118 protein-coding genes and 1 pseudogene (2 of these 119 cut by a window edge) are annotated in these 110,063 nt (G+C 70.9%); 27 read left to right on the top strand and 92 right to left on the bottom strand.

Annotated features, from left to right (window positions below; translation table 11 throughout):
* Together IF28_RS0118385 and IF28_RS0118380 are read right to left on the bottom strand one after the other, a co-directional pair.
* Window positions 1-483 carry the 5' end (the start) of a hypothetical protein gene (locus IF28_RS0118385; RefSeq protein ID WP_030221243.1) on the bottom strand. It extends 798 nt beyond the left edge of the window, so only the first 483 of its 1,281 coding nucleotides appear in the window; its start codon is at window positions 481-483; its stop codon lies off the left edge, out of view.
* Window positions 484-648: 165 nt separating this feature from the next.
* A complete protein-coding gene (locus tag IF28_RS0118380) occupies window positions 649-1,443 on the bottom strand; it encodes a class II aldolase/adducin family protein (protein WP_030221239.1) in 795 nt (264 codons plus the stop codon).
* Window positions 1,444-1,617: 174 nt separating this feature from the next.
* Between IF28_RS0118380 and IF28_RS0118375 the strand changes: the two genes are divergently transcribed.
* Window positions 1,618-2,097 carry a pyridoxamine 5'-phosphate oxidase family protein gene (locus tag IF28_RS0118375; RefSeq protein ID WP_030221237.1) on the top strand — a complete coding sequence of 160 codons (480 nt, stop codon included), beginning with the start codon at window positions 1,618-1,620 and terminating at the stop codon, window positions 2,095-2,097.
* A gap of 10 nt (window positions 2,098-2,107) precedes the next feature.
* Here IF28_RS0118375 and guaA read toward each other — a convergent pair whose 3' ends face one another.
* Complete coding sequence (guaA, locus tag IF28_RS0118370) at window positions 2,108-3,688, bottom strand: glutamine-hydrolyzing GMP synthase (protein ID WP_030221235.1); 1,581 nt, start codon at window positions 3,686-3,688, stop codon at window positions 2,108-2,110.
* A 343-nt stretch (window positions 3,689-4,031) separates the two neighbouring features.
* On the opposite strand from guaA, the gene IF28_RS0118365 reads away from it, so the two are divergent.
* Window positions 4,032-4,319 carry a chorismate mutase gene (locus tag IF28_RS0118365; protein WP_030221233.1) on the top strand — a complete coding sequence of 96 codons (288 nt, stop codon included), beginning with the start codon at window positions 4,032-4,034 and terminating at the stop codon, window positions 4,317-4,319.
* Window positions 4,320-4,534: 215 nt separating this feature from the next.
* Here the strand turns inward: IF28_RS0118365 and IF28_RS0118360 are convergent, their stop codons facing one another.
* From IF28_RS0118360 to IF28_RS0118325, 8 genes are all read right to left on the bottom strand, one after another.
* Entirely contained in the window at window positions 4,535-5,818 is a 1,284-nt protein-coding gene (locus IF28_RS0118360; protein ID WP_234325244.1) for a hypothetical protein, read from the bottom strand.
* A 180-nt stretch (window positions 5,819-5,998) separates the two neighbouring features.
* Window positions 5,999-7,789 (bottom strand): GMC family oxidoreductase, encoded by a 1,791-nt coding sequence (locus IF28_RS0118355; RefSeq protein WP_030221222.1) that lies wholly within the window; start codon window positions 7,787-7,789, stop codon window positions 5,999-6,001.
* Window positions 7,790-7,887: 98 nt separating this feature from the next.
* The gene (locus IF28_RS0118350; protein WP_030221219.1) at window positions 7,888-9,501 is read right to left on the bottom strand and encodes a succinic semialdehyde dehydrogenase; all 1,614 of its coding nucleotides are present in this window, start codon (window positions 9,499-9,501) and stop codon (window positions 7,888-7,890) included.
* 129 nt (window positions 9,502-9,630) lie between these two features.
* Window positions 9,631-11,280: a serine/threonine-protein kinase gene (locus tag IF28_RS0118345; RefSeq protein ID WP_030221216.1), complete on the bottom strand. Its 1,650-nt coding sequence runs from the start codon at window positions 11,278-11,280 to the stop codon at window positions 9,631-9,633.
* Between the two features lie 80 nt (window positions 11,281-11,360).
* Window positions 11,361-12,533 (bottom strand): serine/threonine-protein kinase, encoded by a 1,173-nt coding sequence (locus IF28_RS0118340; RefSeq protein ID WP_037893517.1) that lies wholly within the window; start codon window positions 12,531-12,533, stop codon window positions 11,361-11,363.
* 81 nt (window positions 12,534-12,614) lie between these two features.
* On the bottom strand, window positions 12,615-14,231 hold the full coding sequence (locus tag IF28_RS0118335) for a serine/threonine-protein kinase (protein ID WP_030221211.1): 1,617 nt from the start codon (window positions 14,229-14,231) through the stop codon (window positions 12,615-12,617).
* A gap of 159 nt (window positions 14,232-14,390) precedes the next feature.
* Window positions 14,391-16,787 (bottom strand): protein kinase domain-containing protein, encoded by a 2,397-nt coding sequence (locus IF28_RS0118330; RefSeq protein WP_234325242.1) that lies wholly within the window; start codon window positions 16,785-16,787, stop codon window positions 14,391-14,393.
* Window positions 16,788-16,938: 151 nt separating this feature from the next.
* Window positions 16,939-18,927 (bottom strand): serine/threonine-protein kinase, encoded by a 1,989-nt coding sequence (locus IF28_RS0118325; protein WP_030221205.1) that lies wholly within the window; start codon window positions 18,925-18,927, stop codon window positions 16,939-16,941.
* A gap of 180 nt (window positions 18,928-19,107) precedes the next feature.
* Here IF28_RS0118325 and IF28_RS0118320 point away from each other — a divergent pair, with 180 nt between their 5' ends.
* Entirely contained in the window at window positions 19,108-20,187 is a 1,080-nt protein-coding gene (locus IF28_RS0118320; protein WP_051713783.1) for a serine hydrolase domain-containing protein, read from the top strand.
* Window positions 20,188-20,257: 70 nt separating this feature from the next.
* Here IF28_RS0118320 and IF28_RS0118315 read toward each other — a convergent pair whose 3' ends face one another.
* On the bottom strand, window positions 20,258-21,967 hold the full coding sequence (locus IF28_RS0118315) for a glycerol-3-phosphate dehydrogenase/oxidase (protein ID WP_030221200.1): 1,710 nt from the start codon (window positions 21,965-21,967) through the stop codon (window positions 20,258-20,260).
* 273 nt (window positions 21,968-22,240) lie between these two features.
* Here IF28_RS0118315 and IF28_RS0118310 point away from each other — a divergent pair, with 273 nt between their 5' ends.
* The gene (locus tag IF28_RS0118310) at window positions 22,241-23,449 is read left to right on the top strand and encodes a nucleotide sugar dehydrogenase (protein ID WP_030221197.1); all 1,209 of its coding nucleotides are present in this window, start codon (window positions 22,241-22,243) and stop codon (window positions 23,447-23,449) included.
* Window positions 23,450-23,811: 362 nt separating this feature from the next.
* On the opposite strand, the gene IF28_RS0118305 is transcribed toward IF28_RS0118310, so the two are convergent.
* The 4 genes from IF28_RS0118305 to IF28_RS0118290 form a co-directional block, all read right to left on the bottom strand.
* Complete coding sequence (locus tag IF28_RS0118305) at window positions 23,812-24,936, bottom strand: GuaB3 family IMP dehydrogenase-related protein (protein ID WP_030221193.1); 1,125 nt, start codon at window positions 24,934-24,936, stop codon at window positions 23,812-23,814.
* Between the two features lie 105 nt (window positions 24,937-25,041).
* Window positions 25,042-26,544, bottom strand: a complete 1,503-nt coding sequence (gene guaB / locus IF28_RS0118300; RefSeq protein ID WP_030221191.1) for an IMP dehydrogenase — start codon at window positions 26,542-26,544, stop codon at window positions 25,042-25,044.
* 145 nt (window positions 26,545-26,689) lie between these two features.
* Window positions 26,690-27,277, bottom strand: coding sequence for a sigma-70 family RNA polymerase sigma factor (locus IF28_RS0118295; RefSeq protein ID WP_030221188.1), 588 nt, complete (start codon window positions 27,275-27,277; stop codon window positions 26,690-26,692).
* Between the two features lie 665 nt (window positions 27,278-27,942).
* A complete protein-coding gene (locus IF28_RS0118290) occupies window positions 27,943-28,554 on the bottom strand; it encodes a response regulator transcription factor (RefSeq protein ID WP_003948568.1) in 612 nt (203 codons plus the stop codon).
* Between the two features lie 379 nt (window positions 28,555-28,933).
* Here IF28_RS0118290 and IF28_RS0118285 point away from each other — a divergent pair, with 379 nt between their 5' ends.
* Window positions 28,934-29,263 carry a WhiB family transcriptional regulator gene (locus tag IF28_RS0118285; RefSeq protein ID WP_030221185.1) on the top strand — a complete coding sequence of 110 codons (330 nt, stop codon included), beginning with the start codon at window positions 28,934-28,936 and terminating at the stop codon, window positions 29,261-29,263.
* 71 nt (window positions 29,264-29,334) lie between these two features.
* Here IF28_RS0118285 and IF28_RS0118280 read toward each other — a convergent pair whose 3' ends face one another.
* The gene (locus IF28_RS0118280; RefSeq protein WP_030221182.1) at window positions 29,335-30,231 is read right to left on the bottom strand and encodes a LysR family transcriptional regulator; all 897 of its coding nucleotides are present in this window, start codon (window positions 30,229-30,231) and stop codon (window positions 29,335-29,337) included.
* Window positions 30,232-30,311: 80 nt separating this feature from the next.
* Here IF28_RS0118280 and IF28_RS0118275 point away from each other — a divergent pair, with 80 nt between their 5' ends.
* From IF28_RS0118275 to IF28_RS0118265, 3 genes are all read left to right on the top strand, one after another.
* Complete coding sequence (locus tag IF28_RS0118275) at window positions 30,312-30,986, top strand: MOSC domain-containing protein (protein ID WP_030221179.1); 675 nt, start codon at window positions 30,312-30,314, stop codon at window positions 30,984-30,986.
* A 62-nt stretch (window positions 30,987-31,048) separates the two neighbouring features.
* Window positions 31,049-31,822, top strand: coding sequence for an SDR family NAD(P)-dependent oxidoreductase (locus IF28_RS0118270; RefSeq protein ID WP_030221175.1), 774 nt, complete (start codon window positions 31,049-31,051; stop codon window positions 31,820-31,822).
* Between the two features lie 107 nt (window positions 31,823-31,929).
* Entirely contained in the window at window positions 31,930-32,637 is a 708-nt protein-coding gene (locus tag IF28_RS0118265) for an ester cyclase (RefSeq protein WP_030221172.1), read from the top strand.
* A gap of 147 nt (window positions 32,638-32,784) precedes the next feature.
* Here IF28_RS0118265 and IF28_RS0118255 read toward each other — a convergent pair whose 3' ends face one another.
* Genes IF28_RS0118255 through IF28_RS0118245 form a run of 3 tightly spaced genes read right to left on the bottom strand, consistent with a single transcriptional unit; the run spans window position 32,785 to window position 37,013 of the window.
* Window positions 32,785-33,474 carry a response regulator transcription factor gene (locus tag IF28_RS0118255; RefSeq protein ID WP_030221169.1) on the bottom strand — a complete coding sequence of 230 codons (690 nt, stop codon included), beginning with the start codon at window positions 33,472-33,474 and terminating at the stop codon, window positions 32,785-32,787.
* Complete coding sequence (locus IF28_RS0118250) at window positions 33,471-34,712, bottom strand: sensor histidine kinase (protein WP_030221166.1); 1,242 nt, start codon at window positions 34,710-34,712, stop codon at window positions 33,471-33,473. Before IF28_RS0118250 ends, IF28_RS0118255 begins: the two co-directional genes overlap by 4 nt.
* A 6-nt stretch (window positions 34,713-34,718) precedes the next feature.
* Complete coding sequence (locus IF28_RS0118245) at window positions 34,719-37,013, bottom strand: MMPL family transporter (protein ID WP_030221164.1); 2,295 nt, start codon at window positions 37,011-37,013, stop codon at window positions 34,719-34,721.
* A 245-nt stretch (window positions 37,014-37,258) separates the two neighbouring features.
* Between IF28_RS0118245 and IF28_RS0118240 the strand changes: the two genes are divergently transcribed.
* The gene (locus IF28_RS0118240; protein WP_030221162.1) at window positions 37,259-37,633 is read left to right on the top strand and encodes a VOC family protein; all 375 of its coding nucleotides are present in this window, start codon (window positions 37,259-37,261) and stop codon (window positions 37,631-37,633) included.
* Between the two features lie 244 nt (window positions 37,634-37,877).
* On the opposite strand, the gene IF28_RS37865 is transcribed toward IF28_RS0118240, so the two are convergent.
* From IF28_RS37865 to IF28_RS0118220, 4 genes are all read right to left on the bottom strand, one after another.
* Window positions 37,878-38,063, bottom strand: coding sequence for a hypothetical protein (locus IF28_RS37865; protein WP_078621244.1), 186 nt, complete (start codon window positions 38,061-38,063; stop codon window positions 37,878-37,880).
* On the bottom strand, window positions 38,060-38,353 hold the full coding sequence (locus IF28_RS0118230; protein ID WP_030221160.1) for a hypothetical protein: 294 nt from the start codon (window positions 38,351-38,353) through the stop codon (window positions 38,060-38,062). The genes IF28_RS37865 and IF28_RS0118230 overlap by 4 nt, the downstream gene beginning before the upstream one ends.
* Before the next feature lie 412 nt (window positions 38,354-38,765).
* Window positions 38,766-38,972: a DUF397 domain-containing protein gene (locus tag IF28_RS0118225; protein ID WP_030221157.1), complete on the bottom strand. Its 207-nt coding sequence runs from the start codon at window positions 38,970-38,972 to the stop codon at window positions 38,766-38,768.
* Window positions 38,969-39,823 (bottom strand): helix-turn-helix domain-containing protein, encoded by an 855-nt coding sequence (locus IF28_RS0118220; protein ID WP_030221154.1) that lies wholly within the window; start codon window positions 39,821-39,823, stop codon window positions 38,969-38,971. Before IF28_RS0118220 ends, IF28_RS0118225 begins: the two co-directional genes overlap by 4 nt.
* Before the next feature lie 291 nt (window positions 39,824-40,114).
* On the opposite strand from IF28_RS0118220, the gene IF28_RS0118215 reads away from it, so the two are divergent.
* From IF28_RS0118215 to IF28_RS0118205, 3 genes are all read left to right on the top strand, one after another.
* Entirely contained in the window at window positions 40,115-40,678 is a 564-nt protein-coding gene (locus IF28_RS0118215) for a hypothetical protein (RefSeq protein ID WP_030221151.1), read from the top strand.
* The gene (locus IF28_RS0118210) at window positions 40,671-41,072 is read left to right on the top strand and encodes a hypothetical protein (RefSeq protein WP_030221149.1); all 402 of its coding nucleotides are present in this window, start codon (window positions 40,671-40,673) and stop codon (window positions 41,070-41,072) included. Before IF28_RS0118215 ends, IF28_RS0118210 begins: the two co-directional genes overlap by 8 nt.
* Window positions 41,073-41,344: 272 nt before the next feature.
* On the top strand, window positions 41,345-42,298 hold the full coding sequence (locus tag IF28_RS0118205) for a hypothetical protein (protein ID WP_051713789.1): 954 nt from the start codon (window positions 41,345-41,347) through the stop codon (window positions 42,296-42,298).
* 94 nt (window positions 42,299-42,392) lie between these two features.
* Here the strand turns inward: IF28_RS0118205 and IF28_RS0118200 are convergent, their stop codons facing one another.
* Both IF28_RS0118200 and IF28_RS0118195 read right to left on the bottom strand, forming a co-directional pair.
* A complete protein-coding gene (locus IF28_RS0118200) occupies window positions 42,393-42,845 on the bottom strand; it encodes a hypothetical protein (protein WP_030221143.1) in 453 nt (150 codons plus the stop codon).
* A 60-nt stretch (window positions 42,846-42,905) separates the two neighbouring features.
* Window positions 42,906-43,568, bottom strand: coding sequence for a hypothetical protein (locus IF28_RS0118195; RefSeq protein ID WP_158713697.1), 663 nt, complete (start codon window positions 43,566-43,568; stop codon window positions 42,906-42,908).
* 484 nt (window positions 43,569-44,052) lie between these two features.
* Here IF28_RS0118195 and IF28_RS0118190 point away from each other — a divergent pair, with 484 nt between their 5' ends.
* A complete protein-coding gene (locus IF28_RS0118190; RefSeq protein WP_051713781.1) occupies window positions 44,053-44,523 on the top strand; it encodes an ATP-binding protein in 471 nt (156 codons plus the stop codon).
* 104 nt (window positions 44,524-44,627) lie between these two features.
* Window positions 44,628-44,789: a hypothetical protein gene (locus IF28_RS39235; protein WP_158713696.1), complete on the top strand. Its 162-nt coding sequence runs from the start codon at window positions 44,628-44,630 to the stop codon at window positions 44,787-44,789.
* On the opposite strand, the gene IF28_RS39470 is transcribed toward IF28_RS39235, so the two are convergent.
* The 5 genes from IF28_RS39470 to IF28_RS0118155 form a co-directional block, all read right to left on the bottom strand.
* A complete protein-coding gene (locus IF28_RS39470) occupies window positions 44,786-45,832 on the bottom strand; it encodes a hypothetical protein (RefSeq protein WP_030221135.1) in 1,047 nt (348 codons plus the stop codon). The genes IF28_RS39235 and IF28_RS39470 overlap by 4 nt on opposite strands.
* Before the next feature lie 161 nt (window positions 45,833-45,993).
* Window positions 45,994-47,619, bottom strand: a complete 1,626-nt coding sequence (gene groL, locus IF28_RS0118170) for a chaperonin GroEL (RefSeq protein WP_030221131.1) — start codon at window positions 47,617-47,619, stop codon at window positions 45,994-45,996.
* A gap of 146 nt (window positions 47,620-47,765) precedes the next feature.
* Window positions 47,766-48,074: a co-chaperone GroES gene (gene groES, locus IF28_RS0118165; RefSeq protein WP_003998759.1), complete on the bottom strand. Its 309-nt coding sequence runs from the start codon at window positions 48,072-48,074 to the stop codon at window positions 47,766-47,768.
* Window positions 48,075-48,373: 299 nt separating this feature from the next.
* The gene (locus IF28_RS0118160; RefSeq protein ID WP_420713780.1) at window positions 48,374-49,216 is read right to left on the bottom strand and encodes a polysaccharide deacetylase family protein; all 843 of its coding nucleotides are present in this window, start codon (window positions 49,214-49,216) and stop codon (window positions 48,374-48,376) included.
* A complete protein-coding gene (locus IF28_RS0118155) occupies window positions 49,213-50,145 on the bottom strand; it encodes a polysaccharide deacetylase family protein (RefSeq protein ID WP_078621242.1) in 933 nt (310 codons plus the stop codon). The genes IF28_RS0118160 and IF28_RS0118155 overlap by 4 nt, the downstream gene beginning before the upstream one ends.
* Before the next feature lie 90 nt (window positions 50,146-50,235).
* Here IF28_RS0118155 and IF28_RS0118150 point away from each other — a divergent pair, with 90 nt between their 5' ends.
* Entirely contained in the window at window positions 50,236-51,423 is a 1,188-nt protein-coding gene (locus IF28_RS0118150) for a class I SAM-dependent methyltransferase (protein ID WP_030221120.1), read from the top strand.
* Window positions 51,424-51,442: 19 nt separating this feature from the next.
* Here the strand turns inward: IF28_RS0118150 and IF28_RS39230 are convergent, their stop codons facing one another.
* From IF28_RS39230 to tsaB, 7 genes are all read right to left on the bottom strand, one after another.
* Window positions 51,443-51,637, bottom strand: a complete 195-nt coding sequence (locus tag IF28_RS39230) for a hypothetical protein (RefSeq protein ID WP_234325237.1) — start codon at window positions 51,635-51,637, stop codon at window positions 51,443-51,445.
* Window positions 51,638-51,763: 126 nt separating this feature from the next.
* On the bottom strand, window positions 51,764-52,852 hold the full coding sequence (locus IF28_RS0118140) for an LCP family protein (protein ID WP_106982080.1): 1,089 nt from the start codon (window positions 52,850-52,852) through the stop codon (window positions 51,764-51,766).
* A 99-nt stretch (window positions 52,853-52,951) separates the two neighbouring features.
* Entirely contained in the window at window positions 52,952-54,004 is a 1,053-nt protein-coding gene (locus tag IF28_RS0118135; protein WP_030221113.1) for a LacI family DNA-binding transcriptional regulator, read from the bottom strand.
* Between the two features lie 157 nt (window positions 54,005-54,161).
* On the bottom strand, window positions 54,162-54,425 hold the full coding sequence (locus IF28_RS0118130; RefSeq protein WP_030221109.1) for a hypothetical protein: 264 nt from the start codon (window positions 54,423-54,425) through the stop codon (window positions 54,162-54,164).
* Window positions 54,422-55,507 carry a tRNA (adenosine(37)-N6)-threonylcarbamoyltransferase complex transferase subunit TsaD gene (tsaD, locus tag IF28_RS0118125; protein WP_030221106.1) on the bottom strand — a complete coding sequence of 362 codons (1,086 nt, stop codon included), beginning with the start codon at window positions 55,505-55,507 and terminating at the stop codon, window positions 54,422-54,424. The genes IF28_RS0118130 and tsaD overlap by 4 nt, the downstream gene beginning before the upstream one ends.
* Window positions 55,500-56,078, bottom strand: a complete 579-nt coding sequence (gene rimI, locus IF28_RS0118120; protein ID WP_030221102.1) for a ribosomal protein S18-alanine N-acetyltransferase — start codon at window positions 56,076-56,078, stop codon at window positions 55,500-55,502. The genes tsaD and rimI overlap by 8 nt, the downstream gene beginning before the upstream one ends.
* Complete coding sequence (gene tsaB / locus IF28_RS0118115; RefSeq protein WP_030221099.1) at window positions 56,075-56,728, bottom strand: tRNA (adenosine(37)-N6)-threonylcarbamoyltransferase complex dimerization subunit type 1 TsaB; 654 nt, start codon at window positions 56,726-56,728, stop codon at window positions 56,075-56,077. Before tsaB ends, rimI begins: the two co-directional genes overlap by 4 nt.
* A 119-nt stretch (window positions 56,729-56,847) precedes the next feature.
* Between tsaB and IF28_RS0118110 the strand changes: the two genes are divergently transcribed.
* Window positions 56,848-57,390 carry a hypothetical protein gene (locus IF28_RS0118110; RefSeq protein ID WP_030221096.1) on the top strand — a complete coding sequence of 181 codons (543 nt, stop codon included), beginning with the start codon at window positions 56,848-56,850 and terminating at the stop codon, window positions 57,388-57,390.
* Window positions 57,391-57,590: 200 nt separating this feature from the next.
* Window positions 57,591-57,773, top strand: coding sequence for a hypothetical protein (locus tag IF28_RS0118105; RefSeq protein ID WP_030221094.1), 183 nt, complete (start codon window positions 57,591-57,593; stop codon window positions 57,771-57,773).
* Window positions 57,774-57,785: 12 nt separating this feature from the next.
* On the opposite strand, the gene tsaE is transcribed toward IF28_RS0118105, so the two are convergent.
* The 4 genes from tsaE to IF28_RS0118085 form a co-directional block, all read right to left on the bottom strand.
* Window positions 57,786-58,310 (bottom strand): tRNA (adenosine(37)-N6)-threonylcarbamoyltransferase complex ATPase subunit type 1 TsaE, encoded by a 525-nt coding sequence (gene tsaE, locus IF28_RS0118100; protein ID WP_030221093.1) that lies wholly within the window; start codon window positions 58,308-58,310, stop codon window positions 57,786-57,788.
* Window positions 58,279-59,466, bottom strand: coding sequence for an alpha/beta fold hydrolase (locus tag IF28_RS0118095; RefSeq protein ID WP_030221092.1), 1,188 nt, complete (start codon window positions 59,464-59,466; stop codon window positions 58,279-58,281). The genes tsaE and IF28_RS0118095 overlap by 32 nt, the downstream gene beginning before the upstream one ends.
* The gene (alr, locus tag IF28_RS0118090) at window positions 59,463-60,644 is read right to left on the bottom strand and encodes an alanine racemase (protein WP_030221088.1); all 1,182 of its coding nucleotides are present in this window, start codon (window positions 60,642-60,644) and stop codon (window positions 59,463-59,465) included. Before alr ends, IF28_RS0118095 begins: the two co-directional genes overlap by 4 nt.
* Before the next feature lie 150 nt (window positions 60,645-60,794).
* Window positions 60,795-62,228, bottom strand: coding sequence for a bifunctional ADP-dependent NAD(P)H-hydrate dehydratase/NAD(P)H-hydrate epimerase (locus tag IF28_RS0118085; RefSeq protein WP_030221085.1), 1,434 nt, complete (start codon window positions 62,226-62,228; stop codon window positions 60,795-60,797).
* Between the two features lie 148 nt (window positions 62,229-62,376).
* On the opposite strand from IF28_RS0118085, the gene IF28_RS0118080 reads away from it, so the two are divergent.
* Window positions 62,377-63,564, top strand: a complete 1,188-nt coding sequence (locus IF28_RS0118080; RefSeq protein WP_030221082.1) for a hypothetical protein — start codon at window positions 62,377-62,379, stop codon at window positions 63,562-63,564.
* 59 nt (window positions 63,565-63,623) lie between these two features.
* Here IF28_RS0118080 and IF28_RS0118075 read toward each other — a convergent pair whose 3' ends face one another.
* From IF28_RS0118075 to IF28_RS0118060, 4 genes are all read right to left on the bottom strand, one after another.
* Window positions 63,624-64,460: an RNA polymerase sigma factor SigF gene (locus IF28_RS0118075; RefSeq protein ID WP_030221079.1), complete on the bottom strand. Its 837-nt coding sequence runs from the start codon at window positions 64,458-64,460 to the stop codon at window positions 63,624-63,626.
* A 110-nt stretch (window positions 64,461-64,570) separates the two neighbouring features.
* The gene (locus IF28_RS40195) at window positions 64,571-64,702 is read right to left on the bottom strand and encodes a hypothetical protein (protein ID WP_267883063.1); all 132 of its coding nucleotides are present in this window, start codon (window positions 64,700-64,702) and stop codon (window positions 64,571-64,573) included.
* Window positions 64,699-65,070 carry a holo-ACP synthase gene (locus IF28_RS0118065; protein WP_030221076.1) on the bottom strand — a complete coding sequence of 124 codons (372 nt, stop codon included), beginning with the start codon at window positions 65,068-65,070 and terminating at the stop codon, window positions 64,699-64,701. Before IF28_RS0118065 ends, IF28_RS40195 begins: the two co-directional genes overlap by 4 nt.
* 73 nt (window positions 65,071-65,143) lie before the next feature.
* A complete protein-coding gene (locus IF28_RS0118060; RefSeq protein WP_030221073.1) occupies window positions 65,144-65,545 on the bottom strand; it encodes a RidA family protein in 402 nt (133 codons plus the stop codon).
* 105 nt (window positions 65,546-65,650) lie between these two features.
* On the opposite strand from IF28_RS0118060, the gene IF28_RS0118055 reads away from it, so the two are divergent.
* Window positions 65,651-66,034 (top strand): winged helix-turn-helix transcriptional regulator, encoded by a 384-nt coding sequence (locus IF28_RS0118055; RefSeq protein ID WP_030221071.1) that lies wholly within the window; start codon window positions 65,651-65,653, stop codon window positions 66,032-66,034.
* A 4-nt stretch (window positions 66,035-66,038) separates the two neighbouring features.
* Here the strand turns inward: IF28_RS0118055 and glmS are convergent, their stop codons facing one another.
* The gene (glmS, locus tag IF28_RS0118050) at window positions 66,039-67,886 is read right to left on the bottom strand and encodes a glutamine--fructose-6-phosphate transaminase (isomerizing) (RefSeq protein ID WP_030221069.1); all 1,848 of its coding nucleotides are present in this window, start codon (window positions 67,884-67,886) and stop codon (window positions 66,039-66,041) included.
* Between the two features lie 127 nt (window positions 67,887-68,013).
* Window positions 68,014-68,802: a hypothetical protein gene (locus IF28_RS0118045; protein WP_030221066.1), complete on the bottom strand. Its 789-nt coding sequence runs from the start codon at window positions 68,800-68,802 to the stop codon at window positions 68,014-68,016.
* 223 nt (window positions 68,803-69,025) lie between these two features.
* Here IF28_RS0118045 and coaA point away from each other — a divergent pair, with 223 nt between their 5' ends.
* The 4 genes from coaA to IF28_RS0118015 all read left to right on the top strand — a co-directional run bounded on the left by coaA (window position 69,026) and on the right by IF28_RS0118015 (window position 77,666).
* Window positions 69,026-70,015 carry a type I pantothenate kinase gene (gene coaA / locus IF28_RS0118035; RefSeq protein ID WP_030221064.1) on the top strand — a complete coding sequence of 330 codons (990 nt, stop codon included), beginning with the start codon at window positions 69,026-69,028 and terminating at the stop codon, window positions 70,013-70,015.
* A gap of 16 nt (window positions 70,016-70,031) precedes the next feature.
* Window positions 70,032-70,979, top strand: coding sequence for a DUF389 domain-containing protein (locus IF28_RS0118030; protein ID WP_030221062.1), 948 nt, complete (start codon window positions 70,032-70,034; stop codon window positions 70,977-70,979).
* A 459-nt stretch (window positions 70,980-71,438) separates the two neighbouring features.
* A complete protein-coding gene (locus tag IF28_RS0118020; protein ID WP_030221061.1) occupies window positions 71,439-76,340 on the top strand; it encodes a ricin-type beta-trefoil lectin domain protein in 4,902 nt (1,633 codons plus the stop codon).
* A 21-nt stretch (window positions 76,341-76,361) separates the two neighbouring features.
* Window positions 76,362-77,666: a hypothetical protein gene (locus tag IF28_RS0118015; RefSeq protein ID WP_030221057.1), complete on the top strand. Its 1,305-nt coding sequence runs from the start codon at window positions 76,362-76,364 to the stop codon at window positions 77,664-77,666.
* 127 nt (window positions 77,667-77,793) lie between these two features.
* On the opposite strand, the gene glmM is transcribed toward IF28_RS0118015, so the two are convergent.
* The 4 genes from glmM to IF28_RS0117995 all read right to left on the bottom strand — a co-directional run bounded on the left by glmM (window position 77,794) and on the right by IF28_RS0117995 (window position 81,859).
* Window positions 77,794-79,152 (bottom strand): phosphoglucosamine mutase, encoded by a 1,359-nt coding sequence (gene glmM / locus IF28_RS0118010; protein WP_030221053.1) that lies wholly within the window; start codon window positions 79,150-79,152, stop codon window positions 77,794-77,796.
* Window positions 79,153-79,430: 278 nt separating this feature from the next.
* Entirely contained in the window at window positions 79,431-79,943 is a 513-nt protein-coding gene (gene rpsI, locus IF28_RS0118005) for a 30S ribosomal protein S9 (RefSeq protein WP_030221050.1), read from the bottom strand.
* Window positions 79,944-79,985: 42 nt separating this feature from the next.
* Complete coding sequence (rplM, locus tag IF28_RS0118000) at window positions 79,986-80,429, bottom strand: 50S ribosomal protein L13 (RefSeq protein WP_030221048.1); 444 nt, start codon at window positions 80,427-80,429, stop codon at window positions 79,986-79,988.
* A gap of 233 nt (window positions 80,430-80,662) precedes the next feature.
* Window positions 80,663-81,859, bottom strand: a complete 1,197-nt coding sequence (locus IF28_RS0117995; RefSeq protein ID WP_051713780.1) for a glycosyltransferase family 87 protein — start codon at window positions 81,857-81,859, stop codon at window positions 80,663-80,665.
* Between the two features lie 74 nt (window positions 81,860-81,933).
* Here IF28_RS0117995 and IF28_RS0117990 point away from each other — a divergent pair, with 74 nt between their 5' ends.
* Window positions 81,934-82,815, top strand: coding sequence for a hypothetical protein (locus IF28_RS0117990; RefSeq protein ID WP_030221040.1), 882 nt, complete (start codon window positions 81,934-81,936; stop codon window positions 82,813-82,815).
* Between the two features lie 10 nt (window positions 82,816-82,825).
* On the opposite strand, the gene truA is transcribed toward IF28_RS0117990, so the two are convergent.
* The 34 genes from truA to IF28_RS0117820 all read right to left on the bottom strand — a co-directional run bounded on the left by truA (window position 82,826) and on the right by IF28_RS0117820 (window position 102,665).
* On the bottom strand, window positions 82,826-83,683 hold the full coding sequence (truA, locus tag IF28_RS0117985; RefSeq protein ID WP_030221038.1) for a tRNA pseudouridine(38-40) synthase TruA: 858 nt from the start codon (window positions 83,681-83,683) through the stop codon (window positions 82,826-82,828).
* 184 nt (window positions 83,684-83,867) lie between these two features.
* The gene (gene rplQ, locus IF28_RS0117980; RefSeq protein WP_030221035.1) at window positions 83,868-84,368 is read right to left on the bottom strand and encodes a 50S ribosomal protein L17; all 501 of its coding nucleotides are present in this window, start codon (window positions 84,366-84,368) and stop codon (window positions 83,868-83,870) included.
* Window positions 84,369-84,541: 173 nt separating this feature from the next.
* The gene (locus IF28_RS0117975) at window positions 84,542-85,564 is read right to left on the bottom strand and encodes a DNA-directed RNA polymerase subunit alpha (RefSeq protein ID WP_003966937.1); all 1,023 of its coding nucleotides are present in this window, start codon (window positions 85,562-85,564) and stop codon (window positions 84,542-84,544) included.
* A gap of 134 nt (window positions 85,565-85,698) precedes the next feature.
* Window positions 85,699-86,103, bottom strand: a complete 405-nt coding sequence (gene rpsK / locus IF28_RS0117970; protein WP_003956432.1) for a 30S ribosomal protein S11 — start codon at window positions 86,101-86,103, stop codon at window positions 85,699-85,701.
* A 67-nt stretch (window positions 86,104-86,170) separates the two neighbouring features.
* The gene (rpsM, locus tag IF28_RS0117965) at window positions 86,171-86,551 is read right to left on the bottom strand and encodes a 30S ribosomal protein S13 (protein WP_030221030.1); all 381 of its coding nucleotides are present in this window, start codon (window positions 86,549-86,551) and stop codon (window positions 86,171-86,173) included.
* A 194-nt stretch (window positions 86,552-86,745) separates the two neighbouring features.
* Window positions 86,746-86,859 (bottom strand): 50S ribosomal protein L36, encoded by a 114-nt coding sequence (gene rpmJ, locus IF28_RS0117960; protein ID WP_003998809.1) that lies wholly within the window; start codon window positions 86,857-86,859, stop codon window positions 86,746-86,748.
* A 59-nt stretch (window positions 86,860-86,918) separates the two neighbouring features.
* On the bottom strand, window positions 86,919-87,140 hold the full coding sequence (infA, locus tag IF28_RS0117955; RefSeq protein WP_003948620.1) for a translation initiation factor IF-1: 222 nt from the start codon (window positions 87,138-87,140) through the stop codon (window positions 86,919-86,921).
* Window positions 87,141-87,497: 357 nt separating this feature from the next.
* Window positions 87,498-88,334: a type I methionyl aminopeptidase gene (map, locus tag IF28_RS0117950; protein WP_030221027.1), complete on the bottom strand. Its 837-nt coding sequence runs from the start codon at window positions 88,332-88,334 to the stop codon at window positions 87,498-87,500.
* Between the two features lie 428 nt (window positions 88,335-88,762).
* Window positions 88,763-89,413 (bottom strand): adenylate kinase, encoded by a 651-nt coding sequence (locus tag IF28_RS0117945; RefSeq protein ID WP_030221025.1) that lies wholly within the window; start codon window positions 89,411-89,413, stop codon window positions 88,763-88,765.
* On the bottom strand, window positions 89,413-90,726 hold the full coding sequence (secY, locus tag IF28_RS0117940) for a preprotein translocase subunit SecY (RefSeq protein WP_030221021.1): 1,314 nt from the start codon (window positions 90,724-90,726) through the stop codon (window positions 89,413-89,415). The genes IF28_RS0117945 and secY overlap by 1 nt, the downstream gene beginning before the upstream one ends.
* 243 nt (window positions 90,727-90,969) lie before the next feature.
* Entirely contained in the window at window positions 90,970-91,425 is a 456-nt protein-coding gene (gene rplO, locus IF28_RS0117935; RefSeq protein WP_030221018.1) for a 50S ribosomal protein L15, read from the bottom strand.
* A 2-nt stretch (window positions 91,426-91,427) separates the two neighbouring features.
* Entirely contained in the window at window positions 91,428-91,610 is a 183-nt protein-coding gene (gene rpmD, locus IF28_RS0117930) for a 50S ribosomal protein L30 (RefSeq protein WP_006140898.1), read from the bottom strand.
* A 2-nt stretch (window positions 91,611-91,612) separates the two neighbouring features.
* Window positions 91,613-92,218, bottom strand: a complete 606-nt coding sequence (rpsE, locus tag IF28_RS0117925) for a 30S ribosomal protein S5 (protein ID WP_030221015.1) — start codon at window positions 92,216-92,218, stop codon at window positions 91,613-91,615.
* Between the two features lie 64 nt (window positions 92,219-92,282).
* Window positions 92,283-92,666, bottom strand: a complete 384-nt coding sequence (rplR, locus tag IF28_RS0117920; RefSeq protein WP_030221013.1) for a 50S ribosomal protein L18 — start codon at window positions 92,664-92,666, stop codon at window positions 92,283-92,285.
* A 3-nt stretch (window positions 92,667-92,669) separates the two neighbouring features.
* Complete coding sequence (rplF, locus tag IF28_RS0117915; protein WP_030221012.1) at window positions 92,670-93,209, bottom strand: 50S ribosomal protein L6; 540 nt, start codon at window positions 93,207-93,209, stop codon at window positions 92,670-92,672.
* Window positions 93,210-93,233: 24 nt separating this feature from the next.
* Entirely contained in the window at window positions 93,234-93,632 is a 399-nt protein-coding gene (rpsH, locus tag IF28_RS0117910) for a 30S ribosomal protein S8 (RefSeq protein WP_030221010.1), read from the bottom strand.
* Between the two features lie 211 nt (window positions 93,633-93,843).
* Window positions 93,844-94,029, bottom strand: a complete 186-nt coding sequence (locus IF28_RS0117905; protein WP_003948630.1) for a type Z 30S ribosomal protein S14 — start codon at window positions 94,027-94,029, stop codon at window positions 93,844-93,846.
* A 5-nt stretch (window positions 94,030-94,034) separates the two neighbouring features.
* Window positions 94,035-94,592 carry a 50S ribosomal protein L5 gene (gene rplE, locus IF28_RS0117900; protein WP_006130773.1) on the bottom strand — a complete coding sequence of 186 codons (558 nt, stop codon included), beginning with the start codon at window positions 94,590-94,592 and terminating at the stop codon, window positions 94,035-94,037.
* Window positions 94,592-94,915: a 50S ribosomal protein L24 gene (gene rplX / locus IF28_RS0117895; RefSeq protein ID WP_030221007.1), complete on the bottom strand. Its 324-nt coding sequence runs from the start codon at window positions 94,913-94,915 to the stop codon at window positions 94,592-94,594. The genes rplE and rplX overlap by 1 nt, the downstream gene beginning before the upstream one ends.
* Before the next feature lie 2 nt (window positions 94,916-94,917).
* Window positions 94,918-95,286 carry a 50S ribosomal protein L14 gene (rplN, locus tag IF28_RS0117890; RefSeq protein ID WP_003992364.1) on the bottom strand — a complete coding sequence of 123 codons (369 nt, stop codon included), beginning with the start codon at window positions 95,284-95,286 and terminating at the stop codon, window positions 94,918-94,920.
* A 128-nt stretch (window positions 95,287-95,414) separates the two neighbouring features.
* The gene (gene rpsQ / locus IF28_RS0117885) at window positions 95,415-95,702 is read right to left on the bottom strand and encodes a 30S ribosomal protein S17 (RefSeq protein WP_030221003.1); all 288 of its coding nucleotides are present in this window, start codon (window positions 95,700-95,702) and stop codon (window positions 95,415-95,417) included.
* Window positions 95,702-95,926, bottom strand: coding sequence for a 50S ribosomal protein L29 (rpmC, locus tag IF28_RS0117880; RefSeq protein WP_030221001.1), 225 nt, complete (start codon window positions 95,924-95,926; stop codon window positions 95,702-95,704). Before rpmC ends, rpsQ begins: the two co-directional genes overlap by 1 nt.
* A complete protein-coding gene (gene rplP / locus IF28_RS0117875) occupies window positions 95,926-96,345 on the bottom strand; it encodes a 50S ribosomal protein L16 (RefSeq protein ID WP_004927269.1) in 420 nt (139 codons plus the stop codon). Before rplP ends, rpmC begins: the two co-directional genes overlap by 1 nt.
* 5 nt (window positions 96,346-96,350) lie before the next feature.
* The gene (gene rpsC, locus IF28_RS0117870) at window positions 96,351-97,178 is read right to left on the bottom strand and encodes a 30S ribosomal protein S3 (protein ID WP_030220998.1); all 828 of its coding nucleotides are present in this window, start codon (window positions 97,176-97,178) and stop codon (window positions 96,351-96,353) included.
* On the bottom strand, window positions 97,178-97,525 hold the full coding sequence (rplV, locus tag IF28_RS0117865) for a 50S ribosomal protein L22 (protein ID WP_003974262.1): 348 nt from the start codon (window positions 97,523-97,525) through the stop codon (window positions 97,178-97,180). Before rplV ends, rpsC begins: the two co-directional genes overlap by 1 nt.
* A gap of 44 nt (window positions 97,526-97,569) precedes the next feature.
* Window positions 97,570-97,851: a 30S ribosomal protein S19 gene (gene rpsS / locus IF28_RS0117860; protein WP_030220994.1), complete on the bottom strand. Its 282-nt coding sequence runs from the start codon at window positions 97,849-97,851 to the stop codon at window positions 97,570-97,572.
* A 12-nt stretch (window positions 97,852-97,863) separates the two neighbouring features.
* Entirely contained in the window at window positions 97,864-98,700 is an 837-nt protein-coding gene (rplB, locus tag IF28_RS0117855) for a 50S ribosomal protein L2 (RefSeq protein WP_030220992.1), read from the bottom strand.
* 38 nt (window positions 98,701-98,738) lie between these two features.
* Window positions 98,739-99,158, bottom strand: a complete 420-nt coding sequence (rplW, locus tag IF28_RS0117850) for a 50S ribosomal protein L23 (RefSeq protein ID WP_030220990.1) — start codon at window positions 99,156-99,158, stop codon at window positions 98,739-98,741.
* Window positions 99,158-99,817 (bottom strand): 50S ribosomal protein L4, encoded by a 660-nt coding sequence (gene rplD / locus IF28_RS0117845; RefSeq protein WP_030220988.1) that lies wholly within the window; start codon window positions 99,815-99,817, stop codon window positions 99,158-99,160. Before rplD ends, rplW begins: the two co-directional genes overlap by 1 nt.
* Before the next feature lie 8 nt (window positions 99,818-99,825).
* Window positions 99,826-100,470, bottom strand: coding sequence for a 50S ribosomal protein L3 (gene rplC, locus IF28_RS0117840; RefSeq protein WP_030220985.1), 645 nt, complete (start codon window positions 100,468-100,470; stop codon window positions 99,826-99,828).
* A 17-nt stretch (window positions 100,471-100,487) separates the two neighbouring features.
* Window positions 100,488-100,796 carry a 30S ribosomal protein S10 gene (gene rpsJ, locus IF28_RS0117835; protein ID WP_003948644.1) on the bottom strand — a complete coding sequence of 103 codons (309 nt, stop codon included), beginning with the start codon at window positions 100,794-100,796 and terminating at the stop codon, window positions 100,488-100,490.
* Between the two features lie 401 nt (window positions 100,797-101,197).
* A complete protein-coding gene (locus IF28_RS0117830; protein ID WP_030220981.1) occupies window positions 101,198-101,530 on the bottom strand; it encodes a cupin domain-containing protein in 333 nt (110 codons plus the stop codon).
* Window positions 101,531-101,667: 137 nt separating this feature from the next.
* Window positions 101,668-101,877: a 4-oxalocrotonate tautomerase family protein gene (locus IF28_RS0117825; RefSeq protein WP_030220978.1), complete on the bottom strand. Its 210-nt coding sequence runs from the start codon at window positions 101,875-101,877 to the stop codon at window positions 101,668-101,670.
* 35 nt (window positions 101,878-101,912) lie between these two features.
* Window positions 101,913-102,665, bottom strand: a complete 753-nt coding sequence (locus tag IF28_RS0117820) for an SDR family oxidoreductase (RefSeq protein WP_030220975.1) — start codon at window positions 102,663-102,665, stop codon at window positions 101,913-101,915.
* A gap of 86 nt (window positions 102,666-102,751) precedes the next feature.
* Between IF28_RS0117820 and IF28_RS0117815 the strand changes: the two genes are divergently transcribed.
* Window positions 102,752-103,606 (top strand): helix-turn-helix transcriptional regulator, encoded by an 855-nt coding sequence (locus IF28_RS0117815; RefSeq protein WP_106982086.1) that lies wholly within the window; start codon window positions 102,752-102,754, stop codon window positions 103,604-103,606.
* A gap of 27 nt (window positions 103,607-103,633) precedes the next feature.
* Here IF28_RS0117815 and gdhA read toward each other — a convergent pair whose 3' ends face one another.
* A complete protein-coding gene (gdhA, locus tag IF28_RS0117810) occupies window positions 103,634-104,992 on the bottom strand; it encodes an NADP-specific glutamate dehydrogenase (protein WP_030220969.1) in 1,359 nt (452 codons plus the stop codon).
* Window positions 104,993-105,235: 243 nt separating this feature from the next.
* Between gdhA and IF28_RS0117805 the strand changes: the two genes are divergently transcribed.
* Window positions 105,236-106,462, top strand: coding sequence for a sensor histidine kinase (locus IF28_RS0117805; RefSeq protein WP_051713779.1), 1,227 nt, complete (start codon window positions 105,236-105,238; stop codon window positions 106,460-106,462).
* A complete protein-coding gene (locus IF28_RS0117800; RefSeq protein WP_030220962.1) occupies window positions 106,459-107,121 on the top strand; it encodes a response regulator in 663 nt (220 codons plus the stop codon). The genes IF28_RS0117805 and IF28_RS0117800 overlap by 4 nt, the downstream gene beginning before the upstream one ends.
* Window positions 107,122-107,187: 66 nt before the next feature.
* On the opposite strand, the gene IF28_RS0117795 is transcribed toward IF28_RS0117800, so the two are convergent.
* From IF28_RS0117795 to IF28_RS0117780, 5 genes and pseudogenes are all read right to left on the bottom strand, one after another.
* Window positions 107,188-107,649, bottom strand: coding sequence for a hypothetical protein (locus IF28_RS0117795; RefSeq protein WP_030220959.1), 462 nt, complete (start codon window positions 107,647-107,649; stop codon window positions 107,188-107,190).
* 229 nt (window positions 107,650-107,878) lie between these two features.
* Window positions 107,879-108,088, bottom strand: coding sequence for a DUF397 domain-containing protein (locus tag IF28_RS0117790; protein ID WP_030220956.1), 210 nt, complete (start codon window positions 108,086-108,088; stop codon window positions 107,879-107,881).
* Window positions 108,085-108,267: pseudogene (locus IF28_RS39875) on the bottom strand (Scr1 family TA system antitoxin-like transcriptional regulator); the annotation flags it as partial. The gene IF28_RS0117790 and the pseudogene IF28_RS39875, both read right to left, overlap by 4 nt.
* Before the next feature lie 109 nt (window positions 108,268-108,376).
* Window positions 108,377-109,540 (bottom strand): endo-1,4-beta-xylanase, encoded by a 1,164-nt coding sequence (locus IF28_RS0117785; protein WP_030220953.1) that lies wholly within the window; start codon window positions 109,538-109,540, stop codon window positions 108,377-108,379.
* A gap of 97 nt (window positions 109,541-109,637) precedes the next feature.
* On the bottom strand, window positions 109,638-110,063 hold the 3' end of the coding sequence (locus tag IF28_RS0117780) for an LLM class flavin-dependent oxidoreductase (protein WP_037893507.1). It continues 474 nt past the right edge of the window; only the last 426 of its 900 coding nucleotides appear in the window; its start codon lies beyond the right edge, outside the window; it ends in the stop codon at window positions 109,638-109,640.

Genomic DNA, 110,063 nt, shown 5'->3' with positions numbered 1-110,063 from the left:
GTCCTCGCCGATCACCGGCGCCAGCGCACCCCCGCGTGCCCGGTGGAACCAGGACGCGGCGGTCAGCGCCCCCGCCACCACCAGCGCGGCGAGCAGTCCGGCGGTGCGTGCGGCGCTCCAGCCCGCGCCGATCGCGGTGAGCGCCTGCCCCAGGAGCAGCAGGACGACGCCCGCCCACACCACGATCGCGGTCCGCCGCCACAGCCGTACCAGCCAGGCCGCGCCCTCGGCCCGTCCGCGTTCGGCGACGGCCTCGGCGGCCTGGGTCAGTTCTTCGGACACCCACTGCCGGGAGGCGGAGGCGGAGTGGGCGACCGCGGCCGGCAGTCCCTGCCCGGCGGCGAACGCGTCCCGCTTCAGCAGGAACGCGGCGACCGCTCGCCGATGGCCCTCACGTGCCCCGTGCGGACAGTCCCCGCAGGTGCAGCCGCCCTCGTGGGCGCCCATGTCGGGGTCGCCCCGCCTCGCCTCCTGCACCGCCACGCCCGAAGCCCGCCTTCCCCGTCCGATGTTGAACAACACGACACAAGTCCCCTGTGACGAAAGCGAATTGTGCCCTACGCCGGCGCCCCACCGTTCGGCAGGCCCGGTCAGTACGGGTGAATTCGAAGGCAACCGGTTGACAGGGCACCCGGCTTGCCATGGCAGTCAGCTCAGCAGATCGGGCTCGCTGCGGCTGATGTCCTGCCACATCGGCTGGTAGTTGATCCATGCCACCAGGTCCCCGCCCACCTGCTCCCGTGTCGCCACCGCCTGCCGGTGGTCGATGAGGACGGGCCGGCCCGCCGCCTTCGCGGTGAGCTGCACCTGGCAGGAGCGCTCCATCGTCACGAACCACCAGGCCGCCGCGTCCACCGAGTCGCCCACGGTGAGCAGACCGTGGTTGCGCAGCACCAGCGCCTTGTGGGAGCCGAGCTCCCCGGCGATCCTTCTGCCCTCCTCGGCGTCGACGGTGACGCCGCTGTAGGCGTCGTAGAGGGCGTGGTCCTCGTAGAAGGCGCAGCTCTCCTGGGTGATCGGGTCGAGGAGGTCGCCGAGGGCGGCGAGGGCGCGCCCGTGCACGGAGTGGCAGTGGGCTACGGCGACGACGTCGGGCCGGGCGGCGTGCACCTGGGCGTGCACGGTGAACGCGGCCTGGTTGACGTGGTGGCCGCCCTCGACGACCTGGCCGTCCCGGTTGGCGAGCACCAGGTCGCTCACGGTGACCTGGCGGAAGGGCATGCCGAACGGGTTGACCCAGAAGCAGTCGCTGAACTCCGGGTCGCGTGCGGTGATGTGCCCCGAGACACCGTCCTCGTAGCCGAGCCGGCCGAACAGCCGCAGCGCGCCGGCGAGCCGCTCCTTGCGGTGCCGGCGTTCGTCCTCGACCGACTCGTGCATGGGCGGCATGGCGAAGCGCAGCTTGTCGGTGGGCAGCGGCAGGGGCGGCGTGGGCCCGTGCATGAGTCCTCCCGCGGGGGGTGTGCGTACGGGGCGGAAGTTACCGGTGGGCCGCCCCGTACGACAGCTCGCTTCCGTAAAGATGCGGTACGGGACGTGACGGAACGGGCTGCTCCATCCGGAGGACACCGCCGATACCCGACACAGGATGTCCGGTATCCCCGCCACACTCGGCCCATGGAGACGAACTGGGCGGCCTTCACCGCCGCCGAACCGGACCTCGCGAAGACGGTGGAGGAGCGGTTCGCCGCGCACACGCACCACGTTCTGGCGACCCTGCGCAAGGACGGCTCGCCCCGCACCAGCGGCCTGGAGGTGCGCTTCCTGGACGGCGAGCTGTGGCTCGGCATGATGCCGGACTCGCTCAAGGCGCACGATCTGCGCCGCGACCCGCGCTTCGCGCTCCAGGCGAACCCGGGCGCGGGCACCGGCATGGGCGGCGGTGACGTGCGGGTCGCCGGCCGGGCGGTCGAGATCGCCGACGACGACACGGAGACCCGGGGCCGGTACACCGAAGAGGTGGAACCGCCGGAGCCGTTCCACCTCTTCCGCACCGGGCTGACGGAGGTCGTACGGACCTACGTCGAGGACGAGAAGTATCTGGTCGTCCAGGTCTGGAAGCCCGGAGAGCCGGTGCGCACCCTCAAACGGACCTGACCCGTGAGGGTCACTCCCACTCGATGGTCCCCGGCGGCTTGGAGGTGACGTCGAGGACCACGCGGTTGACGTCCCGCACCTCGTTGGTGATCCGGGTGGAGATCTTCGCGAGGACGTCGTACGGCAGCCGCGACCAGTCGGCGGTCATGGCGTCCTCGCTGGAGACGGGGCGCAGCACGATCGGGTGGCCGTAGGTGCGGCCGTCGCCCTGGACGCCCACCGACCGCACGTCGGCGAGCAGGACGACCGGGCACTGCCAGATGTCGCGGTCCAGGCCGGCCGAGGTCAGTTCCTCGCGGGCGATGGCGTCGGCCTCGCGGAGCAGGTCGAGCCGCTCCTTGGTGACCTCGCCGACGATGCGGATACCGAGGCCGGGGCCGGGGAACGGCTGGCGCTGGACGATCTCGTCCGGCAGGCCGAGCTCCTGGCCGACCATGCGGACCTCGTCCTTGAACAGCTGGCGCAGCGGCTCGATCAGCTGGAACTCGAGGTCCTCGGGCAGTCCGCCCACGTTGTGGTGGGACTTGATGTTGGCGGTGCCGGTGCCGCCGCCGGACTCGACGACGTCCGGGTAGAGGGTGCCCTGGACCAGGAACTCCACGGCGGGGCCCGCGTCGGCGATGATCTCGGCCTGGGCCTGCTCGAAGACCCGGATGAACTCGCGGCCGATGATCTTCCGCTTCTGCTCGGGGTCGGAGACGCCCTTCAGCGCGTCCAGGAACCGCTCTTCCGCGTCCACGACCTTCAGCTGAACGCCGGTCGCGGCCACGAAGTCCTTCTCGACCTGCTCGGTCTCGCCCTTGCGCATCAGACCGTGGTCGACGTACACGCAGGTCAGCTGGGAGCCGATGGCCTTCTGGACGAGAGCGGCGGCGACGGCGGAGTCCACACCGCCGGACAGACCGCAGATCGCCCGCTTGTCGCCGACCAGCTCGCGGATCGCGGCGACCTGCTCCTCGATCACGTTGCCGGTGGTCCAGTTCGGGGTGAGGCCCGCGCCCCGGTACAGGAAGTGCTCCAGCACCTGCTGTCCGTGCGTGGAGTGCATCACCTCGGGGTGGTACTGGACGCCGTAGAGCTTCTTGTCGTCGTTCTCGAACGCGGCGACCGGGACGACGTCCGTCGACGCGGTGACGGTGAAGCCCTCGGGGGCGGCGGAGCAGGCGTCGCCGTGCGACATCCAGACGGCCTGCTCGTCCGGGGTGCCCTCGAAGAGGGTGGAGGAGCTCCTGGAGACGTGCAGATCCGTACGGCCGTACTCGCGGGCGCCGGTGTTGTCCACCTGGCCGCCCAGGCTCTGCGCCATGAGCTGGAAGCCGTAGCACATGCCGAAGACGGGGACGCCGGCCTCGAAGAGCGCGCGGTCGAGGCGGGGGGCGCCCTCCTCGTACACGGACGAGGGGCCGCCGGACAGGATGATCGCCGCGGGGTTCTTGGCGAGGATCTCCTCGACCGGCATGGTGCTCGGCACGATCTCGCTGTAGACCCGCGCCTCGCGGACGCGACGGGCGATGAGCTGGGCGTACTGCGCGCCGAAGTCGACGACCAGGACGGTGTCGGGCGCGTTGGCAGCGGGAGACGCTGATGACACGAGGTGCCTTCCGGCGGTGGGGCGGGGGCTTGTGCCTCCCGAGTCTACCGAGGCGGGAGGAGGGCCCGTCCCGCCACCGGGCGCGGGGGCCGTCTCAGCATGCGACCCGGGTTGGACGGGCGCGCCCGTTTGGGCATACTGGGGCCATGCTCACGCACCCGACCTTCCTCTTTACCTATGGCAACCGGCCCGCCGGCTGCCATGGTCGTGCTGCTTGAGCAACTGACAAGCGACTTCCCAGGCGCCCCGGGCCGACAAGGTCCGGGGCGTCTGGCGTTCTCCTCCGGGTCTTGCCGCTCCGGGGCACCGAGGCCGACGATTCACCTCACCGAGGAGCCCCGAGATGACCACCACCCCGACCGAGAAGACCGGCGCGCGTACCAGCGAGGCAGCTGAGCTGATCAGCGGTGCGCGTGAACGGATCGACGCGCTCGATGATCGGATCATCGGGCTGATGCAGGAGCGGATGGCCGTGTCGGCCGTCATCCAGAAGGAACGGATCGCCTCCGGCGGTCGGCGTGTGAACCTCTCCCGTGAGATGGAGGTTCTCGCCCATTACCGGGACGCGCTGGGCAAGCCGGGTACGACGCTTGCGATGACCCTGCTGGAGCTGTGCCGGGGCCGGATCTGAACCTGCGGTTTCGCTGCGCGGGGAGGGGATGCTCGCGCGGCCCCGCGCCTGGGGGGTGCCGCGCGTGGGGGTGGGGCGGGGGGTGTTCGCGCGGCCCGGCGCTTGCGGGGTGCCGTCGCGCCCACCCGTGCCGCCCTGCGGCACGATTGCCCGCGGAGGGCGAGGCCGGGCGGCCCGTACGGCCGCGGAGAGCGAGGCCCGGCGGCCCGTACGGCTCAGGTGCGGGTCACGACTCCGCAGTCCGCCGCGCCGTCCAGGCTCCGGCTGCGGTCGTACGGGTCGCGCTTCGGGCCGGACGGCTCGGAACTCCGGTGCCGGTCGGCGAAGAACTGCGGGCGGATGACGCCGTCACCGTCCCGGCAGTCGTCGTTGGATATCTCGCCGTTGACATCGGTGATCCAGATGTGACCCTCGGCGGCCTGGAACCTTGCCGGGTCCACGGCCTCCACCTCGACCGTGCGGCGGACGACGGCCCTGCTCACCTCGTCGTCACCGCCCCCGGCACGGGCCATCGGATACACGAAGGTGTAGTCGGCCTTGATCACGGCCCGCCCGGCGGCCCCCTTCACGGGCTCGACCGTCATACGGCCCCGCACCCGCACCTCGCCCGCGAGTTCGACCTCCGCGGGATCGAAGCGGGTGAACGTCCACACCGGGTCGTTCTTCTCCGTGGGCTCGCGCAGGGCGTCGCGCAGATCGGCGAGGAACTCCTTCTCCGCCGGGTCCACGAGATCCAGCGCCTTCACCGGCCGCTCGCCCTTCAGGACGGCGGGATCGAGGTGGGCGGCGACCAGGAAATCCTTCGTGCCGTTCAGCGCGGCCCGGATCCGGTCGGCGGGGACCCCGCCCACGGCCGTCGCCACGGGCGGCCGGATGGCGTCCGCTCCGGCCTCCCACCGGGCGGCGGGGGACCCGGCGTACGGCTTCGCCCGCGTGGGGGTGCCGGCGGGGGCGTCGGAGGGCGCGGCACCGGGCCGGCCGGTCTCGGGGGCGAGCGGAGTGGCGTCGGCCGCAGGCGCCTCGTCCTCGCCAAGGCTTCCGGGCAGCCAGGACAGCGCGGCGGACGGATTGACGACGACCACGGCCAGCACCACGGCCACCACGATCCCGGCCACGCTCCAGATCCGGCGCCGCCGCGAGGTGGGGCGCTCCAGGACCCGCAGGGGCGGGCTCGCACGCCAGCCGTCGGGCCGGGCGGGCGGCGCCGTCCTCCGCTTCCCGCCCGTACGGCGCCTGCCGCCCGCGGCCGCCCTCGCCTGCGCCTCGTCCATCGCCCGCAGCCGCTCGGTCACCATGCGCGCCCGCGCCGACGGTTCCTTCGGCGCGGAGGCGCGGATGTCGCGCTCACTGTCCTCGACGAACTTCTCCCAGACGTCGTCGGGGAGAGAGGAGGACTCCGGTCTGTGCTCTTCGGACGGCTGCTCGGCCACGGGCTCGCGGACTCTCTCTCGACGGCGGTCGTAGGCGGCGAGCGTACGCCAGCGATGATCACGACTCACATGTGATCCAGCTCACACGAAAAACCGCTGATCGTCAGGACAACCATCCGCCCGCCTGGTTGATCACACTCACTGACATCCTCGCGGACCACATGGACCACATGGACTGGGGAGAGGGACCTGAGCTCGGAGGGGGGCACAGGTCCTTCTTCCTTGTCCGGCCCTTCCCGCCCAGGGGACTCAGTCCCGCTTCGGCGGCACCGCGGGCATCCCCAGGAACGGCAGTCTCAGGGCGCCGAAGGCCTCCGCCGGGACCGTCGGGGAGTTCGGTGCGACCGGCTCCAGGCGGCGGTAGGGCTCGCCCTGCCGGGGGCGCGGGTCGGCCTCGTCCCGGTTGGGCCAGTACGACATCGCCCGCTCCGCCTGTGCCGTGATGGTCAGGGAGGGGTTGACGCCCAGGTTCGCCGAGACCGCCGCCCCGTCCACGACCGAGATGCCGGGGTGGCCGTAGAGGCGGTGGTACGGGTCGATCACGCCGGTCTCGCGGGAGGCGCCGATCGGGCAGCCGCCCAGGAAATGGGCGGTCAGCGGCATCCCCGTCAGCTCGCCGACGTTGGAGCCGGCGAAGCCGTTGATCTCGGCCGCCAGCGCCGACGCGCCGTCCGATGCCGCCTTGATCTGCTTGGGGTTGGGGGCGCCGTGCCCCTGCCTCGCGGTGAGCAGGCCCCGGCCCGCCCCGGACGGCTTGAGGTACGTCGTCAGGGAGTTGTCCAGCGACTGCATCACCAGGCCGATGATGGTCCGCTCCGACCAGCGGCGGTTGGACAGCGAACGGAGCAGCAGCCAGGGGTGCCGGGCGGCGTTGCCCAGCCAGCCGAGGACCCGGCCCGCGCCCGAGCCGCCGCCCGCGTACGGCACCTGGAGGATGGACAGCCCGCCCATCGAGTTGGAGCCGCGGCCGTAGCGGACCGGCTCGATATGGGTGTTCGCGTCGGGGTGGACCGACGACGTGATGGCCACACCGCGGGTGAAGTCGGCCTTCGGCGCGCCCGTGGCCTTGCGGTAACGGCGGTCGTCGGTCTGCGCGCCGACGAGGGCCTCGGAGTTGGTACGGGTCAGCTCGCCCAGCTTCTCGGAGAGGTACGGCAGTTGCCCGCCCGCCTTCATCCGGTGCAGCAGGGTCTGGGTGCCGTAGGTGCCGGCGGCCAGGACGACCCGGCGGGCCCGGAAGGTACGGCCCTCACCCTTGCGGCGGTCGTCGGTCGGGAGCGTGGCGACGGCGAACCCGCCCCGCGAGTCCTCCGTGACCGAGACGGCCGTCGTCATCGGATGCACCACCGCGCCCGCCTTCTCGGCGAGGTGGAGGTAGTTCTCGTTGAGGGTGTTCTTCGCGCCGTGCCGGCAGCCGGTCATGCACTCGCCGCACTCGGTACAGGCGCGGCGCGACGGACCCGCCCCGCCGAAGTACGGGTCCGGCACCTCGTGTCCCGGCTCCGCCTTCGCCGTACCGTCGGCGTCCTCGCCGTCGCCGAAGAAGACGCCGACCGGCGCCATGTGGAAGCTGTCGCCCACGCCCATCCGTTCGGCCGCCGCCTTCAGATGCACGTCGGACGGGGTCATCGTGGGATTGAGCCGTACGCCGAGCATGCGCTTGGCCTGGTCGTAGTACGGGGCCAGTTCGTCCTGCCAGTCGGTGATGTGCCCCCACTGGGGGTCGTCGAAGAACGGCTTGGGCGGTATGTAGAGCGTATTGGCGTAGTTCAGGGAGCCGCCGCCGACGCCCGCGCCCGCCAGCACCATGACATTGCCGAGCAGGTGGATGCGCTGGATGCCGTACATGCCGAGTTTCGGCGCCCAGAGGTAGTTCCTCAGGTCCCAGGAGTTCTTCGGCAGGGTCTGCCGGGTCCAGCGGCGGCCGGCCTCCAGGACGCCGACGGTGTAGCCCTTCTCCGTCAGACGGAGGGCGGTCACGGAGCCGCCGAAGCCGGAGCCTACGACGAGGACGTCGTAGTCGTAAGCGTCTTGGGACACGGGGGCTCCCCCTCTGAGTTCGCGTGCGGATCGTCGTCGGTCGGGCGCGCTCACGCGGCGGAGCCGCGTATCGATTCAGCCCCGCGCCCCTGGGGTGCTCACCTGAACCGGAACGCCTTCATCACCCTCAGGCTGCGGCTCATGAACGCCGCGTACCTCTCGTCGTCCATCCCCAGCGAAGGGGCCATCGGGAGCAGCCGCTGCTGGGCAACCGTCTGGGCCTCGGTGTACTTGAGGATGCCCTCGGAGCCGTGCCGGCGGCCGAGGCCGGAGTCCTTCATGCCGCCCATGGGCGACTGGACACTGCCGTACGCGGGCGCGTACCCCTCGTTGATGTTCACCGTGCCGGTGCGCAGCCGGGCGGCGATCTCGCGGCCGCGCCGGGCGTCGCCCGTCCAGACGGAGGAGTTCAGGCCGTACGGCGTGGAGTTGGCGCGCTCGACCGCCTCGTCGTCGGAGGAGAAGCGGTAGATGGAGACGACCGGGCCGAAGGTCTCCTCGGTGCAGACGCTCATGGGAGCGCCGACGCCGTCGAGGATGGTCGGCTCGTAGAAGTAGGGGCCGATGTCGGGGCGGGCCGCGCCCCCCGCGAGGACCTTGGCACCCTGGGCGACGGCGTCGTCCACGTGCCGGATGACGGCGTCGAGCTGGCGCTGCCCGACCAGGGAGCCCATGTCGGCGCCGTAGGCGAGGGAGGTGCCGAGGCGGAGCGCCTTGGTGCGGGCGGCGAACCGCTCCAGGAAGGCGTCGGCGACGGACTCGTGGACGTACAGCCGCTCGATGGAGATGCACAGCTGGCCGGCGGAGGAGAAGCAGGCGCGGACGGCGCCCGCGGCGGCCTTGTCGAGGTCGGCGTCCTCGAGGACCAGCATGGCGTTCTTGCCGCCGAGTTCGAGGGAGACGCCGACCAGGCGGGCGGCGGCGCTTTGGGCGACCTCGCGGCCGGTGCGGGTGGAGCCGGTGAAGGAGACGTAGTCGGCGTGCCTGACGACCTCGGGGCCGACGACGGGGCCCTCGCCGAGGACGACCTGGAAGACGTCGGCGGGCAGTCCGGCCTCGATCAGCAGGTCACGGGCCCACAGGGCGGTGAGGCAGGTCTCCGTGTCGGGCTTCATCACGACCGCGTTGCCCGCGACGAACGCCGGGAGGGCGTCGCCGACGGAGAGTTCGAGGGGGTAGTTCCAGGGGGCGATCTGGCCGACCACACCGCGCGGGTGGCGCAGTTCGGTGACCTTCGTCAGGGCCGGGATGGCGCCCGCGTGCCGCTTGGGGCGGAGGTAGGCGGCGGCACGGCGGCCGTAGTGGCGGGCGGCGACGGCGACGGCGAGCACCTCCTCGTGGGCGTGCAGGCGGGCCTTGCCGGTCTCCAGCTGGATGAGGTCGAGCACCTCGGCCTGGCGGGCCAGCACCAGATCGTGGAAGCGCAGCAGCACGGCGGCGCGCTGCCGTACCGGGGTCGCCGCCCAGACCGCCTGGGCGGCGCGGGCGGCACCGAAGGCCTCCGCCACGTCCTCGGGCGTCGATTCGGGCAGGTCGGCGAGGATCTCGCCGGTGAACGGCGAATGGCTCGCGGTCCGTCCGGAGCCGGCCACGCCCTTGGTGAGCTGGGCGACCAGCTCCGGCGTGACCACGTCGGAGGCGGTGCGGGCACCCTGCGGCGCCGGGGCGAGGGGATTGGTACCGGTCGTTTCCCGGGTCTGCGCGTCCGTCATGAGCCGCAGGGTATGCCCGCCGGAACACTTTGTGTACCCGTCGGTAACGGATTCACCGTCCGCTCACACATCGCCAGTGAACGCTGGCAACAAAGCCCCTGATCAGGGCGTTGACGGACGATGCCCGCCTCAGAGCTTGTGGATGTCCCACGAGTCGATGACCGTCCGGGCGATCTCGCGGCCGTCCTCGGTGAAGTGGCCCTTGCCGGGGTAGTTGATCCACAGCCGGTACATGTCACCGTCCTTGTTGCGGTAGTACAGGGCCCGCACCTCGCGCACCACCGGCGGATTGGTGGTCGTCGTGAAGACGACGGTGTTCGAAGCGGCCTCGTGGTCCTTGTACGTGGTCTCGCGCGGCTTGCCCTTCGGGGCGGGGGTCGCGGCGACGCCGGCGCTGTAGTCGCCGTCCCTGAGCTCCTCCCAGTGGGCGAAGGCCTGCTCGGAGGCCGAGCCCGGGATCTCACCGGTCTCGTCCTCGGCCTTGAGGTCACGGTCCACCTCGACCCGCACCAGGCCGCTCGGATCGCTGAAGGCGGCGGAGGTCCCGTCCGCGTCCTCGGGCGGTTCCTCCTTGACGAAGCCCGCCGGCACCGCGATGGCGGAACCCACCCGGTCCCCGAGGTCGTGCCGCTTCCAGCCGTCCGGCAGCGGTCCCGCGAACGGGTCGGCGATCACCAGGTAGGCGGCCACCGCTCCCGCGACGACCGCCGCGCCGAGCGCCAGCAGCGTCTTGCGGCCGATCCGTACGCCCTTGCCGCCGTCGGCGACCCGGACGACCTGGGTGGGCACGGGGGCGGGCGGGTTCGCGGCCGTCTCGAGTGCGGCGCGGACCTGGGCGGCGTTCGGACGGCGTGCCGGGTCCTTCTGCAGCAGCCCGGTGATGACGTCGGCCAGCGGCCCCTGCGCGGCGGCGGGCGCCGCCGGGGTGGCGTTGAGGACCGACTGGAGGGTGGCGGGCGTGTTGCTGCGGCGGAACGGGGACACGCCCTCCGTCGCCGCGTACAGCACCACGCCGAGCGACCACAGGTCGGAGGCGGGGCCGGGGCGCTGGCCCAGCACCCGTTCCGGGGCGATGTACTCGGGCGAACCGACGAAGCCGCCGGTGTCGGTCAGATTGGTCTCGCCCTCGATCTGGGCGATGCCGAAGTCGGTGAGGACGACCCGGTCGTACCGGCCCAGCAGCACGTTGTCCGGCTTGACGTCCCGGTGCAGGATGCCGGCCGCGTGCGCGGCCTCCAGCGCGCCGAGCACCTCCAGGCCGACCCTGGCGGCCTCGCGCGCGGGGAGGGTGCCCTCGTCCTGCAGTACGGCGCCCAGCGAGCGGCCCTGGACCAGCTCCATCACGATCCACGGCCGGCCGTCCACCACGGCGACGTCGTGGACGTCGACCACCGCGGGATGGTCGAGCCGGGCGGCGGCGCGGGCCTCGCGGCGCATCCGTTCGAAGGCGTTGGAGCGTTCACGTTCGGGAAGGTGGTCCGGGACGCGGGGTTCCTTGACGGCGACCTCGCGGTCCACGGTCTCGTCCTTGGCCCGCCACACCGTGCCCATGCCGCCGTGTCCGAGCTTGGAGAGCAGCCGGTAACGGCCCGCGATCAGGCGGCCGGCGCCCGGTTCGTCCGGCGTCCGCGGCTGCGCCGGCGCCGGAACCACCGCGGTCGGCGCCGCGTACGGGTTGTCGGGATGCGGCACCGACGCGGGCGGGTTCGGGTTCGGCGGTTGCAGGCCGAAACTGGTCGGCTCGTCGGCCCCGTGGCGGGCTCCCCCGTTGCTGCTCATGGTCCATCCATATCGCGCCAAGCCCTCACGTATCCACTTCGAACACCGACCGGTCACAGACCCGTGACTCGCGCGGGAACTTATCTCCCGTTTACGGGGCTTTGCGTCCCGGTGGCCGAGTCCGTGGGCGAGGGGCTCGGGGACCCGGTGGGGCTCGCGGGTGTCTCGGGCGCGGTGCTCGTCGGCGTACCGCCTCCGTCGCCGCCCCGGTCCTGGGTGAGCAGCGCGGCCGCCGACACGCCCGCGCCGGCCATCGCGGCGACCGCCAGCGCGGCGACGAGGGTGCCTTTCGCGGGCTGCCGCCGTACGGGACGCTCCCGCGGTTCCTCCTGCCGCACCGGGGTTCGCCTGCGGGGTTGCGGGGGCAGCAGTCCGGGCGGCGCGGACTCCGGCGTACGGCCCGTCTCGCGAAAGGTCCGCAGCATCCGTTCGGCCCGGTCCGCGTCGAGGCGGCGGTCGGGGTCGCGCTCCAGCAGGCCGCGTACGACCGGCAGGATCGGCTCCGCCTGGGTGGGCGGCCGGATCTCGTCGACGACGACCGCGTGCAGGACCCCGCCGAGGGAGTCCCGCCGGAACGGCGACTCGCCGCTGAGCGCCGTGCACAGCAGCGCGCCCAGCGACCACAGGTCGGACTCGGGGCCCGTCCTGGCGCCGGACATCCGCTCGGGGGCGGTGTACTCGGGCGAGCCGACGAAGGTGCCGGTCTCGGTGAGCGTGGTGGAGCCCGACACGCGGGCGATGCCGAAGTCGGTGAGGACGACCCGGTCGGTGCCGTTCTCCAGCAGGACGTTGGCGGGCTTGAGGTCGCGGTGCAGCACACCGGCCGTATGGGCGGCGCGCAGCGCGGCGAGCAGGTCGACGCCGATCCGGGCGGCCTCCGCCGCGTCGACCGGGCCCTGTTCGGCGATCCGGTCGGCGAGGGACGGCCCGTCGATCAGCTCCAGGACGATGTACGGGCGGTCGTCGTCCTCGACGACGTCGTGGACGACGATGATGTGCGGGTGGCTCAGCTGGGCCAGCGCACGCGCCTCCCGCAGGGTGCGGTCCCGCTGCCGCCGGGCGTCCGCCGCGGACAGCGTCTCGTCGAGGGGCAGTTCCTTGACGGCGACACCCCGCCCGAGCAGCTGATCGGTGGCCCGCCAGACGACGCCCATTCCGCCGCGCCCGAGCCTCGCCTCCAGCCGGTAACGACCCGCTATGACACGGCCGTTGGTCCTCGCGGTCGCGTTCTCTGCGTCCCCGTCGGTCCCCATGGGCCCATCATGCCCCACCGGATGCGCTCCCTCCGGTACGGCGATTCGGCCAAGCGGTGACGCCCGGTCCCGCCCCGGAGGTCAGGGCTCGCGCCAGCCCTTGAGGACTGTCTCGAACTGTGCGCCGGTCGTGGCCCAGTCCTCGGCCGGCCCCGACATGTAGATCGCGTACTCGATCCCGTCCCGCGAGATGTACATCTGGTCGACCGCCTGACGCGGCCCCGGGAACTCGGTGTCCTTGGCCAGCGCGGTCCAGCTGTACTCCAGCCGGGCGCTGTCACGGTCCCGGTAGACGCGACGGTCCAGGCCCACCCGCTGGTAGGCGACCAGACGCTCCCCGATCTGCTGGTCCAGCGAACTCAGGTGCTCGTACGGGTCGTCGAAGTCGGGCGCCTCGTCCATGGCGATCCGGATGAAGTGCTTGCCGCCGTCGGGCGTGTAGTCGACCTGCCGGGTCGCCTCGTCGAAGACCTCGCGCTCCCACTCCTCGCCGGGCAGCACGATGCTGAAGCCGTAGGGGTCGGTGCGGCGCACCCAGCCCTCGGGGAGGTTCCCCGGCGATTCGGTCTCGCCGGTCTTCACGGGGCCGGGTGTCGCGGTCGGGCTCGTCGAGGGGCCGGCCGTGGTGTCACCGCCGCGGTCGTCCTGCTGCTGGAGCATCACGGCGGTCCCCCCGCCGATGAGCGCGGCCACCACGACGACCAGGGCGATCACCCGCCCGCGCACCCGCCTGCGGGGCGTGGCGGGCGGCCCGTACGGCTGCTGTGCCGTCGTGGGCCCGCCCTGCGGATACCGCGGTGCCCCCTCGGGCCTGGTGTCGTACGGCAAGGGGGCGGGGGCGTCGACGGCCTGCGTCGGCACATATCCCTGCGCGGCCTGTGGCCTGCGTCCCTCGGCCGCCTCGGCGAGCAGCTGCTCGGCCTGGGCCGCGTCGGGACGGCCGGCCGGATCCTTGCGCAGGAGTGCGGTGATGACGGGCCCGAGCGGGCCGGCGTGGCGTGGTTCCTCGGCCTCCTCCTCGACGACCGCCTGCATGGTGGTCAGGGGCGAGGTGCGGCGGAACGGGGACCTGCCCTCCACCGCCGTGTACAGCGTCGCGCCGAGCGCCCACAGGTCGGAGGAGGGGCCCGGGTCGTGGCCGCGGACCCGTTCGGGTGCGAGGTAGTCGACCGAGCCGACGACCTCGCCGGTGCGGGTGATGGCCGTGTCGCCGTCTATCTGCGCGATGCCGAAGTCGGTGAGCAGCACCCGGCCGTCCGTGCCGAGGAGGACGTTGCCGGGCTTGACGTCGCGGTGCAGCACTCCGGCGGAGTGGGCGGCGCGCAGCGCGCGCAGCACCCACAGGCCGATACGCGCGGCCTCGCGCGGTTCGACGCGTTCCCGCTCCTTCACCGCGTCGGCCAGCGAGTGGCCCTCGACCAGCTCCATCACGATCCACGGCCGGCCGTCGTGCTCCAGCACGTCGTGCACGGTGACGACGGCGGAGTGGTTGATCCGTGCGGCAGCCCGCGCCTCCGCGCGGGTGCGCGCCAGCAGCGTGGCCTGTTCGCTGTCGGAGACGTAGAGTGCCGCCGTCAGTTCCTTGATCGCGACGGCCCGGTGCAGCACCTCGTCATGGGCGCGCCACACCCGGCCCATGCCACCGCTCCCGATGGATTCGCCGAGTCGGTAGCGGCCCGCGACGAGCGAGCCCTGCATCTGATTCACGTTGCCCCGCAATGGTCTTGACAGGGTCAGCGTAAATACGCCGCCCCGTCCTGGGAACCGACGACGTGTCATGGAGACCGCACTGTGACAGTTGTCGCTCAATGAGGCGCGAGGCAACCAAAACGCCTGCGCATGCGTGTGGCCGGAGGTTCAGCCGGTGTACCGGTAAGTAGCCGCGGCCTGCTCGTAGAGGCGGGTCACCTCGTCCCGCTCGGACTCCGGTCCGCGTACCTGGATCACGTGGAAGCGGCCGTCGATGAGCGCCGCGAGGTTGCGGACGTACAGCTCGCCGCCGTTGCCCGTCCAGGTGAACTGACCCTCGGCCATGGTGCGTCCGCCGACCTCGATGGTCTTCAGACCGGTCGAGGTGGCCCAGCTGGAGTCGCGGTAGGGCTGGAGCTCGCGTTCGTCGTCGCGCTGGTAGGCCATGGGGTCGCTGCCGTAGCTCTGCGCGCTGTCCCGGCCGGGGACGACGATCAGCTCGAAGCCGCCCTTGGCGTAGACGACTTGACCGCTGCCGTTCTTCGGGGTGCGCTGCCAGCCCTCGGCGACGGCGATCCGGAAGCCCTCGGGGTCCTTGGCCAGGGTGAAGCCGTCGGCGACGTCGGGGCCGTTGGTCTGCGTCTCGGTGGAGGCCTCGGTGTCCTCCGGTTTCGGGGACTCCTTCTCCGTGTCCGGTGCGGCGCTCGGGCTCGGTGCGGGACTCGCCTGACCGGCGGTTCCGGTGCGGTCGGCGGAGTCCGGCGCGCCCTGACCGGACTTGGGCAGGAACAGCATGGCGTACGCGATCGCCGCCGCCATGACGAGCAGGACCAGCAGAAGCAGGGCGCGGCCGAGCCGGCGCGGGGAGCCCGCGTCCTGTCTGGCCCGCTTGTGCCGCCCGTGGTGTGCGGGGAGCCCGGCGCGGCGCCTGCGCACCAGCTCGCCCCGGCGCCGTATGACGGGCAGCTTGCGGGCGTCGACGGGCGGCGCCGTGATGACGTTCAGACCGGCCTCGGGCTCGGGCGCCGAGCGCACCAGGGAACGCAGCCAGCCGCGCAGTTCCTCGAAGTCGAGGCGCTCGGTGGGGTCCTGGCGCAGCAGCGACTCCACGACCGGCCGCAGCGGCCCGCACTCCTCGGCGAAGGCGGGCGGTTCGGCGCACACCAGCTGCACCAGCTCGGCCGTCGACTCCTCCGGGTAGGGCGCGTGCCCCTGGACGGCCCGGAACAGCAGGGAGCCCAGGGCCCAGAGGTCGGTGGCGGGGCCGATCGGGGCGGCCAGCTGCCAGTTCTCGTGCACGGGCCCGGCCTGCTCGGGCGCCCACCGCTCGGTCACGGGTCCGACGACGGCCATACGGGCCTGCCGTGCCCGTTCGGCGGCCAGTGCGGTGGCCGGGCCCCGGCGGGCGGGGGTGTGGGCCACGAGGTCGTCCCAGCTGGTGGGCGGGGTGGCGGCCGCCGCCGGTTCCAGGGCCGCGGGCGCCTCGGGGGCGCCGCCCACGCCGTAGGGGTCGGCTATCCGGCCGGGCGGGATCGCGGCGGGCCGCTCGTCGCCGGGCCGGGTGACCTGCGCGGTGCCGTCCTTGGCGGCGGGCAGGGCCGTACGGCCGTTCTGCTGGGCCTCCTGCACGCGGGCGGCGGCGCGGGCGCCGGCCCGGTACGCGGCGATCGCTCCCGCGCGGGCGGCCCGTACGTCGCCCGCGCTGTCGAGGGCCCTGGGTGCCGCGGCGGGGGTGAGGCCGGCCGGGGCACCGTCCGCCGTACCGCCGGAGAGCCGTCCGGTCCGTGCCTCGATGGCGGCGCGGCGGGCCGCGTCGGGGGTGGGATCCGGGTCGGCGGCGAAGCCGGGCGGCCAGGACGGGCCGCGCCCGGGGTCCGGCGCACCCGCCGGCGCTGCCGGGCCCGGTGCGGGCACGACGTCCTGTCCGGGCTCGTCGTCGGGGGGTGGCACGGGGTCGTACCCGCACAGGGCTTCCTCCGCCGCGCCGACCGCGAGGCCGGTGAGCATCACCCGGCCGTCGTCGCAGATCAGCACCGTGCGCGCGGTGATGTTGCGGTGCACCCAGCCGTGCGAGTGCAGCACCCGCAGCGCGGTGAGCACGTCGGACGCGATCTCCGCCGCCCGGTACGGCGACAGCGGCTGCTCGGCGAGCATCGCGGCCAGTGGGCGCGCGGCGACGAGTTCGCTGACTATCCACAGCGAACCGCCCTCCGCGAACACGTCGAAGACCTGGTCCAGGCGCGGATGGTCGGGGATGGCGGCCGCCGCCTGCGCGGCCTCGACCGCACGCCGTACGACCGGGTCGGCGGGCCGCCGGGTACCGCCGCGCGGGGGCCCGTAACCGCTGCGCCGCGGACCGGAGTCACGGGCGGTGAATCCCTCGGGCAGTCCTTCCGCGTCCAGCACCTCGGCCTCGACGACCTCGGGCAACGGGACCTGTCTGACCAGGACCTCCTGCCCGCTGTAGGTGTCGAAGGCGCGGGTCTCGGTCAGCTCGTACTCGTCGGAGGGGGGCAGCGGCAGGCGGTAGCGGTCGGCGAGGACCCGTCCGGCGTAGTCGTCCACGATGCCTCCCCCGGCACTACGGTCGGTCAGTTCCGTTCGGCCGGCGGGCCGTTCCGGCTACGTACTGTCCAAGCTTTCACGATACGTGCCGGAGGCAACCCGCAGAGAGGGGATGCCACATCTGCCTCCCCATTCCGCGATCCGCTCATGCTCAGGACTTGGCCCGGAAGGTCTCCGTCAGCGTCCGCCAGGTGTCCTTGCGCTGCTCACCGTCCCAGTCGGCGGCCTTGGCCGTGTACATCAGCCCGTAGCCGAGCCGGTCGCCGACGACGGTTCCCCGGTCGATGGACCGGTACTTGGTCCCGCTCTCCACGTAGGTGAACTCCCAGTCGGCCGTGTTCCAGCCCCGGTAGTCCACCGACTCGATACGGATGCGCCGGTACTGGGAACGCACCATGGCGCGTTCCTGGTTCGTCCAGTCCGCGACCGGGTCGTCCTTCGGGGTGGTCGTCCAGCCGATGAGCAGCTTCTGCCCGCCCGGCCCGGTGAACCGGTCCCCGGCGGGTCCGGTCGACTGGTACTTCCAGCCCTCGGGCAGGCCGATCGAGTAGCCCTGGTTCCCCTTGTGCGTCTGTGCCGCGGAGGTGCCGCCGCCGTCGTCGGACTCGTTCTCCGCCTTGTCGTCCTCCTCGTCACCGGCGGAGTCGTCCGAGTCGTCGGACCGGCCGCCTCCGGCCGCCGGCCCCGTCTCCTTGCCGGCCGGCCCGGTCGCGGTGCCGTCGGTGCGGGTGCCGTCGTTCTCGTCGCCCTTGGTGTCGGCGCTCGGGGTGCCGGTGGCGACGGTGCCGTCGCCGGTGCCGCCTGCCGCCTTGTCGCCCTCGTCGTCGCCGAGGGTGAGGGCCAGCACGGTGGCGAGCACGGCGAGTACGACGACCACGGCGATGATGACCAGCGTCCGCTTCGGCACCACGTCGGTGAGCGGCGCCCTCGGTACGGGCCTGGCGGGCAGGTCCGGCGGGGTCATGACCGGCCAGCCCGAACTGCGGCCGCTGCCCGTGGGGTTGGCGGACGTGGCGCTGGTGGGCGCGCTCGCGCCGGAGCGGGCTGCGGGCACCCGTGGCGTGGCCGGTGCGGCGGAAGTGGTCGTTCCGCCGGCGGACTTGGCGCGGGCTGCCGCGGCGGCACCGGCGGAGCCGGCCGCCACGGCGGCCTTGCGCACGGAACGCAGCGCGCCCTTCAGCTTGTCGCCGGCCTCGTCGGAGCGCTGGCTTCGGCCGCCCGACAGCCCGTCGGGCTGCGGGGGCAGCGGTACGACCTTCGTCGCGTCCGCCGGTTCCGCCGACTCCTCCGGCGCGTTGAGGATCGCGTTCAGCATGGCGCGGGCGCCGCGGTCGTCGAGTCGCTGGGCGGGGTCTTTGTTGAGCAGCCCGTAGATGACGTCCCTGAGCGGTCCCGCGTTCTGCGGCTCCTCGAGGGGTTCGGTCATCACCGCCGTGAGCGTGGCGATCGCGGACCCCTTGTCGTACGGGGGTGTGCCCTCCACCGCCGCGTACAGCAGTCCGCCGAGCGACCACAGGTCGGCCGCGGGGCCCGGCTTGTGCCCGCGGGCCCGCTCGGGGGAGATGTAGGAGGGGGCGCCGACGAGCATGCCGGTGGAGGTGATGGACGGGTCGCCCTCGACCTGGGCGATGCCGAAGTCGGTGAGTACGACCCGGCCGTCCTCGGCGATCAGCACGTTGGACGGCTTCACGTCACGGTGCAGGATGCCCTCACGGTGCGCGGAGCGCAGTACGTCGAGGAGGGCGAGGCCGACCTCCGCCGCGCGCCGGGGCTCCAGCAGGCCGTCCTCGCGGATGGCCTCGGCGAGCGACTTGCCGTCGACGAGTTCCATCACGATCCAGGGCCGGTCGTCCTCCTCGACCACGTCGAAGACGGTGACGGCGCTGTTGTTGCGGATCCGGGCGATCGCCTTGGCCTCGCGCAGGGTCCGGGTGATCAGCCGCCGCTTCTCCTCCTCGTCGATGTTCGTCGGGAAGCGGAGCTCCTTGACGGCGACGGTGCGCCCCAGGGTCTCGTCCTGGGCCCGCCACACGGTGCCCATGCCGCCGCGGCCGAGCACGTCTCCCAGCCGGTACCGCCCGGCGAGGAGACGTGCGCTCTTGTCCTGACGGGATGTCCCCGCCCGCTCCGCCTCCGACATGCGTCCCCTCATGCAACCCGCCCTGACAGAGCCTTCATTGTCCCTCACCCGACAAGTGCTCGACGCCCAGGGTGCCTCTGGCCGCGCACCGGACCCGCCGCACGGGGCACCCGGACGACGGTCGCACGGCCCCGGCCTGCATGATGAGCCTCCGACAGGATCCGACGGGGAGGTGCCGGAATGCCGACGCTCCGGGCTCTGGTGGCCATTCCCGTGTCCCTCGCGCTGCTCGCCCCCCTGGCCCCCACCGCGTCCTCGGCCCCGGCCGTCCCGCGTACGGACACGCCGCTTCCGCTCCTGGTCACACGGGGCGGCGCCCCGGCGGCGGCCCTGCTGGCCGTGGAAGGGACCGGCTCCCGCTATGCGGAAGCGGGCCCGGGTGTCGCACGCGCCGACCACTTCCGCGCCGGCAGCATCACCAAGACGTTCGTCGCGACGGTCGTCCTGCAACTGGCCGACGAGGGCCGCCTGTCACTGTCGGACACCGTGGAGAAGTACCTCCCCGGCCTGATCCGGGGAACCGGCAACGACGGCCGCGCCCTGTCCCTGCGCTCCCTGCTCACCCACACCAGCGGCCTCCACGACTTCTCGGCGGACACGAAGGGCAGGGTCCCGCTCACCCCTGCCCGGGCCGTACGCATCGCCCTCGCCCACCCCCCGACCGCCCTGGGCCGCTACTCCTACTCGAACACCAACTACGTCCTGCTCGGCCTGATCATCGAGCAGGTCACCGGCCGCTCCTACGCCACCGAGGCCAGGTCCCGCATCATCACCCCGCTGCACCTGACAGGCACCTCCTTCCCGGGCTCCCGCACGTCCCTCCCCTCCCCCCACGGCCGCTCCTACGACCCCGACGGAACCGACGTCACCCGCCTCGACCCCCGCGTGGCCGGCGCGGCGGGCGAACTGGTGACGACGTTGGCCGACCTGAACCGCTTCTACGCGTCCCTGCTGTCCGGAGCGCTGCTCCCCCCTTCCTCCCTGCGCGAGATGCTCGACACCCGCACGGCCCAGGGGAAGTACGGCATGGGCGTGTACCCCTTGAAGCTCCCCTGCGGCACCACGGTCTGGGGGCACAACGGCCGCATCGCGGGCAACTACGTCCGCACGGCGGCGACGCCGGACGGCCTCCGCGTCCTCACGTTCCGGGTGAACACGGACGTGTTGACCGATCCCACTCTGGAACCGGCACTGCTGACGGCCGAGTTCTGTGCCCGTCAGGGCGCGGGGTCCCTGGGGGCCAGCCCCTCCGGCGTTTGAGGCGCGGGGTCCGGGGCGGAGCCCCAGGTCGGGAAGGGACAGGGCGACGGGGGCGAAAAGGCCACCCCCCTCACCGGAGCGGCGAGATATCCGGCGCCCCCAACCGCGCCGCATCCGCGGTCAAGTCATCCGGCTGCCGCTGGGACTCCCGCTCGGCCTCCACCCGCTTCTCATAGTGCCGAACCTCCCGCTCCACCCGATCCGCGTCCCACCCCAGCACCGGCGCCATCAACTCCGCCGCCTCCCGCGCACTCCGCGTCCCGCGGTCGAACGTCTCGATCGAGATCCGCGTACGCCGCGTCAGCACATCGTCCAGATGCCGCGCCCCCTCGTGCGAAGCCGCGTACGTGATCTCCGCACGCAGATAGTCATCGGCCGCCCCCAACGGCTCCCCCAGCGTGGGGTCCTCGGCGATCAGCGCCAGCACCTCCTCCGCCAATGTCCCGTACCGCTGCAGCAGATGCTCCACCCGCACCGTGTGCAGCCCGGTCCGCGCGGCCGTCCGCGCCCGCGCGTTCCACAGCGCGTGGAAGCCCTCGGCTCCCACCAGCGGTGTGTCCTCGGTGACGCAGTCGGCGACGCGCGCGTCGAGCCCGTGCACGGCCGCGTCCACCGCGTCCTTGGCCATCACCCGGTACGTCGTGTACTTCCCGCCCGCCACCACCACGAGCCCCGGCGCGGAGTGGGCCACGGTGTGCTCACGCGACAGCTTGCTGGTGGCGTCCGACTCGCCGGCGAGCAGCGGCCGCAGGCCGGCGAACACGCCCTGCACGTCGTCCCGCGTGAGCGGCACCGCGAGCACCGAGTTCACATGCTCCAGCAGATAGTCGATGTCCGCGCTGGACGCGGCCGGGTGCGCCTTGTCGAGGTCCCAGTCGGTGTCCGTGGTGCCCACGATCCAGTGCCGGCCCCAGGGGATGACGAACAGCACGGACTTCTCGGTGCGCAGGATGAGCCCGGACGTGGAGTGGATCCGGTCCTTGGGGACGACGAGGTGGATGCCCTTGGAGGCCCGCACGTGGAACTGTCCGCGTTCGCCGACCATCGCCTGGGTGTCGTCGGTCCACACCCCGGTCGCGTTGACGATCTGCCTGGCGCGGACCTCGTACTCGCCGCCGCCCTCGACGTCCTGCACCTGGGCGCCGACCACGCGTTCGCCCTCGCGCAGGAAGCCGGTGACCCGCGCGCGGTTGGCGACCTTCGCGCCGTACGCGGCGGCCGTGCGCACCAGGGTCGCCACGAAGCGGGCGTCGTCCATCTGGGCGTCGTAGTACTGCAGGGCGCCGATCAGCGCGTCCTTCTTCAAGCAGGGGGCTATGCGCAGCGCGTGACGGCGGGTCAGATGGCGGTGCACGGGCAGGCCCCGCCCGTGCCCGCGGGCCATCGCCATGGTGTCGTAGAGCGCGACGCCCGCTCCGGCGTACAGCCGCTCCCAGCCCTTGTGCTGCAGCGGATAGAGGAACGGCACCGGGCGCACGAGATGCGGAGCGAGCCGCTCCAGCAGCAGGCCGCGTTCCTTCAGCGCCTCCCGGACGAGCACGAAGTCCAGCATCTCCAGATAGCGCAGGCCACCGTGGATCAGTTTGCTGGACCGGCTGGACGTGCCCGACGCCCAGTCACGCGCCTCGACCAGGCCCGTGGACAGGCCGCGCGTCACGGCGTCGAGCGCCGTACCGGCGCCGACCACGCCGCCGCCCACCACCAGCACGTCCAGCTCGTGCTCGGCCATGGACGCGAGTGACTCGGCGCGCTGCGCCGGCCCCAGTGTCGCTGTCCTCACCGCTGCCTCCCGCTCATCGGTCGCATCGGCCGCACCCGTCCGGCGAAGCCCGGTCCCCCACCCTCATGCCCAGATTCTGACCGGCATGCCCCACTTCGGCCACCACGGACCCCCAGCCTGTGGATAACCCTGCGGGACGACTCACCGAGACTCGGCCGACCAATCCCACATATCGGTCATATTTACTCCTAGTCTGACATTGCGCTCGCCTGTCCAGTCCACAGGGCTTGCGCACCTGTCGCACCCCGGTTAATGGAAGGGACGGCCCACGCCATGCCCGCAGATCTCGCCGTCATCGGACTCGGCCCGTACGGCCTGCCCCTGGCCCAGGCCGCCGTCGCCGCCGGCATCCCCACCATCGGCTACCGGACCGGCCCCGAGGAGGGCTCCCTCAGCGCCGCCGAGCAGCGCCGCATGCTCGCCCAGGGCTTCCGTACGACCGCCAACGCCGCCGAGCTCGGCCGGGTGCGCACCGCGGTCATCTGCGCCCCCACGCCACGCGGCACGGACGGCGGACTCGACCTGGGCCAGGTGGAGACGGCCGCCCGCACCCTCGCCGCGCGGCTGCGCCCGCACACCACGGTCGTCCTCGAATCCCCCGTGCCCCCGGGGACCACGGAGGGGCCGCTGCTGCGGCTGCTCGAGTCGGGATCGGGCCTGCGCGCGGGGCGCGATTTCCACCTCGCCCACTCCCCCAGCCGGGTCGACCCCGGCAACCGCGACCACACCCCCGCCAACACGCCGAAGGTCATCGGCGGCCTCACGCCGGCCTGCACCGAGTCGGCCGCCGCCTTCTACGGCCGGATCACCGACAAGGTCGTCCGCGCGCGCGGCCTGCGCGAGGCCGAGACCGTACAGCTCCTGGAGACCAACTTCCGGCACGTCAACATCGCCCTCGTCAACGAGATGGCGGCCCTCTGCCACGACCTGGGCATCGACCTGTGGGACGTCCTCAGATGCGCGGAGACCAAACCCTTCGGCTTCCACCCCTTCCGCCCCGGCCCCGGCGTCGGCGGCCACGCCGTGACCCAGGACCTGACCGCCCACGCGGGCCGCACCCTGCGCATGGCGGAGCTCGCCCAGGAGGTCAACAGCCGGATGCCGCGCTACGTCGTCCAGCGCGCCGCCGCCCTCCTCAACGAGCACGGCAAGTCCGCGCGCGGCGCACGCGTGCTGCTCCTCGGCGTGACCTACAAGCCCGACCTCGCCGACCAGCAGGGCTCCCCGGCCCAGGAGATCGCGGTCCGGCTGATGGAGCTGGGCGCCTCCGTCAGCTACCACGACCCGCACGTCCCGGCCTGGAACGTCCTCGACCGCCCCGTCCCCCGCGCGGACTCCCTCTACGAGGCGGCCGCCGACGCGGACCTGACGATCCTCCTCCAGCAACACCGCACCTACGACCTCCAGGGCCTGTCGGTGAAGGCCCAGCTCCTGCTCGACACCCGCGGGGCCACTCCGACGGGGGCGGCGCACCGGTTGTGAGAGGGGGGCGCACGACGGAACGGCGTGCCACGGAGGCTGGTGGTGGGCCGGGTGCCGCACGGGTAGGGTTGACAAGAGATGGAGCCCACCGCAGCGGACACTGCGGCAGGCTCCGGAGAAGTGAACGGAGTATCCACCCCTAGTTCTTGTAGGGGTGGCCGCTCACTTCCCGTAACGCCACAAGATGCACCTCCTCCGGAATTTCACCATCCGAAGACGGATCCGGTCCCAGGCGGTGGGCTTGCGGTGGCGGCCCATGGCGCGCCCCCTGAACACCACGCGCGCCCCCAAGCACGCGAAAAGGGCCGGTCACCCGGCGGGGTGGCCGGCCCTTTCGGTGCCGTGTCGGAGGCCGTACGGGCCTACCGGCGGTGCTGCGAGTCCGCGACCGTGACCTCGACGCGCTGGAACTCCTTCAGTTCGCTGTAGCCAGTGGTGGCCATCGCGCGGCGCAGGGCGCCGAAGAGGTTCATCGAGCCGTCGGGGGTGTGGGAGGGACCGGTGAGGATCTCCTCCAGCGTGCCCACGGTGCCGAGGTCGACCTTCTGGCCGCGCGGCAGCTCCTCGTTGACGGCCTCCATGCCCCAGTGGTGGCCCTTGCCCGGACCGTCCGTCGCGCGGGCCAGCGGGGAGCCCATCATCACGGAGTCCGCGCCGCAGGCGATCGCCTTGGCCAGGTCGCCGGACCAGCCGACACCGCCGTCCGCGATCACGTGCACGTACCGGCCGCCGGACTCGTCCATGTAGTCGCGGCGGGCGGCGGCCACGTCGGCGACCGCGGTGGCCATGGGGACCTGGATACCGAGCACGTTGCGCGTGGTGTGCGCGGCGCCGCCGCCGAAGCCGACGAGGACGCCCGCCGCACCGGTGCGCATGAGGTGCAGGGCGGCCGTGTAGGTGGCGCAGCCGCCGACGATCACGGGGACGTCGAGCTCGTAGATGAACTGCTTCAGGTTCAGCGGCTCGTGCGCCCCGGAGACGTGCTCCGCCGACACCGTCGTACCGCGGATGACGAAGATGTCCACACCCGCGTCGACGACGGCCTTGGAGAACTGGGCGGTGCGCTGCGGGGAGAGCGCGGCGGCGGTGACCACGCCCGAGTCGCGCACCTCCTTGATGCGCTGCCCGATCAGCTCCTCCTTGATGGGAGCGGCGTAGATCTCCTGGAGACGGCGGGTGGCCGCCTCGGCGGGCATGCCCACGATCTCGTCCAGCAGCGGCTGCGGGTCCTCGTGGCGCGTCCACAGGCCCTCGAGGTTCAGCACGCCGAGGCCGCCGAGCTCGCCGATGCGGATCGCGGTGGCCGGGGAGACGACCGAGTCCATCGGAGCGGCCAGGAACGGCAGCTCGAAACGGTAGGCGTCGATCTGCCAGGCGATCGAGACCTCCTTCGGGTCCCGCGTACGGCGGCTGGGGACGACGGCGATGTCGTCGAAGGCGTACGCCCGGCGGCCGCGCTTGCCGCGCCCGATCTCGATCTCAGTCACGTCTGTGGCCTTTCCCTGATGCGTTGCAGCGCCTTCCAGTATCCCCGACGGACACGCCGAGGGCGGCCCCGGATGTGTCCGGGACCGCCCTGGAAGGCCCTCTGACTACGTGCGGCTGTAGTTCGGTGCCTCGACGGTCATCTGGATGTCGTGCGGGTGGCTCTCCTTGAGGCCGGCCGACGTGATGCGGACGAAGCGGCCCTTGGACTCCATCTCCTCGATGGTCGCGGCGCCCACGTAGCCCATCGTCTGGCGCAGACCGCCGACGAGCTGGTGCAGCACGTTGGCCAGCGGGCCGCGGTAGGGCACCTGGCCCTCGATGCCCTCGGGCACGAGCTTGTCGTCGGAGGCGACCTCGGCCTGGAAGTAGCGGTCCTTCGAGTACGACCGGCCCTGGCCCCGGGACTGCATGGCGCCCAGCGAGCCCATGCCGCGGTACGACTTGAACTGCTTGCCGTTGATGAACTGCAGCTCGCCGGGGGACTCCTCGCAGCCGGCGAGGAGGCTGCCCAGCATCACGGTGTCGGCGCCGGCGGCGAGCGCCTTGCCGATGTCGCCGGAGTACTGCAGTCCGCCGTCGCCGATCAGCGGGACGCCCGCCGCGCGGGCCGCGAGGGACGCCTCGTAGATGGCCGTGACCTGCGGAACACCGATGCCGGCGACGACTCGGGTGGTGCAGATCGAACCGGGGCCGACGCCCACCTTGATGCCGTCGACGCCGGCGTCGATGAGTGCCTGGGCACCGTCACGCGTGGCCACGTTGCCGCCGATCACGTCGACGCCGACGCTCGACTTGATCTTCGCCATCCAGCTGAGGGCGTTGCTGTTGTGGCCGTGCGAGGTGTCGACGACCAGGAAGTCCACACCGGCCTCGGCGAGCGCCTGGGCCCGCTCCAGGGCCTCGGGGCTGGCGCCCACGGCGGCGCCCACGATCAGACGGCCTTCGGCGTCCTTGGCGGCGCTGGGGTACTGCTCGGCCTTCACGAAGTCCTTGACCGTGATGAGGCCCTTGAGGACGCCCGCGTCGTCGACCAGCGGAAGCTTCTCGATCTTGTGGCGGCGCAGCAGCTCCATCGCCTCGACACCGGAGATGCCGACATGCCCGGTGACCAGCGGCATCGGGGTCATGACCTCGCGCACCTGACGGGAGCGGTCGGTCTCGAAGGCCATGTCACGGTTGGTGACGATGCCGAGCAGCTTCTTGTTGCCGTCGGTGACCGGGACGCCGCTGATGCGGAACTTCGCGCACAGGGCGTCGGCCTCACCGAGCGTGGCCTCCGGGTGGATGGTGATGGGGTCGGTCACCATGCCGGACTCGGAGCGCTTCACCAGGTCGACCTGATTGGCCTGGTCCTCGACGGACAGGTTGCGGTGCAGCACGCCGACGCCGCCCTGACGGGCCATGGCGATGGCCATGCGGGACTCGGTGACCTTGTCCATGGCGGCCGAGAGCAGGGGGATGTTCACCCTGACGTTGCGGGAGATGCGGGACGAGGTGTCGACCGCGTTGGGGAGCACTTCGGATGCGCCCGGCAGCAGCAGCACGTCGTCGTAGGTCAGCCCGAGTGTCGCGAATTTGGCGGGCACTCCGTCGACGTTGGCAGTCATGACACCTTCCCCAAATGGCCTTGATCGGTGCGGATGTCCATGCTAACGGGAAGCGCGGGTGTCTCATTCCACGGTTCCGTACGGCTCCCGGCTTCGTATGTTCGTACGGGAACGGCCGATCATCTGTTCATATGTCGGCGGGGACTTACTGCTCCGCCAGGGCGCGCAGCCGGCTCAGCGCGCGGTGCTGGGCGACTCTGACCGCGCCGGGTGACATTCCCAACATCTGTCCGGTCTCCTCCGCGGTGAGACCCACGGCGATCCGCAGCAGGATCAGCTCGCGCTGGTTCTCGGGGAGGCTGGCCAGCAGCTTCTTGGCCCATTCGGCGTCGCTGCTGAGCAGTGCGCGCTCCTCGGGGCCGAGGGAGTCGTCGGGGCGCTCGGGCATCTCGTCGGAGGGCACGGCCGTGGAGCCGGGGTGCCGCATCGCAGCGCGCTGCAGGTCGGCGACCTTGTGGGAGGCGATGGCGAAGATGAACGCCTCGAAGGGCCTGCCGGTGTCCTTGTAGCGGGGCAGCGCGAGGAGCACCGCGACGCAGACCTCCTGGGCGAGGTCCTCGACGAAGTGCCGGGCGTCGCCGGGGAGCCGGGACAGGCGGGTGCGGCAGTAGCGCAGCGCGAGGGGGTGGACGTGGGCGAGCAGATCGTGCGTGGCCTGCTCGTCTCCGTCGACCGCGCGATGGACGAGCGCACCGAACGCCCCTTGGGCAGTGCCCGCCTCGTCGTCGCGCATCGGTCCATGGTGCCTTGCGGACTTCTGGTCCGTGGCACCGTGTCCCTGGTTGTGCACCGAAGCGTTATGAGCGGGTGCGCCGGAAGTCATCCCTTGCGCCCTCCCCTTCCGCTCGACCGACTCGTCCCCGAGGAACTCCACACCTCAAGGATGCGCCATCCGCGCCGAAACAAGGAGCGGGCGTTCGGGGGGCGGCGCGGGTGCGCTGGTGGGCGGGGGTTTTCGCACCCCCTGGTGCGGCGGGTTTCACATGTCGGGGGCTTACCGTCCGGGTGGCCCGGCGCATACGGGCTGCGCCCGCGCCAGGGTGGCCGGGGGTGTGGGGCCCGGCGCCTGCGGGTGCACGGCGGTGGCGCGACCGGAGGCCGCACGCGTGGGTGTGGCCCGGGGGTGGTTCGCGCAGCCCGGCGCTCGCGGGGTGCCGTCGCGCCCACCCGTGCCGCCCCAGCGGCACGACTGCCCGCGGGAGCGGAGGGTGCGGGCACAGCTCACCCGAACGGAGGGCGCGGGCACAGCCCGCGGGAGCGAAGGGTGCGGGCACAGCTCACCCGAACGGAGGGCGCGGGCACAGCCCGCGGGAGCGGAGGGTGCGGGCACGCCCGGCCGGTGCGCGGGCGTGCCGGGGCGGTGACCCGCAGCGTCGCTCACGCTGCGGGTCGGTGCGGCTAGCGCACCAGGCCCCAGCGGAAGCCCAGGGCCACCGCATGCGCGCGGTCCGACGCCCCGAGCTTCTTGAAGAGCCGGCGTGCGTGCGTCTTCACCGTGTCCTCGGAGAGGAACAGCTCGCGTCCGATCTCCGCGTTGGACCGGCCGTGACTCATCCCCTCCAGCACCTGGATCTCACGCGCCGTGAGCGTGGGCGCCGCCCCCATCTCGGCGGACCGCAGCCGCCGCGGGGCGAGCCGCCACGTCGGGTCGGCGAGCGCCTGCGTCACCGTCGCCCGCAGCTCCGCGCGGGAGGCGTCCTTGTGCAGATAGCCCCGCGCGCCGGCGGCCACCGCGAGCGCCACGCCGTCGAGGTCCTCGGCGACCGTGAGCATGATGATGCGCGCTCCGGGGTCGGCGGACAGCAGCCGCCGGACGGTCTCGACGCCGCCAAGACCGGGCATGCGTACGTCCATCAGAATCAGGTCCGAGCGGTCGGCGCCCCAGCGGCGGAGGACTTCCTCGCCGTTGGCCGCCGTCGTCACGCGCTCGACGCCGGGCACGGTCGCGACCGCGCGGCGGAGCGCCTCTCGGGCAAGCGGGGAGTCGTCGCAGACGAGGACGGAAGTCATGGCCGCCCTCCGGAGCTGATGCGCGTCACCTTGAGCCTCCAGGCTGGTACGAAATCGTCACCTTGCGGTCGACCGTCTCGGACGCCCGCCCGAGCGCTTGTTCCTTCAACCGCCTCGCACTCTCAACGACGGTCACTCGAAAGAGTTACGGGGCCGTCTGCCATCTTCGGCACTCTACGTGAGGAGGCGGACACGGTGGAGTCATGCGCGGCGGACCCCCGAACTTTCACCACAACCTGTGCCCCATTCAGACCCTTTTCTTCCCATTAGTTGGTGTCCGGGGCTAGATTCGCAATGAGTCATATTTTCATCTCCTTGGATCGTAGTTGTACGGTCGTGGACACCGGATCCGCCCAGAACGGCTACAAGGGGTCACGCAATGGCAGATTTCTCCCGCCTTCCCGGACCGAACGCGGACCTGTGGGACTGGCAGCTGCTGGCTGCCTGCCGCGGAGTGGACAGCTCGCTGTTCTTCCACCCCGAGGGCGAGCGGGGTGCCGCGCGGAGCGCTCGCGAGAACTCGGCCAAAGAGGTCTGCATGAGGTGCCCGGTGCGCGCCGAGTGCGCCGCCCACGCGCTGGCGGTACGTGAGCCGTACGGCGTGTGGGGCGGACTGACCGAGGACGAGCGCGAAGAGCTGATGGGACGGGCGCGCAACCGGCTGGTATCGGCATCGGCCGCCGGAGGGCACACCGCTTCGAACAACTGAAGGAACGTTTCTCCACCACCGCGGGGCGCACAGGCGTGCCCGCGTACGGTCACGGAGCGCGACCGCCCGCCCTATCGCGCGGCCGCCGCCGCCAGCTTCTCCAGCGTCGCGTCGACCGCCGGCACCTGGGCGAGATCCGGCAGGGTGAGCGCGACGATCTCCCGGCGCACGGCCGGCTCCAGCGCAACAGTGCGCACACCGCGCGGCCGGAGCGACTCGACCGCCAGCTGGGGCAGGACCGCGACCCCGAGTCCCGCGCCGACCAGCCCGGCGACCGCCGGATAGTCGTCGGTCGCGAAGTCGATGCGCGGGGTGAAACCGGCCGTCTCGCACACCTCGACCAGCTGACCCCGGCAGCGCGGGCAGCCGGCGATCCACGGCTCGTCGGCGAGTTCTCCGATGGCGACGGAATCCGCGCGGGCGAGCCGGTGCCGTTCGGGTACGAGGGCCAGGAGCCGGTCCGACAGCAGTGACCGTACGACCAGGTCGTCCCACTCCTCCGCGCCCGCCGCCCCCTCGTAGCGGAACGCGAGGGCCACGTCGCAGTCGCCCTCGCGCAGCATCTCCACGGAGCGCGGCGGCTCGGCCTCCTCCAGGGAGACCCGCGTGCCCGGGTGGGCGTCGCGCAGGGCGGCGAGGGCGGTGGGGACGAGCGTGGAGCTGCCGCTGGGGAAGGAGACGAGCCGCACGCGGCCCGCGCGGAGCCCGGCGATGGCGGCGACCTCCTCCTCGGCGGCGGTCAGTCCGGCGATGATCCCGGCCGCGTGCCGCACCAGCGCCTCCCCGGCCTGGGTGAGCCGCATCTCGCGGCCGCTGCGGATGAGCAGGGGCGTGCCGACGGACCCCTCCAGGGCCTTCATCTGCTGACTGACGGCGGGCTGGGTGCAGCCCAGTTCGCGGGCCGCCGCGGAGAAGGATCCCGTGGTGGCGACGGCGCGCAGCACACGGAGATGACGGGCTTCGATCACACTTCAAGGATAAGCGGACCTTTGATCTGGCGCCGGATAATGCGTCGACGCTTTGATCCTCATCGCTTACCGTGCGAGGCATGAAGCTTCTGTCTGTGAACCTGGGCCGCCCCGAGGCCGTGCCGTACACCGATCAGCCCGACGGTGTGACCGGTATCGACAAGCGGCCGGTGGACGGTCCGGTGCGGGTGGCGGCGCCGGGGCCGGACGGGGCGAGCGGTCTGGCCGGGGACGCCGTCTGCGAGACCCGGCATCACGGCGGGGACGACCAGGCGGTGTACGCCATGGCCCGCGAGGATCTCGACGCGTGGGAGCGCACGCTGGGGCGCCCGCTGGCGAACGGCATGTTCGGCGAGAACCTCACCACCGAGGGCATCGACGTCTCCGGCGCGCTGATCGGCGAGCACTGGGCGGTCGGCCCCGAGGTGGTCCTCGAGGTCACCTCCGGGCGGATTCCCTGCCGTACCTTCCAGGGCCATCTGGGTGAGAAGGGCTGGGTGAAGCGGTTCACCGAGCGGGGCGCGCCGGGGGCGTACTTCCGGGTGGTCCGGCCCGGTGAGATACGCGCGGGGGACGCCGTACGGATCGTGCACCGGCCGGATCACGAGGTGACGGTCGCGCTGCAGTTCCGCGCGGTGACCACCGAGCGCGCGCTGCTTCCCCGGCTGCTGGCCGCCTCCGGGGCGCTGCATCCGGAGGCTCTGGCGAAGGCACGGACGTACGTGGAGAAGTACGGGACGGAGCAGACGGCCTGACGGCGTGTCCATGAAGTGACACGAAACGGACGTCCCTGCTCCGCTGTCACTACGCTGGCGCCATGACAACGGCTCTGATTACGGGATCGACGGCGGGAATCGGTGCCGCGTTCGCGCGGCGGCTGGCGGCCGACGGACATGATCTGGTGCTGGTCGCCCGGGACACCGTCCGGCTGCGCGAACAGGCGACCGAGTTGCACGACCGCCATGGCATCGAGGCGGAGGTGCTGACCGCCGACCTGGCGGAGGACAAGGGCATCGAGGCGGTGGCCGGCCGTCTCGGCGACCGCCAGAACCCCGTCGACCTGCTGGTCAACAACGCCGGCTTCGGCAACAGGGCCCGTTACCTCGAGGCGCCCATGGCCGACGAGCTGAGGATGCTCAAGGTGCACTGCGAGGCGGTGCTGCGGCTGACCTCGGCGGCGGTGGAGGCGATGCGGGAGCGCGGGCGCGGCGGTGTCGTGAACGTCGCCTCGACGGCCGCGTTCGTCCCGCGCGGGACGTACGGCGCGTCCAAGGCGTGGGTCGTGCAGTTCACCCAGGGCGCGGCGCAGGACCTGGCGGGCCAGGGCGTACGGCTGATGGCGCTGTGCCCCGGCTTCGTGCGCACCGAGTTCCACGAGCGGGCGGGGATGGGCACGGACAACATCCCGAAGTGGATGTGGCTGGACGCCGACAAGGTCGCGGCGGCGGCGCTCGCCGACCTGGCCCGGGGCAGGTCCCTGTCGATCCCGGACCCGCGCTACAAGGCGCTGATGGGGGCGGCGAAGCTGGTCCCGCGCGGGATGCTCGGCGGGATCTCGTCGCGGACGGGACGGAAGTACGGCCCCAGGTAGGCCGGGGACCCGCCCCCGCGTCCCCGGTAAGCCGGGGACCCGCCCCCGCGGGAAAATGGGGGGTGACAGGACCAACCCGGACCCAGGGGGGACCGGAGGCGAGCGTCATGACCTTCGTACAGCTCATCGACTGCCGGACCAGCCGGTTCGAGGAGATGGACCGGCTCCTGGACCAGTGGGTCGAGCAGACCAGGGGGAAGCGGACGGCGACGCACGCGGTCGTCGCCAAGGACCGCTCCAACGCGTCGCACGTCGTCGAGATCGTGGAGTTCCCGTCGTACGAGGAGGCGGTACGGAACTCGAAGCTGCCGGAGACCGACCGGATCTTCCGGGAGATGACGGCCCTGTGCGACGGGACGCCCACCTTCACGGATCTCGACGTGGTGCGCGACGCGCAGCTCAACACGGACTCCGCGCGGCGCTTCTTCGAGTCCGTCGCCCACGACGACGACCTCTCCGCGATGGCGGGCCTGGTCGAGGAGCACTACCACGACCACGATCCGGCCAACGAGCAGGACCTGATCGGACTCGACCACTTCCGGCGGGAGATGGACGTCTGGCGGGACGGCTTCGACTTCGCGTTCCGTGTCGAGGACCAGATCGCCCAGGGCGACCGGGTGTGCACCCGCTGGAGCTGGGAGGGCACCCACAAGGCCGACTTCCTCGGCATCCCGGCCACGGGCGAGAAGGTCACGATGACGGGCACGACCGTCTTCCGCTTCGGTGCCAACGGCAGGATCGTCGAGGGCTGGTGGCAGTACGACCGCCTGGGTCTGCTGGCCCGGCTGGGCGCACTGGAGCCGACGGAACTCTGACCCGCCCCCGAGGGCTCCTCACGCAGGGCCGCGCTCCCGGCGACGCGCGTGCACCGCGAGCCGTACGAAGAGAACCAGGACCGCGGCCAGGCCGCCCGCCGCGATCGGGAACGGCATGAACACGTCCACGGGCACGAGCCCGCGCCGCTACGGCAGCCGGTCCGGGCCGGTGTCGGGGGTGGCGCGGACCAGGCCGGTGCGGTAGGCGATGACGACGAGCTGCGCCCGGTCGCGGGCGTGCAGCTTCGTCATGGCGCGCTGTACATGGGCCCGGACGGTGAAGGGGCTGAGGTACATCCGTTCCGCGATCTCCTGGTTGGACAGTCCGGTCGCGGCCAGGGTCACCATCTCGCGTTCGCGCGGGGTGAGCAGCGCGAGGCGTTCGTGCCGCGGCAGGGCGTCGTCGGGCATGGCCAGGAAGCGGGCGACCAGGGAGCGGGTCGCGGCCGGGGACAGCAGGGTCTCGCCGTCGGCGATGGTGCGTACGGCGTGCAGCAGGTCCTCGGCCCCGATGCCCTTGCCGATGAAACCACCGGCTCCCGCGCGCAGCGCCCGGGCGACGTACTCGTCGGTCTCGTAGGTCGTCAGGATCAGGATGCGGCTGGCGCGCAGTTCCGGGTCGGCGCAGATCTCCGCGGTGGCGGTGAGGCCGTCCACGTCGGGCATGCGGATGTCCATCACCACCACGTCCGGGCGCAGTTCCCGGGTGAGCCGCACCGCCTCCCGGCCGTCGGCGGCCTCCCCCACGACGGTGATGTCGCCGGCGGCGTCGAGGAGCATCCGGAAGGCACTGCGCAGCAGCGCCTGGTCGTCGGCGAGCAGCACACGGAGCGTCATGGCGTGTCCCCGTCCCCTTCGTCGGCCGTTCCCTCGGCCGTCCGGTCCGTCGTCCCCCGGCCGCCCCGGCGCGCCGTGTCCTTGGCGGGCGGGACCGGAAGTTCGGCGGAGACGAGGAAACCGCCCTCCGCGCGCCCGCCGGCGAAGAGGTGCCCGCCGGCCGCGGTGGCCCGTTCGCGCATGCCGATCAGACCGTAACCGGGCGCCGGGGCCGGCACCGTACCGGCCCCGTCGTCGGTGACGGTGATGGTCACGCGTTCGCGTTCCCAGGAGAGGCTCACGCGGGCGCTGCCGGTGCCGGCGTGCTTGGTCACGTTGGTCAGTGCCTCCTGGACGATGCGGTAGGCGGTGAGGTCCACCCCCGGCGGCAGCGGACTCACGGTCCCCTCCTGCCGCACCGACACCTCCAGTCCCGCGCGGCGGAACGACGCGAGGAGCGTGGGCAGCCGGGACAGTCCGGGTGCCGGTTCGGCGGGTTCGGCCGTGTCCCCGGTCTGCCGCAGCAGCCCGACCGTGGCCCGCAGTTCGTTCAGCGCGTCGCCGGTGGTCCCGACGAGTTCGTGCAGGCTCTTACGGGCCTGTTCCGGGCGGGTGTCGAAGAAGTGGGCGGCGACCGTGGCCTGCGCGTTGGCCAGGGTGATCTGATGGGCCACGAGATCGTGCAGTTCCCGCGCGATGCGCACCCTCTCCTCAGCCACCCGCCTGCGCGCCTCGCTCTCCCGGTCCTTCTCGGCCCGCCGCGCCCGTTCCTCCACGGCGGCCAGATAGGCCCTCCTGTTCCGGGCCGACCGGCCGAGCACTCCGGCCACCAGCGGGAACGCCACCACCGCCCCGGTCCGGCTCGCCTGTTCCCACGAGGGGGTCCCGAACACCAGGTTGGCGGCGGCCAGCAGTCCCGCGGAGGCGAGCAACGCGGCGCTCGCCGTGCGCCGTTCGGTGTGCCCGGCGAGCGTGTACGCGGTGATCACCGCGGGGGCCACGACGATCGGGGTCAGCACCAGCCCCAGCGGCACCACCAGCACACCGCACACCGTCGTGACCGCCAGGACGGCCAGGGGCGCCCGGTGCCGCAGCGGCAGCACGGCACAGGACACCACGGCGATGAGGTAGGCGGCGGCGGGCGGCGACGACAGGGGTGTGTCGTCGACCCGCACCACGCCGCCGACCAGGCAGAGCGCGAACGCCGTCGCCGTGAGCGCCGCCTCGCGTCGTCGTGCGCCGCCGCCCCGGTTCGTCATCGGTGCTCAGCGCCCGCCGACGGGCAGCCGCGTCTGCGTGTCCGGTCCTCCGGTCGCGGGGGCCGGCACCGGCAGGCCCAGCAACTGGCCTTCGACGTCCACGTTCGGCAGCACACGGTTCAGGCTACGCGGCAGCCACCAGGCGCGGTGGCCGAGCAGTGCCAGGACGGCGGGGGCGATCGCCATCCGGACGAGGAAGGCGTCGAAGGCGACGGCGGAGGCCAGACCGACGCCCATGGTCTGGATGGTGGGGTTCGCCATCCCGATGAATCCGGCGAACACGCTGGTCATGATGACGGCCGCGGCGGCGACCACCCGTCCGCTGTGCCGGAACCCGCTGACGACGGCCTCACCGGGGGACGCGCCGTGGACGTACGCCTCCCGCATGCGGGCGACGAGGAAGACCTCGTAGTCCATGGCGAGGCCGAACACGATGCCGATGATGAGGATCGGCATGAGCGACATGACCGGCCCGGTCTGTTCGACGCCGATCAGGTCCCCGGCCCAGCCCCACTGGAAGACGGCGACAACGACACCGAAGGCGGCGCCCACCGACAGCAGGAAGCCGAGCGCGGCCTTGACCGGGACCAGCAGCGAGCGGAAGACCACGGTCAGCAGGAGCACCGCGAGGCCGATGACCACGGTCAGATAGGGGACGAGGGCGTCGGACATGGCCTCGGAGATGTCGATGTTCAGCGCGGTCCTGCCGGTGACCAGGACGACGGCCCCCGTCTCGGCCTCGACGCCGGCCACCGCGCGCCTGATGTCGTGCACCAGGTCCTTGGTCTCGCCGCTGTTGGGGGCGGTCCTGGGGACCGCCGTGAGGACGGCCGTGTCCTTGTCCGGGCTGAGCACCGGCTCGCCGGCCGACGCGACCCCGTCCACTTCTCGTACGGTCTTCATGACCAGGTCGGTGGCGGCGCGGGCCTCCCCTGCGCCGGCGGCGGACGCCGTGTCCACGACCACGGTCAGCGGGCCGTTGAAACCGGGGCCGAAGCCTTCGGACAGCAGGTCGTAGGCGCGGCGTTCGGTGGTCGTCACCGGCTTGGACTCGTCGCCCGGCAGCCCGAGTTCGAGACTCAGCGCCGGTACGGCGACGGCTCCGAGGCCGATCACGGCGCAGACCAGCACGGCCAGCGGGCGGCGCAGGACGAAACGGGCCCAGCGGGTGCCGATGGTTCGCCTCGCGGCGAGGGGCCGGGGGGCGCCGGTGCCGGTGGGCGCGGCAAAACCGGCGGGCACGGACGTACCGGCGCTGCGCGTGCCCGCGCCGGCGGCCCTGCGGGCCGCGCGGGACAGCACCCGGCGGCCGAACAGGGCGAACAGGGCGGGTACCAGGGTCAGGGCGACGAGCACGGCGATGGCCACGGCGCCGGCCCCGGCCAGCCCCATCTTGGTGAGTTCGGGGATGCCGACGACGGCCAGCCCGACCAGGGCGATGAACACGGTCGCCCCGGCGAAGACGACGGCGGACCCGGCCGTGCCCACCGCCCGGCCGGCGGCCTCCTCCGCTTCCCTGCCCAGTGCGCGCTCGTCACGGAAGCGGGAGGTGATGAACAGCGCGTAGTCGATGCCGACCGCCAGTCCCAGCATCAGCGCCAGGATCGAGACGGTGGACGTCAGACCCAGCGGGCCGGCCAGCGCGGCGATCAGGCCGAAGCCGATGGCCACGCCCACGAACGCGGTCAGCAGCGGCAGCCCGGCCGCGACCAGCGATCCGAGGGTGAGGACCAGCACCACGGCCGCCACCACCACGCCGATGATCTCCGTCGTACCGCCCAGGGCGACCTCCGACTCCAGGGCCGAGCCGCCGATCTCCACGGTCAGCCCCGCGTCCCGGGCGTGGTCCGCGGCCGCTTGGAGCGCGTTCTTCGTCGACTCGGTCAGGTCGACGGCGTCGACGGTGTAGGTGACGGTGGAGTAGGCGATGGTGCCGTCCTCGCTGACGGCACCGGTCTCGTAGGGGTCGGTGGCCGACGCGACCTGGGTGCCCCAGTCGAGGGAGCCGAGCGTGTCCGCGACGGTCGCCCTGTTCTCCGTGGCGGTCACCCGCTGCCCGTCGGGGGCCCGGAACACCAGGCGGGCCTCGGCACCCTGGGAGTTGCTCTGCGGGAAGCGCTCGTCCAGCAGGTCGAACGCCTTCTGCGACTCGGTGCCGGGCATGGACAGTTCCTCCTCCTTCCCGGCGGGGGCCATGACCGCGGCCACCCCGACCAGCACCAGGAGGCCCAGCCACAGGGCACTCACCACCCGGCGCCGCCGGAAGGCCCACCGCCCGACCCGGTAAAGAAACGTAGCCACCTGTCGATCACTCCAGACGCCGCTCGGCAAGGAACACGGCACGCCCTGCGTGCCTGCTCCACAGTCGCTTCCGGCGTCCCCGCCGGGCATCGTGCCCCGTTGCCGTCCTCACCTGGTGCGCCCGGACCATCCGCCCGCCGGCCCTGGTGCGTACGCACCAGACCGCGCATGCCGGCGGCGACAACGGGTACGCCCCTCGCGTACGCCGTGTGCCGGAAGCGGCCTGGGAGCGAGGAGTGCCCGAAGTGATTCGCAGACTGCAGATGGTCGCCCTGGACTGCGCCGATCCGGCCCGGCTCGCCCAGTTCTACGCGGATCTGCTCGGCGGCCGGGTGGTCACGGACCCGGACGCTCCCGAGTGGGTCGAGGTGCACGGATTCGAGGGCATTCCGCTGGCCTGCCAGCGGGTCGACGGCTACCGCCCGCCGGAGTGGCCAGGCCAGGACCGTCCGCAACAGCTCCACCTGGACTTCGACGTGGACGACCTCGACGCGGAGGAGCAGCGGGCGCTCGCCCTCGGCGCGACCGTGCTGGAACGCACGGACCAGGTCCGCCCGGACGCGAACTGGCGGGTCTACGCGGACCCGGCCGGACACCCGTTCTGCCTCTGCCTGCACTGAGCGTCGGCTGACCTCCGCCCCGGCGCCGTGATGCCCGGGGCTGACGGGGCCGGACGGGGGTGCTGGCCGGTGTCACACCGCCCTGCTGGGACATCTACGTGCGCGACCTGGGCGCTCTGCCTCCGTAGCGGAAGGGTGCCGAGGCCGTCCCGGATGAGGGCTGGCGGCCCTCCGTCGGCCCGGGGAGCGACTCGGGTCAGACGGTGTTCCGCCGTTCTGCGGCGGACGGTCGCTCGGTCGTGCTTCAGCGGCCCTCGCACGGGTCGTCGCCCGTGGGCATCGGCTGGGTGTCGGCCGCCAGGCAGGAGGAGTACACCCGCGGCGGTGTGGGCCGCGGTTCCGGTTCCGCCATGGCGCCCACGGCGATGACCGCCACGGCGCCGACGCAGGTCAGTGCCGCCATCACGGCGAGCCGTCTACCGCGGCTCATCGATCGTCCCTGAGGCGGTCGCGGAGTACTTCGCCGCAGTCGTCATCGGTGCCGGCCTGGACTCGGGAGAAGACCAGCACTCCGTCTCTCTCACTCTTCCGCTGGGCCTCGGCCAGCTGCCTCTCGATGTCCGCGACATACTCGGCGCACTCGGCGCTGACGGGCCTCTCGGTCTGCGGGTCCGGTGCGTTGGAGGCGTTGAGACCGACGGTGGCGGCAAGGCCGGCCGCACACAACACCACCCACGCCGCAATCCACGTGCGGCGGCTCGTCCGTAAGGGCTTGGGCATCCCGGCATCCTACGAGCGCGCCGGCGGGCTGTTGCCGGTTCACGGCTTCCTCGTCGACAGGACCCACGACGGCCCCGCTCCCGCCCCCGCCCGCCTTCGGCCAGCGACCGGCCCCGGCTTCCCTGGCGGCCTGGAACTTCCTCGCCACTTTCGCCAGTCTCCGCTCCTTCGCCTGGTTCTCCCCGGCCAGCCGCCTCTTCCGCTCCCGCTGCGCCTCCTCGGGGGTCAGCCGCATGTAGGCGGGTGCGACCTTGAGAGGTCCGCTCAGAGGATCGACGCCCCGGCTCGCGACGGGGGCGGGTCGAGAAGACGGCAGGCGGGCGGCGCAAGAAGAGCGAGTGAGCACCACACTCTAGGCACGGCTGAGGGGCGGTGGGGAGCACAAACGGCTCTCCACCGCCCCTCGTTCGTCTCAGACGCCTGCGGCCATCCGCACGAACGCCGTCCACTGGGCAGTGGGAACACTGAGGGACGTCATGTCCGGTCGCTTGGAGTCCCGGATCATCACGGCCGTACCGGCATCGGCGATCTCAACACAGTCACCGCCGCTTCCAGAGCTGTAGCTGCTCTTGAACCAGCTCAGCTTGTCAGCGGCAGGCTCGGGGCTGCTTGCCTTCATTGCTCTCCCAACAGCTTCGTGATGAAGGCCAGCGACTCCCTGGGAGTGAGCGCCTGCGCTCGGAGAACGCCGTACGTTGCTTCCAAAGGACTGACCTTCTTGGGCACGGTGTACAGGATGCTCGCCTCCTGCACCTCCATATAGCCCATCCTGCTCTGGTCCTTGAGGTGGATCAACGTGAAAGCCCCACCCAGGCCCGCATGTTCGTCGCGGTCTGTCGGCATGACCTGCATCTCGACATTGCGCTCGTGCCCGTACAACAGCAGTTGTTCCAGCTGTCCACGCAGCACCTCTCGACCACCGACCGGGCGACGAAGTGCCTGCTCCTCGATGACGAAGCTCAGGAGAGGTGCAGGCCGTCGGGAGAACAGCTTCTGCCTCTCCAACCGAGCGGCCACACGTTGTTCGATGACCTCGGGGTCCAGCAGTGGCCGCCACGTGGTGAAGACGGCACGCGCGTACTCCTCGGTCTGGAGAAGCCCCTTGACCACATGGTTGTCGTACGCGTGCAGCTCGACAGCCTCGGCCTCCATCTCCGCGTACCGCCGGAAGAACCCCGGATACCGAGCCTTCGCCACCTCCCCCTTCATCGCCACCAACAACCCCCGCCCGCCCACCTCGCGATCCACCGCATCCACCAGCTCCGGCTTCGGAATGCGACGCCCCTGCTCCACCGCCGCGATCAGCGCCTCGCCGTAGCTGACCCGCTCCCCCAACTGCGCCTGCGTCAGCCCGGCCGCCTCCCGCAGCAGCTTCATCTGCCGCCCGAAGCACCGCAGGAACTCCCCGTTGGAATCGGCGCCCACGTCCGCGCCCTCCACGCCCGCACCCGAGTCCACTCCCGACTCCATCGCACCCGCCCCCTCAGCACATCCATCTACCGGCACCCGTTCTCGCACCGTAGGACGCCCCCGCGTCAACCACGCCGGGACCAGCAGGAATTGCGCCGGACGAGTGAACGCCCCATTGCCTCGCGAAGCCGTCCTCGCCCAGGAGCGGCGTGCCCGGCCCTGTACTCCTCCCGCCTCCGGAACGTTCCCCGGCGACTCCATCGACAGACCCGCCGACTTTCTCCCTCCAGCGCATATACCAACCCATCCACGAGCTCTTGCGGACATCACCTGATATGCCAGACTCCGCGTATGGACGGGGAGTCGGAAGCCGAGCATGAGGAAGAGAGCGAGTCCCGCGCGGCGGCGCCTTCGCAGCGACGCCTGTGGACCCTGGTCGGCGCCATCTGCGGTACCGGTGTCGGCGTGGGGCTCATCTGGTTCGGCCCGGAAGTGACGGCTGAGGACCTGGAACAGATCGCCAAGGTGGCTGTCATCGGATACCTGTCTGCCGGTCTCGCCGCTTTAAGTTTCTTGGGTGCTGCGAAGATGCGGTGGCGGGACCGCGGGCGCCAGGTCCCCTTGCCCTCACCGGTTCTCACACCAACTGTGCACCAGAGGGAACTCCGCACCGCCGCACAGGAGATCGAGCAGGACGACATCGACGACACCGTCGATGACGTGGCCCGGTTCCTGAGCGAGCCCACCACCGCTGCCGCCCCATCCACTCAAGCCGCCGCAACAACGGTCAAAGGTCTGACGGAAATATTCCTGGCACTCGGTCCCCCTCCTCCCGGAACGGCGAAGGAGCACGGATCCGACGCGCCAGGCCCCAGTGGTGGGGTCGGAGCAGGCCCCAGGGGGAAGAATGCCTGAGCCGTTGGAGTTCGAGGACACGGAGGAACTCGCCCTCTCCTACGCGAAGGAGTGGGCTCGGCTTCCTCCCCAGCACCTGCGCGTGGCACTGAAGACGCTTGAGCCCGTCATGATGCGGCGTCACGAGCTGGCGGTCATGCGTGAGCAGAACCGGCACAGGCTCTGGATGGCAGGTCTGCTGGCCGGCGGGGTGACGTCCCTGGGCTCGATCGGTGGCGCGATCCTGTTCGGGCTTCTCCACGACCCCCTGATGGCAGGAGTCATGCTGAGCCCCAGCGTCTTCGCCGTGACCAAGATGTTCGTCCTGCGGAAGAGCGAGAAGAGCGATATGCGTGCGGCGCGGAGTGCTCTCGGGTCGGTCACGCAGCAGGGCGGTCCGCCACCCGCGATTTAGGCGGCCACTCACGGGCCCCACCCACCAGGCGTTCCCAGTGTTCCCATCCCGGGTTTCGAGTCTCGGTCGTGCAGGCCGGCCACCGCGCGGGATGGGAGAGGGACAACATCCCTCCTCGCTCAAAGCACCACAACGAACACGTAGCGTGCGGTAGCGTCGCACCGACATCACGTCTTCCGCGTGCCACGCCCGGCACCGAACGAAGGCGACCCCCGCGGCCGGTTGCACCCGTCCGCGAGGGCCTTGAACCACCAGTGGAAAGCGACTCCACCGTGATTTACCGGCACCATATCGCGCCCCCGCGCGCCTTCACGCAGTTCTCCCACGACCTCATCCGGCACCCCCGGCTGTCCTCCGACGCCGTGCGGCTGCTGACCTGGCAGCTCTCCCTCCCCGGCGGGGCGCGTGAGCCCCTGTCGCGCACCGCCGAGCGCGCCCGCATCGGCGCGTGCGCCTTCACGCGGGCCAAGCGGCAGCTCAAGGAGGAGGGGTTCGTGCACGAGCGGCGACTTCAGGGGCCCGGCGGTCACTGGGTCACCCAACAGCTCGTCTCCAACGTGCCGTTGAACGACGCCGAGGCCGCAAAGATCCTCGCCCGGATGCCCGTACACGCGCCCGCCGCCGACGCGTCGCCGCAGGTCGCTCCGAGTCCCCGCATTCCGGCGGCCGGTGCTCCGACCTCTCCGCCCACCGACGGTCATCCAAGAAAAGACCCCGGGGAAAACACCTCCCACCATCCCGCCGAGCCGGAGCGGGAGCCGGACCCGGCACCAGAGGCAGCCGAGAGGTCCGAAACCGCCCGCACCCTGGTCGCCGCCCTCCCCCGCCTCTCCCCGGACCTCAACCGCATCCCCCGGGGCATGCACGACGAGTTGGCCCGCCTCGTCTCCCGCTGGCTCGCGGCGGGCCACACCCCCACCGCCGTCCGCACCCACATCCTGCGCGGCCTCCCCGGCGACGGCACCCCGGTCCACCGCCCCGGCGGCCTCCTGCGCTACCTGCTCCGCGACGTGCCACCCACCCGGGTCCTCCCCGACGCCACCCCGGCCGCCGAACGCCCGCCGAGCCGCCTCGCCACCCTCCGCGAATGCGAGGGCGACCACACGCAAGCGACGCTCTTCCGGCCCGTCGGCGACGAGACCCTCTGCCGACGCTGCCTCAACTCGTCGTCTGCCAGCGCCAGTCGCTGCGCGCCGCCCCCACCGCAGCGCACGGTCATCGTCTGACCACCAACATGCACATCACCTCCCCCGTGCTGCTCGACGCCTTCCACGGGCCCGGTTGTTCTCCTGGAGCGCCGTCAGCGGTCGGGGGGCTGTGTCAGGGCTGGTGGTTTCCGGAGATCACCGCGATCCTCCAGATGGACGTTCCGCCGGTCACCTGGATCCTGAGGTGCTGGGGCTTCTTGTCCTCGTAGACGACGCCCACGGTGTGCACCCCGTTGCATGTGACCGGGCGGGGGTTGCTGCTGTCTCGGTCCACGATCGAGACCTCGCCCTCGCCCTCACACACCACGTAGAGGGTGTAGGCGCCTTCCTCCGGGGTGAATTCGGGCAGTTCCCGGTCCTTGTCGCCGGTGGTCTCGGCTACCAGGGTCTGCGCGTTCCGGGGCAGGTCCAGGAGGGGTGGTTGTGTGGCGGGTGACGGTGTGGGCTTGCTGGAGGAAGCTGTCGGAGCGGTGGGGCTCGGACGCTTCGCCTCGGGCTCGTCGGAGCAGCCTCCGGCGAGGAACAGTGTGGCCAGGGCGGCAGCAGTGAGTACGGAGCGACGCAACGGGTCTCCCGGGAGTGAGGGCGGGGTGCCCGGCCCCGGTGTCAGGGCCGGGCGCGAGGGCTAGCTGACGCGCCAGCCTTCCCTGTACGGGGCCCAGACGGTCATGTACCGCTTGTTGGACTTCTGGCAGGCGCTGCCGCGGTGGTACTTGTACCCGTAGACCTTTTCCTTCAGGATTCCGTAGTCGCCGTACACGATGCTCTTGGCGGGAACCTTTCCGTAGGTCTCGACGCCGATCTCCGAGGTCCAGCTCTTCTTGGCGTTGGCGTTGATTTCACCCTTGATGGAGCCGAGGACCGCGACCTTCATCTCCGTGCTGAGCGTCACCGACCCTCCGACCTCGGTCGTCCCGGACTTCTTGGAGGTGAACTTGAAATCAAGGGTTCGGGGCGTCTTGTTCTCGACGAAGGTCGAGTACTTGACGGACATGGTGTTCTTCTTGTTCTGGGTAATCTTGAAGAACCAGCCGGGCTTGCATTCGAGTCTCTCCGGCTCCACATCGGGCAGGTCCGACCCCGGCGTGACCGCGTCCTCGGGTTCGCCGGGGAGGGGCAGGTCTTCCTCGAGTTCTTGGCCCTCGATCTCGACGCCGAGCAGGACCTCGTCGTTCGGCAGGTCCTCACCTGCCGCGGAGGCAACGGCGTGCGGCGCGCCGGCGCCGAGAGCGAGTGCCACAAGGAAGGTGGCTGCACTGATGCGGGAAAGTCTGGACTTCACTAGCATGTCCCCTTGCTGGTCGGTGCGGGCATGACGCCCGGCGCACCTCATGGCCTGGAAACCGTGTGCGCTGGGCAGTGCCCGCGCCTCCAGGAGTCCTGGAGGCGAAATGGACAGTAACCAGGACCGGGCTCGGCCGACAGACGCTTTTAGCGAGTGGCCGGAACCACCCGACGAGAAAATGCGGACAATGGGCGCCTGTCTCCCACAGGGGACTCTCCCAGTCACCCAAACCGGGCACATCAGCGAAATATAATGGCTGATCTTCGCGCCTGGAAAGCTCAAATTTTTCTCAGGGGACAGCGGCAGTCGTCAATTCAACAATATGCTGTAGGGGGATTCCGCCTTCTACGAATGGCGACCTCGGCGGAACAGGTCGACGGACGTGCGCCCCGACAGGTCCGACAGCCTCGCCCGGCGCCCCGACAGACGGCCGCAGTGGGGGCGTCGTAGCTGGTGGGCGAAGGGGCGGGCGCGGGATCTTCGGGACATGACCACTTCCCCCCGCACGGAGCGGCGGTCCGGGCTGCCGCTCCCGCTCGCCGATCAGCGCGTGCTCTCGTTCCGCTTCAGTCCGTCCCCGCGCGGTGCGCGGCTCGCCCGCCGGCTCGCGTCCTGCCAGATGGACGCCTGGGGGTGGCGGTACGGCACCCCGGCGCACGACTCCGTCGAGTTGATCGTGGGCGAACTGACCGCCAACGCCGTCACCCATGGCCGGGTGCCCGGCCGGGACGCCGAGCTGCGGCTCAGCAGGGAGGACGGCGGGCACGTACGCGTCGAGGTCAGCGACGCGCGGGGCGAGCGGCTGCCCGAGGCGCGGGACGCCGGTACCGGGGAGGACGGCGGACGGGGGCTCCTCCTCGTCGCCGCCCTGGCCGAGGAGTGGGGGACGGCCGCCCGCCCCGGCGCCCCCGGCAAGACGGTGTGGGCCGTGGTGCCCGCCGGGCCGGTTCACGACTGAACCAGGAAGCCCGTCCGTCCGGAGTGGTACCGGGCCTTGATGATCACGACCTCCTTTGCCGTGCTCGTCGAGGCGCTCGACATCACGGGCATGGGGACGCCGCGGTGCTCGGGCTGCTCGTCGGCGTCGGCCATCTCGGCGCGATGACCTTCCGGATCGCGATCAACCCGAACTTCCCCCGCCCGCTGTACCACGGCGTCCCCCACGCGCCGGTCCTCGTGATGACGAGTGTGTTCAGCGGCTTTGGGACGGTGGCGCTGCGCTAGTCGCCGCCCCCGCCGCCACCCCCGTCGCCGCCACCGCCGTCTCCGCCGCCGCCCCCGTCGCCGCCGTCTCCGCCGTCGCTGCCCCAGCCGTCGCCGCCGCCGGGTTCGTTGTCGTCCCGGCCCCGGCCGAGGTTGCTGAACCAGGAGGTGTCCCAGGTGGGGGTGTCGTCGGTCGTGGGCCGGCGTGGGCGGAAGCGGGCCGTGCCCGTGGTGTCGCCGAGGCCGAAGGAGACGGCGACCGCGTGGGCCATCACGGCGTCCAGCGGGTCGGGGCTCTCGTGGTGCACGGCGGCCAGGGGCAGCAGCACCGTGCCGGGGGCCGGTTCGGCGCGGCGGGGCGGCCGGGTCAGCAGGGCGACCCGGTGGTCGTCGCGGAGCAGCCAGGAGCTCTCCGCGTTCGCGCGCCGCAGCGTCCAGTGCCGTTCGGGGGTGCCGATCTCGACGCTGCTCCTGGACTTGCGGAACGTGCGGCGGAGTTCGAGCCGCGCGTGGACCGGACCGACGGTCAGTACGAGGCCGCCGCTCGGGTCGTGGGGGTGCGCAAGGTAGCCGTACGGTGCCCGGAGCCGGACGGCGGGGGCGTGCGGGCCCCAGACATCGGCCTGGACCAGGCGGCGGTCCACGACGACGGTGATCGGTCCGGCGGGACCCGGCGCGAAGCGGCGCGCCATCCACAGCGGTACGCCCTCGGCCCGCGCCCGTGCGGCGAGGGCGGCCACCTGTTCCGGGCCGCCGCACCTGCGTACCGCGAGTTCGCCCAGCGCGCGGGCGAACTCGGCGGTCCGGCGCACCGGGAGGGGCTTGGTGGTGCCGGTCACGCGCGTGACCGGGACGGCGCCGGGGCCCTGCGGCAGCTGGTCCAGCGGGCGTTCGGTGCCGCCGCCGCCGAGCCAGCGGCCCCGTAGGTACGCCTCGGCCATGGCACCGAGGTTCAGCTCGTCCAGCGGTGTCGTCCGCGCGCCCCTGCGCAGCCGGTCCTCGGTGAGTTCCGCGGTCCGCGCCAGCGGGTTCCGGGACCGTTCGGCGTAGAGCACCTGGCTCATCGTGTCCCCCTCCTGCATCGGGCCTGTTCTCCACCGATAAGTCGCCGGCGTGCCGTCCGGCGGTTCCAGGATCCGGGGACTCGCGGGTACGGCGAAGGCCCGGCAGCCCCGTTTCGGGGGCCGCCGGGCCTTCACTCAGGCTCTGGCGACGTGATCTGTCGTCAGTGGGAGTGGCCGTGGCCACCGGCGGCGGCGGCCGGCTCCTCCTCTTCCTTCTTCTCGACGACCAGGGTCTCGGTCGTGAGCAGCAGGGAGGCGATGGAGGCGGCGTTCTCCAGGGCGGAGCGGGTCACCTTGACCGGGTCGATGACGCCGGCCTTGACCAGGTCGCCGTACTCGCCGGTGGCGGCGTTGTAGCCGTTGCCCTTCTCGAGCTCGGCGACCTTGGAGACGATGACGTAGCCCTCGAGGCCGGCGTTCTCGGCGATCCAGCGCAGCGGCTCGACGGCGGCCTTGCGGACGACCGCGACACCGGTGGCCTCGTCGCCGGTCTTGTCGAGGTTGCCCTCGAGGACCTTGACGGCGTGGACGAGCGCGGAGCCACCACCGGAGACGATGCCCTCCTCGACCGCGGCGCGGGTCGCGGAGATGGCGTCCTCCAGACGGTGCTTCTTCTCCTTCAGCTCCACCTCGGTGGCGGCGCCGACCTTGATCACGCACACGCCGCCGGCCAGCTTCGCGAGGCGCTCCTGGAGCTTCTCGCGGTCCCAGTCGGAGTCCGTGGACTCGATCTCGGCCTTGATCTGGCCGACGCGGCCCTGCACGTCCGCCTTCTCGCCGGCACCGTCGACGACCGTGGTGTCGTCCTTGGTGACGGTGACACGGCGGGCGGAGCCGAGCACGTCCAGGCCGACCTGGTCGAGCTTGAGGCCGACCTCCTCGGAGACGACCGTGGCGCCGGTGAGGACGGCCATGTCCTGCAGCATCGCCTTGCGGCGGTCACCGAAGCCGGGCGCCTTGACGGCGACCGCGTTGAACGTGCCGCGGATCTTGTTGACCACCAGGGTCGACAGGGCCTCGCCCTCGACGTCCTCGGCGATGATCAGCAGCGGCTTGGAGGCGTTGGCCTGGATGACCTTCTCCAGCAGCGGCAGCAGCTCCGCGATGGAGCCGATCTTGCCCTGGGTGATCAGGATGTACGGGTCGTCGAGGACGGCCTCCATACGCTCCTGGTCGGTCACGAAGTACGGGGACAGGTAGCCCTTGTCGAAGGCCATGCCCTCGGTGAAGTCCAGCTCCAGGCCGAAGGTGTTGGACTCCTCGACGGTGATGACACCGTCCTTGCCGACCTTGTCCATCGCCTCGGCGATGAGCTCGCCGACCTGCTGGTCCTGGGCGGACAGCGCGGCGACGGCGGCGATGTCGGACTTCTCGTCGATCGGGCGGGCCGAGGCGAGCAGGTCCTCGGATACCGCGGCGACGGCGGCGTCGATGCCCTTCTTCAGCAGCGCCGGGGAGGCACCCGCGGCGACGTTCTTCAGGCCCTCGCGGACCAGCGCCTGGGCCAGCACGGTGGCGGTGGTGGTGCCGTCACCCGCGATGTCGTTGGTCTTGGTCGCCACCTCCTTCACCAGCTGCGCGCCGAGGTTCTCGTACGGGTCCTCGATCTCCACCTCACGGGCGATCGTGACACCGTCGTTGGTGATGGTGGGGGCGCCGAACTTCTTGTCGATGACGACGTTGCGGCCCTTGGGGCCGATCGTCACCTTGACCGTGTCGGCAAGCTTGTTGACGCCGCGCTCGAGGGCGCGACGGGCGTCCTCGTCGAACTTCAGGATCTTCGCCATGGGAGCGGTTCAGCCCTCTCGGAAAACGTGGGTGAAACGAACTGCGCCCCTGACGCCCGGCTTCATAAGGTCGCGGGGGCCCGGGGCGCAGCTCAAAAGCAAGGTGCTTCGGTGTGGAAGCGGGTGAAGCCGGTGAAGCGGGTGAACTACTTCTCGATGATCGCGAGGACGTCGCGAGCCGAGAGGACGAGGTACTCCTCGCCGTTGTACTTCACCTCGGTGCCGCCGTACTTGCTGTACAGCACGATGTCACCGGTCTTGACGTCGAGCGGCAGGCGCTCGCCGTTCTCGAAGCGGCCCGGGCCCACGGCCAGGACGACGCCCTCCTGGGGCTTCTCCTTGGCGGTGTCCGGAATGACCAGGCCAGAGGCGGTGGTCTGCTCGGCGTCGAGCGGCTGGACCACGATGCGGTCCTCGAGCGGCTTGATGGCAACCTTGGAGCTGGTGGTCGTCACGATCCGACCTCCCCCTTCGGAGATCTCACGGGGTTAACTGTCTGAGGTGGCGACCAGGTGGATCCGTCGTCGCGGGTGCCGGACCTGCCCGTCGCGCATTGGCACTCTCCAGTGGGGAGTGCCAGAACTGAGACTATGACTGTGATTAGCACTCGGTCAAGCGGAGTGCCAGTTGCCTGCGGCGCGTCGCGGGGGTGGGTGGGTTGTCATCACCCTTGTGTGCGGCATGCGGTGTCGCAGTGACCGTCGCTGGGGGCTGCGCCCCCAGGCCCCCCTTCGGCCCTGAACGGGCCTCGTCCTCAAACTCCCCCAGAGGGGGTACCCCCAGACGGGCTGATGCGTGACACGTAGGTCTCCAGCTTGCCCACCTTCAGTCCCCGTTCCTCCAGTTCCTCCAGCAGCCGTGCCGTCCGTTCCGCCAGTGTCAGTGACGGGGTCTCCACCGACGGTACGGCGATGATGTCGCCGGGGTTCAGCCGCTGGGGGCCGGCGGTGTAGGTGAGGTGGCCGTCGGTCTCCAGGGTGGCCCGGGAGGCGATGACGGCCCGGATGCCGCAGTCGGCGGCCGCCTTCAGGGTGGTGGCGTCGTACGTGCCGTAGGGCGGGCGGAAGAGGGTGGCGCGGACGCCGAAGCGGGACCGGAGCTTGCGCTGCTGGCCGCAGATCTCGGCGCGCTGACCGGCGTAGGGCAGGCCGCGCAGGGCGCGGTGGTCGAGGGTGTGGTTCTGCAGGCTCGCGCCGACCGCGCGCAGGCGGGCGAAGTGGGCGTAGCCGGGGCCGGTCACGCTGTCCGTGAGGAACAGGCTGACGGGGAGCGCGCGTTCGCGTACGAGGTCGATGAAGCCGGGGTCGCGTTCGGCACCGTCGTCGTAGGTGAGGAAGACGACCCGGTCACGGGTGGGGACGCGGTCGATGACCGGCGGGAGGCCGCCGGAGGCCACCGGACCGGCCCCGGGCGACCGCTCCGCACCGCCCCCGGACCCGGCCCCGGCCCCGCTGCCCGGCGTACCGCATCCGGCGATCAGGACCAGTAGGGCGGCCCCCAGCAGCCCGGCCCGCGCCCGGAGTCCGGGTCCGGGGCCCGGCGGGCGGGCTGCCCCGTACCGGCCCCGCGGACTGCCCGCCGGCCGCCCGGCCCTCACAGGTAGTCCTCCAGGCGGGCCACCGCGTACCCCTCCGCCGTGACCTTGTCGAGGAAGCGGCGGACCATGTCCGGCATCGTGCCCTTCCAGGTGTCGCGGCCGCGGAAGTGGGTGAGGACGATGTCGCCGGGGTGCAGTTCGCGGTCCCATTCCCGGTACTCCCAGTGGTCGACGAAGACCTCCTCGTTCCAGAGCGGGACATGGGTGATGCCGCAGGACTTCGCGACGCGCAGGGTGTCCTTGTTGTAGTTGCCGTAGGGCGGCCGGAAGAGGACGGGCCGTTCGCCGTACCGCTTCTCGATGATCTTCTGCATGCCGCAGATCTCGCGCTTCTGGCGGGCGTGGGAGAGGTCCGGCAGATAGGGGTGGTGGAGCGTGTGGTTGTGCAGGGAGACGCCGCGGTCCCGCATCTTCCTGAAGTAGCCGTAGTCCTCCTTGACGAGGTAGTCGCTGAGGAAGGCGCTGTACGGGATCTTCAGCTCGCTCATCATCCGCAGGAACGCTGGGTCCTTCTCGTCGCCGTCGTCGATGGTGAGGAAGAGGATCTTCTTCTCGGTGGGGATCGTGGTGAAGACCGGCGGGAGTCCCAGCCGGCGGTGTCCGTCGACCTCGAAGCCCTCGCGGGTGGTGATCTCCGGCTTCTTCGCCGGGGGCGGCGGGGCGGTCAGCGGCACCCGTTTCAGCCCCCAGCGTTTCGCGGCGGCGGCCCTCGCGGTGTGCGCGGCACGCAGCCTGGTGGCGTAGTCGTCGAGCGCGCGGGCCGGGGGAGCCTTCAGGGGCGGGCCGGCCGCCGGTCCGGCCGGGGCGCCGCTGCCGCCGCCCTGCCCCTGTCCGCAGCCCGCCGCGATCGAGGCGAGAGCGACCACCGCGAGGCCGATCCGTACTCCACCGAATGGCCACTTTTTATCGTTTTGTCGTACTGCTCGCATGGGGCCGGATCCTCGCAGCCGCACCGTCCGGACCCGGCCCGACACCGCGGCCGGAGGCATACGGTCCACCGACTGGCCCACAATGACCCGGTGAACGACCTCGCCTCCCTCCTCACCCCCGAAGGCCGCGCCCTCCTCGACGAGGTGCGCGACACCGACCCGGCGCACGAACTCGCCGTCGCGACCCGGCTGCGCCGCGAGCACCCCGCCGAACTCGTGTCGGCGGCGCTGGGCCAGGCACGGCTGCGGCAGCGGGCGGTGGCCAAGTTCGGGGAACGGGACGCCGCGCGGATGTTCTTCACGCCCAACGGGGTGGAGCAGTCGACGCGGGCGACCGTGGCGACGTACCGGGCGGAGTGTCTGCACGCGCTCGGGGTGCGGTCGGTCGCCGACCTGTGCTGCGGGATCGGCGGGGACGCGATCGCGCTCGCCCGCGCCGGGATCCGGGTGCTGGCCGTCGACCGGGACCCGCTGACCTGCGCGGCGGCCCGCGCGAACGCCGACGCGCTCGGCCTGGCCGAACTGATCGAGGTGCGCGAGGCGGATGTGACGGAGGTGGACACGGCCGGCTGCGACGCCGTGTTCGTCGACCCGGCCCGGCGTTCCTCCGGGCGCGGCCGGATCTTCGACCCGGAGGCCTACTCCCCGCCCCTGTCCTGGGCCGTGTCCGCCGCGCTCGGGGCTCCGCTCGGGCTGCTGAAGATCGCTCCCGGCATTCCGCACGAGGCGATCCCCGGGGCCGCGACCGCCGAGTGGGTCTCGGACGGCGGGGACGTGAAGGAGGCCATGCTGTGGTTCGGCCGGGACGTGACACCGGGGGCGCGGCGGGCGACGCTGCTGCCCGCCGGAGCCGGCATTTACGTGACCCCCGACACCGCGCTCCCCGACCCCGGAGTACGCCCGGTCGGACGGTACTTGTACGAGCCCGACGGCGCCGTCATCCGCGCCCACCTGGTCGCCGAGGTGGCCGAGGAACTGGAGGGCGGCCTGATCGACCCGACCATCGCCTACATCACCGCCGACGAGGCCCACACCACCCCGTACGCCAACGCCTACGAGATCACCGGCCAACTCCCGTTCAACGTCAAGAAGCTGAAGGCGCTCCTGCGCGAGCGCGAAGTCGGCGTCCTGACCGTCAAGAAACGCGGCTCGGCGGTGGAACCGGAGGAACTCCGCCGCAAAGTCCTCCCCAAACCCCACGGCACCGCGTCGCTCACGGTCTTCCTCACCCGCGTCGCGGGCGCCCCGACGATGCTCCTGGGCCACCCGGTGCGGTGACACACCGGGCCGGGCCCGCTCAGAACGCGACGATCTCCTTGCCGATCGCGAAACCCTTGGCCGGTCCCTCCGGGATCACCGCGTCGATGCCGTAGGGGACCCGGTGCTCGTCCGCGTACTTGGCCTTCTTCGGGTCGGGCGACGTCAGGACGAGCACGGCCCCGTCGGGCTCGTCCACCATCACCGGGGCCACCTCTTCTGCGAGAGCGGTCATCGAGAAGCACCTCCTCCTTCACGTGTGGGCGCGGGCGCCACTGCGGCACAAGCGACACGGTGACGCTACGAGTTCGGAGCACACGGCGCGCCAAGATCGACACCGATCAGCCGAACGGGTGATCACTCACCTCAGCGAAGCCCACAGCTCCCCCGCCTCCGGCTCGTCCGGCACCACGCGGTTGGGGTCCCAGGTGGACGGGACGACCGGCATGGTGAGGGTGGTGACCTCGTCGGAGGGGAGGTCGCGCAGGCTCTGGGCGAGGCGGGTCAGTTCGGGGAGGGAGTCCAGGCCGGTGTCGGCGGTGAGGCTGCCGGTGACCGTGTCGGCGACGTCGTACAGGCGGGTGGGGCTGGTCAGCAGGTTCTGCCGCGAGACCTGTTCCAGCAGGGCCTTCACCAGCTGGTGCTGGAGCGGGATGCGGCCGAGGTCGCTGCCGTCGCCGATGCCGTACCGGGTGCGGGCCAGGGCGAGGGCGTCCTTCCCGTCGAGGTGGTGGGTGCCGGCGTCGAGGGTGAGATGGCTCCGGTCGTCGTCGATGTCCTCCTCGGTGGTGACGGTGACCCCGCCGAGCGCGTCCACGAGGCGGGCGAAACCGGCGAAGTCGATCTCGATGTAGTGGTCCATACGGACGTCCGTGAGCGTCTCCACGGTCTTCACGGCACACACCGGACCGCCCACCTCGTACGCGGTGTTGAACATGACCCCGGAGGCCGCACGCGTCGACTCCCCGTCCTCCAGCGGGCAGGAGGGCCGGTCGACAAGGGTGTCGCGGGGGATGCTGACCACGGTCGCGCCGGTGCGGCCCGCGTCGAGGTGCACGACCATCGCCGTGTCGGAGCGGGCGCCGCCGCTGTCCCCGCCGCCGAGCGCCTGGTTCTCCTCGCCGCTGCGCGAGTCCGAGCCGAGGACGAGGATGTTCAGGGGTTCCGTCGGCAGGGGCGCGGCCGTGGCGGACGGAGAAGGGGTGGGTACGGCCTTCGCCGGGCGGTCGTCGCCCAGCGCGCTGTTGATGTCGACGCTCCTGATGTTGTCGTTGAGCTGCCAGTAGACCCAGCCCGCCGCTCCCGCGCCCAGGACCAGCAGCCCTGCCAGCGCCAGCCCCGTGATCTTCAGTGCCCGCGCCCGCCGACGGGGCCGTATGCCCCCGTCGTCCCCGTCGTCCCCAGTCCCGTCACTCTTCTCATGTCCCTGTCCCCTCACGGGCAGGAACATAAGTCCGAATTATGGCGAGCAGCGCCCCGCGGGCAGTTTTCTTGGGAAATTCTCAGACTTCCGGTACGACATCCACCACCCCCGAAACTTTCGACCGGCTCATGCCCCCGAGGGCGCCGCCGTACTGCTCCGCACCACCAGACTCGTCGCCAGCTCCACCCGGGTCGCCGCCGCCGGGTCCTCGTCCTTGCCCAGGCTGAGAACCAGCTTGGCCGCCGCCTCCGCCATCTCCGTCAGCGGCTGCCGCACGGTCGTCAGCGGCGGGCCCACCCAGCGGGCCACCGGCAGATCGTCGAACCCGACCACGCTCAGGTCCTCCGGGATCCGCAGCCCCAGCTCGCGCGCGGCCTCGTACAGACCGAGGGCCTGGAGGTCGTTGCCGGCGAACACCGCGGTGGGCCGGTCCTCGCGGCGCAGCAGGGCGAGGCCCTGCCGGTAGCCGGCCTCGTGATGGAAGTCGCCGGTCATGATCAGCTGGGGGTCGACCGGCAGCCCGGCGGTCTCCAGGGCGGCCCGGTAGCCGTCGACGCGGGCGCGGCTGCACATCATCCGTGTGGGTCCGCTGATCGCGCCGATCCGGGTGTGGCCCAGTTCGACCAGGTGCCGGGTGGCGGCGAGCCCGCCCTGCCAGTTGGTCGCGCCGATGGACGGCACGTCGGTGCCCGGGTCGCCGGCCGGGTCCATCACCACGAACGGGATGGAACGGCTGGTCAGCAGGGCACGCCCCGACTCGTCGAGGCCGGACAGGACGAGGATCACCCCGTGCGGGCGGCGGGCGGCGACCTGGTCGGCCCAGGTGCGGCCGGGTGTGAGACGGCCCGCGCTCTCGGAGAGGACGACGCTCAGACCCGCGTCCCGGGCCACGTTCTCCACGCCCCGGATGACCTCCATCGCCCAGGCGCTCTCCAGTTCGTGGAAGACGAGGTCGATCAGGGGCGAGCGGGTGGCCTCGGCACGCCGGCGCCGGTAGCCGTGGGCGCGCAGCAGTCCCTCGACCCGGCTCCGGGTGGCGGGGGCGACATCGGCACGACCGTTGAGGACCTTCGAAACAGTCGGCGCCGAGACACCCGCCTCACGGGCGATCTCGGCGAGGGTCGCCGTCTGGGTACGGCGCCCTTGCGTCCGGGTTTCTGCGGGCTGCGGGGAAGTCATGGCGGCGATCGTAACCCCGCGGGCTCCATAGCCGAAGACCTCCGGAGGCCGCGGACTTCCGGAACATTCGCCCGACCTCCCGCAACATTCGGCGACCTGACTCTGCCGGGGAGAACCGCCGGCGAGCGGTCACCCGCGCCCGTCACACCTCGTGCGGTCAGACGCCCCCCAGCGACTCGAACCGCCACCGGTGCACCGGACGGGCGATCAGGTCGCTGTCCGGTTCCGGGAGTTCCGGGAGGTCGGCGTCGTACGGGGCGTCCCACCACGTGATGACCAGGACGCGGTCCTCGGGGGCGCGGAAGGACTCGCGGCGCAGGGGGCGCCGCGGGAGTTCGCGGGCGCGTTCCTCCGTCCAGGCGAGGAGGTCCGAGGAGCGGCCGGGGAGGGCGCGGGCCTCCCACATCAGGGCGACGGTCACGAGTACAGGTTCTCCTTGCTGACCTCGTGGACGTGGTCGTGTCCGGGCACGTGCGGATCCGTCACGGGGAGGGAGGAGTCGGCCGACAGGTCCCAGTCGGAGGGGGCCCGGTTACGGGCGACCATCTCCGCGCCCAGCGCCGCGACCATCGCGCCGTTGTCCGTGCACAGCTTGGGGCGTGGCACGCGGAGCCGGATGCCGGCCGCCTCGCAGCGTTCCTGGGCGAGCGCCCGCAGGCGGGAGTTGGCGGCCACCCCGCCGCCGATCATCAGATGGTCGACGCCCTCGTCCTTGCAGGCCCGTACGGCCTTACGGGTGAGGACGTCGACGACCGCCTCCTGGAAGGACGCCGACACGTCACGTACCGGGACCTCCTCCCCCGCCGCCCGCTTCGCCTCGATCCACCGGGCCACGGCCGTCTTCAGCCCGGAGAAGGAGAAGTCGTACGCCGGGTCGCGCGGGCCGGTGAGCCCGCGCGGGAACGCGATCGCTTTCGGGTCGCCCTCACGGGCGTAGCGGTCGATGACCGGTCCGCCGGGGAAGCCGAGGTTCAGCACACGGGCGATCTTGTCGAAGGCCTCGCCGGCCGCGTCGTCGATGGTCGCGCCGAGCGGGCGGACGTCGGAGGTGATGTCCGTGGAGAGCAGGAGGGAGGAGTGGCCGCCGGAGACCAGCAGCGCCATCGTCGGCTCGGGCAGCGTGCCGTGCTCCAGCTGGTCGACGCAGATGTGCGAGGCCAGGTGGTTGACGCCGTACAGCGGCTTGCCCAGCGCGTACGCGTACGCCTTCGCCGCCGAGACGCCGACCAGCAGCGCGCCCGCGAGTCCGGGGCCCGCGGTGACGGCGATGCCGTCGAGGTCGCGGGCGCTGACGCCCGCCTCCTTCAGCGCCCGCCCGATGGTGGGGACCATCGCCTCCAGGTGGGCGCGGCTCGCCACCTCCGGGACGACGCCGCCGAAGCGGGCGTGCTCGTCGACGCTGGAGGCGACGGCGTCCGCCAGCAGGGTGGTCCCTCGGACGATGCCGACGCCGGTCTCGTCGCAGGAGGTCTCGATCCCCAGGACCAGGGGTTCGTCAGCCATGGGTCTCAGTTCCTTGTACGCCGTTCCCGTCGGCGGAGGCCGCCGGGTTCACAGAGGTGGAGGGGTCGGTCAGCCGCATCACCAGGGCGTCCACGTTCCCCGGCTGGTAGTAGCCGCGCCGTACGCCGATGGTCTCGAAGCCGAAGCGCTCGTAGAGCTTCTGGGCGCGGACGTTGTCGACCCGGCACTCCAGCAGCACCTCGACGCATTCGAAGGCCGTCGCCGCCCGCAGCAGCTCGGTCAGCAGCCGCGAACCGAGGCCGGTGCCCCAGTGGTCGCGGCTGACGGCGATGGTCTGCACGTCGGCCGCGGCGACACTGCCGCCGCCCTCGCCCTCGCCCTCGCCCTCCGCACCGGAGGTGGTGAGGCCGGCGTAGCCGACGAGCCGCCCGTCCTCCTCGGCGACCACATAGCGCCGGGTGGCGCCGGGCCCGCGCGCATGGGCCAGCTCGGACCAGAACATCCCGCGCGACCAGGCGTCCTCGGGGAACAGGTCCCGCTCGAGGTCCAGTACGGCGTCGATGTCCCACCAGCGCATCTCGCGCAGCACGGCTGTCTCGGATCCGGTCACTTGGGGGTGACCACCTTGTAGTTCTTGGGGACCTGGGCATCGGGCCGGCGCAGATACAGCGGCCGGGGCTCGGGCAGTTCCTCGCCGGCCGCGAGCCGCTCGGCGGCGAGCCGGGCCAGGGCGGCGGCGGAGACATGCTCCGGCTCGTGGGCCCTGGGGAAGGTGTCGGGGTAGAGCAGCGCGCCGGCCCCGACCGCGGGCAGGCCCGCGACCTGCTCCGCGATGTCGGCGGGCCGGTCCACCGCGGGCTCGGTGAGCCGGGTGCGGGAGTCGGCGTAGCGCGCCCAGTAGACCTCCTTGCGGCGGGCGTCGGTCGCCACCACGAAGGGGCCCTCCAGGTCGGCCGCGTAGGCGAGGCCGTCGAGCGTGCACACGCCGTGCACGGGGACGCCCAGCGCGAGCCCGAAGGTGTCCGCGGTCATCAGGCCGACGCGCAGCCCGGTGTACGGGCCGGGTCCGACGCCGACGACGATCCCGGTGACGGCGTCGAGCCGCAGCCCCGCCCCGGTGAGCACCCGGTCGACCGCCGGGAGCAGCAGCTCACCGTGGCGGCGGGCGTCCACCTGACTGGACGAGGCGATGACGTCGCGGCCGTCGTGCAGCGCGACGGTGACGGCTGGGGTGGCGGTATCCAGAGCGAGCAAGAGCACGCAAACAGCCTACGGCTCCCACGCCCCGCCCACGGCCGCACGGGTCGGCCGGTCACCTCCTGCTACGGTCGCGGCAGCGTACGTACATAACAGGACAGAGCCGGACAGGGGTGACGACGGTGGCAGGGAGCAGTGCGGCGATCGTGGCGGGGCTGACCGCGGCGGCCCTCGTGACGGTCGGCTACCTCGGCCATCAGGCGGCGGTGAGCGTCCCGGCCGATCTGCGCCACCCGTCCGCCGGCACCCCCGCGGGGGTCCGCAAGGACCACCGCGACGGCCCGGCCGCCCTCCCCGCGCGGTCGGGGACGGGCGAACGGATCGTGTACGCCCTGGACAAGGACCGGGTGTGGCTCGTCGGGGAGAAGGGCGAGGTGCGGCGCACCTTCGGGGTCAGCCCCAGCACGGTGGACCCGGAACCGGGCGCCTACCGCGTCACGTCCCGGTCCGGGGCGGTCACCGGATCGGACGGGGTCCCGATCGAGCACGTCGTGCGTTTCGCCTCCGTCGGGGGCACGGCGATCGGGTTCAGCGCGGCGGTCGACGGCTCGGCGCCGCAGCTCGACCCCGAGGAGCGGACGGGCGGGATCCGCGAGACCCGGGCGGACGGCAGGGCGATGTGGAAGTTCGCGACGATCGGGCGGACGGTCGTCGTCGTTCCCTGAGCCCGAGCCCCTTGAGCCCTCGCGTCCCTTCCCCGCGCCGCGGTGTGCGCGTCCGGGACCGACGGCGTGGACGCGGTCCATACGTTCCGACAAGACGTCGGCAAAATGTTGCGTTCGGCCTCCCGGGCGTGGTCACATGGTATCCAGCCCGTGGTTAGGTCTACCTAACCACATCCGCCCCCGTCCTTCAGGAGGCGTCCATGCCGGCCCACCAGAGCGCCCGCCGCACCCCGGCGGATTCGCGGCCCCAGCCGGTCTCCGGGATCTCGATGCGTGACCTGCTGGCGTCCTGCGCCGCGGCCGCCGCGGTCTCCACCCCGCCCCGCGCACCGGATCCCCTGCCCGCCGCCGAACCGGCGAAGGATCACCGCGAGGCCGCGTAGAGCCCGTGGTGTCTAGGCCGACAACACGGTCAGGTCCGTCGCCGCCCAGCGCCCGCCCAGTCCGGTCACGGTCACCTCGCGCACCTCGTCCGTGGTGTCTCCGACCGCACGGTGGATGACGAGCTGAAGCCGGTCGTCGGTCAGCTCCTCGACCTTGCCCTCGCCCCACTCCACGACGATCACCGACTCCGGCAGCGAGACGTCGAGGTCGAGGTCCTCCATCTCGTCCAGACCGCCCGACAGCCGGTACGCGTCCACGTGCACCAGCGGCGGACCGTCGCCCAGCGACGGATGCACCCGGGCGATCACGAACGTCGGCGACGTGACCGCGCCCCGCACCCCGAGCCCCTCGCCGAGGCCCCGGGTCAGGGTCGTCTTGCCCGCGCCCAGCTCGCCCGAGAGCAGCACCAGATCACCGGCGCGCAGCAACTTGGCCAGCCTGCGCCCCAGTTCGCGCATCTGCTCGGGGGAGGTGACGGTCAGCCCGGTGGAGTTCGCGCTCGGTTCAGCCGGGTCGTGCGGTGCTGCTGCTTCCATAGCCCTTAACGGTAGCCCCTGCGGGCACCGCGCCCGCGCGGGTCAGCAGGTCGGCGAGGCGGTCTATCACCACCTCCGGGTGCTCCAGCATCACCAGGTGTCCGGCGTCCGGGACCAGCACCAGTTCCGCCTCGGGGAGCAGACCGGCGATCTCCTCGCTGTGCTCGCTGGGCGTGACGAGGTCGTCCACCCCGGCCAGCACCAGCACCGGCAGGCCGGCGAAGCGGGCGAGGGCCTCGGTCTTGTCGTGGGCGTCGAACGCCGGGTAGTACTCGGCGACCACGTCGATCGGCGTGCCCTCGATCATCCGCTCGGCGAACCGGGCGACGGCCGGGTCCACGTCCCGGGACGCGAACGAGTACCGCTTGATGATCCCCGCGAACAGGTCCGCGGTGGCCCGGCGCCCCTTCTCCACCAGTTCGGCCCGCTGCCCCAGCGCCTTCAGCACCCCCGGCAGCACCCGCCGCACCGCGTTGACCCCGGCCACCGGCAGCCCGAAGTTGACCTCGCCGAGCCGCCCCGGCGACGTACCGACCAGGGCGACGCCCACCACCCGCTCCGCGATCAGCTCCGGGTACTGGTCGGCGAGGGCCATCACCGTCATCCCGCCCATGGAGTGGCCGACCAGCACCAGCGGCCCCTCGGGCGCCGCCGCGTCGATGACGGCCTTCAGGTCCCGCCCCAGCTGCTCGATGCTGACCGGCTCGCCCCGCTCCAGCTGCGCCGCGCCGCGCGCCGACCTGCCGTGGCTGCGCTGGTCCCAGTACACGGTCCGTACGACACCCCGCAGCGCGGCCCGCTGGAAGTGCCAGCAGTCCTGGTTGAGGCAGTAGCCGTGGCTGAAGACGACGGTGACCGGGGCGGGCGCCCGGCGCCCGAACAGCCGGCGCCGACGCTCGGGGGCCGGGGCCGGGTCGAGGTCGTCGGCCTCGTAGTACAGCTCGGTGCCGTCGTCGGCGTACGCCTTGCCGGGTGTGCCGCGCAGCGCGCCGTACGGTCCCGCCGAGTCGAGGGCGAGCCGGGCCTTCTTGCGCATGCCCCGGCCGACCGTCATCCGCTCTATCGCGACGCCCGCGGCGGCCCCGGTGGCGAGCACGCCCAGCGCGACGCCCGCGACCCCGGTGGCCCGGCGCCAGCCCCCGCCGGCCTCGCTCACGTCCCGCTCCCCTCGTTGACGTAGACACGCGGGACGCGGCTTCCGATCCGGGTGACGATCTCGTACCCGATGGTCCCGGCCGCCTGCGCCCAGTCCTCGGCGGTGGGCTCACCGCGGTCACCGGGCCCGAACAGGACCGCCTCGGCGCCCGGCCCCGGCTCGTCCCCGCCCAGGTCCACGACGAACTGGTCCATCGCGACCCGCCCGGCGACCGTACGCCACTTGCCCTCGACCAGCACCGGGCCGGTGGAGGAGGCGTGACGCGGGATGCCGTCCGCGTAGCCGAGCGGGACGAGGCCGAGGGTGGTGGCGCCCGGGGTGACGTAGTGGTGGCCGTAGCTGACGCCGTGCCCGGCCGGGACGTGCTTCACCAGGGCCAGCGACGCGGACAGGGTCATCGCCGGGTGCAGGCCCAGGTCGGCGGGGGCGCCGATCTCGGGGCTGGGCGAGACGCCGTACATCGCGATGCCGGGGCGCACGAGGTCGAAGTGGCTCTCGGGGAGGGTGAGCGTGGCGGGCGAGTTGGCGATGTGCCGCACCTCGGGGTCGACGCCGCGCCCCTGCGCGTACGCGATCATCTCCCGGAACCGGGTGAGCTGGGGGGCGATGGAGGGATGGCCCGGCTCGTCGGCGCAGGCGAAGTGCGACCACAGGCCGGTGACGCGCACCAGCCCCGCGGCCTCGGCGCGCAGCGCCCCCTCGACCAGTTCCGTCCAGTCGTCGCCGGGCTGGCAGCCGCCGCGCCCGAGTCCGGTGTCGGCCTTGAGCTGCACCCGCGCGGGCCGTCCGGCGAGCCGGGCGGCCTCCATGACCTCGTCGAGCGCCCACATGCCGCTCAGGGACACGTCGAGATTGGCCTCGACCGCTTCCCGCCAGGGCCCGCCGGGCGTCCACAGCCAGCACATGATCCGTACGTCGTCCGGCACCCCGGCCCCGGGCGCGCGCAGCGCGAGCGCCTCCTGCGGGGTGGCGGTGCCCAGCCAGGTCGCCCCGGCCTCGACAGCGGCCCGCGCGCAGGGGGCGGCACCGTGCCCGTACCCGTCGGCCTTGACCACGGCCATGAACGCGGCGCCTGGCGCCTGCGCGCGCAGGACCTCTACATTGGCCCGCACGGCGGCAAGGTCGATCTCGGCGCGGGCCCGCAACGCCGCACCCCCCGGGGCAACTGTCTCGTTCATCCGGCCCAGTCTCTCAGAGCCCCGTCTCCGGGGGGCTGCGCCCTGTACGGGCTGAGAACAGCCCCTCCGGCGGTTGAGGAGCGGGGGTCCGGGGGCAGCGCCCCCGGGTCGGGACGGGAAGGGGCGGCGGGGGCGAAAACCCCACCCCCCTCACCCCCGCACCACACTCCGCCACGCCCCCGCGATCCCCTCCGCCACATCGTGCGCCCCCATCGGCGCCCCGTCCGCCGCGAACCGCCCCGCCAGCCCGTGCAGATACGCCCCCGCACTCCCCGCGTCCACCGCCGACAACCCCGCCGCCAGCAGCGACCCCGCCAGCCCGGACAGCACATCCCCACTCCCCGCCGTGGCGAGCCACGACGTCCCCGTCGGATTGACCCGGACGGCCCCACCGTCCGAGGACGCGATCAGGGTCGTGGACCCCTTCAACAGCACGGTCGCCCCATACCGCCCCGCCAGCTCCCGCACGGCCCCCAGCCGCCCCGCCTCGACCTCCCCCCGATCGACCCCCAGCAGCGCCGCCGCCTCCCCCGCATGCGGCGTCATCAACGTCGGCGCCCCCCGCCCCCGTACCGCCGCGGCCTCCGCCAGCCGCAGCCCGTCCGCGTCGATCAGCACCGGCACATCCGCCGCCAGCACCTCGGCGACCGTCGCCGCGTCGTCCCCGGCCCCCGGCCCGACCACCCACGCCTGCACCCGCCCGGCGTGTTTCGGTCCCCCGTCCGACACCAGCGTCTCCGGGAAGCGGGAGATCACCGCGTCCCCGGCGGGCCCGACGTACCGCACCGCCCCCGCCCCGCCCCGCAGCGCCCCCGCCACCGCGAGCACCGCAGCGCCGGGATACCGCGCGGACCCGGCCGCGATCCCGACGACCCCCCGCCGGTACTTGTCGCTCTCGGCCCCCGGCACCGGCAGCAGCCGGGCCACGTCCGCGTGCTGCAACGCCTCCAGCCCGGCCTCGTCCGGCAGCGACAGCCCGATGTCGACCAGCCGCACCGACCCCGCGTACTCCCGCGCCGGATCGATCAGCAGCCCCGGCTTGTGCGTCCCGAACGTCACCGTCAGATCGGCCCGCACGGCCGCGCCCCGTACCTCCCCCGTGTCGGCGTCGACCCCGCTCGGCAGATCGACGGCGACCACGGCGGCCCGCGCCCGCCGGGCCGCGTCGGCGAGCGGCACCGCGTCGGGCCGCAGCCCGCCCCTGCCCCCGATCCCGACGATCCCGTCGACGACGAGATCGGCCCGCCCGATCAGCCCGTCCGCACCATCCGCCCCCGCCACGCGCCCACCCGCCCGGCGCAACGCCGCTAGCCCCCCGGCATGCGCACGCTCCGGCGCGAGCAGCACCGCGTGCACGCCCGCGCCCCGCCGGGCGAGCCTGGCCCCGGCGTACAGGGCGTCACCGCCGTTGTCCCCGCTGCCGACGAGCAGGACGACCCTGCTGCCGTAGACCCGCCCCAGCACATCCGCGCAGGCCGCGGCGAGACCGGCGGCGGCGCGCTGCATCAGCGCCCCCTCCGGCAGCCGTGCCATCAGTTCCCGCTCCGCCGCCCTGACCGTCTCCACGCTGTACGCAGTCCGCATACGTCCGAGTCTCCCGCAGACGGCCCGCCGGCTCCCGTCACGGCGGCCCGGACCGCTTGACTCCTTGCCATGCCCTTGCCAAACTCTGCGCCCCCCGCAGGATGAATCGATTCAGTCGAATCGTTTCGACGACAGAAGCAGAGGACCCATGGGACGCAGAGCCGCACTTCTCGCAGCAGCCGGCGCCACCGCACTCCTCACCGCGGCCGGCCTCATGACCGGCCCCGCCGCGGCCGCCCCCACGGCCGCCCCCACCGCCACCGCTCCCGCCCCCGCCCGCGCCGCGGCCTGCGGCGACGGCTCCTACCAGGCCGAGGCCGTACTGAGCGGCAGCACCTGGACCGCCCGGCGCGGCAGCAGCACGGTCTACACCGGCAGCGACATGCGCGCGGCCGTGCAGGCCGCGATCAGCAGCCTGTCCTCCGGCCGCACCAGCAAGGAACGGGTCGTGGTCCGCGGCTCGGGCTCGATCTCCGCCGGTTCCCGCATCTCCCTGCCGAGCTATACGACCCTCGACGTCTGCGGCACCATCAACGTCACCGGCAGCGGCTCGGGCGACCAGGCCCCCGTCTACTCCCGCGGCACCCGCGACATCGAGGTGCAGCACCTCAACGTCACCGGCGCCCCGCTGTACGGCATCTTCATGCGCAACGTGCAGAACGTCGTCCTCGGCCAGATCGACATGCGCCTCTCACGCGGCCTCGGCGTCCGCATCGACAACCGCGGCGACACCAGCCAGTGGACGCGCAACGTCCGCATCGACAACGTGTACGTCTCCGGCGCGTCCAGCCACGCCGTGGAGACGTACGGCGTCGACGGCCTCACCATCGGCACGGTGACCGCCCGCAACGTGGGCGAGTCGGGCCTGCTGCTGAACGAGACCGTCAACGCCACCGTCTCCAAGGTGGACGCGGAGAACGCGGGCACCGGCACCGGGTACGCCGCCTTCCGCATGGCCAACCGCAACGGCCGTATCGGCAGCTCCTACGCCACCAACATCCGCGTCGGCGAGGTCGTCGCGCGCGGCGGCGGACGGGGCGTGTTCTGCGTGTCGGAGAGCGGCGGCGCGACGATCGACCGGGTCACGCTCTCGAACACGGGCAACAACGCGATCCTCATCGAGAACTGCTACAACGTGAACCTCGCCGCCCAGAGCGGCACCGTCACGGGCGGCGGCGAGATCCGCCTGGCGGCACGCACGGAGTTCGCGAACAACCGCGACATCACCGTCCAGAACCTGACGGTGACGAACTCCTCGATCCGCGAGAGCCCCTGCGGCGAGAACACGACGTTCCGCAACAACCGCCTGGTGAACAGCAGCCAGTCGATCTGCTGACGCACACGTGCGGGGTGCGGCTCGGTGAGCCGCACCCCGCACGTACGCCCGTCAGGTCCTCAGCTCGTGGTGAGCATCCCCGCCCGCAGCCGCTTCAGCGTGCGGGACAACAGCCGCGACACATGCATCTGGGAGCAGCCGAGCCGCTCGCCGATCTCCGCCTGGGTCAGCTCCTCCACGAACCGCCAGTGCACGATCTTGCGCTCACGCTCGTCGAGGTCGGCGATCATCGGGGCGAGCGCGTGGAAGTCCTCGACGAGTTCCAGCGCCGCGTCCTCGGCGCCGATGAAGTCCGCGAGCACGCTCTCGCCGTCCGGCTCGCTGCCGATGGCGGCGTCCAGGGAGGCGGAGTTGTAGCCGTTGGAGGCGATCCGGGCCTCGTTGACCTCGTCCTCGGTCAGGCTCATCAGCTGCGCGAGTTCGGCGGTCGTGGGCGTACGGCCGAGCCGGCTGCGCAGTTCCTCGGTGGCGCGGGCGAGCTGCACCCGGGCCTCCTGGAGCCGGCGCGGCACGTGCACGGACCACGAGGTGTCCCGGAAGAACCGCTTGATCTCGCCGACGATGTAGGGGATCGCGAAGGAGGTGAACTCCACCTCGCGGGACAGCTCGAACCGGTCGATCGCCTTGATCAGGCCGATCATGCCGACCTGGACGATGTCCTCCATCTCCTCCGGGCCGCGGCTGCGGAACCGGCCGGCCGCGAAGCGGACGAGGGACATGTTCATCTCGATGAGGGTGTTGCGCGCGTACTGGTACTCGTGCGTGCCCTCCTCCAGCTCCGTCAGCCGGCGGAAGAACTGCTTGGACAGTTCACGGGCGTCCCTGGGCGCGACCTGGCCGGGCTGGGCGACCTCCGGCAGTTCGGTCATTGTCTGCGCTCGGTCGGTCCGCGCCATCGTCGACGTCACTGTTCCGCCCTCCCTGTTCGTTCGGCTCCCGCTCCGGGCACCGGCTCCCAGCGTCTACCCCGGTCCAGCCGAAGCACGCATCCGGGTTAGGACAGGCCCTAACGACGGCGGTTGCGCAGCAGCCGTACGAGAGCGAACACGACGGTGAGCACGGCGGCGGCGACCAGGAACGCGTCACCCCAGACGGGCAGGTCGACGCCGACGCCGGGAAAGGCGAGCACGGTGCTCACCCCTCCGCGATCACGACCGCCGAGGCGACCCCGGCGTCATGGCTGAGCGAGACGTGCCAGGACCGTACGCCGAGCTCGGCGGCGCGCGCGGCCACCGTCCCCGTCACCCGCAGCCGGGGCTGCCCACTGTCCTCGCACCACACCTCGGCGTCGGTCCAGTACAGCCCCGCGGGAGCGCCGAGCGCCTTGGCGATCGCCTCCTTAGCCGCGAACCGTGCGGCCAGCGAGGCGACCCCGCGCCGCTCCCCACTGGGCAACAGCAGCTCGCTCTTGAGAAACAGCCGCTGAGCCAGCGCGGGCGTACGCTCCAACGACTCCGCGAACCTCTCGATCTCGGCCACGTCGATCCCGACTCCGATGATGCTCATGCGGGCACTTTATTGCGGCGGGGCGGGGGCGGGTGTCCCGAGCGCGGCCCGGCGGATCCCTGCTGCCGGTGTGTCAGGCGGGCAGCTTCGTGTCGATGATGAAGCCGATCTCGACGTACTGGCCGGGGAACGTCAGTTCCGCGACGCCCACGACCGTGCTGGCCGGGCGGTGATCGCCGAAGTACGCCAGGTTGCCCTCCATCGTCGGCGTGGCGTTCCGCTGCAGGTCCACCAGGTACAGGACCTGCGAGACGATCTGGTTCCGGGTGGCTCCGTAGTGCGCCAGGACCTTGTCCATGGCGACGTGGGTCTGCTTGAGCTGGGCCGCGAAGTCGCCGGCGTACAGGAACTCGCCCGTCTCGCCGAACGAGACCTGCCCGGAGACATGGATGAGATCGCCGGACCTGATCGCCTGCGCATAGCCGAAGGCGCTTTCCGCCGGCACGTTGTGGTTGAAGACGTCGTTGGTGGCCATGGTGCTCGCCCTCTCGGTTCGTTCACTCTCTTGTGGTTACTCGGAAACCGTAGGAGAGTGAGCGCTGACCTGGAAGAACGCACTTTTCGGTGACTAAGGAACCTGATGGTGACCAAGCAGCTGCTCAAGGGTCTGCCCGAGGACGCCGACCTGAGGCGTGCCGACTCCCTGGCGCGGGAGATCTTCTCGGACGTCGCCAACAAGTGGGCGCTCCTGATCATCGAGGCGCTCGGCGAGCGCACCCTGCGCTTCAGCGAGCTGCGGAACGAGGTCGAGGGCGTCAGCCACAAGATGCTCACCCAGAACCTGCGCATGCTCGAGCGCAACGGCCTGGTCGACCGGAAGGTGTACCCCACCGTGCCGCCCCGGGTCGAGTACACCCTCACCGGGCCGGGTCGTGGCCTGCGTGCCACGGTCGACGCGATGTGCGGCTGGACCCACCAGCACCTCGGTCACATCGAGAACGCGCGCCGCGACTTCGACGCCTGACCGTCTACTCCACCGTCACCGACTTCGCCAGGTTCCGCGGCTGATCCACCTCGTTGCCCCGCGCCGTCGCCAGCTCGCAGGCGAACACCTGCAACGGCACCGTCGCCACCAGCGGCTGGAGCAGGGTCGGGGTGGCCGGGACGCGGATCAGGTGGTCGGCGTACTCGGCGACCGCCTCGTCGCCCTCCTCGGCGATGACGATCGTGCGCGCACCCCGCGCCCGGATCTCCTGGATGTTGGAGACGATCTTGTCGTGGAGGACGGAGCGGCCGCGCGGGGACGGGACGACCACGACCACCGGCAGGTCGTCCTCGATCAGCGCGATCGGCCCGTGCTTCAGCTCGCCCGCCGCGAAGCCCTCCGCGTGCATGTAGGCGAGTTCCTTGAGCTTCAGGGCGCCCTCCAGGGCGACCGGGTAGCCCACGTGCCGGCCCAGGAACAGCACCGTGTTCTTCCCGGCCAGCGACCGGGCCAGCTCCCGTACCGGCTCCATCGTCTCCAGCACCCGGTCCACCGCACCGGCGATGGACGACAGGTCCCGCACCACCGCCCGGATCTCGTCCGCCCACTTGGTGCCCCGCACCTGGCCCAGGTACAGCGCGACCAGGTAGCAGGCGACGAGCTGGGTCAGGAACGCCTTGGTCGAGGCGACCGCGACCTCGGGGCCCGCGTGCGTGTACAGCACGGCGTCCGACTCGCGCGGGATCGTCGAGCCGTTGGTGTTGCAGATCGCCAGCACGTGGGCGCCCTGTTCGCGCGCGTGGCGCAGGGCCATCAGCGTGTCCATGGTCTCGCCGGACTGGGAGATGGCGATGACGAGGGTCTGCTGGTCGAGGATCGGGTCCCGGTAGCGGAACTCGCTGGCCAGTTCCACCTCGCAGGGCAGCCGGGTCCAGTGCTCGATGGCGTACTTGGCGATCAGCCCGGCGTGGAAGGCCGTACCGCAGGCGATGACGACGACCTTGTCGATCTCGCGCAGCACGTTCGCCGGGATGCGGACCTCGTCCAGGGTCAGGGAGCCCGCCCCGTCGATGCGCCCGAGCAGCGTGTCGGCGACCGCCTTCGGCTGCTCGGCGATCTCCTTGAGCATGAAGTAGTCGTAGCCGCCCTTCTCGGCGGCGGAGGCGTCCCAGTCGACGTGGTACTCGCGGACGTCGGCCGTGCCCCCGTCGAAGTCGGTGACCGTCACGGCGTCGCGGCGCAGTTCGACCACCTGGTCCTGGCCCAGTTCGACGGCGTCGCGGGTGTGGGCGATGAACGCGGCCACGTCGGAGGCGAGGAACGCCTCGCCCTCCCCCACGCCCACCACGAGCGGGGAGTTGCGGCGCGCGCCGACGACCACGTCCGGTTCGTCCGCGTGGACGGCGACCAGGGTGAACGCGCCCTCCAGGCGGCGGCAGACCAGCCGCATCGCCTCCGCGAGGTCGGCGCAGGCGGAGAACTCCTCGGCGAGGAGGTGGGCGACGACCTCGGTGTCCGTCTCGGAGGTGAGGTCGTGGCCGCGTTCGGCCAGCTCCGCGCGCAGGGCGGCGAAGTTCTCGATGATGCCGTTGTGGACGACGGCGACCCGGCCGGCGTTGTCGAGGTGCGGGTGGGCGTTGGCGTCCGTCGGACCGCCGTGGGTGGCCCAGCGGGTGTGTCCGATGCCGGTGGTGCCGGTCGGCAGCGGCCGCTCGGCCAGCTCCTTCTCCAGGTTGACGAGTTTCCCGGCCCGCTTGGCGGTGGCCAGGCCCCCGTCCGCCAGTACGGCGACGCCCGCCGAGTCGTACCCCCGGTACTCCAGCCGTTTCAGTCCGGCCGTCACGACGTTCAGCGCCGACTGCGGCCCCACGTATCCCACGATTCCGCACATGCCCGGCAGCCTACGGTCCGTCAGCGGCCGGAAATGGCTCCCGCGTGCCCGGAATCGGAAATTCCCACCGGTGCACGAACGTGTCCGTGCACCGGTGGGAACGGGATCCGGGGGATGTGAGACCGACTCAGCCGAGCTTGCCGACCTGGGCCTCGACGACGTCCGCCGGGACGTCGAAGTCCTCACCGGTGGCCATGGCGGCCAGGTTGACGGCGCTGAAGGTGACCAGCGTGGCGCCCTTGCGCACGACGATGATCTTGTTGGGTGCCTGGATGTCCTCGTCGGCGGCGACGGTCAGGGTGACGGCGGAGCTCTCGTCACCGCCCTCCGCGGCGGCCGTGGCGACCTTGACGACCTTCATGTCCTCGCCGGACACGCTGGCGGTGTAGCCGCCCGCGCACTTCCCGGCGGCGTCGGTCAGGCCCTTCATCGCCTGCGCGGCGCCGTCGCCCTCGTAGGAGGCGAGGGTGATGAGCATCTTGTCGACGTCGAGAGCGGCCAGCAGGGTGTCCTCGGGGCTGGTGCCCTCGGACGGCTTCACGGGCTCGCCCGTCCAGGACCGCTTCACGGTCGCCGACGGCTCGCTCTGGGCCACCCCCGCCTGGGCGTGGGCCAGCGGCAGACAGGCCGCGTCCTCCGTCTTGACCTGGTCCTTGGCGATGTCGTCCGTCGCCACGACCTTGGTGGCCACCTTGCCGCTCTTGACGTCCGCCTGCGCCAGTCCCGCCTTCTCCAGCTCGGCGGCGGTCAGCGCCTTCGCCGCGGGCTCGGCGGACGCGGAGGCGCTCGAGTCGCCCTTGCCCTTGCCGTCGCCGGCCTTGTCCTCGTCGCCGGAGCCACCGCAGGCGGTGACCAGGAGGGCGAGCGCGGCGGCGGAGGCGGCGAGAGCGGTACGGCGGACGGCGGTGGTTCTCACGTGGGAACTCTTTCTCGAAGGCGCGGAGGAATCCGCGACGCATTGCGCGCACCATAGACGGATTCCTTACACAGCGACCGCACAGACGATCACCGGATGATCACCCGGTATACGACCGTGACGGCCACGTGACCTGGCACGACCACCGGCGCGACCACGGGTGCGGCGAGCGGCGTGACACAGCCCACCTGTCGCCTCGTTCGAACTCCGTTAACAATGGACTGTGATCTCTCCGGTCTCCTCGATACCCGGGAGCGCCCACCGGCAGCGGCCGGAGGCGACTCCCTACATGGACCTCACCCGTGCCGAGTGGAGCGCGCTGCGCGACAAGACTCCGCTGCCCCTGTCGGCGGCGGAGGTCGAACAGCTGCGCGGTCTCGGTGATGTCATCGACCTCGACGAGGTGCGGGACATCTACCTCCCGCTGTCCCGGCTGCTCAATCTCTACGTCGGCGCCACCGACGGACTGCGCGGCGCCCTGAACACGTTCCTCGGCGAGAAGGGCTCCCAGTCGGGCACGCCCTTCGTCATAGGGGTCGCCGGTTCGGTGGCGGTCGGCAAGTCCACGGTCTCCCGTCTGCTGCGGGCCCTGCTGTCCCGCTGGCCCGAGCACCCGCGCGTGGAGCTGGTGACGACGGACGGTTTCCTGCTGCCGACGAAAGAGCTGCAGGAACGGGGCCTGATGTCGCGGAAAGGTTTCCCCGAGTCGTACGACCGCCGCGCGCTGACCCGTTTCGTCGCCGACATCAAAGCGGGCAAGGGGGAGGTCACCGCCCCCGTCTACTCCCACCTGATCTACGACATCGTCCCGGGCGAGAAGCTCACCGTGCGCCGCCCGGACATCCTGATCGTCGAGGGACTCAACGTCCTCCAGCCGGCCCTGCCCGGCCAGGACGGGCGTACGCGCGTGGGCCTCGCCGACTACTTCGACTTCAGCGTGTACGTGGACGCCCGCACGGAGGACGTCGAGCGCTGGTACCTCAACCGCTTCAAGCGGCTGCGGGAGACCGCGTTCCAGGACCCGTCGTCGTACTTCCGCAAGTACACCCAGGTCTCCGAGGAGGAGGCCCTGGACTACGCCCGCACGATGTGGCGCACCATCAACAAGCCCAACCTGGTGGAGAACATCGTCCCGACCCGGGGCCGGGCCACGCTGGTGCTGCGCAAGGGCCCCGACCACAAGGTCCAGCGCCTCAGCCTGCGCAAACTATGACGCTACGCTGCGGGCCATGCTGCACCTGCGACTGATCACACCGGCCGGGAAGACCGAGGACGTGGTCCGGCTGATCGAGGGGACGGTCGGCACCGCGCATCTGTGTGTGCTGCCGGGCGCGGCCCGTGATCCCGCGGGGGACCTGGTGCTGTGCGACGTGGCACGGGAGGCGGGCGACGACCTGCTGAGCGAGCTGCAGCGGCTGGGGCTGGAGACGGACGGCTCCATCGCGGTGGACGACATCGGCCTGTCGCTGTCGAAGCGGGCCGAGCAGGCGGAGAAGGACGCGCCGGGCGAGAGCGCGGACGCGGTGCTGTGGGAGCACCTGACGGAGGCCACGCACGAGGAGTCGACGCTCTCGGTCACCTATCTCGCGTTCCTCACGCTGGCCACGATGATCGCCGCCTGCGGTGTGGTGCTGGACAACGCGGTCCTGATCGTGGGCGCGATGGCGGTGGGCCCGGAGTTCGGGCCGCTGGCCGGTATCTGCACGGCGGCGGTGCAGCGCCGGCCGCGCCTCGCGCTGCGGTCGGTGATCGCCCTGCTGGTGGGTTTCGTGGTGGCGATGACGGTGACCGTGGGGTTCAGCCTCTTCATGGACGCGGTGGGGCTGTTCACCGAGGAGGGCCTGGAGGGCGAACGGCCGCAGACCGGTTTCGTGTACGCCCCGGACTGGTTCTCCTTCATGGTGGCGCTGCTGGCGGGCGCGGCCGGCACGCTCTCCCTGACGTCCGCGAAGTCCGGCGCGCTGGTCGGTGTGGCCATCTCGGTGACGACGGTCCCGGCGGCGGCGAACGCGGCGGTGGCGCTGAGCTACGGCGACACGGTCCAGACCTGGGGTTCCACCGAACAGCTCCTGCTCAACCTGCTCGGCATCACGCTGTCGGGCACCGCGACGCTGCTGGCGCAGAAGTACTTCTGGTCGGGACAGCACGAGCGGCTGCGCAAGCGGGCGCGCACCTGACAGTCACTCAGCGACTATTGCGCATTACCGGCCAACTTCGATCGACATACGACCACTTCGGTCACCACTCGAGCACCGGAACTTCACAGGCGCCCCTTAGGTACGCGAAAACGGAGAACGAGAACCGCTACCGACCGGTAGCCACAATCCGGCCAACCTCCTCCGAAGACGGAACCGGTCACTCTTCCCCGTACCCGGGCAACTGCCTAGTGTTACGCCCGCGCCGCCGGGCCCGACCAGCCCGTCCCGCGCACATCCATAAGCGACCGGGGGAACAGCGCCGCCACGGGGAGGGGCGCGTCGCATGCCACGCCATCCGCCATCCGTGCATCCCGTACCGGACGACCGTCGCGGTTCCTGACTCCACAAGAGTCGAGGCGCCCTCACCGGCGCCTTCCCGGCCGTCTCCTGCCATACAAAGGGGATGCGCCCTTGCGCTCCAGACCACCCGTCTTCCCGATGGTGACATCGGCGAGACACCGAGCACTCGCCCGAATATTCCTCCTGCTGACCGCCGTCGCCGTGCTGGCCTCACTCGTCGTACGGCCCGAACCCATGGGCCTGCCCGCCGGTGCCCAGTCGAGCGACCGGCCGGACGACTGGTTCGAGACCACGGCCGACGAGCAACTCCGCTTCGACCAGTGCCTGATGAACGACGCGCTGCGCCTGGGCGGGCCGGGCATGTACGGCTTCGCGCAGGACGCCCTCAACCAGACCCCGGAGAAGCTGCGCGAACTGGCCGATCTGGACGGAGCCTTTGACGGTCCGCTGCGTGCGGCGCACGAGAAGGACCGGGACGACTGGGACGCCACCTGGGACCGTCTCTACTCGCGCCGGGACGCGTGGGAGAGGCCCCTCGACGGCCTCGAGGTCCCCGGCGGGTTCACCGTCACCGGGTTCCAGTGGGTGCCCGGCGTCCACGAGGGCGACGACTTCTACGACCAGACCGGGCTCGGCAAGTGGGCCGGCGGCCCCGACTGGAACGCCGAGTTCAGCTTCTACGACCCGACCCCGGAGGCGGACGAGAAGGTCGTCAAGGCCGTCACCGACCTCGGGACCCCGCTCTACGGCGAGGAGTCCGGCGTTCCGGACCCGCGGTACTACGAGACACGGGCGTTCGAGGAGCTGACGGACGGGTTCGACCCGATGAGCGCGGACGACGCCCGGCTGTTCCTGGCCTCCGGCGGCTTCCCCCGCACCGCCCCCGAGCCGGGCACGGCGGAGTACCGGATCGCCGTCGAGGACCTGAAGGCGCGGTTCGCGTCCTGCGCGTGGCAGGACCCGATCGACCCGAACCAGGTCCTGCGCGGGATGGAGGACGTCGCCGCGCAGGAGTGGCAGCAGGAGATCGGCTCCCAGGCCGTCCAGCGCAACCAGATCCTCGACGCCAACCGTGCGGCCACCACCGCCCTGACCAAGGGCTCCGAGGCCATGGCCGACATGCTCGGCCAGTCCTGGATCGCCGACCACCTCGTCCGCTGGCAGGACTACTGGTCCGCCGGCGGGGTGGGCTGGATCGGTGACAGCCCGGCGGCGATCGAGGTGCCGGGCGCGAAGGGCAGCTGCCTGGACGTCGCCGGCGGCGGCAAGACCAACGGCACGCCCGTCCAGATCTACACGTGCAACGGCGGCGCGGCCCAGCAGTGGACGCTCGAGGGCAGCGAGGACGACCTCCACCTGCGCAACGTCGGCTCGCAGAAGTGCCTGGACGTCGCCGGGAACGCCTCGGCGAACGGCACGAAGATCCAGATCTCGGACTGCTACAAGTCCAAGGGCCAGTCGTGGCAGGGCGACGCCCGCGCCACCGCTCCGCTGAAGAGCCTGACCACCGGCAAGTGCCTGGACCTGAGCGCGTTCACCAAGAGCACGGACGCGCGGCTGTGGGACTGCAAGAACGCGTCCTCGCAGAAGTTCCTGATCAAGCCGTCCGGCCACAAGGGCACCGACAGCCTGTCGTACCCGGACAAGGCGCAGTTCGACAAGGCGAAGAAGGGCGTCACCGACGCCCAGACGCAGGCCAAGAAGCAGCTCGCCGCCGTCAGGGCCCAGTTCGAGGCGGCGAAGAAGGCCGGCACCTCGTCGGACACCGCCACTCAGGCCGCCTACGCCGTAGCCGACGCCAATGGGGCGCCGCGCGGCCGCGGTCTGCTGTCGGGTCAGCAGAAGGCACAGGTCACCAAGGGTGCGGTGGCCGCGCTGGAGGCGCTGGTGAAGGCCGCGGAGACGGCCGAGGCCGCCACCCGGGCGTCCGCCGGTGACGGCGAGACCATCGCCCAGCGGGCGCTCGCCCAGGCCGCCCAGTCCAAGGCCGAGTTCCGCAGGGAGGCCGCCCACACCGCCGAACTGCAGGCGAAGGCGGCCGCCGACGCGGCCAAGGTGCACCGGGACAACGCGAAGAAGGACAAGGAGACCGCGGAGGCCAAGCTCGCCGAGGCGCTGAAGGCCGAGGGCGAGGCCAAGACGGCCGCAGCCGACGCGCACGCCAAGCGGCTGGAAGCCGAGGCCGAGGAGAAGACGGCCGAGGCGGAGAAGAAGACGGCCGCCGCCAAGCAGGCGGAGGCCGCCGAGCACCGCAGGACCGCCGAGAGCGAGGCCACGAAGGCCAAGGACGCCAGGGACAAGGCGGAGGCGGCCGAGGGCACGGCGTCCGACAAGAGGGACGCCGCGGTCAAGGCCAAGGACAAGGCCCGCGATCTGCGCGACGACGCCTGGGACGCGGAGCAGAAGGCCGACGCCGCGCGCGCGAAGGCGGACGCGAAGGAGGCGTACGCCCAGGCGCACGAGGCCGACGCCAACGCGCAGGAGTCCAGGGCGGCGGCCGACGCGGCCGCCGGGCACGCCGACGACGCCGAGGCGGCCGCGACGAGGGCCCGTTCCGCGGCCGACGCCGCGACGACGGCGGCCTCGGAGGCGGACGCCGCCGCGACCCGTGCGGAGGCCGCCGCCAAGCGGGCCCGTGCGGCGTCGGACGGCGCCCAGGCGGCGAAGCTGAAGGCCGACGCCGCGGTGAAGACCGCGACGAGTGCCGCGGCGGACGCCATCCAGGCGTCGAAGCACGCCGCGGCCGAGGCGAAGACGGCCGTCGAACTGGCCGACGAGGCGGAAGCACAGGCCAAGACCGCCAAGTCGCACGCCAACGAGGCGGGCAAGGAGGCCGGCAAGGCCGTGGCCGCGTCCGCGAAGGCGGCGGGCTTCGCCCACGTCACCGCGCAGGCCGCGGTGGACGCGGGGAACTCCGCCCAGCAGGTCGCGGCGCCCGCGAACGACGCGATCCAGCTCGGCTCCCCCTACGTCACCACGGACTCCGCCGCGAGCCTCGTGGTGCTGACGGGGCAGGCGTCGAAGTCGATCGCCGAGCAGCAGAAGGCCGTGGCCGACGCGCACGCCAAGAACGCGCAGTCGGAGGCGTCCGCAGCGCAGAACCTGGCCGATCAGGCGCAGGGCGACGCGAAGCAGGCCTATGTCCACGCGGCGAACGCCGCCGGGCACGCCTCGGACGCCCGCGGCTACGCCAAGGAGGCCCTCGGCTACTCGGCCGACGCCGCTCTCGCCGCGTCCAAGGCCGTCGCTTCCCTGGCCCGCACGGTGGAGTACGACCGTCAGGCCACCGAGGACGCGGAGGCCGCCGACAAGGCGGCGGGCCGGGCCGAAGGCCACGCCAAGGCCGCCCGCGACTCCGCCGACGAGGCGGCCCTGGACGCGGCAGCGGCCCGTAGCGCCGCCACGGAGGCCGAGGAGGCCGCGAAGGAGGCCCGCGCGGCGGCCACCCGCGCGGACGCCGCCGCCACCGAGGCGGAGGAGGCCGCCAAGGACGCCCTGAAGTACGCGGAGGAGGCCCAGGAAGCGGCAGAGGCCGCCGAACGCAACCAGGCCAACCAACAGGTCTCCTCGGGCGCCGGCACGGGCATCGGCGGCACGTTCTACGTGGTCGACGAGGACACGTTCGAGATCACCGACGCCCAGCAGAAGAACGACTGCGTCATAGAGATCGGCTTCGAGGGCTGTACCGTCACCTTCGCGGTGACCTTCAGCGTCACGGTGGACTACTACCTGTGCGTCAACCCGGACGTCCCCGCGACATCCTCCGGTTGTCCCTCCGAGGACACCCTGTTCCTGGAGCGGAAGTCCTTCACCGGCTTGAAGAAGGACGTCACCCAGCACTTCAGCAAGCTGGACCTCATCCAGCAGACCGTCGTCTACCGGATATTGAAGGCGGTCCTGGTCCAGGACTTCGTCGACTGCTGGCACGGCAGCGTCAGCGGCTGTGCCTGGGCGGCGAGCAACTTCATCCCCGGCAAGGCGTTCGAAAAGATCGCCGAGGGAATCCGCGCCCTGGACGCCGCGATGAAGACCGGGATCGGAGTCGCCGATGCGTTCAGGGCTCTGAGGACTCTGGATCTGGACCCGGTGACACTGGCCAAGATCGAGGCGGGCGTGAACGCCTACGAGGACGTCATCACCGCTTGCAGGGTCAACAGCTTCCCCGGTGACACTCTGGTGCTGATGGCCGACGGTACCCGCAGAATGATCCGTGACGTGCGGGAGGGCGACCAGGTCCTGGCCGGCGCCCCCGGCGGCGGAAAGCCCCGCGCCGAGACGGTGACCGACACGTTCCGGCATGACACCGAACGGCTGGTGACCATCGCGTTGGCCGGCGGCAGCAGCCTGGACACCACGGCGGGACACAAGATCCGCACCAGTGGACGCGGCTGGGTCCTCGCCTCCGAACTGCGCCCGGGTGACCGCCTGGTCAGCCCCGACCGAACGCTCCGTGCCGTGACCGGCGTACACGACCGACCGGGGCTCGCCCCACGTCGGGTCTACGACCTCACCGTCGACCGCCTGCACACGTTCTACGTGCGCACCGAGGGAGCCGGCGCGGCGGACGTGATGGTCCACAACTGCCTGAACCTGGGCGACGAGGATCTTGCGGCCCTGCGGCACTATGAGATCCACACGCTGAAGGAACACGTGCGGCCGAATGCTGCCGAAGCGTTCCGGCTCGCTGCGCGAAAGGGCCAGCCCAACACCGTCTGGAAGAGCCAGGAAATCGCTCAGCAGGCCGTGGACCGAGTGGTCGGCGACTACTTCAGCAAGCGGACCGCAAGCGGCCAGAAGGTCTTCGACCACGACAAGTGGAAGAAGTTCCAGGACTGGGCTGCGAAGGCCAGAGAGGGCGAGCAGTACCGGACGATCACGGGGACATGGGATGCGTATCCCTCCCTGGGCAAGCGGTACCACCCGGACGGGAGAACCATCGAGGATGCCGGTAACGAGGTCGTGGTCATCTTGATGAAGGTCAAGGGCCACACCGGACAGGGCCGGTACGGGTTCGTCGTCAAGACGGCCTACCCGAAGTAACACCCCCGAAGAGGACGATGCATGCCACAGGACCGTTCAACGTACGTCGAGCTGGGTTACTCCGGTGACTTCGGCCTCACCGCCCTGGCGGAGCTCTTGTGCTCCCCGGACGGCCCCGCCGTCGACCTCGCTGCCGCGCTCGCGGCCGCTGCCGGGTCGGCGAACGGGTCCGACGGCGAGGAGGCCGTGGAACTGGGGGAGGATGCCCGGCGTCTGTTGGACGGTTCCTTGCCGGAGGAGGTTCTCCACACGGTGTGGCTGGCCGCGGTCGGCCGGAGTTTCGATCCGGCCGACCACGGCGTGGACACCCGCACATGGCTGCGGTCCCTCTCGGATCTGTCCGTGAACCGCCTCCGGCAGAACAGACGCTCCTACGTCCCGGCTCCGGTCCGGCCGGTCCGGGACGAAGGTCTGTGCCGCGATGTGGTGACGGAGATCCATGGACTGGCAGCGGACCTGACCGGCGACCGCACATCACCGGATCTCGTTTCGGCGCTGGAGCGGGTGGTCACGCTGGCCGACGCCGATATCGGCTTCCGGCTCTTCCTGAGAGCGCTCAAGGCCTGCCGCGTTCGCGTCTCGAAGGACCGGTACGACAGGTTCCTCGGGATCGGCGAGCGGCTCGGGTACCCGGTCGCGGTCGTCCGCGACGGCCTCGACGTCGACTGGCCGCCCATCGACACGGCCCGCCGTGACACCCCGTGGGACTTCGGTCTTTCCCGGCTCGCCGGGAACGCCCACCAGGACTGGCATGCCGGAGTCGCCCGCAGGGAGATCCGTTCGGTGGCCGATGGGGACGAGCCCGGGCAGTCCCCGGGCACGGCGGCGGCTCTCCTGCGGGAAGACGCGGTGCGTCTGCTGCGCTCGCCCCTGTCCGACGACATGATCACCACCCTCTGGGTCGCCGTCTCGGACGCGGCATTGCGCGTCGACGGACGGGACTGGCTACGGCTGGTCGCTGACGTGTGCGAGGAGCGTCTGAGGGAGGTCGCCCCCGCGTACACCCCGGTGGTTCCGCCCCCGCGAACGGCATGGGCGGACGTGGTGTTGTCGGAAGTCCGGGAGACGGCGCTCAAGGCGACGGACAGGGCCATAAGTCCGCACTGGCAGCCGCTCCCCGCGGAAAAGGTCATCACCGCTCTGGAGCAGGTGGCTGCCCGGGTCGATCCCGATCTGGGCTTCCGGCTGCTCCTGAGAGTGCTGCGACCCCTGGCCGTACCGATCACTCGGGCGCAGTACGAAAGGTACGAGGCGATCGGCAGACGGTTCGGGTACGGGGAGCATCACGTCGACGAGATCGAGCAACTCGTTCAGGGAGCGACGTGAACCCGCGCCCTTGAAGCATCCTCGCCCACACCACGGCGCGGGACGGCGGTGCCGGACGGACGCGGCCCGCGTCCTCCCCTCTCGGGAGGACGCGGGCCGCGTCGTGTCGGGATCCGCCGGGCGGGTCCTAGCCCAGCGCCGACTTCACCGCGTCCGCCAGGCGGCTCGCGACCGAGCGGGCCTGGTCGATGTCGGCCGCTTCGACCATGACGCGGACCAGCGGTTCCGTGCCGGAGGAGCGCAGGAGTACGCGGCCCGTCCCGCCGAGTTCGTGTTCGGCCTCGGTGACGGCCGTGGCGAGTTCCGCGGAGGTCTTCACCCGGGACTTGTCGACGTCGGGGACGTTGACCAGGACCTGCGGGAGGCGTTCCATCACCGAGGCGAGGTCGCGCAGCGTGCGGCCGGTCTGGGCGACCCGGGCGGCGAGCAGCAGGCCGGTGAGGGTGCCGTCGCCGGTCGTGGCGTGGTCGAGGATGATGACGTGGCCGGACTGCTCGCCGCCGAGGGCGTAGTCCTTGCTCTTCATCTCCTCCAGCACATAGCGGTCGCCGACCGCGGTCTGCACGAGCCGGATGCCCTCGCGTTCCATGGCGAGCTTGAAGCCGAGGTTCGACATCACGGTCGCGACGACGGTGTCGGAGCGCAGTGCGGAACGCTCCCGCATCGCGAGCGCCAGTACGGCGAGGATCTGGTCGCCGTCGACCTCCTCACCGGTGTGGTCCACGGCGAGGCACCGGTCGGCGTCGCCGTCGTGTGCGATGCCCAGCGCGGCGCCGTGCTCGACGACGGCGGCCTTCAGCCGGTCGAGGTGGGTCGAGCCGCAGCCGTCGTTGATGTTCAGCCCGTCCGGCTCGGCGCCGATGGTGACGACCTCGGCCCCCGCCCGGGTGAACGCCTCGGGGGAGACGGAGAAGGCGGCGCCGTGCGCCTCGTCGAGGACGATCTTCAGCCCGTCGAGCCGGTTCGGGAGGGCACCGGTGAGATGGGCGACGTACCTGTCCAGCCCCTCCTCGTAGTCCCGCACGCGACCGACCCCCGCGCCGGTCGGACGGTCCCAGGGAGCGCCGGTGCGGTGCTCCTCGTACACGGACTCGATGCGGTCCTCGAGCTCGTCGGCGAGCTTGTGACCGCCGCGGGCGAAGAACTTGACGCCGTTGTCCGGCATGGCGTTGTGGCTCGCGGAGAGCATCACGCCGAGGTCCGCGCCGAGCGCGCCGGTGAGGTGCGCCACGGCCGGCGTCGGCAGCACGCCGACCCGCAGGACGTCCACGCCCGCGCTGGCGAGGCCCGCCACGACGGCGGCCTCCAGGAACTCCCCGGACGCGCGCGGATCACGGCCGACCACGGCGGTGGGCCGGTGTCCTTCGAACGTGCCCGCCTCGGCCAGTACGTGCGCGGCGGCGACGGACAGGCCGAGCGCCATCTCCGCCGTCAGGTCCGCGTTGGCGACACCGCGCACGCCGTCCGTGCCGAAGAGTCGTCCCACTTGTCCTCCTGAGGAAGCGTCAGTATCGAGAGCCGTCGCCGAGGCTGTGCCGGGGCGCTGGACCCGTCCGCGCGGTCGCCGTTCGTACCGCTGGCGGAGCTTGTGATGTGTTCGACGGTCGCGAGGTGAATGCGGCTCCCCATAACGCCGACCATCCGATCACATTAGCCTTTGAGCACCTTGTGCCGTTATACGCCCACGGCAATGAATAAACGAACGCCCCGGCAGCACTGTGGCGTGCCGCCGGGGCGTTCGGAGTACGCGCGAGCGCCTGGGATTTAGCGCTTGCTGTACTGCGGGGCCTTACGGGCCTTCTTCAGACCGGCCTTCTTGCGCTCGACCGCACGGTCGTCACGCGTGAGGAAGCCGGCCTTCTTCAGCGGGCCGCGGTTGTTGTCCACGTCCGCCTCGTTCAGCGCGCGGGCGACACCGAGACGGAGCGCACCGGCCTGACCGGAGACACCGCCACCCGCGATGCGGGCGATGACGTCGTAACGGTCGTCGAGCTCGAGCACCTTGAAGGGCTCGTTGACTTCCTGCTGGTGCACCTTGTTCGGGAAGTAGTCCTCGAGGGTGCGACCGTTGATCTTCCACTTGCCGGTGCCCGGGACGATCCGGACGCGGGCGATGGCGTTCTTGCGACGGCCCAGGCCGGCAGCCGGCTGGGGCTCGCCGAAGCGGGAGGCCATGGACTCCGAGGTGTACTCGCCCTCGACGGGCACCTCGGACTCGGTGGTGTAGCTGTCGATGTCAAGCTCTTCGAGCGGCTGCTCGGCAGTGGTCTCGGCCACGATGCTCCTCAGATTCTGTTCAGTCTTAGGGGGTGGCCGGACTTACTGCGCGACCTGGGTGATCTCGAACGGCACCGGCTGCTGGGCAGCGTGCGGGTGCTGGTCGCCCGAGTAGACCTTCAGCTTGGAGAGCATCTGACGGCCCAGGGTGTTCTTGGGGAGCATGCCCTTGATGGCCTTCTCGACGGCCTTCTCGGGGTTCTTGTCCAGGAGCTCGTCGTAGCGGACGGAGCGCAGACCACCCGGGTAGCCCGAGTGGCGGTACGCCATCTTCTGGGTCCGCTTGTTGCCGGACAGGTGCACCTTGTCGGCGTTGATGATGATGACGAAGTCACCGGTGTCGACGTGGGGGGCGTAGATCGGCTTGTGCTTGCCGCGCAGGATGGAGGCCGCAGTGGTGGCCAGACGACCCAGGACGACGTCCTGAGCGTCGATGACGTGCCACTGGCGCGTCACATCGCCGGGCTTGGGGCTGTACGTACGCACGGTTCGTAGCCTTCGCTTCTTCAGTGAATGGTCCTGACAAGGTCACCGAAGACGATCACGACAGCCCAGACCGCTCCGCGGTGACGCAAACCGCGCGCTGGTCGCTGGTCATCGGTCCCGGTGGACCGGTGTAAGGGCCCCTCACGTGAGAATGAGCAAGCCACTACACACAACGAACATGCAGGATACCCACCGTCGGCCGGACGGGTCAAAACGAGCCCGTCCGTGGTGGGCTACACCGATTCTACGGCCGGTCGCCGCTTACCCGCGGGCCCGCCCCGGCGGGCCCCCTCCCGCGTCCCCCGTACGCAGTGGTGGGCGACCGTCGCGGCCAGCAGAACCAGCGTGAGGGCGTCCCGGAAGGCCCGGCGGGTGGGCGGCACCAGCCACGGCCAGGTCACCCCCGGCAGCTGCGGCACCAGGGCGAGCCAGAACCAGGGCCGCCGCGCCACCGCCCCGGCGTACGGCAGACCGGCGAGCAGCAGCGGCAGCACGACCAGGAGGTAGTGGTTGTAGGAGGGGCGGGAGACCAGGAACGCGGAGAGCATCAGCGCCGCCGACGTCTCCGCCAGCCGCAGGGGCGCCGGCCCCGGCCCGCGCCAGCGCAGGTACCCGCACACCACCCCGGCGGCGGCCCCGAGCAGGCCCAGCGCCGCGGCGAGGGCCCGCGGTACGCCGAGCCGGGGCAGCACGGCCGCCGGCGAGGCCTCGTAGAGCCGTACGAAGGCGTCGTCGCCGCGCAGCAGGAACGGCAGGGTGCGGGTGAGGAAGCCGGTGGGGTCGGGCAGGAACAGCGCCGCCGTCACCGAGGCCACCGCGGGCACCAGCAGCAGCACGGCCAGGGCCCGCCACCGGCGCGCGAAGAGGAACAGCAGCGCCATCGGCGCGAGCAGCGGCTTCAGCGCCACCGCCACCCCGATGACGGCGCCCGCCGCCACCCACCGGCCCCGGCTCGCCAGCAGCAGGCACAACGGCAGCGCCAGTACGGCCGTCACCGTCCAGTTGCCCAGCCGCACCAGCTGCCCGAACGGCGCGAACCCGGCCGAGAGGCCCAGCAGCCCGAGGGCGGCGAGCCTGCTGCGCAACGGCACCCGGTGCAGCCGCAGGGCGCAGGCCCAGCCCAGCGCGAGCGCGGCGACGACCGCCACCGGCACGGCCACGTCGAGCACGGGGCGCGGCAGCAGCGCCTGCGGGGCGGCGGCCACGACCGCGCTGGGGAAATAGAGGAAGTGCCGGTCGTCATACGGCGAGCCACCGTCCAGCCAGGTCCGCGCGGCGTCCACGACGATCGCGTTGTCCATGCCTCCGTCCGAGGTCACCAGCACCGTATGCACCGTCAGCGCCCCCAGCACCGCCGCGAGTCCGGCCCACAGACAGCCGTGCGCGGGTCGTACCAACCACCCGGAGATGTCGCTTTTGCCCGTCGCCATGCGCGCAACGCTAGGCCCTGCCGCACCCGTTGACGCGGACCAGCACACCCCTCGGCCCGTCTAAGATGCGCCCCATGAGCTATGGGCAGGGGGGACCTCCGCAGCAGTGGGATCCCTGGAAACCGAATTCCCAGCAGCCCTGGGACGGCGGCGGCTCCGGCCGGTCACCCGACTGGGCGGCGCTCGCCGACGCCTCCGAGGCCCGCGCCAAGCGCCGCAGGCTGCTGTTCATAGGCGGCGGCGCCCTCGCGACCGTCGCGATAGGCACGGCCGTGGCGGTCGCCGTGGTCTCGGCGAACGGCGGCACCGAAGCCTCGCCGGGCACGTCCTCCCAGCTGCCCGGGACCTCGGATCTGCCGAGCCCGACGGGCACGGTCCCGTCGTTCGCCCCGACGAGCGCCCCGCCGCCGCTGGACCCGAAGGACTTCGTCGCCAGCGCGAAGAAGGACAAGGCGCCCCTGAGCCCCGACATCCTGTTCCCCGGCACCCAGTTGACGATGGGTGAGACGGTGTACAAGAAGGGCCCGACGGCGGACACGAAGGACTGCGCCTCGGCCGCCAAGGCCACGCTGCCGAAGGTCCTGAACGACAACGACTGCACGCGGCTGATCCGGGTCACCTACACCAAGGACGACATGGCGGTGACGGTCGGCGTGGCCGTCTTCGACACCGAGGCCCAGGCGACGAAGGCCAAGCAGCAGGCGGACAAGAAGAGCGTCGTCAAGTCGCTTTCGGGCGGCGGCGTCAAGGACTTCTGCTCCGGCGCGGTCTGCCGCACCACCACCAACGCCTACGGCCGCTACGCCTACTTCACCGTCGCAGGCTTCACCGCCGGCAAGAACGTGACGGAGAAGGACACCCCGGTCTTCACCACCGGCGACGATCTCCAGGAGTTCACGTTCCGTCAGATCCGCCGCAGGGGCGAGGCCCAGGCCTCCGCGGCGGCGAACGAGTAGCGGGACCGCCTCAGCAGCAGCCGGCCGTCGGCAGGGAGCGCTTGTTGCGCGCCTCCTTGCTGCGGGCCGCGAGCAGGTCGTCGGCCGGGTAGCCGACCTCCTCGAGGGTCAGGCCGTGCGGGCGTACGACATGGACCGCCGAGTCCCGTACGCCCGCCGCCAGCACCGTGCCCGGCCAGTCCGGCGGGCGGTGGCCGTCGCCGACGAACAGCAGCGCGCCGATGAGTGAGCGCACCATGTTGTGGCAGAAGGCGTCGGCGCGGACGGTGGCGGTGATGATCCCGTCACCGCCGCGCTCCAGGCTCAGCTCCTGGAGGGTCCGGATGGTGGTGGCGCCCTCCCGCTTCTTGCAGTACGCGGCGAAGTCGTGCTCCCCCAGGAGCCGGCGGGCGGCCTCGTTCATGGCGTCGACGTCCAGCGGCCAGTCGTGCCACAGGACGTGCCCGCGCAGCAGTGGGTCCACCCCGCCCGGGTTGTCGGTGACACGGTAGGCGTAGCGCCGCCAGATCGCGGAGAACCGGGCGTTGAACCCGCCGGGCGCCTCCCGCAGCGCCCACACCCGTACGTCCCTCGGCAGTCGGCCCGCGAGCCGCTTCAGCAGCTTGGCGTGGTGCTGGGCCCACACCTCCCGGGGCAGATCCACATGCGCGACCTGGCCGCGCGCGTGCACCCCGGCGTCGGTCCGCCCCGCCACGGTCAGCTCGTACGTCGTCCCCCCGGACCGCGTCACGGTCCGCAGGGCGTCCTCGATCTCCCCCTGCACGGTCCGCCGCCCCCCGGCCTGCTTGGCCCACCCGGAGAACTCGGCCCCGTCATAGGACAGATCAAGCCGCACACGCACGAACCCGGCCTCAACTTCGTCACTCACACGAAGATCCTCTCACCCACACGAAAGCGGGCCCGCTCCTCGAAAGGAACGGGCCCGCAAACGCGCTCCGAAGGGGCGCGGGGCGCCCCCGAAGGGGCGCGGGGCGCCCCCGAAGGGGCGCGGGGAACTGCGCGACCAGCCACGACATATCCGCAGCCGGAAACACAGCTCCCCGCCGGACGGCTTACGCGTCCTTCGACTCCTCGTCGGTCTTGGCCTCGACGGCCTCGTCCTTCGTCAGGTCGGCCTTCGCCTCGGACGCCTCGGCGTCCTTCGCCGCACGCTTCGTCGCGGCCTCGGCCTCGCCGGTCGCCTCCTGGGCCACCGTCAGCGCCTCGACCAGCTCGATGACGGCCATGGGCGCGTTGTCGCCACGGCGGTTACCGATCTTGGTGATGCGGGTGTAGCCACCGGGACGGTTCTCGTAACGCGGGCCGATCTCGGTGAAGAGCGTGTGGACGATGCCCTTGTCCGTGATCACCTGGAGCACCTGACGGCGGTTGTGAAGGTCGCCCTTCTTCGCCTTGGTGACCAGACGCTCGGCGTACGGACGCAGCTTGCGCGCCTTCGCCTCGGTGGTGGTGATGCGACCGTGCTCGAACAGCGCCTTCGCGAGGTTCGCGAGGAGGAGCTTCTCGTGCGCGGCGCTGCCGCCCATACGGGCACCCTTGGTGGGCCTGGGCATGGTATTTCTCCTAGGTGTCTGCTCCGGCCGTATCAGGTACCGGAGTCAGTATCCGAGCAGACGGTTGCCTGTCGGAGATCCAGGCCCCCGAAGGGGCCTGGAAGGGACGCGGGGAACTGCGCGACCAGCCACAGCCGACCCGCAACCGAAAAACGGGCCTCCCCGCGAAGCGCCTAGTACTGCTCGGTCTCCACGAAGCCAGCGTCCGCGTCGTCGTCCGCGCCGAACGCGTCCGCAGCGGCAGTGGGGTCGAATCCGGGCGGGCTGTCCTTGAGCGCGAGGCCCATGCCGGCCAGCTTCGCCTTGACCTCGTCGATCGACTTCGCACCGAAGTTACGGATGTCGAGGAGATCGGCCTCGGAGCGGGCGACCAGCTCACCCACGGAGTGGATGCCCTCACGCTTGAGGCAGTTGTACGACCGAACGGTGAGCTCGAGCTCCTCGATCGGCAGCGCCAGATCGGCGGCGAGGGCGGCGTCCGTGGGGGACGGGCCCATGTCGATGCCCTCGGCGTCGATGTTCAGCTCGCGGGCGAGACCGAACAGCTCGACCAGGGTCTTGCCGGCGGAGGCCATGGCGTCACGCGGACGCATCGCCTGCTTGGTCTCGACGTCGACGATCAGCTTGTCGAAGTCGGTGCGCTGCTCGACACGGGTCGCCTCGACCTTGTAGGTGACCTTGAGAACCGGCGAGTAGATCGAGTCGACCGGGATACGGCCGATCTCCTGACCCACCTGCTTGTTCTGCACGGCGGAGACGTAACCGCGACCGCGCTCGACGGTCAGCTCCATCTCCAGCTTGCCCTTGCCGTTGAGCGTGGCGAGGACGAGGTCGGGGTTGTGCACCTCGACACCGGCCGGGGGCGCGATGTCGGCGGCGGTGACCAGACCCGGGCCCTGCTTGCGCAGGTACATCACGACGGGCTCGTCGTGCTCCGAGGAGACGACCAGCTGCTTGATGTTGAGGATCAGGTCGGTGACGTCCTCCTTGACGCCCGGCACGGTGGTGAACTCGTGCAGGACGCCGTCGATGCGGATGCTGGTGACAGCGGCACCGGGGATCGACGACAGGAGCGTACGGCGGAGGGAGTTGCCGAGGGTGTAGCCGAAGCCCGGCTCCAGCGGCTCGATCACGAACCGGGAGCGGAATTCGTCGACGACCTCTTCGGTCAACGAGGGACGCTGAGCGATCAGCATGTTGGTGATCCTTCAGTCAGGGGCGCCCGCTATTTGACGCCCGACTTGGTACTGCAAGGGTACGGGCGATACGACCCGAAGGAGTCGTACCGCCCGAAAACCCGGATGAAGCGAGTGAAGCGAGTGAAGCGAGATCAGACGCGACGGCGCTTCGGGGGGCGGCAACCGTTGTGCGGGGTCGGGGTGACGTCCTGGATGGAGCCGACCTCGAGGCCCGTGGCCTGCAGGGAGCGGATCGCGGTCTCACGACCGGAGCCCGGGCCCTTGACGAACACGTCGACCTTGCGCATGCCGTGCTCCTGGGCGCGGCGGGCAGCCGACTCGGCGGCCATCTGCGCGGCGAACGGCGTGGACTTCCGGGAGCCCTTGAAGCCGACGTGGCCGGCGGAGGCCCAGGAGATCACGTTGCCGGACGGGTCCGTGATCGACACGATGGTGTTGTTGAACGTGCTCTTGATGTGCGCGTGGCCGTGAGCGACGTTCTTCTTTTCCTTGCGGCGCACCTTCTTGGCAGCGCCCTGACGACCCTTGGGGGGCATCTGTTACTCCTACGGGAGGTGGTCGGTCCTACAGCGAAGACCGCTGGACGGCGAAGTCCGCTGTGGACTACTTCTTGCCCGGCTTCTTCTTGCCGGCGATGGCGCGACGCGGGCCCTTGCGGGTACGCGCGTTGGTGCTGGTGCGCTGACCGCGGACGGGCAGACCGCGACGGTGACGGAGACCCTGGTAGGTACCGATCTCGACCTTGCGGCGGATGTCGGCCTGGATCTCGCGACGGAGGTCACCCTCGGTCTTGATGTTGCTGTCCACGAACTCACGGATCGCGACGAGCTGCTCCTCGGAGAGGTCGCGAACGCGGGTGTTCGGGTCGATGCCGGTGGCGGCCAGCGTCTGCTGCGAAAGGGTCCGGCCGATGCCGAACACGTAGGTGAGGGCGATCTCCACGCGCTTTTCGCGCGGAATGTCAACACCGGAAACGCGTGCCATTCAATGGCTCCAGTTGATTGTCGGAGGTCTTCCACAGGACCGGATCCCAGTCCGCCGTACCAGGTACGGACCGGGTCCCCGGCCTCCGAGCCGGGGGTGTCGAGCCGGTTCGGCTCGGGACCTGCGTATGAACGTGTGTTACTCGCGTCGCGCGAAGTTCTGCGGAAAGTCGCAGAGGGTCGATCGTGCTGCGGTCAGCCCTGGCGCTGCTTGTGGCGCGGGTTCTCGCAGATGACCATGACCCGGCCGTGACGGCGGATCACCCTGCACTTGTCGCAGATCTTCTTGACGCTCGGCTTGACCTTCATGGGTGTGAGGTTCTCCGGGTCAGTGCCATCGCCCCGGCGGGCCGGGGTGGGGGCAAGATCTACTTGTACCGGTAGACGATCCGGCCACGCGTCAGGTCGTACGGAGACAGCTCCACCACGACCCGGTCGTCAGGGAGGATACGGATGTAGTGCATGCGCATCTTGCCGCTGATGTGTGCCAGGACCTGGTGGCCGTTCTGGAGCTCGACCTTGAACATGGCGTTCGGAAGAGACTCGACGACAGTGCCCTCGATCTCGATGGCACCTTGCTTCTTGGCCACGCTTCGCCCTTCGAATCGACTACCTTGATCGACTCTGGCGTGCACCGTGAGTCATACATGCAGACATGCGGGTGCACAAGAGCCGACGAGTCAGTCTACGTCAGGGCCCCCGGAAACACGAATCGAGAAATCCTGCCCCACCCTCGAGATCCTTAACCAACCGGATCGCCGCGCCTGCCTCCGCCCGACGGGCCCGGCCCGTCAGCCCAGCGGATCCGGAGCCGCCGCGATGCCCAGCTCCGCGAGCTTCGCCTTGCCGCCGACCCGATCCCTGACGCCGCTCTCGCGGGCTCGGCGCCCGGGGCGCCTCACAGGCTTCGAGCCGCTGCGCCGGCCTCCGGCCGACGGGCCCGGCCGTCAGCCCAGCGGATCCGGAGCCGCCGTGATACCCAGCTCCGCGAGCTTCGCCTTGCCGCCGTCGGGGGCGGTGAGGACCAGGGGGCCCTCGGCGGTGAGGGCGACGGAGTGTTCCCAGTGGGAGGACCAGGTGCCGTCGGTGGTGATGACGGTCCAGTCGTCGGAGAGGACCTCGGTCTTCGGGGTGCCCAGGGACACCATCGGCTCGATGGCCAGGCAGAAGCCCGGGACCAGCTTGGGGCCCTTGCCGCGCTTGCGGTCGACGTAGTTCAGCAGGTGCGGGTCCATGTGCATCTCGGTGCCGATGCCGTGGCCGCCGTAGTCCTCGACGATCCCGTACTTACCGCCGCCCGGCTTCGGCTGGCGGCGGATGTACGTCTCGACGGCGCGGGAGATGTCGACGAGCCGGTTGCCCTGCTTCATGGCCGCGATGCCGGCCCACATCGACTCCTCGGTCACCCGGGACAGCTCGACCAGCTCGGGAGAGTGCCCGGAGCCGACGAACGCGGTGTACGCGGCGTCGCCGTGCCAGCCGTCGATGATCGCGCCGCAGTCGATGGAGATGATGTCGCCGTCCTTGAGGACGACGCCGTCGGAGGGGATGCCGTGGACGACGACCTCGTTCACCGAGGTGCAGATCGTCGCGGGGAAACCGCCGTAGCCGAGGAAGTTCGGCTTGGCGTCGTGCTCCGCGAGCACCTTGCGGGCGACCTGGTCGAGATCCTTCGTGGTGGCCCCGGGCACGGCGGCCTCACGGGTGGCCGCGTGAATGGCGGCGACGACCAACCCTGCCTCACGCATCTTGGCGATCTGCTCAGGGCTCTTGATCTGCACCATGGGGACGACGGCCTTCCTGGACCAGGGAGTAACGAACGCCTACCACAATAACTGCGCCAGGTCGGCACGGCGGGCCCCGCCCTCCAAGGACAATCCCGCCGCCGAGCCGCACGACGGCCGACCCCCGCCCTCCGCGGGCAGTCATACCACCCGAGAGCGCCGCTGGGCCGCCACGGCGGCCGACCCCCGCCCTCCGCGGGCAGTCGTGCCGCTGGGGCGGCACGGGTGGGCGCGACGGCACCCCGCAAGCGCCGGGCCGCGCGAACACCCCCCGCTCCACACCAACACCGGGCACCTGCCCAACCCCACCGCACGGGTGGGCGCGACGGCACCCCGCAAGCGCCGGGCAGCGCAACCCACCCCCGCCACAAGCAACAGCCGCGGCCCCTTACACAAAGGAACCGCGGCCGTCACCGACGTACAAGAAACTACTTACCGCTCAACGCCTCCAGCGCCCGCGCGGTGACCTCATCGACCGGCCCCATCGCCGAGATGGTGACAACCAGCCCCTGCGCCCGGTAGTAGTCGATGATCGGCTCGGTCTGCGTGTGGTAGACCTCCAGCCGCGTCCGCACCGTCGACTCCGAGTCGTCGTCCCGCTGGTACAGCTCACCACCACAGACGTCGCAGACACCCTCCTGCTTCGGCGGGCTGTACGTCACATGGAACACATGCGCGGAATCCTTGCGGCAGACCCGCCGCCCGGCGATCCGCTTGACTACCTCGTCCTCGGGCGCTTCCAGATCGAGCACCGCGTCCAGCTTGATGCCCTCGGTCTGCAGCAGCTCGTCCAGCGCGCCGGCCTGCGACACATTGCGCGGGAAGCCGTCCAGCAGGAAACCGCCCTCGGCGTCGGACTGCTCCATGCGGTCCTTGGCCATGGCGATCGTGACCTCGTCGGGGACCAGATTGCCCGCGTCCATGTAGGACTTCGCGAGCTTCCCCAGCTCGGTCTGCCGGCTGATGTTGGCGCGGAACAGGTCACCCGTGGAGATGTGCGGGATGCGCAATTTCTCGGCAAGGCGGGTCGCCTGCGTACCTTTACCGGCACCCGGCGGTCCGACGAGGACGATTCGCATCAGCGGAGGAACCCTTCGTAATTGCGCTGCTGGAGCTGGCTCTCGATCTGCCTCACCGTCTCGAGACCGACACCCACGATGATCAGGATGCTGGTCCCGCCGAACGGGAAGTTCTGGTTTGCCCCGAAACCAGCCAACGCCATTGTCGGCACGAGAGAGATCAGACCCAAGTACAGCGAACCCGGCCAGGTGATCCGGTTGAGTACGTAGCTGAGGTACTCAGCGGTCGGTCGGCCAGCCCGGATGCCCGGGATGAAGCCACCATACTTCTTCATGTTGTCGGCGACTTCTTCGGGGTTGAAGGTGATCGCCACATAGAAGAATGCGAAGAACACGATGAGGAAGAAGTACAGGATGATGTGCGGTGTCGCGCCCGTGTCGGCGAGGTTCTTCTGGATCCAGGTGGCCCAACCGGCCGTCGAACTGGAGAACTGGACGATCAGCGCCGGAATGTAAAGCAGCGACGAGGCGAAGATGACGGGGATGACACCCGCCTGGTTCACCTTGAGCGGGATGTAGGTGGACGTACCGCCGTAGGAACGGCGGCCGATCATGCGCTTCGCGTACTGCACCGGAATCCGGCGCTGGGCCTGCTCGACGAAGACGACCAGGCCGACCATCACGAACCCGACGATCATGACGGTGCCGAACTCGATCCAGCCGTCCGCCAGGGTGCCCTGCTCCTTGATCGCCCACAGGGCGGAGGGGAAGGTCGCGGCGATCGAGATGAACATCAGGATCGACATGCCGTTGCCGATGCCGCGGTCGGTGATCAGCTCACCGAGCCACATGACGACGGCCGTACCGGCGGTCATGGTGATGACCATGGTGATGGTCACGAACATCGACCGGTCCGGGACGATCTGACCACCCACCGAGCAGCCCTGGAAGAGGGAGCCGCTGCGGGCGGTGGCCACCAGGCCGGTGCCCTGCAGGATGGCCAGTGCCACCGTCAGATAACGGGTGTACTGCGTGATCTTCGCCGTACCGGCCTGGCCCTCCTTCTTCAGGGCTTCCAGGCGCGGGATCACGACGGTCAGCAGCTGCAGGATGATGCTCGCCGTGATGTACGGCATGATGCCCAGCGCGAAGATCGTGATCTGGAGCAGCGCGCCGCCGCTGAACATGTTCACCAGACCGAACAGGCCCTGGTTCGCCTCGGCCTGATCGAGGCAGATTTGGACGTTCCGGTAGTCGACGCCCGGGATCGGGATGTGCGTACCGACCCGGTACACCACGATGATGCCGAGCGTGAAGAGCAGCTTCTTGCGCAGGTCGGGCGTCTTGAACGCCCGGGCGAACGCGGTGAGCACGGTGCCTCCTGCGACCCCCCGCGCGACTGCGTCAAGGGTGACGGTTTTGAGATTCCGACTAAGGACGAATACGTAACGGTCAACTGCCGCCCTGAGTGCCCCGTATGAGGCACCCGAGGTACATGGGCAGCCAGGCCACCTTACCGGCGACACTGCCACCCTAGGAACGACCAACCGGGGATACCCCTTTTGTGGGGTATCCCCGGTCGGGATCGCTCTACGTCATCGAGACACCTGAAGAAGTCAGACGAGCTCGGTGACGGTACCGCCGGCGGCGGTGATCTTCTCCTTGGCGGAGCCGGAGACGGCGTCGACCGTCACCTGCAGCGCCACGGAGATCTCGCCCTGGCCCAGGACCTTGACGAGGCTGTTCTTGCGCACGGCGCCCTTGGCGACCAGGTCCTCGACCGTGACCTCTCCACCCTCGGGGTAGAGGGAGGCGAGCTTCTCCAGGTTCACGACCTGGAACTCGGTCTTGAACGGGTTCTTGAAGCCCTTGAGCTTCGGGAGACGCATGTGGAGGGGCATCTGGCCACCCTCGAAGCGCTCCGGAACCTGGTAACGGGCCTTGGTGCCCTTCGTACCACGACCGGCCGTCTTACCCTTCGACGCCTCACCACGACCGACACGGGTCTTCGCGGTCTTGGCGCCGGGGGCGGGACGGAGGTTGTGGATCTTGAGCGGGTTGTTTTCCGCCATGATCAGTCGACCTCCTCGACCGACACGAGGTGGCGGACGGTGTGCACCATGCCGCGGAACTCGGGGCGGTCCTCCTTGACGACCTGCGTGTTGATCCCCTTGAGACCAAGGGAACGCAGGGTGTCACGGTGGTTCTGCTTGCTGCCGATGTAGGACTTGACCTGCGTAATCTTGAGCTGCGCCATGATTACGCACCCGCCCCGGCACGTGCGCGGAGAAGAGCCGCGGGGGCCACGTCCTCGAGCGGCAGACCGCGGCGGGCCGCGACCTCCTCGGGACGCTGCAGGCCCTTGAGGGCCGCCACGGTCGCGTGCACGATGTTGATCTGGTTGTCGGAGCCGAGCGACTTCGACAGGATGTCGTGGATACCGGCGCACTCGAGCACGGCACGCACCGGACCACCGGCGATAACGCCGGTACCCGGGGACGCGGGCTTGAGCAGCACGACGCCGGCAGCCTTCTCACCCTGGATGGGGTGCGGGATGGTGCCCTGGATGCGGGGGACCTTGAAGAAGTGCTTCTTGGCCTCCTCAACACCCTTGGCGATGGCGGCCGGCACCTCCTTGGCCTTGCCGTATCCGACACCCACGGTGCCGTCACCGTCGCCCACCACGACCAGCGCGGTGAAGCTGAAGCGACGACCACCCTTCACAACCTTGGCGACGCGGTTGATCGCGACGACGCGCTCAACGTACGCGGTCTTCTCGGCGGCAGCTGCGCCGCCGTCACGGCCCTTCCGGTCCCGCCGCTCGCCGCCACCGGCACCGCCACCGCGGCGCTGGGGTCCAGCCATTGGAATTACCTCTCTCTGTTTCCGGCGCTGCACAGCAACACAAGTCGCTGCCGCGACGGGCGGCTCAGAACTTCAGTCCGGCTTCGCGGGCGGCGTCCGCCAGGGCGGCGATGCGCCCCGCGTACCGGTTGCCACCGCGGTCGAATACGACAGCCTCGACACCGGCGGCCTTGGCGCGCTCAGCGACCAGGGCACCGACCTGCTTGGCCTGCGAGGACTTGTCGCCCTCGCCACCACGGACCGACGCGTCCAGAGTGGAGGCCGACGCCAGGGTGTGACCCTTCAGGTCGTCGATCACCTGCGCCACGATGTGGCGGTTGGAACGGGTCACGACCAGGCGGGGACGCTCGGCGGTACCAGAGACATTCTTGCGGATCCGGATGTGACGACGCTTGATAGCAGCACGCTTGTAGGCGTCGCCCTTGAGGATCTTCTGCCCGTATGCCATGGCTTACTTACCCGCCTTTCCGACCTTGCGCCGGATGACTTCGCCCTCGTACTTGACACCCTTGGCCTTGTACGGGTCGGGCTTGCGCAGCTTGCGGATGTTCGCCGCAACCTCGCCGACCTTCTGCTTGTCGATGCCCTCGACCGAGAAGTGCGTCGGGTTCTCGACCTTGAAGGTGATGCCCTCGGGGGCCTCCACCGTGATCGAGTGGCTGTAACCGAGGGAGAACTCCAGGTTCGAACCCTTGGCGAGCACGCGGTAACCGACACCGCTGATCTCGAGCTTCTTCACGTAACCCTGGGTCACGCCGGTGATCATGTTCGCCACCAGCGTGCGGGACAGGCCGTGCAGGGCCTTGTTCTGACGCTCGTCGTTGGGGCGGGTGACGCTCAGCACGCCGTCCTCACCCTTGGCGATCTCGATCGGCGCCACGACGGTGTGGGTCAGCGAGCCCTTGGGGCCCTTGACCGAAACCGTACGGCCGTCGATGGTGACGTCCACGCCGGCGGGAACCGCGATGGGGAGCTTGCCGATGCGCGACATAGCTGTTTCCTCCGTTCCCTTCCGCTACCAGACGTAGGCGAGGACTTCCCCACCCACGCCCTTCTTGCCGGCCTGCTGTCCAGTGAGGAGCCCGTGCGACGTGGAGATGATCGCCACGCCGAGGCCGCCCAGCACCTTCGGCAGGTTGGTGGACTTCGCGTACACCCGGAGACCGGGCTTGGAGATCCGCTTGATGCCCGCGATGGAGCGCTCACGGTTCGGGCCGAACTTCAGCTCGAGGACGAGGTTCTTGCCGACCTCGGCGTCCTCGGTCTTCCAGCCCGTGATGAAGCCCTCCTGCTGGAGGATCTCCGCGATGTGCGACTTGATCTTCGAGTGCGGCATCGCCACGGTGTCGTGGTACGCCGAGTTCGCGTTCCGCAGACGCGTGAGCATGTCTGCGATCGGATCAGTCATGGTCATGAATTGGCCTTCGGCCTCTCTCGCCGTGGTTTCCTGGTGCGCCATCCCTCTCCCCGATCCGAGACGGGACGGGTGCGGCGCGGTGGACCTACGGCGTAGTAAGTCGTCTAGGCACGGCAGGTGCCCAACCCCGCAAGCCTAAGCCATACGGAGCGGGCCTCCTGCCGTCCCCATTGCTTACCGAGAGCCCTGGGAGTCCGGAATTACCGGATTACCAGGAGCTCTTGGTCACGCCCGGCAGCTCGCCACGGTGAGCCATCTCACGAAGGCACACGCGGCACAGGCCGAACTTGCGGTACACGGAGTGCGGACGACCGCAGCGCTGGCAGCGGGTGTAGCCGCGCACTCCGAACTTGGGCTTGCGAGCAGCCTTCGCGATGAGAGCCTTCTTCGCCATCTCGCTCACGCCTCCTTGAACGGGAAGCCGAGGTGACGGAGAAGGGCACGGCCCTCTTCGTCGTTGGTCGCCGTGGTGACCACGGTGATGTCCATACCCCGGACACGGTCGATCTTGTCCTGGTCGATCTCGTGGAACATGACCTGCTCCGTGAGACCGAAGGTGTAGTTGCCACGGCCGTCGAACTGCTTGGGGGACAGACCACGGAAGTCGCGGATGCGCGGCAGCGCGAGCGACAGGGTGCGGTCCAGGAACTCCCACATGCGGTCGCCGCGCAGCGTGACGTGCGCACCGATCGGCTGGCCCTCACGCAGCTTGAACTGCGCGATGGACTTGCGGGCCTTGGTGACGGCCGGCTTCTGACCGGTGATCGTGGTGAGGTCGCGGATGGCGCCCTCGATCAGCTTGGAGTCGCGGGCGGCGTCGCCCACACCCATGTTGACCACGATCTTGACGAGGCCGGGAACCTGCATGACGTTCTCGTAGGAGAACTGCTCGCGCAGCTTGCCCGCGATCTCCTCGCGGTACTTCGTCTTCAGACGCGGAGTGGTGGTGGTCGTCATCAGATGTCCTCACCCGTCCGCTTGGCAACGCGGATCTTGTTGCCCTCGTCGTCGAAGCGGTAACCGACGCGCGTGACGACCTTCTTGCCGTCCTTCTCCACGACCAGCTGGACGTTGGAGACGTGGACCGGGGCCTCGGTGGTCACGATGCCACCGGCCTGCGAACCGCCGGCGGTCGGGCCGGCCTTGGTGTGCTTCTTGACCCGGTTGACACCCTCGACCAGGACGCGGTCCTCACGGGGGAAGGCCGCGATGACCTTGCCCTGCTTGCCCTTGTCCTTGCCGGTGACGACCTGGACCAGGTCACCCTTCTTGATCTTCATGCTCACAGCACCTCCGGCGCGAGGGAGATGATCTTCATGAACTTCTTCTCGCGCAGCTCACGGCCCACGGGGCCGAAGATACGGGTGCCACGAGGGTCGCCGTCGTTCTTCAGAATGACGGCGGCGTTCTCGTCGAAGCGGATGTACGAGCCGTCCGGACGGCGGCGCTCCTTGACGGTGCGAACGATGACCGCCTTGATGACGTCACCCTTCTTCACGTTGCCACCGGGGATCGCGTCCTTGACGGTGGCGACGATGACGTCACCGATGCCCGCGTAGCGGCGACCGGAGCCACCGAGCACACGGATGCAAAGGATTTCCTTCGCACCTGTGTTGTCGGCGACGCGCAGTCGCGACTCCTGCTGGATCACGTCTATCTCCTGTTTGTCTGCCGGTTCCCCGGGGGCCGATCAGGATCGGCCCCCGGAGCCTGGCGGAACTGTCCTGCGGGGAATGCCCCGCGGGAACGTACTGGTGGTGATTCCCTTGCGGGAACCGCCTACTTGGCCTTCTCGAGGATCTCGACGATGCGCCAGTGCTTCGTCGCGGACAGCGGCCGGGTCTCCATCAGGAGGACGCGGTCGCCGATGCCGGCGGCGTTCTGCTCGTCGTGGGCCTTGAGCTTGCTCGTGCTGCGAATGACCTTGCCGTACAGCGCGTGCTTCTTGCGGTCCTCGACGGCGACGACGACGGTCTTGTCCATCTTGTCGCTGACGACGATGCCCTCGCGGGTCTTACGGTCGCCCCGGACCTCGGGGTTGGTCTCAGTCACGTTGTTCTCGCTCATCAGGCGTTCTCCACCGTTTCGATGCCCAGCTCACGCTCGCGCATCAGGGTGTAGATCCGCGCGATGTCCTTGCGGACCGCCTTCAGACGGCCATGGTTCTCAAGCTGTCCGGTCGCCGCCTGGAAGCGGAGGTTGAACAGCTCTTCCTTGGCTTCGCGGAGCTTCCCCAGAAGCTCCTCGTCACCCAGCTCGCGCAGCTCGGACGCCTTGGTACCGGCCGACATCACGCTTCACCTGCCTCGCGCTTGACGATCCGGCACTTCATCGGCAGCTTGTGCGCTGCGCGAGTGAGGGCCTCACGGGCGATCTTCTCGTTGGGGTAGGACAGCTCGAACATGACCCGGCCCGGGTGCACGTTCGCGATCCACCACTCCGGCGAACCCTTACCGGAACCCATGCGGGTCTCGGCCGGCTTCTTCGTGAGCGGGCGGTCCGGGTAGATGTTGATCCAGACCTTGCCGCCACGCTTGATGTGGCGGGTCATCGCGATACGGGCCGCCTCGATCTGGCGGTTGGTCACGTACGCCGGCGTGAGGGCCTGGATGCCGTACTCGCCGAACGCGACCGTCGTACCGCCCTTGGCCTGACCGCGGCGCTTCGGGTGGTGCTGCTTGCGGTGCTTGACCCTACGGGGGATCAGCATGTCGGTCAGGCCTCCGTTCCGGTGCTCTCAGCCGGAGCGGCAGCCGGAGCCTCGGCCTTGGGGGCCTCGGCAGCGGGAGCCTGCTGCGGCTTGCGACCGCGACCGCCACGCTCGCCACCGCGGCCACCACGGGCCGGGCGGTCGGCGCCGCCGCGGGCCGGGCGGTTGCCGGCGCGGGCAGCAGCGTTCTCGGCGCGGACCTCGGCGATGTTCTTGACGTCGCCCTTGTAGATCCAGACCTTCACACCGATGCGGCCGAAGGTCGTCTTGGCCTCGAAGAAGCCGTAGTCCACGTTCGCGCGGAGCGTGTGCAGGGGCACACGGCCCTCGCGGTAGAACTCCGAGCGGGACATCTCGGCACCGCCGAGGCGGCCACCGCACTGGATCTTGATGCCCTTGGCGCCGGCCTTCATCGTGCCCTGCATGCTCTTGCGCATGGCACGACGGAAGGAGACGCGGGAGGACAGCTGCTCGGCGACGGCCTGGGCCACCAGCTGAGCGTCCGTCTCCGGGCTCTTGACCTCGAGGATGTTGAGCTGGACCTGCTTGCCCGTGAGCTTCTCGAGGTCACCGCGGATGCGGTCGGCCTCGGCGCCACGGCGGCCGATCACGATGCCCGGACGCGCGGTGTGGATGTCCACACGGACACGGTCACGGGTGCGCTCGATCTCCACCTTCGAGATGCCGGCGCGCTCCATGCCGGACGTCATCATCCGACGGATGGCGACGTCTTCCTTGACGTAGTCCTTGTACAGCTTGTCGGCGTACCAGCGCGACTTGAAGTCGGTGGTGATGCCGAGCCGGAACCCATGCGGGTTAACCTTCTGGCCCATTACCGGGTTCCTTCCTTGCTGCTGACGACCACGGTGATGTGGCTGGTCCGCTTGCGGATCCGGTAGGCGCGGCCCTGGGCGCGCGGCCGGAACCGCTTCAGGGTCGGGCCCTCGTCGACGTACGCCTCGGAAATGAAGAGGCTGTCGGCGTCGGTGTGGTCGTAGTTGTGCGCGGCGTTGGCAATGGCGCTGTCCAGCACCTTGCCCACCGGCACGCTCGCGGCCTGCGGGGCGAAACGCAGGACCGCCTGAGCCTCCGTGGCATCCATGCCACGGATGAGGTCCACCACGCGGCGGGCCTTCATGGGCGTGACGCGGATGTACCGCGCCTGGGCCCTGGCTTCCATGGTTGTCCCTTCAGTGTCTGTCATGGTCGATTGCACCCCGCCGACTAGCGGCGCTTCGACTTCCGGTCGTCCTTGACGTGGCCCCGGAAGGTGCGGGTCGGCGAGAACTCGCCGAGCTTGTGGCCGACCATCGACTCGGTGACAAACACCGGGATGTGGATCTTGCCATTGTGCACCGCGATCGTGTGGCCCAGCATCGCCGGGACGATCATCGAGCGACGGGACCAGGTCTTGATGACGTTCTTGGTACCGGCTTCGTTCTGGACGTCCACCTTCTTGATCAGGTGGTCGTCGACGAAGGGTCCCTTCTTCAAGCTACGAGGCATCTCAACCCGTCCTTAGCGCTTCTTGTTCGTCTTGCGGCGGCGGACGATGTACTTGTTCGACGCCTTCTTGGGCGAACGAGTACGGCCTTCCTTCTTGCCCCACGGGGACACGGGGTGACGACCACCGGAGGTCCGGCCCTCACCACCACCGTGCGGGTGGTCCACCGGGTTCATGACCACACCACGGACGGTCGGGCGAACGCCCAGCCACCGCTTGCGGCCCGCCTTGCCCCAGTTGATGTTGCTCTGCTCGGCGTTGCCGACCTCGCCGACCGTGGCGCGGCAGCGCTGGTCGACCAGGCGGATCTCTCCGGACGGCATGCGGAGGTGGGCCATGGTGCCCTCCTTCGCGAGCAGCTGCACGGAGGCGCCGGCGGAGCGGGCGAACTTGGCACCGCCACCGGGACGGAGCTCGATCGCGTGGATCGTGGTACCGACCGGGATGTTGCGGAGGGCCAGGTTGTTGCCCGGCTTGATGTCGGCCCCGGGACCGTTCTCCACGCGGTCGCCCTGCTGCAGGTTGCGCGGGGCGAGGATGTAGCGCTTCTCGCCGTCCGCGTAGTGCAGCAGCGCGATGCGCGCGGTGCGGTTGGGGTCGTACTCGATGTGCGCGACCTTCGCCGGCACGCCGTCCTTGTCGTGACGACGGAAGTCGATCACGCGGTAGGCGCGCTTGTGTCCGCCACCCTGGTGGCGAACGGTCACACGACCGGAATTGTTACGGCCGCCCTTGCTGTGCAGGGGACGGACCAGCGACTTCTCCGGCGTGGACCGCGTGACCTCGACGAAGTCGGCGACGCTGGAGCCACGACGGCCCGGAGTCGTCGGCTTGTACTTGCGGATACCCATTTCTCAGTCCTCGTCCGATATCGAACGATCCTGACCGCTTACGCGGTCGGACCGCCGAAGATGTCGATACGGTCGCCCTCAGCGAGGGTCACGATCGCGCGCTTGGTCGCCGCGCGCTGGCCGAAGCCGGTGCGGGTGCGCTTGCGCTTGCCGACGCGGTTGATCGTGTTGACCCCGGTGACCTTGACCTCGAAGACCGCCTGGACGGCCTCCTTGATCTGGGTCTTGTTGGAGCCCGGCGCGACGATGAACGTGTACTTGTTCTCGTCGATGAGCGCGTAGCTCTTCTCGGACACGACCGGCTTCAGCAGGACGTCACGGGGGTCCGTGAACGCCTTGCTCGCCGGGGTGACGACGGTGTTCTTGCCTTCGGCCTCGTGGCGGCGCGCCTTGGCGACGCGAGCGGCCTTGGCCGCCTTGGCGGCCTTCGAGGCGATCGAGGGGTGACGGGCAGCCATCAGACCTCGCTCCCTTCGTTGTCGTTGGCCTTGTTCGGGCCGGCGACGAAGGACTCGAAAGCGGCCTGGGTGAAGACCACGTCGTCCGAGACGAGAACGTCGTACGTGTTCAGCTGGCCCGGCTCCAGGATGTGGACCTGGGGCAGGTTGCGGGCGGACAGCCACGCGGCCTCGTCGGCGCGGTCGATGACCAGGAGCAGGTTCTTGCGCTCCGAGATCTTGCCGAACAGCGACTTGGCGGCCTTCGTGGAGGGGGTCTCGCCCGCGATCACGCCGGAGACGACGTGAATGCGGTTGTGGCGCGCCCGGTCGGTGAGGGCGTGACGCAGAGCGGCAGCCTTCATCTTCTTGGGGGTGCGCTGGGAGTAGTCGCGCGGCACGGGACCGTGCACGACGCCACCACCGGCGAACTGCGGCGCGCGGGTCGAGCCCTGACGGGCGCGGCCGGTGCCCTTCTGGCGGTAAGGCTTCTTGCCACCACCACGGACCTCGCCACGACGCTTGGTCTTGTGCGTGCCCTGACGGGCAGCGGCGTTCTGCGCGACGACGACCTGGTGGATCAGCGGGATGCTGATCTTCTCCACGCCGAAGATCTCCGCGGGGAGCTCGACGCTACCGGTCTTCTCGCCAGCAGGCGAAAGGATGTCAACAGTGCTCATCGGTTACCTCAGGCCCCCTTGGCCGCGGTGCGGACCAGGACGAGGCCGCCGTTCGGACCGGGAACCGCGCCCTTGATGAGCAGCAGACCCTTCTCCGCGTCAACGGCGTGGACGGTCAGGTTCTGGGTGGTGACCCGCTCGTTGCCCATGCGACCCGCCATACGGAGGCCCTTGAACACGCGGCCCGGGGTGGCGCAGCCACCGATGGAACCGGGCGAGCGGTGCTTGCGCTGGGTGCCGTGACCGGCGCCGAGGCCCTTGAAGTTGTGACGCTTCATGACACCGGCGAAGCCCTTGCCCTTGCTCTTGCCGGTGACGTCGACCTTCACGCCGGACTCGAACACCTCGGCGGTGACTTCCTGGCCCAGCGTGTACTCGGAGGCGTCCGCGGTGCGGATCTCGACGAGGTGACGACGCGGGGTGACGTCGGCCTTGGCGAAGTGGCCCTTGAGGGGCTTGTTCACCTTGCGCGGGTCGATCTCGCCGAAGGCGATCTGGACCGACTCGTAGCCGTCGACATCGTTCGTACGGACCTGGGTGACGACGTTGGGGCCGGCCTTGACGACGGTGACCGGAACAACACGGTTGTTCTCGTCCCACACCTGCGTCATGCCGAGCTTCTCGCCCAGGATGCCCTTGATCTGCTTGGTCATCTTCAGATCACCGGCCTTCAGAGCTTGATCTCGATGTCGACACCGGCCGGGAGGTCGAGTCGCATCAGAGAGTCAACGGTCTTGGGGGTCGGGTCGAGGATGTCGATCAGGCGCTTGTGCGTGCGCATCTCGAAGTGCTCGCGCGAGTCCTTGTACTTGTGCGGCGACTTGATGACGCAGTACACGTTCTTCTCAGTGGGCAGCGGCACCGGGCCCGCGACCGACGCACCAGTGCGAGTCACCGTCTCGACGATCTTCTTCGCCGAAGAGTCGATGACCTCGTGGTCGTAGGCCTTGAGCCGGATGCGGATCTTCTGTCCCGCCATGGCTACTCCGTAGTCCTGTCTCTCTTTACGCTCCGGAACCCGGCGTTCCAGGTCTCGTCCTCCGACCCACGCGGTCGGGCGTGTCGCACTCTCGCTGACATGGATGTCCCTTGTCGGAACATCCCCGCGGGATTGACACGGCCTTACCAGAACCGTGGACCGGGGGCGAAAGGCCCACCGGGCGCCTGGCCGGCACCGCGCTCCGCTTCCCGAAAGATTCCCGTACGTCCGCCCCTCATCAGGGGCGACGAGTACTGTGGGACTCGCTTCCGGTCCTCCCGACGGGAGGCGCGCAGCATCAACACTCGACCGAGCAACTCCGACAGTTTGCCACAGAGGGCGGCGCCCTGGCCAATCGGGCGGAAGAGAGTACCCCGAGGGTGACGTGAATCAAACGCCGGTCAGTTCGTCCTGGCGACCGTGAGGAGGACCGCCGCGTCCTCCAGCGCCTCCAGGGCGTGGCGCGCGGGCGGGATGACGAGGAGGTCACCGGTGCGGCCCTCCCAGTCGGTGTCACCGCTCGTGAGGCGGACCCGGCCGCGCAGGACCAGCAGAGTGGCCTCGCCGGGGCTGTCGTGTTCGGCGAGGGACGTGCCGGCGGTCAGCGCGAGGAGGGTCTGGCGCAGCGTGTGTTCATGACCGCCGTACACGGTGGTGGCGCTGCGGCCGTTGGACGTGGCGGCGGCGCGTTCGAGGTGTTCACGGGCGAGGGCGTCCAGGGAGAGTTTCTGCATGACACCGAGCCTTCCCGCGGGGGCCCGCGGTCACCAGGGCCATGTGGGGTACACAGGCCGGCTGCGGCTGCCCGGTGTCCCCTGTCTCGGGAGCTGCCGGGGCGTCCCCGCCCGCTACGGCGACCGGCCGGCACCCCCTAGGCGGTGCCGTTCAGCATCGCGGCCGTGAGGACGTCGCCGGCGACGCCCCAGCCGCCGTCGGGGATCTCGTCGACGAGGACGACGGTGGTGGGGCGGGCCCGTTCGCCGTATATCTCGGCGTAGAGGTCGGTGGTGCGCTCGACGATCTTCTGCTTGTCCTCGGCCGTGAGGGTGCCGGCCGGGACCTTGAACTGGGCGAAAGGCATGGACGTCTCCTTGGAAGGGGGTGGTTGTACCGGTGTCAGACCATGCCGCCGTTGGCGCGCAGCACCTGGCCGTTCACCCAGTGCCCGGCCGGGCTCGCGAGGAAGGCGACCACGGCGGCGATGTCGTCCGGTGTGCCGAGCCGCTCCAGCGGCGGGGTCTTGGCGAGCCGGTCGATCTGCTCGGGGGTCTTGCCCGAGAGGAACATGTCCGTGGCCGTCGGTCCGGGCGCCACGGCGTTCACGGTGACGTCCCGTCCGCGCAGCTCGCGCGCGAGGATCAGCGTCATCGCCTCCACGGCACCCTTGCTCGCCGCGTACGCCGCGTACGTGGGGAACTGCGTACCGACCACGGAGGTCGAGAACACCACCAACGAGCCGCCCGCGCGCAGCCGCCGGGCCGCCTGCTGCGCGATCACGAAGGTGCCGCGGATGTTGGTGCGGTGCATGGCGTCGAGCGCCGCCAGGTCCAGGTCGGCGACGGTCGACAGGGTCATCCGCCCGGCCGCGTTCACGACCACGTCGACACCGCCGAACTCCGTCTCCGCCCGGTCGAACAGCGCGGCGGCCTCCTTCTCCTCCGCCACGTCCGCCGGTACGGCGACGGCCCGGCCGCCCGCCCCGGTGATGGCCGCCACCGTCTCCTCGCCGGCGGCCGCGTCACGGGCGTAGTTCACGACGACGGCCAGACCGTCCTCGGCGAGCCTGCGGGCGGCCGCCCGGCCGATGCCGCGCGATCCCCCGGTGACGACGGCGACCCTCTGCTGGTGCTGCTGCTGGTTCGTGGTCATGTCTCCACGGTGCGCCGTCGCGGGCTGCTCAGCCAGGGGATGTCATCCCCTGGGTCGGCGGCCCGGCCGGGCGGACAATGGACGGCATGAGCGCCGCGAAGTACGCCGAACTGGGGACGTTCCTGAGGTCGCGGAGGGAGCGCGTCCGCCCGGCCGACGTGGGCCTTGTGGCCGGTCCCCGGCGCCGGGTGCCGGGGCTGCGCCGGGAGGAGGTGGCCCATCTCGCCGGGGCGTCGGTGGACTACTACAACGAGCTGGAGCGCGGCGCCGGCTCCCAGCCGTCCGAGCAGATGCTCGCCGCGCTGGCGAGGGCGCTGCGGCTGAGCGCCGACGAGCGCGACTACCTGTACCGGCTCGCGGAGCGCCCCGTGCCCGCGCAGGGCGGGGCCGCCTCGCACATCCACCCCGGCATGCTGGACCTGCTCGGCCGGATGACCTCGACACCGGCGCAGGTGATCACGGACCTGCACGTCACCCTCGTACAGAATCCGCTGGCGGTGGCGCTGCTCGGGGACCAGTCCGGGTTCCGGGGGCCGCGGGCGAGCTTCGTGCACCGGTGGTTCACCGAGCCGGAGGCGCGGAGGCTGTACCCCGCGGCCGATCACGACCGGCTGTCCCGTTCCTTCGTCGCGGATCTGCGGGCCGCCGCCGCGCGGCGGGACGCGAAGGACCCCGAGGCGCGGTCGATGATCCGGACGCTGCTCGGCGTGTCGCCGGAGTTCGCCGCGCTGTGGGCCGAGCATGACGTGGCCTTCCGGCGGGACGACCGCAAGCGCCTCAACCACGCCTCGCTGGGCCTGATCGAGGTGAACTGCCTGCATCTGTTCAGCGAGGACGGCCGTCAGCGGCTGCTCTGGTTCACCCCCGCCGTGGGGACGGACAGCGCGGGGCTGCTGGAACTGCTGGCGGTGGTCGGTACGCAGGAGGTCGTCGCGCCGTGACGCCGGCGACCTCCCGCGTCCCGTGCGTCAGATGACGCCCTGGGCAAGCATCGCGTCCGCCACCCGCTCGAAACCGGCGATGTTCGCGCCGGTCACGTAGTCGCCGGGGGCGCCGTAGCGTTCGGCGGTCTCCGCGCAGGTGGTGTGGATGTCCGTCATGATGCGGGCCAGCTCGTCCTCGACCTGGTCCGCCTTCCACGACGTACGGGCCGCGTTCTGCGTCATCTCCAGCGCGCTGACGGCGACACCGCCGGCGTTGGCCGCCTTGCCGGGGCCGAAGGCGACACCGGCCTGCTGGAGCAGGTCGACGGCCTCGGGCGTCGTCGGCATGTTCGCGCCCTCGGAGACCGCCTTCACGCCGTTGCGGACGAGGGTGGCGGCGTCGGCGGCGTTCAGCTCGTTCTGCGTGGCCGAGGGCAGGGCGACGTCGGCCGGCACGTCCCAGACCCGCCCGTCGGGCACGAACCGGGCGGAGGCGCCCCGGCGCTCGGCGTAGTCGCTGACCCGGCCGCGCTCGACCTCCTTGATCCGCCGCAGCAGCTCCAGGTCGATGCCCTTCTCGTCGACGACATAGCCGCCGGAGTCCGAGCAGGTCACCGGGTTGGCGCCGAGGGCGGTCAGCTTCTGGATGGTGTAGATCGCGACGTTGCCGGAGCCGGAGACGACGGCGGTCTGGCCCTCCAGGTCCTCGCCGCGCTCGCGCAGCATCGCCTCGGCGAACAGCACGTTGCCGTAGCCGGTCGCCTCGGGCCGGATCAGCGAGCCGCCCCAGCCGGCGCTCTTGCCGGTGAGCACGCCGCCCTCCCAGCGGTTGGTGATCCGCCGGTACTGGCCGAAGAGGTAGCCGATCTCGCGGGCGCCGACGCCGATGTCACCGGCCGGGACGTCGGTGTACTCGCCGATGTGGCGGTGCAGCTCCGTCATGAAGGACTGGCAGAACCGCATCACCTCGGAGTCGCTGCGGCCCTGCGGGTCGAAGTCGCTGCCGCCCTTGCCGCCGCCGATGCCGAGACCGGTCAGGGCGTTCTTGAAGATCTGCTCGAAGCCGAGGAACTTGATGATCCCGAGGTTCACCGAGGGGTGGAACCGCAGTCCGCCCTTGTACGGGCCGAGGGCGCTGTTGTATTCGATCCGGAAGCCCCGGTTGACGTGAACCCGGCCCTGGTCGTCCTGCCACGGCACGCGGAACAGGATCTGCCGCTCCGGCTCGACCAGCCGTGCGACGAGCCCCGGCTCGGCGTATTCCGGGCGCGCGGCGAGCACCGGGGCGAGGGTGTCCAGCACCTCGCGGGCGGCCTGGTGGAACTCGGGTTCGGCCGGGTTACGGCGCTCGATCTCGGATCGCAGCAGGTCCAGCGAGGTCTTGGGGTCGGGTCGTGAGGTCACGGGGTCCCTTTCTGGCGCGGCTGACACCGGTACGGGGACCGGTGATGGGCGCTCGGCGCCGTTGCCGCGCGCAGGACAGCGGCCGCTCGGGGGGCGATGGGGAAGGTTGCCCGAAGCGGCCAGCCTTTCAGTGTTACCTCTGTGTAAACCGGAACGGCAAGGACCGCGCACGATTGTCCGCTATCTGAGACCCGTTGTGCGGGGACCGGGACGGCCCGCCGGGGCCGGCCGTAGCATCCCGCGATGACCCCGTCTCGATTACGCCGCCTGCCGCCTCTCCTGGCCGACACCGCCGTCGCCGTCGGTTTCGCGGCGGTCGGCTGTATCGCCGGCGCCTACTACCGGCCGCCCGGCTGGCACACGTTCGACGGGCTCGGCTACGCCCTGTCCTGTCTGACCGCGCTGCCTCTGGCGGTACGACGCCGGCTCCCGGTGACGACGGTGCTGGCGTCGGCGGCCGCGTACGCCGTCTATCTCGGCCTCGGCTACCAGCCGTCCGTGAACGTCTGGACACCGGTCGTCGGCCTGCTCAGCGTGGCCGGATGCCGTCCGCTCGCCGTCTCCTGGGCCGCCGCCGCCCCGGTGGCCGGGGTCATGGCGCTGAGCGGTCTCTCCGGCCGCCTCCACCCCGCGCTGGTCGTCGCCCAGGCCGCCCTCGTCCCCGTGGTGGCCATCGCCTTCGGCCATACTCGCTACCTCCTCGTCCGCGCCAACGCCCGGCTGCGCGAGGTCACCGCCGACCTGGTGGCCGAGCAGGAGGCGCGCGCCCGCAACGCCGTCACGCTGGAACGCATGGCGATCGCACGGGAGTTGCACGATGTGGTGGCCCACCACATGTCGGTGATCACCATCCAGGCGGGGCTCGCGGAGACGGTGCTCACCTCGGACGTCCCGGCGGCGCGGAGCGCCCTGCGGACCGTCGCCGAGACCGGGCGCGGCGCGCTCGACGAACTGCGCCGCCTGCTCACCGTCCTGCGCGTCCAGTCCGACGACGACGGCCAGGACGCCCCGTACGAGGCGGCGCCCCGCCTCGACAGGCTGCCGGAACTGGTCGGCGGCGCCGGCGCGGCGGGCCTGGACATACGGTTCACGGCGGCGGGCGAACCGGTCCCCCTGCCACCCGTCGTCGACGTGTGCGTCTACCGGGTCGCCCAGGAGGCCCTCACCAACGTCATCAAGCACGCCCCCGGCGCGCGGGTGGACCTCACTCTCGAATACACCCCTGACCAGGTCGTTCTCGCGATCCGCGACGACGGCGGCGCGCACGGTCGCGTTCGTACGGGTGAGCGACCTGAAACCGTCCCCGGCTCGGGACTCGGCTTGATCGGCATGCGGGAACGGGCCAGGATCTGCGGGGGACGCCTGTCCGCGGCGCCACGGCACGGAGGCGGGTTCGACGTCGAGGTGGCCCTCCCGCTGCGTGAGCCGCGCCGTGCGCGCCCGGAGGAGTCGGAGGAGCAGGGACCATGACACGCGTACTCGTGGTGGACGACCAGGAACTGGTCAGAGCCGGCCTGGCCTCCCTGCTCCGTACGGCTCCGGACATCACCGAGGTGCGGGAGGTCTCCGACGGCGAGACAGCCGTCGACGCGGTGGAGCGCGAACGGTTCGACGTCGTCCTCATGGACATCAGGCTCCCCGGCATGAACGGCATCGCCGCCACCGAGGCGATCCTGCGGAAGGTGCCGGACCCGCCGCACGTGATCGTGCTGACGACGTTCGACGTCGACGAGTACGTGTACGCGGCGTTGCGCGCCGGCGCCAGCGGCTTCCTGCTCAAGGACACCTCGCCGCGGCGGCTCATCGAGGCGGTCGGCGTCGTGACCCGCGGCGAGATGCTCTTCGCCCCGGCCGTCACCCGGCGCCTGGTGGAGGCCTACACCTGCCGGCCCGCCTCGGCGGTCGAACCGGAGACGGTGTCCGACCTCACCGCTCGCGAGCGGGAGGTCCTGCGGCTGGTCGGCCTGGGCATCGACAACGAGGCCATCGCCGGGCAACTGCACGTCACCGAGGGCACGGTGAAGACACATCTGCACCGGATCATGACCAAGCTCTCCCTCAACAGCCGTGCCCAGGCGGTCGTCATGGCGTACGAGAGCGGGCTGGTCGTCCCCGGCCAGGCCCGCTGACCCGCCGGCCCCCCGGCGGCGTGGCGCACCACTCCCCCTCGGTGGTGCGCCACACGTTCGCACACGTCAGCCGTCGACGCTCACGTGTGAGGCCTCGGCACAGCTGCTGAGCGTGTTGTTGCTGTTGAAGAGGCACACCTTGATGCCCACCCGGTCACCGGGGAGAACGTTGTCGTACGCCTTGAAGGGGTCCCAGACGACCGCGGCGCCGGCCAGCCCGTTGGTGTTGTTCTTGGCCCCGAGGTAGACATTGCCCATGCTGTCGTTGGAGAGCCATGCGTACGCCCGGACGCCCTTGCCGTCGCTGCAGTAGTCGTGGATGACGAGGTAGTCGTCGTTGTTGCCGCCGCCCGGGGCACCGGCGCCGTAGTCGACGTAGTCGACCGCGCCGCATCCGCCGCCCGTCGTGCCGACCGAGAAGCTGTCGTTGGTGCCGGCGACGGCGGCCTGGGCGCCGAACAGCATCGCCGCGGCGACGAACGCGGACGTGGTGAACGCCGCCCGGGCGGCCCTGACACGGAAGTTCATGGTGCTTCCCCCAATTCGGTGTGGTGGGCCGCCGCGTCCCTTGTCACGCCGGCCCAGGCCCTTCGACCTGCGCATGACACTAGGAGCGCCGCGCCACGCCGTCGTCCAGCCCAGACCTGAGATGTACGGCCCGCCGTGTGCTCAGGGCCGTATACCGGTGGTTGACCCCCACGGCAACGCGCCCCACTCCTGTCGGCAACCAGGGGCGGGGCGCGTGCGGTGTGGAGCGTCAGCGCTCCGAGCTGTACGTCACGAAGCTCGCCCAAGCGGCGGGGCCGACCGCGAGCCGAGGGCCTGCGACGTGCTTGGAGTCGCGGACGTGGACCGTGCGGGGTGCTATGGCGATCTCGACGCATGAGTCACCGTCGGGGCCGCTGCTGTAGCTGCTCTTGAACCACTTCAGCTCGGAGGTGTCTCCGGCAGAGGCCTTGCGTGTCATGTCTCTCCAAGCGCTTGCTCGAGGAGGGCCAGCGACTCCTCGGGCGGGAGCGCCTGAGCTCGGATGGTGCCATAGCGCAGCTCAAGGATGCGGAGCTGCCTCGGATCCGAGGTGGGGCGACCGTTGTACGCACCGTCGGATCGCCCTACCGCCGTGCCGTCTCCGAACTTCAGCACCTCACGCTGAGGGCCCTGTCTCGCGGGGACCGCCCCGGGCCGAGGCTGCTGCCGGTCCAAGGGCGGTTCAACGGTCAGAGGCGCCAGGTGTGGGGGTGGCCCGCGTTCGGGGTCAGCGCTTGTGGTGCCTGCCGCAGTCGTCGTCCCTCCGGGCTGCCTCCTTCAGCGTGTCCCGTAGGGCGTAGAAGGCGGGCTTGCGGGTGTAGTCGTCGGTCATGACGTTCGCGAAGCCCTCACCCTCGAAGAACACCGGGACCCACGAGTACTTGTCGGTGAAGCCCCAGATGGTGAACGAGTTGCAGCCGTCGACGGCCAGGCACGCCTCGAGCATCCGCTGGTAGTAGTCGGCCTGCTGCCGCTCCTGTGCCTCGGTGGGTGTGCCGCCCTCCGGGACGTCCATGCGCACGTCCAGTTCGGTGACGGCGGTCTCCAGGCCGAGCGCGTCGAACCGACGCAGGTTGTCCTCCAGGTCGCCCGGGAAGCCGTACCGCGTGCTCAGGTGTCCCTGGACGGAGAAGCCGTGCACCGGCACCCCCTGGTCGAGCAGGTCCCGGATGAGGGCGTAGTACGCGTCGCTCTTCGCGTTGACGCTCTCGACGTTGTAGTCGTTGAAGAACAGCTTCGCCTTCGGGTCGGTCTTGTGGACCCATCGGAAGACGTCCGCGACGATGCCCGGCCCCAGCTCGCGGATCCATATGTTGTCCTGCGTGCGCAGGTTGCCCTGGTCGTCGAAGATCTCGTTGGCGACGTCCCACTGCTGAATCCGGCCGGCGTAGCGGCCGACGACGGTGGTGACGTGCTCGCGCAGGATGGCGCGCAGTTCCTTTTTGGAGAAGTCGCCCTGCTCCAGCCATGCCGGGTTCTGGCTGTGCCACAGCAGGGTGTGGCCCCGTACGACCTGGTGGTTGCGCCGGGCGAACTCGACGATCGCGTCGGCCTGCTTGAAGTCGTACCGGTCCCGCTCCGGGTGGATGTAGTCCCACTTCATCTGGTTCTCGGGGGAGACCGAGCTGAACTGGCGCCCCAGGATCTTCCGGTACTCCTTGTCGTAGGTGAAGGGGTCCGGGTAGTCCTGCTCCAGGTGGTGGCCACCGCCCGCCACGGCGGTGCCCACGACGAAGCCCTCCGGAGCTGCCGAACGCAGCCGGTCGAACGAGGCGTCGGAGTGCGGCGCGGCCTTGCTCGCCGAGGGGCCGGCGACGGCCGAGCCCGTCATCAGTGGCAGGGCGAGGGTGGCGGTGGCAAGGGCCACGGTGGCGAAACGAATGGATCTCATGCGGGGAGTCTCATTCCCATCGTCGTTCTCGAATGTTTCGAACGTAGAGACGAAACATTAGGGATGGGCGGACCGTACGGTTCAGCCGAGTGGCGCGTCAAGACCCGTGCACGCGGCCACTCCCCCGGTATGCGCCGATGAGCTCGTCGGCGACCCACCGTGCGACGCCTGCGGGATACGGTGCTCCCAACCCGAGGACGATGTGCCCGAACCCCGCGTCGACCGCCTCGCCGATCGCCTCGATCGTTTCGCCGGGCCGGTCGTAGTCGACGGGGAGATGGATCGAGCGGACGATCGAGGCCGGGTCCCGGCCGATGTCCGCGCAGTAGCGGTCCAGCAGGGCACTGCGGCGGACCACGTCGTCGATGTCACCGCCCGGGATGTTCCACAGGTCCGCGTGCTCGGCGACCACGCGCAGGGTCGCTGCGGAGCGTCCGCCGATGAGGATCGGCGGGTGGGGCCGCTGCACGGGGTTCGGGCTGCCGAAGGCCCCGGTGAGCTGGTGGTGGGTGCCGTGGAAGTC

The organism is Streptomyces sp. NRRL WC-3626 (assembly GCF_000718785.1).
Classification (GTDB): Bacteria; Actinomycetota; Actinomycetes; order Streptomycetales; family Streptomycetaceae; genus Streptomyces; species Streptomyces edwardsiae.
Note: the sequence above shows the minus strand (reverse complement) of the source record. Positions and strands in the feature narration are given on the sequence as shown.

Excerpts from the sequence above, each read along its gene's own strand:
- groL (WP_030221131.1), bottom strand. The coding sequence starts at position 47,619 with ATGGCGAAGATCCTGAAGTTCGACGAGGACGCCCGTCGCGCCCTCGAG.
- IF28_RS0118155 (WP_078621242.1), bottom strand. The coding sequence starts at position 50,145 with ATGCGAGCAGTACGACAAAACGATAAAAAGTGGCCATTCGGTGGAGTA.
- glmS (WP_030221069.1), bottom strand. The coding sequence starts at position 67,886 with ATGTGCGGAATCGTGGGATACGTGGGGCCGCAGTCGGCGCTGAACGTC.
- IF28_RS0118055 (WP_030221071.1), top strand. The coding sequence starts at position 65,651 with ATGGTGACCAAGCAGCTGCTCAAGGGTCTGCCCGAGGACGCCGACCTG.
- IF28_RS0118230 (WP_030221160.1), bottom strand. The coding sequence starts at position 38,353 with ATGCCCAAGCCCTTACGGACGAGCCGCCGCACGTGGATTGCGGCGTGG.
- rplV (WP_003974262.1), bottom strand. The coding sequence starts at position 97,525 with ATGGAAGCCAGGGCCCAGGCGCGGTACATCCGCGTCACGCCCATGAAG.
- alr (WP_030221088.1), bottom strand. The coding sequence starts at position 60,644 with ATGAACGAGACAGTTGCCCCGGGGGGTGCGGCGTTGCGGGCCCGCGCC.
- IF28_RS0118075 (WP_030221079.1), bottom strand. The coding sequence starts at position 64,460 with ATGGCGCGGACCGACCGAGCGCAGACAATGACCGAACTGCCGGAGGTC.
- IF28_RS0118275 (WP_030221179.1), top strand. The coding sequence starts at position 30,312 with ATGAAGCTTCTGTCTGTGAACCTGGGCCGCCCCGAGGCCGTGCCGTAC.
- IF28_RS0118065 (WP_030221076.1), bottom strand. The coding sequence starts at position 65,070 with ATGAGCATCATCGGAGTCGGGATCGACGTGGCCGAGATCGAGAGGTTC.
- IF28_RS0118380 (WP_030221239.1), bottom strand. The coding sequence starts at position 1,443 with ATGCACGGGCCCACGCCGCCCCTGCCGCTGCCCACCGACAAGCTGCGC.
- IF28_RS0118105 (WP_030221094.1), top strand. The coding sequence starts at position 57,591 with ATGCCGGCCCACCAGAGCGCCCGCCGCACCCCGGCGGATTCGCGGCCC.
- IF28_RS0118080 (WP_030221082.1), top strand. The coding sequence starts at position 62,377 with ATGGGACGCAGAGCCGCACTTCTCGCAGCAGCCGGCGCCACCGCACTC.
- IF28_RS0118285 (WP_030221185.1), top strand. The coding sequence starts at position 28,934 with ATGGCAGATTTCTCCCGCCTTCCCGGACCGAACGCGGACCTGTGGGAC.
- guaB (WP_030221191.1), bottom strand. The coding sequence starts at position 26,544 with ATGACTGCCAACGTCGACGGAGTGCCCGCCAAATTCGCGACACTCGGG.
- IF28_RS0118325 (WP_030221205.1), bottom strand. The coding sequence starts at position 18,927 with ATGTCGGAGGCGGAGCGGGCGGGGACATCCCGTCAGGACAAGAGCGCA.
- IF28_RS0117800 (WP_030220962.1), top strand. The coding sequence starts at position 106,459 with ATGACACGCGTACTCGTGGTGGACGACCAGGAACTGGTCAGAGCCGGC.
- IF28_RS0118210 (WP_030221149.1), top strand. The coding sequence starts at position 40,671 with ATGCCTGAGCCGTTGGAGTTCGAGGACACGGAGGAACTCGCCCTCTCC.
- rplC (WP_030220985.1), bottom strand. The coding sequence starts at position 100,470 with ATGACCAAGCAGATCAAGGGCATCCTGGGCGAGAAGCTCGGCATGACG.
- IF28_RS0118335 (WP_030221211.1), bottom strand. The coding sequence starts at position 14,231 with ATGCAGGGCTCGCTCGTCGCGGGCCGCTACCGACTCGGCGAATCCATC.
- IF28_RS39230 (WP_234325237.1), bottom strand. The coding sequence starts at position 51,637 with ATGACCGCTCTCGCAGAAGAGGTGGCCCCGGTGATGGTGGACGAGCCC.
- IF28_RS0117990 (WP_030221040.1), top strand. The coding sequence starts at position 81,934 with ATGAGCTATGGGCAGGGGGGACCTCCGCAGCAGTGGGATCCCTGGAAA.
- tsaE (WP_030221093.1), bottom strand. The coding sequence starts at position 58,310 with ATGGAAGCAGCAGCACCGCACGACCCGGCTGAACCGAGCGCGAACTCC.
- map (WP_030221027.1), bottom strand. The coding sequence starts at position 88,334 with ATGGTGCAGATCAAGAGCCCTGAGCAGATCGCCAAGATGCGTGAGGCA.
- IF28_RS0117805 (WP_051713779.1), top strand. The coding sequence starts at position 105,236 with ATGACCCCGTCTCGATTACGCCGCCTGCCGCCTCTCCTGGCCGACACC.
- IF28_RS0118310 (WP_030221197.1), top strand. The coding sequence starts at position 22,241 with ATGCCCGCAGATCTCGCCGTCATCGGACTCGGCCCGTACGGCCTGCCC.
- rpsJ (WP_003948644.1), bottom strand. The coding sequence starts at position 100,796 with ATGGCGGGACAGAAGATCCGCATCCGGCTCAAGGCCTACGACCACGAG.
- IF28_RS0118290 (WP_003948568.1), bottom strand. The coding sequence starts at position 28,554 with ATGACTTCCGTCCTCGTCTGCGACGACTCCCCGCTTGCCCGAGAGGCG.
- IF28_RS0118215 (WP_030221151.1), top strand. The coding sequence starts at position 40,115 with ATGGACGGGGAGTCGGAAGCCGAGCATGAGGAAGAGAGCGAGTCCCGC.
- IF28_RS0118365 (WP_030221233.1), top strand. The coding sequence starts at position 4,032 with ATGACCACCACCCCGACCGAGAAGACCGGCGCGCGTACCAGCGAGGCA.
- rplO (WP_030221018.1), bottom strand. The coding sequence starts at position 91,425 with ATGGCGGAAAACAACCCGCTCAAGATCCACAACCTCCGTCCCGCCCCC.
- rpmJ (WP_003998809.1), bottom strand. The coding sequence starts at position 86,859 with ATGAAGGTCAAGCCGAGCGTCAAGAAGATCTGCGACAAGTGCAGGGTG.
- IF28_RS0117995 (WP_051713780.1), bottom strand. The coding sequence starts at position 81,859 with ATGGCGACGGGCAAAAGCGACATCTCCGGGTGGTTGGTACGACCCGCG.
- rplR (WP_030221013.1), bottom strand. The coding sequence starts at position 92,666 with ATGGCATACGGGCAGAAGATCCTCAAGGGCGACGCCTACAAGCGTGCT.
- IF28_RS0118295 (WP_030221188.1), bottom strand. The coding sequence starts at position 27,277 with ATGCGCGACGACGAGGCGGGCACTGCCCAAGGGGCGTTCGGTGCGCTC.
- IF28_RS0118350 (WP_030221219.1), bottom strand. The coding sequence starts at position 9,501 with ATGACGGACGCGCAGACCCGGGAAACGACCGGTACCAATCCCCTCGCC.
- IF28_RS0118320 (WP_051713783.1), top strand. The coding sequence starts at position 19,108 with ATGCCGACGCTCCGGGCTCTGGTGGCCATTCCCGTGTCCCTCGCGCTG.
- IF28_RS0118195 (WP_158713697.1), bottom strand. The coding sequence starts at position 43,568 with ATGCTAGTGAAGTCCAGACTTTCCCGCATCAGTGCAGCCACCTTCCTT.
- IF28_RS0117975 (WP_003966937.1), bottom strand. The coding sequence starts at position 85,564 with ATGCTGATCGCTCAGCGTCCCTCGTTGACCGAAGAGGTCGTCGACGAA.
- IF28_RS0117785 (WP_030220953.1), bottom strand. The coding sequence starts at position 109,540 with ATGAGATCCATTCGTTTCGCCACCGTGGCCCTTGCCACCGCCACCCTC.
- rpsH (WP_030221010.1), bottom strand. The coding sequence starts at position 93,632 with ATGACCATGACTGATCCGATCGCAGACATGCTCACGCGTCTGCGGAAC.
- rpmC (WP_030221001.1), bottom strand. The coding sequence starts at position 95,926 with ATGTCGGCCGGTACCAAGGCGTCCGAGCTGCGCGAGCTGGGTGACGAG.
- rpmD (WP_006140898.1), bottom strand. The coding sequence starts at position 91,610 with ATGGCGCAGCTCAAGATTACGCAGGTCAAGTCCTACATCGGCAGCAAG.
- IF28_RS0118060 (WP_030221073.1), bottom strand. The coding sequence starts at position 65,545 with ATGGCCACCAACGACGTCTTCAACCACAACGTGCCGGCGGAAAGCGCC.
- rpsQ (WP_030221003.1), bottom strand. The coding sequence starts at position 95,702 with ATGAGCGAGAACAACGTGACTGAGACCAACCCCGAGGTCCGGGGCGAC.
- IF28_RS0118135 (WP_030221113.1), bottom strand. The coding sequence starts at position 54,004 with ATGACTTCCCCGCAGCCCGCAGAAACCCGGACGCAAGGGCGCCGTACC.
- rplX (WP_030221007.1), bottom strand. The coding sequence starts at position 94,915 with ATGAAGATCAAGAAGGGTGACCTGGTCCAGGTCGTCACCGGCAAGGAC.
- IF28_RS0118015 (WP_030221057.1), top strand. The coding sequence starts at position 76,362 with ATGCCACAGGACCGTTCAACGTACGTCGAGCTGGGTTACTCCGGTGAC.
- IF28_RS0118190 (WP_051713781.1), top strand. The coding sequence starts at position 44,053 with ATGACCACTTCCCCCCGCACGGAGCGGCGGTCCGGGCTGCCGCTCCCG.
- IF28_RS0118020 (WP_030221061.1), top strand. The coding sequence starts at position 71,439 with ATGGTGACATCGGCGAGACACCGAGCACTCGCCCGAATATTCCTCCTG.
- rpsE (WP_030221015.1), bottom strand. The coding sequence starts at position 92,218 with ATGGCTGGACCCCAGCGCCGCGGTGGCGGTGCCGGTGGCGGCGAGCGG.
- rpsK (WP_003956432.1), bottom strand. The coding sequence starts at position 86,103 with ATGCCCCCCAAGGGTCGTCAGGGCGCTGCCAAGAAGGTGCGCCGCAAG.
- rpsM (WP_030221030.1), bottom strand. The coding sequence starts at position 86,551 with ATGGCACGCGTTTCCGGTGTTGACATTCCGCGCGAAAAGCGCGTGGAG.
- IF28_RS0117815 (WP_106982086.1), top strand. The coding sequence starts at position 102,752 with ATGAGCGCCGCGAAGTACGCCGAACTGGGGACGTTCCTGAGGTCGCGG.
- IF28_RS0117905 (WP_003948630.1), bottom strand. The coding sequence starts at position 94,029 with ATGGCGAAGAAGGCTCTCATCGCGAAGGCTGCTCGCAAGCCCAAGTTC.
- IF28_RS0118255 (WP_030221169.1), bottom strand. The coding sequence starts at position 33,474 with ATGACGCTCCGTGTGCTGCTCGCCGACGACCAGGCGCTGCTGCGCAGT.
- IF28_RS0118340 (WP_037893517.1), bottom strand. The coding sequence starts at position 12,533 with ATGGGGACCGACGGGGACGCAGAGAACGCGACCGCGAGGACCAACGGC.
- IF28_RS0118225 (WP_030221157.1), bottom strand. The coding sequence starts at position 38,972 with ATGAAGGCAAGCAGCCCCGAGCCTGCCGCTGACAAGCTGAGCTGGTTC.
- IF28_RS0118220 (WP_030221154.1), bottom strand. The coding sequence starts at position 39,823 with ATGGAGTCGGGAGTGGACTCGGGTGCGGGCGTGGAGGGCGCGGACGTG.
- rplF (WP_030221012.1), bottom strand. The coding sequence starts at position 93,209 with ATGTCGCGCATCGGCAAGCTCCCCATCGCGGTTCCCGCCGGCGTGGAC.
- IF28_RS0118345 (WP_030221216.1), bottom strand. The coding sequence starts at position 11,280 with ATGAGCAGCAACGGGGGAGCCCGCCACGGGGCCGACGAGCCGACCAGT.
- IF28_RS0117820 (WP_030220975.1), bottom strand. The coding sequence starts at position 102,665 with ATGACCACGAACCAGCAGCAGCACCAGCAGAGGGTCGCCGTCGTCACC.
- IF28_RS0118250 (WP_030221166.1), bottom strand. The coding sequence starts at position 34,712 with ATGACGAACCGGGGCGGCGGCGCACGACGACGCGAGGCGGCGCTCACG.
- IF28_RS39470 (WP_030221135.1), bottom strand. The coding sequence starts at position 45,832 with ATGAGCCAGGTGCTCTACGCCGAACGGTCCCGGAACCCGCTGGCGCGG.
- IF28_RS37865 (WP_078621244.1), bottom strand. The coding sequence starts at position 38,063 with ATGAGCCGCGGTAGACGGCTCGCCGTGATGGCGGCACTGACCTGCGTC.
- rplQ (WP_030221035.1), bottom strand. The coding sequence starts at position 84,368 with ATGCCCAGGCCCACCAAGGGTGCCCGTATGGGCGGCAGCGCCGCGCAC.
- IF28_RS0118085 (WP_030221085.1), bottom strand. The coding sequence starts at position 62,228 with ATGCGGACTGCGTACAGCGTGGAGACGGTCAGGGCGGCGGAGCGGGAA.
- rpsC (WP_030220998.1), bottom strand. The coding sequence starts at position 97,178 with ATGGGCCAGAAGGTTAACCCGCATGGGTTCCGGCTCGGCATCACCACC.
- IF28_RS0117795 (WP_030220959.1), bottom strand. The coding sequence starts at position 107,649 with ATGAACTTCCGTGTCAGGGCCGCCCGGGCGGCGTTCACCACGTCCGCG.
- IF28_RS0117825 (WP_030220978.1), bottom strand. The coding sequence starts at position 101,877 with ATGCCTTTCGCCCAGTTCAAGGTCCCGGCCGGCACCCTCACGGCCGAG.
- rplD (WP_030220988.1), bottom strand. The coding sequence starts at position 99,817 with ATGAGCACTGTTGACATCCTTTCGCCTGCTGGCGAGAAGACCGGTAGC.
- rplB (WP_030220992.1), bottom strand. The coding sequence starts at position 98,700 with ATGGGTATCCGCAAGTACAAGCCGACGACTCCGGGCCGTCGTGGCTCC.
- rplE (WP_006130773.1), bottom strand. The coding sequence starts at position 94,592 with ATGACGACCACCACCACTCCGCGTCTGAAGACGAAGTACCGCGAGGAG.
- IF28_RS0117830 (WP_030220981.1), bottom strand. The coding sequence starts at position 101,530 with ATGCAGAAACTCTCCCTGGACGCCCTCGCCCGTGAACACCTCGAACGC.
- rplP (WP_004927269.1), bottom strand. The coding sequence starts at position 96,345 with ATGCTGATCCCCCGTAGGGTCAAGCACCGCAAGCAGCACCACCCGAAG.
- IF28_RS0117790 (WP_030220956.1), bottom strand. The coding sequence starts at position 108,088 with ATGACACGCAAGGCCTCTGCCGGAGACACCTCCGAGCTGAAGTGGTTC.
- rplW (WP_030220990.1), bottom strand. The coding sequence starts at position 99,158 with ATGGCTGCCCGTCACCCCTCGATCGCCTCGAAGGCCGCCAAGGCGGCC.
- IF28_RS0117945 (WP_030221025.1), bottom strand. The coding sequence starts at position 89,413 with ATGCGAATCGTCCTCGTCGGACCGCCGGGTGCCGGTAAAGGTACGCAG.
- rpsS (WP_030220994.1), bottom strand. The coding sequence starts at position 97,851 with ATGCCTCGTAGCTTGAAGAAGGGACCCTTCGTCGACGACCACCTGATC.
- IF28_RS0118375 (WP_030221237.1), top strand. The coding sequence starts at position 1,618 with ATGGAGACGAACTGGGCGGCCTTCACCGCCGCCGAACCGGACCTCGCG.
- IF28_RS0118030 (WP_030221062.1), top strand. The coding sequence starts at position 70,032 with ATGCTGCACCTGCGACTGATCACACCGGCCGGGAAGACCGAGGACGTG.
- IF28_RS0118270 (WP_030221175.1), top strand. The coding sequence starts at position 31,049 with ATGACAACGGCTCTGATTACGGGATCGACGGCGGGAATCGGTGCCGCG.
- IF28_RS0118265 (WP_030221172.1), top strand. The coding sequence starts at position 31,930 with ATGACCTTCGTACAGCTCATCGACTGCCGGACCAGCCGGTTCGAGGAG.
- IF28_RS0118140 (WP_106982080.1), bottom strand. The coding sequence starts at position 52,852 with ATGTTCCTGCCCGTGAGGGGACAGGGACATGAGAAGAGTGACGGGACT.
- tsaD (WP_030221106.1), bottom strand. The coding sequence starts at position 55,507 with ATGGCTGACGAACCCCTGGTCCTGGGGATCGAGACCTCCTGCGACGAG.